Below are 115,343 nucleotides of genomic sequence, written 5' to 3' on the forward strand. Positions count from 1 at the left end.
CTCCCCGGTGTCCCTATCGATGACTTCGATCTTTTTTCCAGCAAAATCAATGTAAACTTCATGGCCAGGAAGATGTTCGAGCTTCATAGAGCCTGCTGCCTTGGGGTACTTTCTGTGGTAATGCTCCATAAACTGAGTATAGCTATGAGGATTATCGACTAACTGTCTATATTCCTCATAATGGTGCAGAAAGGTAAATCCAGGGTGGTTTCTTGAAGCCCTGCCCTTTTCAAAGTATCGCATCAGGGCATCAAATCTGTCGTTATTAATGGTGGTGCGGGATGGGAAGATCTCCTTCAATTTACCGACGTGAAGGTTCAAGATCTCTTCCACATCATAATCCGAGGCATGTAACCAAGAAATATACTGATTAATGGTATTGCGGGAAATACCTAGCACGGAGGCTATTTTCCTATTGCTGAGTCCATCTCTGTGTAAGCTGAAAATCTGTTTTATATCCATGGGATCTAGTACATTCGCCATTCCTTTTTTCTGGAAAAGATACGGCAGGTGAAACTTAATCTCCCAAAGTGGCACAAATCGAACCGAAACACCCCTAAAAACTGGCACTGTTTAAACCGAAACAGATGGCGCAGTTAATCCGAAACCAATGGCACAAATCAAACCGTTATATCCAATAATAGTATTACTGAGAATATTTAATATAATAAGATTATGAAATATTATAAATGGACTGCTGTTATTTTATTAATAATTTTTACTACCCTAATTCCTTTAATTTTGTATTGGTATAAGTTTGGGTCTTTTAACTTCTCTAGTGACTTTGATCAATGGGTTAAATTTTCTAATTTTTTAAGTCCGTTTTTCTCCATTGGTTTGACGATTGTCCTTATTGTACTGTCGTGGCAAAGTTTACAAATAAATAAAATAAATGAAAAGCCAATAGTGATATTAAAAAAAGAAGTGTTGAATGGATTTAGTAATTATCATGAAATGTATTACGTTGTACAAAACATTGGAAATGGACCTGCAGTTGATATCAGGCTTTTTATAGAAGTGAATAAAGATGGGCCTATAGATCAATTTTTTATAAAAAAGAATTTGATTAGTTTAAGATATATGTCCAACAGAAAAACTAATTTCGACTATATGGTTAATGGTATACATTTATCTTATAATGAAAAATTAGAAATCAGCTGGCAAAAAGACATAAAAAACATAGTTGTCACCTATGGGGACGTTTATAACGAAAGATATTCGATTTTGTGTGAATCTAATAACTACATCTATAGAAATGAAGATGTCCTTGAAATAGACAATAATGGAATAAAAAATAATATCCCTTATTTTAATAAAGATAAAACTTCCACCGCTGCAAAAGGCCCGAAAAACGTGTTTTCGTTGGGCGAAATTAAAGGATCATGATAATATTTTCGGCTTCTTATCATTATTTTACCCTTGGTAACATTTGAATATAACGGTTCGACTTGTACCCTTCGTTTCAGAGTGACTGCGCCACCTGTTTCACTTTAACTGAAATAACTAGCATGGTCAGACCGAAATATCCATTAGCAGCATGGTCGACTTTGGGCGATGCGCAAAATACGTTAAATACCACCTCTGATACAGGTAATGCGTTGACCGGACACATCTTTTGCGCCAACTGTTTCACATGCCTTGCCTCTACATCTCATTTTGTTAGGTCTAAAAGAGTTTTGGCTATTTCATCTCGCAAGCTTGGTTTCACTTTTACTTCATCCGCAAATCTTTTCCATTGTTTGACGGTGTCGTTAATTTCGTCAATGATCTCCGATGCTTTTTTACATCGTATGGATTCCCCAATAACCAGCAAATCTGCTTTCGTTATGTCCTTTCTCTTGCCGTTAATACTCAATGCATGCTGACTCACCCATTCGCTTCCGGGTCTGTATGCGTGACAAATATCGTATGCCGGTGCCAGCTCCCATTTGCCTCCTTTCTTGAGGATAAAAGAAAAATTCTTGGTATGGTCGTCACAATTTCGTGCAATTACATTAAAAACCATTCTTCTGAACATCTGCTCTGCATCGGCATAGGTTAACTTTAACTCTCGCATGCACTGAAAGAGTTGCTCATAACTGAAACTATTGACTAGATTATAGTCAAAGTGCTTCATAGCACAAAAGGTTTGTATATGATGCTTTACTTCACCTTCTTCCCGGTCAAATCGTTTCGTCACAAAATGGGCTCTGCCATTTTCCTCGAATAAGCGAGAGGGCATCATGTCAATACTACATGCCTTAGCCATCGTATAGTAGGCCATTTCTACCCTGCCGTAGCCATGACTGCTGCCCAACTGTATATCACTTACCCCATCGAGTTTGATTAGCCAGTGTTCGAATCCCTTTGGTGCTTTGGTTTGCCCAGATTTCACCTCTCCGGTTTTTTCATTCCAAGCAATAAGGGCTTTGGGACGAGCACCACCGGCTGATGTACCAATCTTCATAATTTCTAATACAGCTTGTTTTTCGTCTTTTTTGAGATTGGAGGTAAAGGCTTCCTTTTGATTGAGCATCTTTTGTGCTGTAGCTACTAGGCTGTCGATTTCAACCGAAAATGTTCTTTTGCTTTCTTTCAATACAGCTGGCTCAAATTCTAAGGCACCCATGCCGCGAGTACCAATGAAGCAAAGTATTTCAACCGGATTCATGCTGTCCTGTGGCCGACCTTGTTGTGCCAGCCAAAGGTTGATCAACTGGTTCCCGTATTTGTCGGGTAACGCATCAGCTAATAAACCAGGTAAACCTTTGAAGGTATCGTATGCTGAATTTTTATCCTTTCGCAGTTCTGGGAATGAAAATGTATGGCGGTTATCAGAAACAGGCAGCTTAAGCGGAGCCAAATCCCAGCCTAATGTCTTGAATTTGGGATCGTATTCAAACGTAGCAAAACCGCTATCGGCATCCCATGCCACGGCACCTACTAATTTCCCCCATATTTTTACCTCGGCTACTTGCATGGCTTACCAATTTAAATCTGCGCTGTTATCCTCTTCATTCTTTGATTTACCTCTGGCCCGTTGACGTTTTTCTTTTTGCAACTTTGCCAATGCCAGGGGACTAATTGTTTCCCTGACTTCAAAAGCACTCAGTACGGATAGTTGATCCAAAACCCTTAATACCTGAATGAGTGTGCTTACCATTACCGTTTCACCGCGCTCCAGTAAGCTTAAGGTAGATCGACTGATACCGGCTGCAGATGCCAACTCATCCTGCGTTTTATTCTGCTCCAGACGTTGGTGCTTTACAAATGCTCCAATGTACTCAGCGATTGCTTTGTCGCTCATGGATGCCCAGTTTTTAAATGATTTATCCGTCATAAAGTCACTTTTATATTTTAGTGAATGAATAATCATACAAATTTAGCATTAATTTTTCAATTATCAATTCATGAATGGTAAGTCATTCATTAAAGCCATTTAAGATAATTAGTGAATTATAAATCAGGCATTAAACTGCTGGACTTATTATATCGTGCCTACAGATGGATTTATCGTTATCGGAGAAGAAGTGACCGAAGGGCTGGAAATGAGCAATCGACCAAATTTAAAGAAGTCATCCAAACAGCTGGATAGGCGCCATCGGGTATCGAGGGATATCATCAGGGTTAAGGGCTTTTTCTGCGGAAAAAGGAAGGCTACTAAACCTATATCCCCCCACAGTGGTTACATGCTAGTAGAAAACCAAACCTACTCGGCCTCTTCATGCATGCCTTTTCTGCGCTTATTCAAGCCCTAAATACCAGTAACAAGACCAGCGACAAGGTGCAGGCGCTGCTGCAGTTCTTCACCGAAGCGCCAGATCCGGACAAGGTCTGGGCACTGGCGCTGTTCAACCATCGCCGGCCTAAACGGCAGGTGCCCACTACCCTGCTGCGCGTCTGGTGCTATGAAGTGGCACAAATTCCCCCCTGGCTCTTCGAAGAATGTTATCAAGTGGTGGGCGACCTGGCCGAAACGATCACCCTGCTCCTTCCCCTGCAGGCCAATACGCAAATGCAGCGCTCCCTGGCCGAGTGGATCCAAGCCTTAAATACCGTACGCAGTCAGTCGGAAGCAGAAAAAAAGGCCTTTATCCTGCAAGCCTGGGCACAACTGGATAAAACGGACTGCTTCGTGTTTACTAAATTGATCACCGGAGGTTTTCGTGTGGGCGTGTCCGCCAATCTCGTGGCGCAGGCTGTTGCCAAAGCCTATCAGCTGGAAAAGGCCGAGGTGGTCCACCGTCTCATGGGCGATTGGGACCCGGACCGCATCAGCTTCGAAGAACTTATTTTGGCCCCCAAGGCCGAAGATGCACTTTCCAAGCCCTATCCTTTCTTTCTGGCCCACCCCCTCGAGGAGGAGCCCCACACCTTAGGAAATCCCGAGGACTGGCTGATCGAATGGAAATGGGATGGCATCCGCGGGCAGCTCATCAAGCGGGAAGGCCTGATTTCCCTGTGGTCGCGCGGTGAGGAGCTCATCAGTGATAAGTTCCCTGAAATCCTGCAGATGGCCGCCGCTTTGCCGGACGGAACGGTGCTGGACGGCGAAATCCTGGCCTTTGCGCAGGGCGCACCCCTCCCCTTCTCCCTGCTCCAAACCCGCATCGGAAGAAAAACGGTGAGCAAAAAGCTGTTACAAGAAGCTCCTGTGGCCTTTATGGCTTATGACCTGCTGGAGGCCGATGGCCAAGAGCTGCGCAGGCTTCCGCTGCTGGAGCGGAGGGCTAAACTGGAGGCCTTGCATGCCGCTTACCCTTCAGCGTATTTTCCCATTTCCCGCCTCGTGCAGGGGAGCGACTGGGAGGCCATCGACCACCTGCGGCAAGAGGCGCGCCAATACTTAGCGGAGGGCTTTATGCTAAAACGGAAAGACAGCCCTTACGAAACGGGCCGCAAGCGTGGCAGCTGGTGGAAGTGGAAGGTGGCACCACTGACGATCGATGGGGTGCTGCTCTACGCGCAAAAAGGCCATGGGCGGCGGGCAGACCTCTACTCCGACTATACCTTGGCCGTCTGGCAGGGGGAGAATCTAGTGCCCTTTGCGAAAGCGTACTCAGGGCTTACCGATGCAGAAATGCGTGAGGTGGACCGCTTCGTAAAGAAAAATACCCGCGAGCGCTTCGGGCCGGTGCGGACAGTGAAGCCGGAGCTGGTCTTTGAAATCGCCTTTGAGGGCATCCAGGAAAGTCCACGCCATAAGTCGGGAATCGCGCTGCGCTTTCCGCGGATTCAGCGTTGGCGGCGAGATAAACCGAAAGAGGAGGCCAATACGCTGGAGGACTTGCAGACCCTGCTCGCCCAATACCAAGAAGCAGAGGCTCCGCCACCGGTAAAGCCTTAAGCAGCAGCCAGCTAAAGCAGCTTCATCCTTGATTTCTCTTCACCCAACCTCTATAATCGCTTTATGACGCAGGTCATCGACGCCGCCCTTGCCGCAGGCACTGCCTACTTTCGTAAAAAAAACTGGGAGCCCTTTCCGTTTCAGCTGGAAACCTGGGAGGCCTATCTCCGCGGGGAGTCCGGCCTGCTCAATGCCCCTACGGGGAGTGGCAAAACCTATGCACTGTGGCTGCCGGCTATGCTGCGGCATAAGGTGCAGTGGGACCAAAACCCCGGAAAGAGTGCCGAGCAGGGCTTGAAGGTGCTTTGGATCACCCCCTTACGGGCGCTGGGCCAAGATATCCAGCTGGCCATGCAGCGGGTCTGTGACGATATGGATTTCCCCTGGCGGGTGGAAGTGCGGAATGGGGATAGCAGCAGCAGTGTGAAGCAGTCCCAAAAGAAGCGTCCGCCGGAATGCCTGGTGACCACGCCCGAGACCGTGCACCTGCTGCTCTCACAGGCGAACCATCAAAACTTTTTCGCAAACCTAGAAGCGGTGATTGTGGATGAGTGGCACGAGTTGATGGGCAATAAACGTGGCGTGCAGATCCAGTTGGCGCTGGCATATCTTCGCGCCTTTTGCTGTCCGCAGCTGCAGACCTGGGGTATCTCCGCTACGGTAGGCAACCTGGAGGAAGCTATGTGGATATTGAACGGTAGTCAAACAGGGACATTGGTCCGTGCGCAGCTTGAGAAGCAGTTGGACATGCATACCCTCTATCCGGAGGAGCTGGAGAAATACCCTTGGGCAGGGCATCTGGGAATCAAGTTGATCGACCGAGTCATTCCGCTCATCGAGCGGTATCGGACGGTTTTACTGTTTACGAATACCCGGGCACAAAGTGAGATTTGGTACCAGAAGTTGATGGAGCTGCGGCCGGACTGGGCGGGGTTGGTGGCGGTGCACCATGGCTCGCTGGATCGGGAGGTTCGTGCTTGGGTGGAAGAGCAGCTGCACGAGGGTCGCTTGCGTCTGGTGGTCTGCACCTCTTCCTTGGATTTGGGAGTGGACTTTCGCCCGGTAGAGGCCGTAATTCAGATTGGAAGCCCGAAAGGGGTGGCGCGTTTTTTACAGCGTGCGGGGCGTTCGGGGCATCGCCCGGGAGTGGCCAGTGAGATTCATTTTGTTCCCACCCATGCGTTGGAGTTGCTGGAGGCGGCTGCCCTGCGCGATGCCATTCGGGAGGGAGAAATCGAGACCCTGCCTGGCCCGGAGCTCACCTATGATGTGTTGATCCAGTTTTTGCTCACCTTGGCGGTGGGTGGTGGTTTCCGTCCGGAGGAGCTGTATCCCTGTTTGCGTCAGACCTTTGCCTTTCGGCAATTGGATCCAGAGGCCTATGCTTGGATTTTGCGTTTCATCACGCAGGGTGGAGAGGCACTGCAGGGTTATGCGGAATTTTCGAAGGTGCAGGAGGATGGGCAGGGGCGCTTGTTGGTTAAGGACAAGCGCACCGCTATGCGGCATCGGCTTTCGATGGGGACGATCGTGTCGGATCCTATGGTGAAGGTTCGGTTTAAGACGGGAGGCTTTATCGGCATGATCGAAGAGTACTTTATTAGCAAGTTGAAGCCTGGGGATAAGTTTTTCTTTGCGGGCCGGAGTTTGGAGTTTGTGCAGCTGAAGGAGATGCAGGCGCTGGTGAAGCGTTCTACGGCGAAGACGTCGAACATTCCGAGTTATATGGGAGGGCGGATTTCGCTCACTTCGCGGCTTTCGGAAAAGATCAAGGCCACATTAGATGAGGTATCGCGCGGGATCTATCGGCAGGAGGAGACGCGGTATTTGGCTCCATTGCTGCTGCTGCAGCAAAAGCTTTCTTTGGTTCCGGACCGGCACACTTTGCTCATCGAGCATCAGCGTACGAAGGAAGGCGATCATGTGTATTTTTATCCTTTTGAGGGGCGTATGGTGCATGAAATTTTAGCGGCCCTGCTTGCTTACCGAATCAGTGTGAGCATGCCGCTGACGTTTAGTATAGCGATGAATGATTATGGGTTTGAGTTGCTTTCTGACGCAGAGCTTCGGATCGAGGAGTATTTGGAGGAAGACTTGTTCCGGATGGAGGGCTTGGAGGAGGATTTGGCTGCCTGTTTGAACGAGAGTGAGATGGCCAAGCGCAAGTTTCGTGATGTGGCCACGATTTCGGGCTTGATTTTCCAGGGTTTTCCGGGCAAGGCGGCCACGTTTAAGCATTTGCAAAGTCACTCTGGGTTGCTCTACAGTGTTTTTGAGACCTATGATCCGGATAATTTACTTTTGGAGCAGGCACGTCGGGAGGTTCTTTCGACGAGTGTTTCGGAGGACCAGGTGAGGGCGGCACTTGAGCGGATCAATAGGAAGCGCTTGGTGCTCAAACGTCCGGGGCAGTTTACACCCTTTTCTTTTCCGATTATGGTGGATCGTTTGCGGGCCACGCTGAGCAGTGAAAGTTTAGAAGACCGGATTGTGAAAATGCGTGCGGCGCTTATAGAGGGGTGAGCCCCAGGGCGATGCTCCATGGCGATGCCCCAGGGCGATGCCCCGTGGCGAGATCCCATGGCGGATGCCCCAGGGCGACGTCCCATGGCGATGCCCCAGGTCGATGTCCCAGGGCGATGTCCCAGGTCGATGTCCCAGGGCGATGTCCCAGGGCGATGCCCTAGGTTAATGATTTTGCGCCCTTGGCGCTTTTTTGGGGTAATGTTTTTCCCTAATGACCATGGTAATTAACGAGGCACCCATCCCCCAAGCACCAAAGGTGCGGTAATCACTAGCCTAGCCCCTAAGGGCTCGGAAATGAAAAGAGGCCTCCATCCCCCAAGCACCAAAGGTGCGAAATCATAAGCCGAGCCTTTTGAGGTTAGGGTTTGGTAGGAATTTTTTAGATTATCGATTGAGATTGCGCACCGTTGGTGCTTCGAGATCCCATGGAGATGCTCCATGGCGAAGTCCCATGGCGGATGCCCCAGGGCGATGTCCCAGGGCGATGCCCTAGGTTAATGATTTTGCGCCCTTGGCGCTTTTTGATACGAGATACCCATCCCCCAAGCAGCAAAGGTGCGGTAATCACTAGCCTAGCCCCTAAGGGCTCGGAAATGAAAAGAGGCCTCCATCCCCCAAGCACCAAAGGTGCGAAATCATTATCCGAGCCCCTTAGGACTCGTAAATGAAACGAGGCACCCATCCCCCAAAGCACCAAAGGTGCGAAATCAATCCCACACATAGCGTTCATCGTATTCAATCTTATATTTTTTCAAAAAACCTAAATACTCCTCTTGAAATGTTTTCCTTTTATGGTGTTCGGCCTGATTCTCTATGTAACGCACAACCACATTAACTCCCGATGGATTAACCGAAAAACTCCCATATCCCCTTTGCCAATAAAAGTTCTTGTACAGCTCACCCTTGGTCTTCATCCATTTGGATGAATGTGATTTAACTTCTTCAATTAGTTTCATCAGCCCCACTTTTCGTGACAGAACACAAAGAATATGAATATGGTCTTTGTACCCGCCAACTATCACAGGATTGAAATCCATTTTTTTACATATTCCTCCGATGTATTGAAACAATTCCTCTTGTATCTGTTCATCAATAAAGGGATATCTATTTTTGGTACTAAAGGTAATATGACTGTAATTATAAGCTATAGATTGAGGCATACGTTACTCTAATTTATTTGGATGTCCTACAATTTTTTATCTCAAAATAATCTTATTTGCCATGGTTTTATTTTTCCCATTAAACCTCTTCTTTAATGGATGTGCCTTTTGATTTGTCTCCACTTGTCCATTTTCACGTCTCGGGTAATCTGATCTTGCCCTTTAGCAAAACTTCTATTAAGAAAACTATTATCAGGTAGACTCTCTTTTCTTCATCAAACTAAATTATCCAATTTATTTCATATTACTACCTATTTTTACCCATAAAGATATGGTTTTAAATACATATTTTCAACTAAGATCATGAAGTCAGCTGAGGAATGTTTTCTTTTACTTAGGTGCAAAATGGGCGTAAAAGTCTCAGCCGCCGCGCCGGAGGTTTATGGTGAAACTGAATTCCGATTTTTCAAAGCCGAGTCCAAAAGTGGGTTTCATCGTCTTTTTTGGCAGCGCTTGAATGTCTTTTTCGAACTTAAAAAGTGGTGCCTGCACAGCCCCCCCGCCAAAAAGGGCTGTGCACATCCAGTTAGTTGGCCTTCCAAAAATAAGGTGTAAAAAGGACCAAAATGGTAAAGAGCTCCAGTCGTCCTAACAGCATCAAAAAGGCAAGAAAAACCTTCGCTACTGGGTTGAAAAAATTCCAACTATCTTCTGGTCCTACTCCTCCTATGGCCGGCCCCACATTTCCTAAAGAGGTCGCTACCGCTCCAAAAGAGGTGATGATGTCATAGCCCATAAAGCTTAGAAAAATGGAGCCAAACACAAACACCATTAGATAAATGAGCAAAAAGTTCATAATGGAGGTGATGATCTTACCCGTCACCCGGTCGCCATTAATCTTTAGAGGCACAATGGCCCTCGGATGAATGATACGCTTGAACTCTAAATAGCTATTTTTAAAGAAGGTGAGGTGCCGCACAAACTTGATCCCCCCAGAGGTGCTTCCTGCCGAGGCACCAAAAAACAAAAACATAAAAAAGATAAGCGTGATCCCCTGGTGGTAGGCGGTATAATCATCCACCACAAAACCCGTAGTCGTGATCATGGAGATGATCTGAAAGGCGGTCTTGCGAAAGGATTCCTCTACACTGCCATCTCCTAAAAAATAGATCGGGATGCTGAGCGCAATGATGAGTACAAACACCACCACTGTATACGCCTTAAACTCATCCGAGCGCAAAGCAGCTTTAACTCGGCCCGTGAGAAAAAAGTAAATGACGGTGAAGTTAATACCACAAATGAACATAAAAACAATTGCAATGTACTGAAGCGCTGGGCTAGTGAAGAAAGCGAAACTGTTATTTTTAGTAGAAAATCCCCCTGTGGCAGTGGTCGTAAGCGCATGGTTCACAGCATCAAACAAGTTCATGCCGAAAATATAGTATAAGGCCGCCACAACCACCGTAAGCCCCACATAGAGCAGCCACAGCCGACGAGCCGTTTCCCGTATCCGGGGGTGCAACTTGTCATTCGTGGGACCCGAGGCTTCGGCCACGAATAACTCGATCCCTCCGATCCCCAAAAGTGGGAAAATCGCCACCGTAAGGACGATAATGCCGAGACCACCGATCCACTGTGTCATACTGCGCCAGAAAAGCAGGCCCTGCGGGAGTGCTTCGATGTCCGTTAGGATGGTAGCACCCGTCGTGGTGAGACCCGAGATGGTCTCAAAAAGGGCGTCCGGCACCTTCGGGATGGCACCACTAATCAGGTACGGCATCATCCCAAAGATGGCCATAACCACCCATGTCAGCGCCACGATCAGGTAACCTTCGCGCTTGCGGATACCGTCTTTATCCTCCTTGAAGGCCAAGAAAAAAGCCAATCCGGACAGAATGCTAATGGCAGAGGAGCCAAGTAGCGCCAGTAAATCGCTGCTGCCGTAATAGTAACTAAAGGCGGCACCTGGCAACATCAATAGGCCAACCAACAACATTAAAATACCCATTACCCGGGCGATCGCTTTTCCGTGGATCATGGCTAGTTGAATATTTTTTCTAATGCTTTTTTGGCCGCAGGCAAAGCAAATACGATCACTTTATCCTCCGCTTCACAGCGAAATTCCCCATCGGGAATAAAAACCTGCTCCCCACGAATGATCCCCGCAATGATCGCAGCATCCGGGAAGTTGAGGGCCTTCAGCGGCTTGCGGGTCATGCGCCCACCCTTGGAGATGGAGTACTGGACGAACTCGGCATCTACGCCATAAATGCCCGAAACAGCCTCTACGCTGCCCTTCCGCAAAAAGCGGGTAATCTGATTCGCCGCTACCAGTTTTTTGTTGATCAAAGAATCCACACCGATGCTGTGCGAAATGTGGATGTATTCCCGCGTGTCCACATGCGCGATGGCCTTGTACACCTTGTGATTTTTCGCACTTAAACTGGTGATGATATTGGTTTCGGAGCTTTCGGTCAAGGCGATAAACGCCTGCATCTGCTCTAAGCCCTCTTCCTCTAGCAGCTCGATATTTCTGTAGTCCCCATGAATCACAAGGGTGTCATTTAAGTGTTCCGCCAGCCATTTGCAACGTTCTTTTTCCCGGTGCACAAGCGTGACATTATAATTTTTTTCCAGTTTAAGCGCCGTCGTGTAGGCCATATCGTCTCCACCGATGATCATGATATTTGAAATATCTACCTTCTTCTGTCCGAGGAGCTCTAAAATAGAAGCATTGGCCTGCTCTGTGGAAATGAAAAAGATATGATCATTATTGCGAATATAGGTGCTGCCGCGGGGTATCAAGGTGCGCTGGTCCCGCACAATAGCGATAATGCGGATGTCTTTGAAAATAGGATCATTGCCCATGTCCGCGATCCGACGGTTGACCAACTTACTATACTGATCCAAGGTAATGCCTACGATGTTAAACTTGCCTTCTTCGAATTCGAACACCTCGGTGAAGGTGGCGTTTTCTACCATACGGACGATTTCCTCGGAGCATAGCATGGTGGGACTGATTAAATTATCCACCCCCAGATTTTTAAAGATACCCTGATTCTTTTCTTCCAAGTAGTCATGGATGCGCACGCGGGAAATCACCCTCTTGGCTCCTAGCTGCTTGGCGAGCATAGTAGAGAGCATATTGGTTTTTTCAGAGGTAGTTACCGCCATAAAAAGATCTGCCTCCTGCACGGCAGCGCGCCGCATGACAGCAATGGACGTGGCGTCGCCTAAAACGGTAAGAATATCTAAATGACTCCCGACATAGTCTAAAGTATCTTTATTTTCGTCTATTATCGTGATTTCATTCGCATCTTCGGAGGCGAGCTGCTGCGCCAAGTGATAACCCATATCACCAGCTCCGGCTATAACAATTTTCATCCTTTGACTCCCATAGGGATATTTTATGATGTAAAATTACTGGCTTTTATTCGAATCACAATATCTTTCGAGGTATTCTGCGGCCTTCTGATACTCCAGATCCAGCGCTTCCTGCCAGTCGGCACAAGCCAGCGCCGCATTATTTAAGTAATGGTGACAGATCCCTCGGTTCGCAAAAATCCCTGCATCCACCGGATTTAAACGGGCCGCCTCATCATAGGCCTCCACCGCCTGCGCATACTGCTTCATCTTCAGCAGACAGTTGCCCCGGTTAAAATGATAGTTCCAAATCAAATAAAAATCCTCTCCATTTACCTTGCTCCACTGAATGGCCTCATCGAAGCGTGCCAGTGCCTCGGGGTACTGCTCCATCCAGTAAAGCCCATTAGCCAGGTAGAAAATCAACTCATCGTCTTCCCGAAAATAGGCCTGAGTAGCTTTCTCTAAGTGCCTCACTAAACGAGGCCAAGCCTCCTGAACATGGCTCGCCGCCGAATAAAAGGTCTGGTAGGCAGGATGAAAGTAGGGGTCGTCTTTCAGCGTCAACTCCACGATTTCTAGCGCCTTTTCGTAGCGCATGTCTAGGACTAACTTTTGCGCCAGCTCAATCATCACGATGGAATTACTCCGAATTTCTCCATCTAGCTCATAAATGGGCTCTTCTTCCTGCGCATGTAGGGGCTCCGCCCAAAGGGCAAAGAAAAAGGCCAAAAGCCACAAATATCTAGGGGATAGCCATGCAGAAGCAATTGGCGCCGCCGCAGCGCCAGCTTGGCAACTCATCTCCGCCACACACATTTTATTTTGGAAGGGTTTCATCATTTTCATCCTCTAAAAGTGCCACATCACGTAATTTCCGCTCTATCGCCCGCGTTCGCGTCCCCACCAGTTGGTCTAAATCCTGATTAGCATCCTGCAGTTTCTTCTGGGCTTTCGTAATCAGGCCTCCGAACTTCGTGAACTCAGCCTTCACGCCGGCCAACACTTGCCATACCTCACTGCTACGCTGCTGGATGGCTAAAGTTTTAAAGCCCATCTGAAGACTGTTCAAGAAGGCCGCCAGGGTCGTCGGACCGGTCAGCACCACTCGATGTTGCTGCTGCAACTCTTGGATAAAACCGGGCTCACGGGCTAATTCAGCATAAAGTCCCTCGGTGGGCAAGAATAAAAGAGCAAAATCCGTCGTAAACGGTGGCAAAAGATACTGCTTTTCGATCGTGGCTGCAAATGTTTTTACCGTGCGGATTAAAACTAGGCGAGCCTGCTGCACCTGTGCGAGATCATCCCCATCATATGCCGCCAACAGCCGCTCGTAGCTCTCCTGGGGAAACTTGGCATCGATCGGTAGGTAAAGAGGGCGGTCTGCTGCGGCCCCCGGCATTTTGACCGCGAATTCCACACGGACATTTCGGCCCGGAATAACGGCGACATTCAAGGCATACTGATCCGGTGCCAAGAGCTGCTCCAGAAGCGCTTGCAACTGGTACTCCCCCAGCACACCACGCGTTTTAACATTGCTGAGCACCTTTTTTAGATCTCCTACCCCTGCGGCGAGATGCTGCATCTCGCCTAGCCCTTTCTGTACCGCCTGAAGCTGCTCACTTACCAGCGCAAACGATTGGCCCAGACGGGTTTCTAAGGTTTTCTGCAACTTTTCATCTACCGTTTCACGCATACGCTCCAGCTGCTTTTCCGTTTGCGCCATCAGGCGCTCCTGCCGAAAGAGAAGCTCCTGAAACTTCTCCTTCTGTACCTGATTAAAACGGTCTACATTCACCTCAAAGACCCGCCCAAAGTCGGCCAGCACCTCCCGCTGCTCACGGCTCTGCTGCTGCATAGCTTGAACGAAGGTCAGAAACTGGTTCTGCAGGGCGGCCAACAGATCTCTACGCTCCTGCTGCTGCTCGAAACGGATGGTCTGCAGCAGCTTTTCCTGTTGAGCTGCCTGGTCCCGAAATAGTCTGCCTCGGATCAGTAACACTAGCAGAAGCACTTGCAGCCCTAAAACCAGAAAAACGAGTATAGAAAGCATTTTTTTTCTTTGCAAGAAATGGCTTTATTGCTGTATAAACAAGGTCCTACCGCTTAAAGTCTGACAATGCCTGACACTTCTTTCCTTTTTCGCTACTTTCCTGCCGCTGGTTTTGGGTTGTTTTTTCTTTTCCTTTTGGCCTGCGGCCCAAAATCCCCAGAAGCGACCCCGACCCTACCGGCACCGGAGCTAAGCCGGGAAGAGGCTTCTCGCCTGATCGCTTTGCCCCTCCACTGTGCCGAGGTGGTGTACCCGAACAAGCTCAACCAGGTCCTCGCGGATAGCAGTTACCTACTTCCACCAGACGTGCTCCATCCGGCCTTTTATGGCTGTTTCGACTGGCATTCCAGCGTGCATGGGCACTGGATGATGGTGGAGCTGCTTAAGCGCTTTCCGGATTTGCCGGAGGCAGCGGAGGTGCGGGCGCTCTTAAAAAGACGGCTTCGGGCGGAACATATCGCGGCAGAGGTGGCCTACTTTCACATGCCGGAAAATGGCAGCTTCGAGCGGACATATGGATGGGCCTGGCTCCTTAAACTAGCCGAGGCGTTACAGACTTGGGAGGACCCCTTAGGAGTGGAGTTGAGTACGCATTTGGCACCACTTACGCAGCTGATCGTGGATAAGTATCGCACATTTTTACCGAAATTAGTCTACCCGGTGCGATCGGGAGAGCATCCGAATACGGCTTTCGGGCTTAGCCTGGCGTATGACTATGCGCTGTCGGCGGGGGAAACGGCTCTGGCCTATGAAATCGAAAAGCATGCCAAGCGCTTTTTCTATACCGACCAAGATTGTCCGCTGGCCTATGAACCCTCAGGGTATGACTTTTTATCCCCCTGCTTTCAGACCCTGGACCTGATGCGGAAAGTCCTCAATCCGGAAGAGTTTAAACGCTGGTCAAAATCCTTTTTGCCGCCGCTCTACTCCCCCGATTTCACCTTGGAAGTAGCGCAGGTCAGTGATCGGGCTGATGGCAAATTAGTGCACCTCGATGGGCTCAATTTCAGCCGTGCCTGGTGCCTATACGGACTTGTAGGGGCCCAGCCGGATGCGCTGGCCCACTTGTTGCCGATCGCGGATGCGCATGTGCGACATGCCCTGCCGGAGCTAGTGGACGAAAACTATGAAGGGACCCACTGGCTGGGGAGTTTTGCGCTGTACGCACTTTTAAGCCGCCCTTAGGATGCAGGCTGCTGTGGGAAAAAAAGGGTGGAAATTAGGCCCAGGAGCCTGGGTAGCGGCTGCCTTCATCGGACCGGGCACGGTGACGGTCTGCAGCATGGCCGGCGTCGAAACGGGTTATTCCTTGCTTTGGGTTTTGGTACTGGGTATCGGCATGACCTACTGCTTTCAAGATGCCGCATTCCGGCTCAGCCTACAGGACAGACGTCCACTCGCACAGCAGTTTCGGGAAGAACTCTTGCCGGGCCCTTTGGGCAAAGCCCTCATGCTGGTCCTCCTCACAACAGCCATCGGGGTGGGAAATACGGCCTATGAGGTGGATAATCTGAGTGGTGCTGCCCTAGGCGTCGCGCTGGTGATAGAACAGGGGCTACCCGCTGCTGAAAATTGGCCGATCGGCGTCTATCAAGGGCTCTTGGGGCTGATCGTGGTGCTTGTTTTAGTAAAGGGAAGCATCCAACAGCTGGAAAGACGGGTTGTGTTCTTGGTAGCGATGTTAGCGCTGGCATTTATGGGAACAGCGGTGGCGCTACAACCGGCCCCTGCTGCATTAGTCCAGGGCTTGGTTCCTCGTTTTCAGAGCGATTCTATTTTGATTCTTTCCCTTTTAGGTACTACGGTAGTTCCCTATAACCTATTCTTGCACAGTGGATTATTGCATGAGCGCTATCCGGAGGGTGTACACGTCCGCTGGGTGCGTCGGGACCTCGCACAGGCCCTTCTACTGGGGGGATTGATCTCCGTGGCCATCGTGATTACAGGCGCCGGTAGCAGTTTAGATCGTCTGATACAGGGGGCGGATTTGGCCGAAGGGCTGCGTCCGCTTTTGGATGGCTGGGCTCCTTTGGCGGTCGGTTTGGGGCTCTTTGCAGCTGGGCTAAGTTCGGCGCTTACGGCAGCATTTGCGGGGGCATACGTCCTTTGCAGCCTGTTTAACTGGTCCACCGCGCTTCGCGGTTTGCCGATGCGGCTTTTGATGGCTGGCATGGTAGGTAGCGCCAGCTTGATCGCTTTGGCGGGCTGGAATATTTTCCAGCTGATCGCGCTGGCCCAGTTTACCAACGCCCTTTTGTTGCCCCTACTGAGCTTTGGGCTTTGGCGCCTCCTCAGCCGGCGCAAGGCTTCAGGCCCTTTTTTCCGCTATTCGTTGCTTTTTTTCGCCGTGCTTAGCCTCCTTCTTGCTGCGAAAGGCCTGTGGACACTCTGGCTGCAGATGGTAGGCCTGTAGATGAAATTGACCTTTGGTCAAAATCTATTTCGAAAGACATGTCCTTGAAGGATTTCACCGGAGCGTAGGCTGCGCATGCAGCTGATTAACAGGCCATCGGGTTCTAAGATCACTTCGCGGTAGCTCGTTTCGGGCAGGCCCCAACTTCCTCCAATGTGTCCAGACCAGAGATGGGGGACGTCGGCACAGTACACCTGTCCGTTCATGTCATGATCATGCCCATGCAGCACCGCTTTGACATTTGGGTAGCGCTGTAGGAGCGGTAGAAAATCGGGGCATTGGATACTGTGGTAGCTTTGGCCCCCCTGGGCCAAATGGGTAGCCACGAAAACGGCTGGCAGTTCGCGAAAGGCATGCAGGCTTTCTGCTAAAAATTCCTGCGCTATGCAGCGGTAGCTCCCCTTTTCGTCGCTGCTATCCAGCAGGATAAAGCCGATAGCTGCCTGTTGGAAGCGGTGGTTCAGGCCATGGCCGAAAATGCGTTTCCAGTCTTCTTCTGGGCAGTGGTCATGGTTGCCACGCGTGGCAAAGAGCGGCACCTTCTGGCTGGCGAATACCTGCGCCACTTCGGGCAGTCGATTCGGGCAATCATGAACCAGGTCACCGTTATAGAGGCAAAAGGCCATGCGCTCTTTTTCTCGGTGGAGTGCAGCTGCTAAGGTTTGCAGATGCTCGGGATGCATACTGTCTTTTTGGCCGAGGTGCCCATCGGATACACTCATGAAGCGGAAGGCCTCCGCTGAGCCAAGCTGATACTGCCCGCGGAAGTAAAAAGGTTTAGGCTGTCTCATATGGTGAAGGTACGGGAAAAAATGGCCTCCAGCCAATAGCTAAATAGGGTTTTTTATACATTTACGGCCTACTTTCCACCTGAGATAATGGCCATAGACTAAAAGTAGCGAAGCGCTTAGTGAAAGGTATAGCAGCCAAGGGTATGCTTCATGTAAAAGTACACTTAGTCCAAAAACGCTAAAAGCAGACCAAAGCAATAATTTTATACTTTTGGAGGCTGTTTTTTGGCTTGATTGATGCACCGCTAGGAGGGCTATAAAAACGAAGAAATAATCTAAAGCGTGCCAAAAGGTAGTGTGATTCCCATGACTGAGGTGCTGTTCTACCAGTTCTCCTGCAGATAAATGCAAGTGATCGGCATGATTTTCCGCCATGCTTTTTTGATACTTTAGCCCATAATAACGTACCGTTCTATGAGTAGGTGGAACTTGTTCAGGCATGAGGGTATCGACTTTCGGCGAGGTAATTTCGTACCCTTTAGTAGTTTTCCACCAGTAGCCTATAGTCAATGTTATAGGAACAAATAAACAGTGAATCATACATAGCACGGAGGCAGCTATGCCGATAAAGTCAGGATGGGAACACAGACGAGATTTTATTATTTGCAACATTGTTGCAAATATAAAGAATTCTTTACAGTTTATGCATGGCTGGAATACGTTTTTATTCAGCACATTAGCATAAGATAGTTCCACGGAACCTGGTAAGCGTGTCTATAGCGGAGTGCGGCAGCCTGCCATTGATACATGAGTAGGCTGTTTTGGCCGGTAGGCCAAAATGGGATAACCTAATAAGAACGGTTATAGAAAGTGATGCGCAGGCGAGGGGAAAAGATTATTTTGTTACCTTTGTGTAAACGAGTTTTCGAGCTATAAACCCAAATCATAGACAGTATGGAACAGGATTTCCTTCCCATTAACGGGACCGATTACGTGGAATTTTATGTGGGCAATGCCAAGCAGTCTGCCCTTTACTACCAATATGCCTTCGGCTATGAGCTGATCGCATACGCAGGCCCCGAAACAGGCGTAAAAGACCGCGCCTCTTATGTGTTGAAGCAGGATAAAATTCGCCTAGTGCTGACTACTGCCCTGCAGGCGGAGCATCCGATCGCGGAACATGTGAAAACACATGGGGATGGTGTGAAGGTCTTAGCCCTGTGGGTAGACGATGCGCGCCAGTCTTTCGAGGAGACGACCAAGCGTGGTGCTAAGGCCTATCAGGAGCCGACAGTCCTTCAGGATGCACATGGTGAGGTGATCGTGTCCGGAATCCATACCTATGGTGAGACAGTACACCTGTTCGTGGAGCGCAAGAACTATACGGGCGTCTTTCTTCCGGGTTATGTGCCGCGTCAGTCGACCTTTACCCCTGAGCCCATCGGTCTGAAGTATATCGACCACTGTGTTGGAAATGTGGGCTGGGGCGAGATGAACAAATGGGTAGACTTTTATGAAAAGGTCATGGGCTTCAACTTGCTGATCACCTTCGATGATAAGGATATTTCTACTGATTATACGGCCTTGATGTCGAAGGTGGTATCGAATGGAAATGGTTTTATCAAGTTTCCGATTAATGAGCCTGCGGAAGGCAAGAAAAAGTCGCAGATCGAAGAATACATCGATTTCTATCAGGGTGCAGGGGTGCAGCATTTGGCTATCGCCACGGACGATATCCTGCATACGGTATCTGAGTTACGTCGCCGTGGGGTAGAATTTCTGGAGGTGCCGGACACCTACTACGATGACCTGCTAGACCGCGTCGGCGCTATCGATGAGGACCTGCAGCCTCTGAAGGACTTAAATATCCTGGTAGACCGCGACGATGAGGGCTACCTGTTGCAGATTTTTACCAAGCCGGTGCAGGATCGCCCGACGGTTTTTTATGAAATCATACAGCGGAAGGGGGCGAAGTCCTTCGGCAAAGGGAATTTTAAGGCCCTCTTCGAAGCGATCGAGCGTGAGCAGGAGTTGCGCGGCAACCTGTAAGGCCTGAATGCATAAAAAAGTGGAATGCCCGGTGAAAAATCGGGCATTCTTGTTTCTTTTTCAGGGTATTTCTTTAATTTTAAGCAGACAACAAAACTTTTTACAAACCTATGACCAATATAGATCCGATGATTCGCGCGAAAGCGGAGCGCTGGCTACATAGCCAAGTAGATCAAGCTACCAAGGATGAAATTCAAGCGCTATTAGACGCAGCTGACACCACCGCTTTAGTGGATGCCTTTTATAGAGACCTAGAGTTTGGGACCGGAGGCTTGCGTGGCATCATGGGCGTGGGCTCGAACCGAATGAACGTGTATACGGTGGGTATGGCCACCCAAGGTTTAGCCAACTATCTAAATGCCACCTATCCGGGCGAGAAAATTTCGGTAGCGCTGACGCATGACTGCCGTATCAACAATACGCTATTCACAGAGACGACGGCAAATGTTTTCACCGCTAATGGGATAAAGGTATACTATTTTAGGGAAAGCCGACCTACCCCGATGCTGTCCTTTGCCATTCGGCATTTCGGTTGTAAGAGTGGCGTGATGGTGACGGCCTCTCATAATCCCAAGGAATATAATGGCTATAAAGCCTACTGGGAAGATGGTGGGCAGGTGGTGGCTCCACATGATAAAAATATCATCACAGAAGTGCAGAAGATCGAAAGCATCGATGCCGTAAAGTGGACTGGAAATCCTGACCTGTTTACCTATATCGAGGAGGATTTCGACCTGATCTACCTCAATGAAGTAAAGAAACTAAGTCTTTCTCCGCTGGCCATCACGGCGCAGAAAGACATGCCGATCGTTTTTTCTCCTATCCATGGCGTGACGGGGAAAATGGTCCCCGCCGCCTTACGCGTATTTGGTTTCGAAAGTATCCATGTGGTTCCCGCGCAGGAGGCACCTGATGGGACCTTCCCGACGGTTGTATATCCTAACCCTGAAGAGGCAGAGGCCCTGACGATGGCATTGGCCCTGGCTGAAGAAAAGCAAGCTCAGTTAGTACTGGCCTGTGATCCGGATGGAGACCGCTATGCCGCCTGTGTGCCGGACGAAAGAGGGGGTTTCGAGCTATTGAATGGAAATCAGACGGGAACGCTGCTGACCTATTATCTGCTGACGCAATACCAGGAGCAAGGTAGATTGACCGGTAATCAATTTATGGTCAATACCATCGTGACGACGGAGCTTATCGACCAAATTTGTGCCGGCTTCGAGGTTCCCTGCTATCGGGTGCTTACAGGCTTTAAAAATATCGCGAATGTGATTTTGGCCCAGGAGGGCAAAAAGGAATTTATCGGAGGTGGCGAAGAGAGCTATGGCTTTTTGGTCGGCGACTTTGTACGCGATAAGGATGGGGTCTCCGCTTGTAGTTTAACCGCTGAAATCGTGGCCTACTACGCTACAAAGGGCATGACGGTTCAAGATGCGCTGGCAGAGGTTTACATGCGCTTTGGATTTTATAAGGAGTCGCTCATTTCGGTGACCAAGAAAGGGAAAGATGGTGCTGAGCAAATCCAAGCGCTGATGAAGCAATACCGGACCGACCTGCCGAAAGAGATTAATGGCATCCCTGTGGTCACGGTAGTCGACGTATTACAGGGTACGGTGACCGATGTGTCGACGGGTAAGGTTACCCCACTGGAGGTGGAGGCCTCGAATGTGATGCAGTTTTATTTAGCGGATGGCAGTAAAATTTCTGCACGTCCTTCTGGCACGGAGCCGAAAATCAAGTATTATTTCTCTGTGCATGAGGAGCTGCCGAATCGAGAGGCTTATCGCACCGTGGAAGCACGCCTAGAGGAGCGTATCTCTGGCTTAAAAACGTATTTCAGTTAAGTTTGTAAAAACGCAATAAAGCCATGTAGGATCAGAAAAAAACACTGATTTTACATGGCTTTTTTGTTATTAAGGCAAAAATCGTTTATTTCGGATGTTCTATTGCTTACGTTAGTAACCCTTATGAAAATTCGACCTGTACCCCAGATGTTTTGGGCTTTTTTAGCTCTTCTATTTTTCAGCGGCTGTAGTTTGTTCCAAAGTGAAGACGAAGGGCCCGCCTACATGTACCGTTTTACGATAGACGGACAGGAGCGCGTTTTTCAGGCGAATCGGGACGGTAGTATTTTTGTTTTAGAGCCTTCGAATACAGGGAACGATACACGTGTCATGGTAATTTCTATGTTTAACGGACGACCGATAGAAGGCGATCGGCAGGGGAATTTAAAAGAAAGTATCGTGATCGTGGCGCGCTCTATTGATCCCTTCGATATACAAGTACCCTACCGGATGGGAGAGCGCGTTCCTTTCGGTGCCGAAACGGTGAATCGACTGAATGTCATCTACACCGACGCGGATGGTAAAGAGTGGTTCGGTGGGCTTTTAAGAAGAGAACATCCCACAGCCACGGATTCAGGTAGCCTTACACTAACGGGCTTTGGTCCAGAAGGAATCACGGGCAGATTTGAAGCAGTTGTTTTCGACGCAGAAGAAACGGATCGTCTGGTAGAAAGTGGGGGCGATCTCGGTGCACGACCGTCGAAACAAATAACAGATGGAGAGTTCTTTCTTTTTAATATACGTCAGCAGCGGTAAGGCCTTAAGCCTTACCAAGGTGAATAAGTGCATCGCCAGCATTCACGACCGGGTTATTATTTAGCCCGACCACAAAGCCATTCGTAGAGGCCTTCACGGGTACCTTGACCTGGCCATAGGGGTCAGAGATTTTGGCTAGGATTTGGCCTTTGCGCACCGCGTCTCCTAGGGCCACCGTAGCATTAAAGATACCCGATACCTTCGCGCGCTGCCAGCTACTTTCCTTCAGCATGAGGGTTTCTTTAGGGGCAGGTATCTGAAGGGTGTCGTCGATAATTCCTTTCGCATGAAGCAGTCGCTTACATCCTGCCACCGCCTCTTCGATCGCGAATTCATCCATGCGGGAGGATTCACCGCCCTCATAAACTAAAATGGACTTTTTCTGCTTGTAGGCCTCTTTCCGGAAGGATTTGTCGATATGTGGTGAATTCAGGATATAGTGCGTCCCAAAGGATTTGGCCAACTCCATCCCCTTTTTATCCCGGTAATCCACGCGGATCTGAGGGTGATTCGATAGCATGCGCCCTCCGGTATGGAAGTCTATCCCGAAATCAATGTTTGGGATGATTTCTGTGCTTAGAATGTAGGCAATCTGCGAGGCCAAGGAACCCTTTTTCGAACCCGGGAAACTTCTGTTGAGGTCCCTCCCATCCGGAAAGCTGCGTGAATTACTCAGGAAGCCATAAATATTCACCAGCGGCATGAAGATCAGTGCTCCTTTAATCGGCTGTAGGTCGTCTTCCTCCAATAGTCGCTTGACTGCCACTACGCCATTAATCTCATCACCATGCACCCCACCAGAGATCAAAACCGTCGGCCCATCTTCCTTTGCCCGCCGAATAAATACAGGAAGGTCGATCAAAGTGTGCGTCGGCAGTCTGGCGATGGCTATTTCGATGTTTAGGGTTTGGCCCGGACGAATGCGGATACCATTGATGACGATTTCTTTCATGAGGATGGCTTCTTTGGGAGCAAAATAGCATAAAGTTTCCGATTAATGGAAAAACTTCCGTAATTCGAACATCGAAAATACCTCCATGCAAACCGATATTTCCTTAAAAGGGCTCACGACTTTTGGCATTGCGCAGCGAGCGCGCTATTATACCGCCGTATCTAATCGGGCTGAACTCCTTGAGGCACTTGCCTTTGCCCGGCAGCAGCGGCTTCCCTACTTCATTCTAGGGGGCGGCTCAAATATCCTCTTTACACGTGATTTCCTTGGCTTAGTTATTCATATGGCCATCACTGGCATTCGAGCACAGCCGGAACCGGACGGTTCTGTCTTGGTTCGCGCTGGAGCAGGGGAAAATTGGCATCAGTTCGTTTGTTGGTGCCTGGAAAATGGGTACTACGGCCTGGAAAATTTGAGCTTGATCCCGGGCACTGTGGGTGCCTCTCCCATGCAAAATATCGGTGCTTATGGCGTGGAGGTCAAAGATCATTTTGCTTATCTGGAGGCTTTAGAGATCAGCAGTGGTGAGGTACATCGCTTTGATGCAGCGGCTTGTGCTTTTGGCTATCGGGAAAGTATCTTTAAAAAGGCCTTGAAGGATCGCTACATCATTTTAGAAGTGGCCTTTCGCTTGCTGACGGAGCCCCAGCTGCGTATGGACTATGGGGACATCGCCGCTACTGTAGAGCAGCTCGCCGCAGGGGGCCCTCCTAGCCCTAAACTAGTGGCCCAGGCTGTGATCCAAATTCGCCAGTCAAAGTTGCCCGATCCAGCCAAAATCGGGAATGCTGGCAGCTTTTTCAAGAATCCGATAGTCTCAGAAGCTCAGTATGCGCTGCTGGCAATAACATACCCCGATATGCCGCATTATCCTGTCGCTGAAGGGGTAAAAATTCCTGCGGGCTGGTTAATTGAGCAGGCAGGTTTTAAAGGATTGACCAGGGGTCAAGCTGGGGTACATGCCCGCCAGGCTTTGGTTTTGGTCAATTATGGCGAAGCGCGAGGAGCGGAGATTTTAGCCCTCAGCGAAGAAATTATGCAGGTTGTGGCACAGCGATTTGGTATTCACTTAGAGCGGGAGGTTAATATCCTATAAGGCAGCTCTACGTTCAGGAGCCAAAACAAGGCTGATCACTGCGGAGGAGTCCCTACACCAGGGGATCTTCCGTGTAGATTTCTTTGCCGTAGGCCTGCACCTCCACACCGAATTTACGTAAGAAGGCCACTCCTTCATCTTCTTTTAGCCCCTTATAGGCGGCGTAAGAGTACAAATACACCACTTTTCGAATACCCATGGAGAAGATGATGCGGGCACAGGCCAGGCAGGGGGCCAAGGTCACGTATAGGGTGCTGCCTTCTACGGAGGAATTATTTTTTACCGCATAAAGAATGGCGTTTTGTTCGGCATGGATGGCCAGTGTGCAAGAGCCCTTGCTGTCACGGGCGCAGCCGGTATCGGGAAATTCTTCGTCACAGTTATGGGTACCTGCGGGCGGACCGTTATAGCCCACGGAAATGATGCGCGTGTCCTTGGTGAGGACTGCCCCTACATGTTTCTTGATGCAGTGTGAGCGCCGGGCGAGGTTAACCGCCAGCTCCATAAAAATATCGTCAAAATCCGGTTTTGCCATGTAGAAATACCTTTAGAGTTCAAAGAAAGTTAATTCTCGCCGGAATCGATAATGTGAAGGAGAAAAATGCCTGCACTTTTGCTTCCAACAAATCTCTTCCTATTTTTATGGCTTGATATTTGAGCCTATCAGCCCGCATGCAAAAACTTTTATTCTTTTCCTTTTTAAGTGCTATCTGCTTGTTTTTCAGCGGCCCTACTGTTCAGGCACAGCGCTACGGTACGGGCGTGGGGCTACGCCTGGGAAATAATGACATCAGCCGTACGGTCGGCATCACCGCGCAGCAGCGTCTGATGCCCCGCTTGACGGTGGAGGGCATTATCCAATCTGACTTTAGCACGAATACTACCGCGCATGCACTTGTTCGGCGCCACTCTCCTGTGATTTCGAAGCGTTTCAATTATTACTACGGAGCAGGCTTGTCGGCAGGTGTAGAAGAGAGCTTCGTCCGAAATCCGGATACTCGGGAAATCATTCAGACCTACGGAAATCGCACCACCGGGATGGACTTTCTCGTGGGCGTAGAGATGACCTTACTCAATGTGACCGTCTCGGTGGATTACAAACCTAACATCAATTTGGCGGGCCGGGAGGAGTTTTTTCGTGGCCAGGTGGGCATCTCCGCACGCACGGTCTTGGTAAAAAGTAAGGAGCAGGATAAAAAGCGGCGGCAGAAGGCGCGCGCGAAGCGCAAAAAACAACGGCAGTCCGGAAAGGTGCAGTCGAACAGCCAGCAGTCACTTCCCGTTCACCAGCGCTTCTTAGAAAACTTCCGTAAAAGCCGCGGGGGCAAGTAGGATTTTTTTGGGCGCAAGCCCTCCCGTTAACCCCTGAATCTACCCTTCATAGAAAATCAGGTGAATATTCGGAATACTTATCGTTTTTTAGTTGAAAATTCGATATAAATCCTGATTTCACCATGAGAAAAACAAGATTTTTAGGGCTCCTGCTGGCGTTTTGCTGCTTTACAGGGGCTTTTGCGCAGCAGCGCGCACAGCAAAGCGTCAGCATTTTAGATCAGCTGGAAGAAATCGCCATCGTAGACCAGAAGGTCATGATGCCGATGCGGGATGGCAAGCGCCTGGCCACAGATATCTATCGACCCAAAACAGATGCGCCTGTTCCGATCGTGTTTTCGCGCACGCCGTATAATTTCAACAGCTACCGCGATGGGGAGCTGGTGACACGCACCATGCAAACAGCTTATGAGTGGGTGAAGAAAGGCTATGCCTATGTGGTTCAAAATGAGCGCGGTCGCTTCTTTTCGGAAGGAGACTGGGATATTTTAGGGACGCCGCTAACGGATGGCTATGACGCCTTCACCTGGATGGCTGAGCAGCCCTGGTCGAATGGAAAAATCGGTACCATCGGCTGCTCTTCTACTGCAGAGTGGCAAATGGCAGTGGCGGCCATGAACCATCCTGCGCATGCAGCTATGGTACCCCAGGGCTTTGGTGCTGGCGTAGGACGTATAGGTGAATTTTTCGAGCAGGGCAACTGGTACCGTGGGGGTGCAGGGCAAATGCTCTTTACGGCTTGGCTATATGGCACTCAACATGATCCTTTGGCGCCACGTTTGCCGGAGGGAATCGCACAGGAAGATGTGCAGCGCCTGCAGCGCTTTTATGATATGGCACCACGCTACCCGCGTATTGATTGGTCAGAAGGGCTGCGCCATCTCCCTGTTCAAGATATTCTTAAAAACGTTCAGGGCCCTCAGGGGATTTATGAGGAAATGATCACCCGTAAACCCAACGACCCGAAATGGTACGAGGGTGGGCTTTACCATGACGACATGGACTTTCATGTGCCGAGCTTTTGGTTCGTGAGCTGGTATGATGTGGCTAGCAGCCCGAATCTAGCGCTCTTCAATCATGTGCGCGAAAATGCTAGCGACCCGGGCATTCGCGACAACCAATACCTGGTCATCGCGCCTACCCTGCACTGTGCGTTTACGCGTGCCACAGAAAATACAGTGGTCGGAGAGCGTTCGATGGGCGATGCCCGCTGGCAGTACGATGAAATGATCACCGCCTGGTTTGACCTTTGGTTAAAAGGAGAAGAAAATGGCGTCAAGCAGGAGCTTTCCCGCGTCACCTACTACACCATGGGGGAAAACAAGTGGCAGACAGCCGATCAGTGGCCTCCTAAGGAGGCAAAAATGACGACCTATTATTTAAACAGTGGTGGTAAGGCAAACTCTCGCTTAGGAGATGGCACACTTTCCACCCGTCGCCCTGGGGGCAAAGACAATCCAGATACTTTCCAGTATGACCCGATGGATCCCGTCAACTCCTATGGAGGAAATGTCTGTTGCACCGGCAATGCCGTTCAAGGCGGCTCTTTCGATCAGTCAGAGATGGAACTGAGAGAAGATATTTTAGTCTATACCAGTGAGCCCTTAAAAGCGGGCATAGAGGTCAGTGGCTTTATCGAAGCGGAGCTGTACTTAAGCTCCGATGCGAAAGATACGGATGTGACGATTAAGCTAATCGACGTGCATCCTGATGGCAAAGCGTATAACCTCGATGAAACCATTCAGCGCGTCCGCTACCGCGAGGGCTACGATAAGGAAGTCTTTATGCAAGAGGGGGAAGTGTACAAGATTAAGATGACGCCGATGTCCACATCGAACTATTTCAAGGAAGGGCACCAAATCCGGATAGAGATTTCCAGCTCGAACTTTCCGCGATTCGATCGCAATATGAATACGGGAGGAAATAATTACGATGAGACTGAGGGTGTGGTGGCTACAAATTCTATTCACCATAGCAATAAATTCCCAAGTAAAATCACTCTTCCGATTGTAGCACGCTAATCCCGGGCTCCTTTCTAAAAAACCAGGTAGCGGGAATGCGCTCCCTGGTTTTTTTATGCCTTAACTCCTTAGATTACTGTTCGTAAGAGGAAAAAAACTGTCGCTCATGGATGGCGCTATTCTTCACGATATCCCGATACCAGCGAGCTCTCAACTGAAAGCGTTCCGCCTCGCTCAAGTAAAAATCGGATAGCAGGGAGCTTTGCACCTGGGTTCGCAGCTGGTGTAGTAAGATGGATGCTGCCACAGAAATGTTAAACGATTCCGAAAATCCAAACATCGGAATATGCACCATACCATCCGCTGCTTCGATAAGCTCCTGGCTCACGCCCGCGTGTTCGTTACCGAAAATCAAGGCCGTTTTCTGTTGAGGATCGACCTGATGTGCTGGAATACTTCCTTCTCTTGGACTGGTGGCCAGCAAGGTGTAGCCATCGGCACGCAGCGTTTCGACACAATCTAAAATCGCTGTTCCTCCGGCATTTTGATAGCGGTGTACATCCACCCACTGGGCTGCCCCTCGACTTACGTAGGGGTTGACCTGATAGGCGTGTTCTTTTTCGATCATATGGATGTCCTGAACTCCAAAGCAGTCCGCCGTGCGTAGTACGGCAGAGGCATTGTGTGCTTTGTAAATATCTTCCAGTACCACAGTAAAATGGCGCGTTCGTCGGGAGAGCACTTCCTCCATCAGCGCCAGCTTATGAGGCGTAATAAAGCCCTTCAGGTAATCCTGAAAGGCCTTTTCACGCTCCATGCGAGCGTTTGAATACTCTTGCGCTGCCATCGTCAAAAAATACGCATTTGGGTATCATCATCTTCCTTATCCGGCTCCACGGCCTCCGGCTGCTCCTTCGGTTTGGTCTTGCTCTCGACGATTCGGATGGAGCGAAAATCCTGGTGAGCCAACTTATTTCCGATAGCCTTCCACCCTTTCACATCGATCATCATGTCGAAATCGTAAGAAAGCTCCTCTTGCCCCTGGGCAGGCAGCAGGACAAGCTGTGCCTGTGGGTCCATGGTGACCAGTTCTAGTTGCGACTTTTTATGGTCGGTAATAAAATTAAAGCGCTTATTTAAGGAACTGGTCTCTATATGGAAACGCTTGACGAAGTAAGCTTTGGACGTGCCGTCCAGATACACTGCTGCCACCGGCGCTTTAGGGTCGAATTTGGTGATTTTCAAGACCTGTTCGGGCTCATAACGGTTCGTCAGCTCATAGTTGGTCAGCTCATAATCTCCATTTTTATAAAAGACGACGATCCGGTCCTCTCCGAGGAAATTTCCGATCCACTCCCCTCTCCCATCGGTATTGAGTCGACCGACAGCAGCATCGTAGCAGATATCCAAGCCCCCGAGCGTAGACACCCCTTGCATTTTAAGTGTGATTTTTCGAATCGGATACTTGGTGAGTATATTTCCCCCGGCATTTCGCCCCTTGATGTCAATCGTGCTAAAATCAAAATCAAAAACCTTGATTTTGGCTTTAGCACCTTGAGTCAGCGCCACTGTAATGATTTCCGCTTCTCCATTTGGGTTTGCCGTAAAGTAAAGCACTTTGCTACCCTTCGTGCCTTTCGTAAGGGCATAATGTCGGTCCCGTGTCACGGCCAAGACCTGGAAGCGCTTCACCATGGCTTTACCACTCTCACCATCCAGGTAGATCATGTTGTACACCATGCGTTCATCTCCTTTTCGGAAAACAGCCACATGAATAATGTCCTTCCCAACAAAAGCCTTATCCTGCATTCGGGTCACGACGCACTCGCCATCACGCCGAAACACGATAATATCATCCAGGTCCGAGCAGTCGCAGACAAACTCATCCTTTTTCAGGCCCGATCCGATGAAGCCATCTTTTCGGTTTACGAACAACTTGGTATTATTGGCCGCCACCACTGTGGCTTCGATCGTGTCGAATTGGCGAATTTCTGTCTGGCGTTCCCGCCCCTTACCGTATTTCTGCAGCAGATTTTCGTAATACTTCACCGCATAGTCGGTGAGGTTCGTCAAGTTATGGAGGACTTCGTCCAATTCACCCTGCAGGCGCCGCATCAGCTCATCCGCCTTAAAAGTATCAAACTTGGAAATACGTTTTATCTTAATTTCTGTCAGCCGAATGATGTCCTCCTGCGTAATCTCACGGTAAAAGTCAGGCTTGAAAGGGGTAAGCCCTTCGTCTATCGTGCTTAGCACCGCTTCCCAGGTTTCACACTCTTCGATGTCCCGGTAGATGCGATTTTCGATAAAGATTTTCTCCAAGGAGGAAAACAAAAGCTTTTCCCGAAGTTCGCCTTCACGAATTTGCAGTTCCCGCTTTAGCAAGTCCTTTGTCTGCAGGGTATTGTACTTGAGGATATCGTTTACCGTTAAAAATACGGGCCTATCCTCGATGATCACACAAGCATTCGGAGAGATGCTGACTTCACAGTCCGTAAAGGCGTAGAGGGCATCGATAGTCATGTCTGGGGATTGGCCGGGGGCCAATTGGATTTGGATTTCCACATCTTTAGCCGTGTTGTCGACGACCTTTTTGATCTTGATCTTGCCCTTGTCATTGGCCTTTAAAATCGAGTCGATCAGGGAGTTGGTGGTAGTACCAAATGGGATATCTTTGATCACCAATGTTTTAGCATCCTCTTCTTCGATTTTCGCGCGCACTTTAATGCGCCCCCCCCGAAGTCCCTCATTGTACTCGGAAAAATCTGCCAGCCCTCCTGTAGGGAAGTCGGGCAGCACATTCGTTGGTTTACCGTGCAAAACGTCGATGGAAGCTTGGATCAACTCACAGAAATTATGCGGTAGAATTTTAGTCGAGAGCCCCACGGCGATTCCTTCCACCCCTTGTGCGAGCAGCAGGGGGAATTTGACCGGCAAGGTCACCGGCTCACGCTTCCGCCCATCGTAGGAGAGCTGCCAGTCCGTAGTCTGCGGATTGAAGACTACTTCTAGGGCGAATTTAGACAGGCGTGCTTCGATGTATCGTGGAGCTGCGGAACCATCTCCGGTACGTACATCGCCCCAGTTGCCCTGTGTCTCGATCAACAGGTTTTTCTGTCCTAAATTGACGATGGCGTCTCCTATGGAGGCATCCCCATGCGGATGGTACTGCATGGATTGGCCGATGATATTGGCTACCTTATTAAAGCGGCCATCGTCCATCTCCTTCATCGCATGCAGAATACGGCGCTGTACCGGCTTCAGGCCATCTTCTATAGCGGGAACTGCCCGCTCTAAAATAACATAAGAGGCGTAATCCAAGAACCAGTCTTTATACATCCCGGTGACGGGCACGGTTCCTTGGAGATTGGATGCTTTATTTTCGGGGTGATTGTCTGGTAATTCTTCGTTCATGATACTGGCTAAACCGCTAAACGTTTATGGAAAGGTGAATTAGGAGGCCTGCGCTTGCTCCTCTTCTTCTTCTTCTTGGGCCTGCTTCGGGTCATCGAAAACGATGTCTTTCTCGATTTTCAGGTTGTCGATGATAAAGGTTTGTCGATTCGGCGTATTTTTTCCCATATAAAAACCTAGCAGGTCTGCGATTTTCGTTTCCTTATTTAAAATAATGGGGTCCAGGCGAATGTCTTCCCCGATAAAGCCGCCAAACTCTTCTGGAGAAATTTCCCCTAGCCCTTTAAAACGTGTAATTTCCGCCGACTTACCAAGTTTGTGGATGGCACGCTGCCGCTCCTCATCCGTGTAGCAGTAGATAGTCTCTTTTTTATTACGCACGCGGAAAAGCGGCGTATCTAAGATGTAAAGGTGGCCATTTTTAACCAAATCAGGGAAAAACTGCAAGAAATAGGTCATGATCAGCAGGCGAATGTGCATGCCGTCCACGTCCGCATCGGTGGCGATCACGATTTTTCGATAACGCAGATTTTCTATCCCGTCTTCGATATTTAAGGCATGCTGGAGCAAGTTGAACTCCTCATTTTCATAGACCACTTTTTTTGTCATCCCATAGCAGTTAAGGGGCTTCCCACGAAGCGAAAAAACGGCCTGCGTCTGCACATTACGGGATTTTGTGATCGAGCCAGAAGCGGAGTCTCCCTCTGTGATGAAGAGCATGGTATTGTTTTTCGCCTCCTCATTCGCCTTGGGATCATCGTAATGAATGCGGCAGTCGCGCAACTTTTTATTGTGCAGGTTCGCTTTTTTGGCGCGCTCGTTTGCTAATTTCTTGATACCTGAAATCTCTTTGCGCTCGCGCTCCGACTGCAGAATACGTTTTAGTAGCGCATCGGCAGCATCGGGATGCTTATGCAGGTAATTGTCTAACGCCGTCTTCACGAAATCATTTACGAAGGTGCGCAGCGTAGGTCCATCCGGCCCCACCGACTGGGAGCCCAACTTGGTTTTGGTTTGCGATTCGAAAACAGGCTCCTGTACCCGTACGGCGATCGCTGCTACGACCGACTGCCGAATATCGGAGGCATCGAAATCTTTTTTGTAAAACTCACGAATCGTCTTTACGATCGCCTCACGAAAGGCTGCCAAGTGTGTACCCCCCTGAGTCGTGTACTGTCCATTAACGAAGGAGTAGTATTCCTCCCCATATTGATTACTATGCGTTAGGGCCAGCTCGATATCATTCCCCTTCAGGTGGATAATCGGATAGCGAAGGGCATCTTCATCTACTTTGCGTAGCAAAAGATCATACAGCCCGCGTTCCGAGAAGTATTTTTTCCCATTAAACTGAATGCTCAAACCCGCATTTAAGAATGCATAATTCCAGATTTGATTTTCCAGATAGTCGGGAATGAAGTGGTAGTTTTTAAAGACACTGTCGTCAGGTGTAAAAATGACACGGGTGCCGTTACGTTCCTTGGTTGGGGCTACGGGGTGGTCTTCGACCAAAATACCCTTCTCGAAGCTGGCTTTTTTCGTCTCTCCATCTCGGAAGGACTGCACCGTAAAATGACTGGAAAGCGCATTTACGGCCTTGGTACCTACACCGTTTAGGCCGACGGACTTCTGAAAGGCACCCGAATCATACTTGCCTCCCGTATTGATCTTAGAGACACAGTCGATCACTTTTCCTAGAGGTATTCCGCGCCCATAATCGCGCACTTCTACCTGATGCTCCGAAATCTTGATGTCTATGGTGCGGCCATAGCCCATCATGTGCTCATCGATACTATTATCTAAAACTTCTTTTACTAGTACGTAAATACCGTCATCCTGAGCACTTCCGTCACCCAGTTTGCCGATATACATCCCCGGACGTAGGCGAATATGCTCGCGCCAGTCCAGAGACTTAATGCTGTCTTCTGTATAGGTACTTTTCTGTTCTGCCATGTAGCTGCTGGAACTATGCTTGTATTGCTTTAAATTTTTGTGCGATTAAATAAAACAGGCCACCGATCCATACGGTAATGACCACAGGAATAACATAAAAGAAATTATCAAAAGTGGTGCTCGTCACTTCGTTCAAGTTGTTCAAACTATGGACAAAAAGTGTTAAAAGCGCCATGGATAAGTTCAGGATGCCTACAAAACTATACATCCACGTCAGCATCTGGTCCCGGAAAACATCACCACGTGGAAAAATACGACGAATGGAGACGATGCTTCCATTTTCTATTAGCTTGGCCGGAAAGAGCAAGGCTACATTTAAACCTAAAAAGATAAAAATTCCCGTGTAAAAAAAGGAATCTTTAGCCAGCTCTTTTATCGGGTATCCCTCGGCCGTTATTTCTATGGCGATACGCTCAGGCATCGATGCATAGAGGTAAAGGAAGATGATAACAAAGAGTAAAACTGTTGCGAAATGAAAGACTTTACCAAATCGGAAATACATAGGACGTAGATTTATGGCTGCTAATATAAAGATTAAAACGCGTATTCCGCAGACGTACCTGCTGCATTTCCAACACGCAAACCTTTAGAAGCGTTTAGCGGGAGGCTAAATCCTTTCTCATAAATCTCAAAAAACCAACAGGTAAAAGCAGGAGAATTCCCTTTTCACCCGAGTAGAAATTTCTCTCCAACTTGGCCTCATTCAAAACATAATGCAAGGAAAGCCGTTTTTTCTGCGAACTAGGCAGTACTTTTACTGCTCAGGCTTAATCTAACACGCATGAACTTTCCTTCTTTCCTAAAGTCTCTCCTTAGCCCGCTCATTTTTCTATGTATCGTCTTGCTCAGCTCTTGCTCTTCGGCCCTTTCCGTGGAAGGCGTGGACTTAGAAGTCTGGAAAGCAGATCGCGACGCCTGTAAAGGGGAACGAGGCGCCTACATCGAAACCTTACGTCCGATCAAAAATGATTTTTTAGCGGCAGATAATCAGGCCCTGCTCAAAACCTTCGGGCGTCCCGATCGTGTCGAGCTGGTGGACCGTAGCCAAAATTTCTTCATCTACTACATGGAGCCTTCCCCCCGCTGTGAAGGCAGCGAAGCTGAAGAGGAAGAGGTATTAAAGTTGATTTTCCGTCTTAACGCCTACAGTCGTGTTTCTGAGGTGATTATCACTCGATTAAATCCAGGGGATTAAAAAAGTTTGCATGCAGCAAAAAATCTACGGCTGCTTTCTCAACAGTAAAAAGCCTGGTCACCGATTTTCGATGAGCAGGCTTTTTGTTTTTGGCCGGAGGCCAAAAACTGGGCAATACCTCGCGAAGGGCGTTTTACTTTAAGAAACAAAGCGCCGCCGCGCCCAAGGTACCTGCATTATTCTCCAGCGTGGCCTTGCTGAGGCGTAGGTCTTCTACATAATAGGTGGTCAGGTACTGGCGGATGGTGCGCTCTAAAGCCGGCATCATAAATTCTAGTCCGGCTGAAATACCGCCCCCGAAATACACGGTATGCACGTCTACGATGCGAATCGTCGAGACGATCGATTCCCCTAAGATGCGGCCCACCTCTTCGAAAACCATCAGGGAAACTTCATTACCCTCACGAGCGGTGTCTACGAGCAAATGGGTACCTAGCGGTTGATCCCGCAGGATGCCCGCCTTATCCGGGTAGCCCTTGATCATGCGGTCTTTAATACGTAGGATGCCATCGCGACCGATGAGGCGCTCGAGCCCCTCGTTTCCACGCGAGAGCATGTGCCCCATTTCCATGGCATTGCCATTCGCACCCTTGAATACTTGCCCATTTAACACCAAGGCAGAGCCGATACCGGTGCCCATCGTGATGAAAAGGAAATCAGCAGGCGTTTTTTCCGTACCGAAATGATATTCTCCTATGGCAGCTGCGGCGGCATCATTTTCGAGGAAAAACTGTTTGTCTGGGTAGGCCTCCAACAAGCGTTCCCGAAGTGGGAAGTTATTTAATGAAGGGATGGCTGGAATCTCAAGTGGTGTGCTGCGATCTTTGGTTATCAAGCCAGGCAGCCCGATGCCCACCCGCTGCACCTCCGGGTGTTTTTCCAGGTACTTTCCGACAGCCGCGATGAATCCAGCAGGAAAACCTGCCGCTTGTTCCCGGTAGGGTTTGGTATCTTCCTTGTAGAAATGGAGTACCTGGCCTTTCGTGCTGACGATGCCGATTTTTAAATGGGTTCCGCCAACATCTATCGCCAAAAAATTTTCTTCTTGAGTATGCATGCTATAGGTTCAATAGGTTTCAAAGACCTAAAATAGGGAAGAGTTTTTTTAATTTCCTAAATCCTTTTCAATCTCTTGGAAAATTTGGTGAACGGCGGGACATATCAAGGTGTTTTTGACCGTCAAATTCAAGATTCCGTGCATTTTTTTTCGATTCGTATGTGGATATTCCCGGCAGGCCTTCGGGCGCTCTTCATAGACTAAGCAGCGGTTATCTGTTCCTAAAAAGGGACAGGGGCTACCTTGAAGCACATAGTCGCCTTCCTCGTCCACGCGTAAGTAGGCATCAATAAATCCTGCTGGCTTCATCGAAAACACCCGGGCCAACCGCTCTATATCCGTTCGTAAAAACAGCGGAGAGGTTGTTTTGCAGCAGTTGGCACACTGCAAACAGTCCACCTGCTTAAATACGCTTTCGTGCAGTGTATGAAAGATCTCGTCCACCGCCTTTGGCTTCATTTTGCGAAGCCGCTGTCCGAGCTTTTTTGCCTGCGGCAAAGCACTCCTACTCTTTTGCCTAAACGCTTCTAAATCCATCTAAATGATTAGTAATAGAAATTATTTCGGATTAAAATTTGGAATACGAAAAGAAAATCCCTATATTTCATTTGTCAAGTAAATACCATCGGGCTCAATTTGAATGCGCTTTGCCTTGTATAGTTGTCCGATGGCTTGCTTGAAAGATTTTTTACTCATTCCCAGCACATTTTTGATCGATTCGGGTGATGATTTATCATGGAGGGGCAAAAACTTCTCTTTTTGCAGGGCCAACAGGATTTTTTCAGCCCCTTTTTCATATTTTTCTCTTCCTACAGGGTCAAGGCTGAGGTCTATTTTGCCGTCAGGCCGAACCTTTTTAATGTATACTTCTTCATAGCTACCTAAATATACTTTACGAAAAACTTCGTCGCTGTATAAGAGTCCCTCGTACTTGTCGCGCAGCAGAATTTTATAGCCAAGTGGACTTCGGGAGAAAAACAAACCCGGTAGAGCCTCCCCTTCCGTAAATACCCCTTCCGGATTTTCCAAAAAGTCTTCGTAGCGCGCCGAGCCGATGAGACGTTCGCCTTTGTAGTCTAAGCAGACCCGAATCAAGTATAATTTGCCCTCTTCCATGGTAGGGAGCATTTCGCTTTTCGGCACAAAAAGATCCTTTAAAAGACCCCAGTCCATAAAGGCTCCGATTTTCGTCAAGCTTTTCAGCTCCATGACAGCGAACTCATCTAGCATCGCTTTTGGCTGGTCGGTAACTGCCACGGGACGGTCTTCGCTGTCCGTATATATGAATACTTCTATCTCCTGACCTACTTGCTCTTCCCCTTTGAGATAGCGATTGGGAAGTAAGACTTCCTCCTGTTGTTTTGTCATCAGATAGGCACCGTTTGCGCTCAGTCGCGCAATGGGCAGGCTACTTAATTTTCCTAACTCCTCCATAGGACAAAGTTACACAAATTAATTCATCTGAAAATTGGAAAACCTTTCCGAAGCCAGTAGCTTTACAAGAGAAACAAAACATTTATTGGATTTTATGCCAGCTTAGGCGTATCCTCCAAATAAACCCAAATGATATGATAAAAAACATAGCGGTTATCGGTTCGGGCACCATGGGGAATGGGATTGCCCACGTTTTTGCACAGTTTGGCTATGCGGTAGTCTTAATCGACTTATCCGAAAAGGCTCTCGAAAAAGCTTTAGCTACCATAGGAAAAAACTTTGATCGTCAGGTAACTAAGGGACTAATTTCTGCGGAAGAGAAAGATGCTGCCCTCGGCCGTATCCAGACCGGAACAGAGGTGGCTTCAGGTGTGGCTTCGGCAGATTTAATCGTAGAAGCGGCTACCGAAAATATGGACATCAAGCTGCAGCTTTTCCGTGAAATCGATGCCAACGCCCCCGCACATGCGATTTTAGCTACCAATACTTCCTCCATTTCGATCACCAAAATAGCTGCGGTTACCCGTCGCCCGGAGAAGGTCATCGGCATGCACTTTATGAATCCTGTACCCGTCATGAAGCTGGTAGAAGTAATTAAAGGGTATGCCACTTCCGAAGCGGTATGTGCCCAAATTATGGAGCTTAGTCAGTCGCTAAACAAAATACCTGTTGAGGTTAACGATTACCCTGGATTCGTTGCCAACCGCATTCTTATGCCTATGATTAATGAAGCCATCTACAGCTTGTATGAAGGTGTGGCGGGCGTGCATGAAATCGATACCGTCATGAAGCTGGGCATGGCACACCCGATGGGGCCCCTGCAGCTGGCAGATTTTATCGGCTTGGATGTTTGCCTCTCTATATTACGCGTGCTGCACGAGGGATTCGGCAATCCAAAATATGCTCCTTGTCCACTTTTAGTCAATATGGTAGAGGCTGGATTTAAGGGGGTTAAGACTGGAGAGGGATTTTATGTGCATACCCCAGGTAGCAAGGAGCTAGTAGTTTCCCCGAGATTTAAGTAATTTTACCGAAAGGCGAGAAAAGCTAGGCGGATGGTGCTTCATCCGCCTTTTTTTGCGCCAGCAAAACAATAAATTTTCTATGAAACAGGGCATGCATATCGCTGTATCCGGTAATATCGGAAGCGGAAAAACGACGCTTACAGAAAAATTAGCCAAACACTATGGCTGGACTGCGACCTTTGAGGCTGTAGATGACAACCCCTATCTTTCTGATTTTTATGAAGACATGAAACGCTGGTCCTTTCATCTGCAGGTATATTTCTTGAACTCCCGCTTTAATCAGATCCGTCAGATTCGGGAGAGCCAGGAGACGGTGATCCAGGACCGCACCATCTACGAAGATGCCTATATTTTTGCGGCCAATCTCTTTCGCTCTCAATTGATTTCCGAACGAGACTACCAAAATTACCTCAGCCTTTTTCATTCGATGGTGGCCTTCGTACAGCCTCCTGACCTGCTCATTTACCTAAAGGCAGACATTCCCAAGTTGGTTGGACAGATCGAAAAACGGGGCCGCAGCTATGAAAATGCTATCCGTATCGATTACCTAAAAAACCTAAACACCCACTATGAGGACTGGATCGCACAGTACCAAGAGGGAAAATTACTCATCATCGATGTGAATCAATTGGATTATGTAGCCAAACCAGAAGATTTCTCAGCAGTCGTGAATCGCATCGACCGGGAGTTGTATGGCTTGTTTTCATAAAAAAGCGATCCACCCTTCTAGATGAGGTAGGAGGCAGCCCGCATAGCCCTAAGAAACGAAATCCCCTTCCGAATACTGAAATTGGAAGGGGATTTATTCCAACAAGTGAGGTGATTTAGCCGATTTTTCGCAAGCACCAGCGGCCGATACTTTCGCGCACTTCTGGGCTGGTCTGCAGCAGTAAGGCATCTATTTTTTGGAGCTGACCCTGTAAGAGCAAGCTTTCATAACAGGCGATGCGATGTAGTCGTAGGCCGTGCAGCTTGCATAGAATATCGTATTGGGCATCGTTATAGGCCGTCAGTTTCCAGCCCGGCGCCCCTCCCCCTTGCAGTTCTGGAGGTATTCCCGGCGCTCCGAAAAGCCGCTGGGCTAAGGGTGGTCCTAACCAGACCCGTTCCCGTACACCCCCTTTTAAGGCGGCTTTTTCATAGGTGCGACAAAGCCGTTTATGCGCGGCGATCCACTCGAAGGTCATCTCCTCATAAACACTTGAGCGAAAGGTTTCTAATCGGTAACGGTTAAAATGTACTTCATCATCATAGAGAAAGACATTTCGGCCTATTTTCAGGTCAAACTTAAGTTTCTTCAGGAGTGGAGCTCGGCCTTTGCCCCCCAGGGCGAGGAACACCTCTTCCAACCAGTTCTTTCCTTTTCCTGTCAGAAAATGCTCCTGTACGGTGACCTGGTTGTTCTCCTCCAGCTCTGAAGAAAGTGCATGGACGGCCTCACGGAGCACTTGAATTTTTACATCACGCACGACATAAAGGTTTTCAGGGTGAAAAAACACAAAACTACGCTTCGCGCAGGATTTCCCAGGTATGGTCGGCTAGTAATTTGACCTCTGCCACGAAAATTTGGTCGTTTTGCCGCTTGCGGCCCCACTCTTCCGGTGCGATCATGCTCAAAAAGTCTCCTCCCTCGTTTTTTTGATACAGAAAATAGCGGTGATTGATCAGCGGCTCGAAGGCGATAGAGGCTTGGTAGATACGTTCCGAAACCTCTACACGCTTCTGGATAGCCTTCGCCTGATCCGCCAGCAGCTGCATTTGTTCATAGAGTTGGGCCATTTGCATTTCGGTCTGCGACTGCATGGCAGCGATGGCCCTGCCGGTGATTTTGCCCACATCCTCTGGCTTGACCAGCGCCCCCCCCGAGGTATGCGCATACGGAAGAAGCCCCGGGTTGTCCGTGGTCATCTCCTTCATTTTTTCTAAATCTAGTTTATCGACGTCTATTTTTTTTCCTCTATCCATGGTTTATTCTGAAGGGGCGATTCTCTCCTTTAAGTTTCCTTTCGAGCCAGGAAAGGTTGTCCGAGAGGAAATATCATAGCTTACATACAAGATGATGGCCATAAAAAGAAAGAAGAGAAGCAGAAAGATAATCTTGTTTCGGTTCATAAGAGTAACAGCTTTAAGTTCCTTTCGGTTTTGCTGGCGCAAAATATACTGACAAAGATATTCAACCGAATCAAAGGAAAAAAGTTCGGTTTATGCAGGAGGAAGCTGACTACCGCTTCTCCATACTGAAGCGACTCAGCCGCGGTTTTCGTGCCATACGGAAAGCGACCACGCAACCTACGGCCGCGCCGGCCAGATGCGACTCCCAACTGATTTTTCTTTCGGTAGGAATGACACCGTAAAGGGTACTTCCATATAGAAATAAGGTTAAGGAAGAGATGATTAACGCCTTTATCGATATACGGAAAAAGCCGAGACAGATCAAAAAACTAGCTAACCCATAGACGATTCCCGATGCCCCAATATGAAAGTAGGGACGGCCAATTATCCAAACTATACAATTCGTAATCAAGTAAACCGACAAAAACACCTTGTCTGCTACCTTATCGTAAAAAAAGTAGAGTGTCGTGGTCAGAATTAAAAAGGGAGCCAGGTTGGCTAATAAGTGATACATGTTTCCATGAATGAAGGGCGCCATAAAAATACCCGGGAGATGGATGAGCTTTTGCGGATAGATGCCTAAAAAACCCAGGTCTACATTAAAGGAAACCTGCACCAGAAATATCAGAAAAAACAGGAAACTGAGCCGAACCGGCACCACCATCGCCCGCGTCAGCCGTGACCAATAATGTTTTTCCATATCCACATGTTTTTTTAACCAAACGCGCTTCCTTCCTAAAGGTTTGCATATGTTTTTCTGTCCTTTGCCAAGTGCATTCGTAAAAAAGGCTAGGCACTTTCCGACGAAAGCATGTATTTTAGCTTTTTGTAATGTGTAATCCAAAAAAATAACTCAAGATGAGGAAATGTATCTGGCTGTGTGGCGCACTCCTGCTGACAGCCCTGACGGGACAGGCTCAGGATGTGCTGAGCGTGGAAAAAATCATGCGGGATCCTGCCTGGATGGGGACCTTTCCGAGCAGTGTCAACTGGACCCCAGACGGTAAAAAGCTTTATTTCGGTTATAACCCGGAGGGCAATGCTGCGGATTCCCTGTACGTGCTAGACCCCTTTGGCGCTAGCCAAGCGGAAAAAATGACGCTGGAAGATCAGCGGATGCTCATCCCTCGTAATGCTGTTTACAACCCGAAAAAGACCCAACAGGCCTTTGTGCGCAGTGGTGATTTGTACCTCCATGAGTTAAAAACCGGAACGCAGCGCCTGCTACTCAGCTTGCCTGGCTCTATGGGTAGCCTCACTTTTTCTCCCGATGGAAAGGAAATTCTTTTTATTTACAGTAACAATGCCTACCGGTATACGCTGGCCACGGGGGCATTGGAGCGCATCAGCTACATACAGTCAGGCGCCAAGCCGAAGGAGAGCAGCCCTCCCGCACATAAGCATGATCGCTGGGTGCAGGAAGAAAACCTAGAGCTCCTTCAGGTGGTGCGCGAGCGCAAAACCAACAGCGAAGCTAGCGCTGCTTACCGCAAGGCCACCAGTCCTACCCCTGAAGGCCATTTTTTAAATGGCAAAGCTGCCAGCGCCATGCAGGTGGCACCTAATGGGCGCTATATCACCTTTTCCACCTTCGAAAGGGCTGAAAATAAGGGCACCATCGTGCCGGATTATGCTCATAGCAGTGGCTACACGACGAATTTACAAACCCGTACGAAGGTAGGCGACAAGCCTGCCACCGTGGATATGTATATCTATGATACCGAAAAGCATGAGGCGAAAAAAGTGGACCTGAGCGGGCTGCCCGGAATACAAGACAAGCCCGATTTTCTGGTCGATTACCCGGAAAAGGAGTGGCCTGAGCAGGATCGCGTCGTCTTTCCCAGCGCTGCCGTTTTCTCCCCGGATGGTACGCAGGCGGTGGTTTCCATTCGTGCCTATGATAATAAAGACCGCTGGATCGTGCGCTTAGACTGGGAAACGGCCGGCGTAGAAGTAATCAGCAGACAGCGCGATGAGGCCTGGGTAGCTGGCCCGGGTATTGGTTTTACCATGGGGACGGGTACGTTAGGCTGGCTGGCAGATAGCCGGCATGTGTACTTCCAATCTGAGGAAACCGGGTTTTCACACTTGTACCTGTACGATATCCGCACAGGCCAGCAGCAAGCGCTTACGACAGGAAATTTCGAAGTGTTCGATCCACAGCTCTCCCGCGATGAAAAATTTTGGTATTTTACTAGCTCCGAAGAAGATCCAGGCCTACGCCACTTCTATAAAATGCCCGTTATGGGCGGAAAAGCGGAGCGCCTGACTAGCTTGACAGGAAATAATGAAGTGGCACTTTCTCCTGATGAAAAATATCTGGCCATCCGCTACTCCTACTCGAATGTTCCGTGGGAACTTTACCTACAGGAGGCGAAGGCAGGGAGCAAGCCGAAAAAACTGACCTATGGTCAAAGTGAGGAGTTTCAAGCCTACCCTTGGTATGATCCGGAGATTATCCGTTTTCGTGCTGCAGATGGAGCGCAAGTCCCTGCCCGCATCTATCGACCCGACCCAGAGAAAAAAAATGGCGCTGCTGTTATTTTTGTCCATGGTGCCGGGTATCTGCAAAACGTCCATTACTGGTGGTCCACGTACTTTCGAGAGTTTATGTTCCACAACTTACTTCGGGAGCAGGGCTACACGGTTTTAGACATCGACTACCGTGCTTCGGCGGGTTACGGCCGGGACTGGCGTACGGGTATTTACCGCCACATGGGGGGCAAGGACCTTTCCGATCAGGTGGATGGTGCGAAGTATTTAATGGAAGTAGAAGGGGTTCGGCCGGGTAAAATAGGCATCTATGGAGGAAGTTATGGTGGTTTTATCACCCTGATGGCCCTGTTTACGGCTGCAGATACCTTCACCGCTGGGGCGGCCTTACGCTCGGTGACGGACTGGGCGCATTATAATCATGGCTACACCGCAAACATCTTAAACGAGCCTGCCGATGATCCCATCGCCTACCGTCGGTCTTCTCCGATATACTTTGCCGAAGGCCTAAAGGGCCACTTACTTATCGCACATGGTATGCTGGACGTGAATGTTCATTTTCAAGATGTAGTGCGACTAGCACAGCGTCTGATCGAGTTAGAGAAAGACAATTGGGAAATGGCCGTCTATCCGATCGAGGACCATGGTTTCGTGGAGCCTTCCTCTTGGACGGATGAGTATAAGCGTATTTTAAAATTGTTTAACGATACCTTACAGAACTGATGCAAAAGAAAGCTTCTGCCGTGCACCGGCAGGGAATGACCTTCCTGCTGGTGCTCCTTTCCCTCACAGGCTGCTATCAGCAGGAGACAGGGCCTAAATTTCGCGGGGAAACCGCCGAAAATGCCATGGTCGTAGCCGCACGTGATGAAGCGGCGCGCATCGGGCTAGCTGTCCTGGAGGCTGGAGGAAATGCCTTCGATGCCATGATCGCCACAGAGCTTGCCTTGGCTGTAGCCTACCCCTTCGCGGGCAACCTCGGTGGCGGGGGTTTTATGGTGTACCGCACGGCAGAAGGCGAAATTGGGAGTTTGGATTATCGGGAAAAAGCACCTCTGAAGGCCTCCCGAGACATGTATTTGGATGAGGCAGGCGAAGTGGTTCCAGGCTTGAGTACGCGCGGTGCCCTCGCTATCGCGGTACCCGGTACAGTGGCGGGCGTGTATGCCGTGCATGAGCGTTTTGGGAGTCTTCCCATGGAACAGCTGCTGGAGCCGGTCATCCAGCTGGCATTAACAGGGGTACGGGTGACGGAGAAGCAGGAGGCGCGCCTGGCGGCCAATCGGGAGGCCTTTATCGAGGTAAACGGTCCCGAAACGTTTTTTGCTACACCTTTTAAAGTGGGCGATCAGATACGCTATCCGGTGCTGGCCGCCACCCTACAAACTCTCCAGCAGGAAGGCCGGGATGCATTTTATAAGGGAAGTATCGGTGAGCGATTGGTGGCAGATGTGCAGCAGCGCGGCGGAATTTTAAGTATGGAGGACCTGGAGAAGTACAGCGCTGTTTGGCGGGAGCCCGTAACCTTTACCTATGGTCCGTATCGCATGATCACCATGGGGCCACCGAGCTCTGGAGGGGTGACACTTGGGCAGCTGTTTGGGATGCTATCGCATCAAAGCCTCCGCAGTCTATCCCATAACCGGCCAGATTATATACAGCTCTTGGTGGAGCTTATGCGTCGCGCCTATGCAGATCGCAATACCTATTTAGGAGATCCAGACTTCGTGGACATTCCTGTGGATGCCTTGTTAGCCTCTGACTACTTAAAAGAGCGGGTAAAGGATATCCGTCCGGGTGTGGCAACTCCCTCTGCTGAGGTGGCAGCTGGACAGGTAGTGATGAGCGAAAAGGAAGAAACCACCCACTATTCGATCGTCGATGCTTTTGGCAATGCCGTATCGGCTACGACAACTTTAAATGGGGCTTATGGTTCCAAGGTATATGTGGAGTCGCTGGGCTTTATCCTCAATAATGAAATGGATGATTTCAGTGCCAAGGCTGGGGTTCCGAATATGTTCGGGCTGCTCGGATCGGAGGCCAACGAAATCGCACCCGAAAAGCGAATGTTAAGTTCCATGACGCCTACTATAGTGGAAAAAGAGGGAGAACTTTTCATGGTAGTGGGTACACCCGGGGGCTCCACGATCATTACAGCAGTCTTTCAGACGATCTTAAATGTGATTCAGTTTGATATGAGCATGCAGGAAGCAGTAAATGCGCCTCGTTTTCACCATCAGTGGTTGCCAGATTTAATCAATATGGAGCCAAATGGCTTCGACTCCCTCTTGGTTAAAGCTTTACAGGAGCGGGGTTATCTGGTAAATGAAGCAAATAATCCTATCATCGGCAAGGTAGACGCTATTTTACGCTTACCGGACGGACGACTGGAAGGAGGGGCAGATCCACGTGGCGATGATCGTGCCCGTGGCTATTAAAGGCTGTCAGCGCAGAACCTGATTTAGCTAGAGGATTTCGTATATCCTTGCCTCATGGCTGGAGATATCGGATTTAATGTATACATCAAAAAGAAAGCAAACGAAAGTGTAAAAGAAAGAAAAAGAAAGGTAAAATTGGGAAAAAGAAAGCAAACGAAAGTAAAATAGAAACAAAACGAAAGTAGCTAAAAATGCCTAGACGTAAGTAGCATTAGCTGTCTAGGCATTTTTTTTACTGCTAGGGACAAATCCCAATAGTATGTTAAACCCTGCCCGGGAAAATGCGCCATTATAAGCTGGGTAATGCCAGCAACCATTCTAATGCATCGGCCAGCATCGCCTCATTTAAGGTCTCTTCGATACTTGCGTACTCATTTACTCCACCCGTCTCTGCACGCTGCATGAGGTGATTCAGCTCGGGGTAAAATTTTACGGTGAGGTTCTTTTTGTCGGCGAATTTCTCCTCGATCGCACGTACCTGCTGCATGCCTACTACCTGTACATCTTTTCCTCCCAACAAAATGAGTGTCGGTACCTCCAGCCTAGCGATGAATGGCTGTGGGTCGAATCGCAATAGTGAGCGGAGATACGGATTAAGCGCGCTTTGGTAGGCCTCCGTTAATGCTTTGGCCTGTGCCTGCCGCTGGGCTTCCGGCAGAGGCAAGTTGGCTGCGATCTCCTCCATCAAGGTTTTGATATCTTGTGCCACCTCATCGGTACTTCGCTCAGCCACCATCAAGGCATATACGGCTTCGTTTCGCTTAACGGCTTCTTCTACCTGCTCGAAGCTAAGCCCTGCTGTACGAGAGACTTCGGCAGTTTGGCGAAGCATCATGTCAACGCCAGGCACTGCGGCACCCGCCATGGATACTTGGAAATCCACTAGACCAGGTTCTGCAGCTAAGGCATGGCTGATGGTGCCCCCCTCACTATGTCCCCAAATGCCGATTTGACTGAAGGAATCTCCCATCTGCTGGCGAAATGCACGCACTAAAGAGCGGGCATCGTCCATAAAATCTGATAAAACGGCACTCTGAAAGTTGCCATCCGACTCCCCTACCCCTCGCTTATCAAAACGAAAGACCGCGAAACCGGCTTCTGTTAAGCGATGTGCCAACACATGGAAAGGGGCATGCCCAAAGAGGCTTTGGTCTCTGTTATTAGGACCTGAGCCATGCAGCAAGATGATAAGTGGAACCGCGTCTGTGGTTTGTGGCCGCGTGAGTGTGCCTGCCAAAGTATTTCCTAAAGTGGTGGGCAGTTTTAGTTCTTGAATTTGGTACGAAAAAGGGGGCTGTGGGGTCTGTGGTCTGCGCACTTCCGCTACTTCCTGAGCTTGATCGTTGGGCACAAAATCCAGTGGAAACTCCATTCCCATCTGCTTAAAATTTCCTTGAATTCGGTTTTCTGCTAAGATACCTTCATAGGTCACTTGGAGGCTATTAATTTCAAAAAACACCATAGGAGGCTGAAAAAGTATACGATCTAATTTAATGCCGCGCGCCTGCTGCGCAGGAATATCCATTTTACCACCCCAGCCCGCATCCGTTTCTTGAAGACTAATAAAGAGCTCTAGACTAGTACCCGGTAGTTGAAGTGTACCCTTCCATTCCCCGGAGGGACTTTGGGCCTGGGCCCAATGGAAAAGAGTCAGGATAAAAACGCATACTGTAGTGTACTTTTTCATGGCTTTCGATTTAGGCTTAAAAATAGGTAAGAATTCATATTTTCAGTCAGGAGGGCCAAATTTAATTTTTCGGCTTTGCTTCATTTACGGAGGTTGATCTTCCTTAAACGCCATTTAGAGCTATCTAAGTTAGTTTTGGAAGGAAAAAGATATCAGAAAATGTGGCTTAAGCCATATATTTAAAGCTTATCTTTACTGCATGGATCCAAATGCCCCTGACGCCGCCTTGTTAATTGCGCTCGTACGTGAAAAAATGCCTTTTGGTAAGTATAAAGGCACAGTGTATGCGGCACTACCTGAGGCTTACCTAGTCTGGTTTCAGCGGCAGGGATTTCCTCCTGGAAAGGTCGGAACACTTTTAGCGACCTTATATGAAATTCGATTAAATGGCCTGGAAGAAATTTTACATACGCTTAAAAAGAAGTACAGTACCTAACGTTTAACACGATCACTTAAAAAATGAAAAACATGAAAAAGTACGTAATGTCTTGGAGTTTACTGTTCGGTATGCTTGTTTTCCTCTCCGGCTGCGGGGGTGCAGAAAAGCAAGAAGGAGGAGATCCTGAGGTCTATGCGAAGGCTTTCCAGATTTTCGAGCAAAGTCTTGATATTCGGGAAGAGATGATGGAAATGGAAAAGGAAATGAAAAAACGCGACGTTGATTTTTCTTCCATGAAAGAGGAATTAAAAATCTGGGACCGTGAAATCATCGAAGTGCCTGGTTACGAGCATGATCATGATGGCAGCTATAACCGCAAGTATCATGTGCATAATCCGATGAAGCCTTTTTCGGACGAAGAGCATCTCGCCTTTCAAGAGACGATGTACATTGAAATTCAAAAAATTTACGATGGCTATGCGACCTTACTGAAGACGGCACTTTCGGATGAAGCCTTACAGGAGGCAGAAGAAGAGGAAGCTGAAGAAGAGACAGACGATGCTGCTGCGGATACTGCTGCTTAAGTCCTCAAGCAATTCATCAAAACCCCTCTTAAAATAAAAGAGACTCCTCCGGGGGTCTTTTTTTTTGCCGACACTCTTCTCCCCATTTGATCCCGGCATTCCTCATTTATATTTTTTTTAAGGGTCCTTTTTACAGGAGATATAAGTCCGGGAGACGCCTTTACTGCTCTTTTTTATAGGAGGTCTATTTCGGTTAATTTCTTTATATCGCTACAAACAGTGCGGATAAATTATGGTTTTTATAAGAAAGAGTAACCATGCCTAAGCGTACAAGTCCTCAATTAATTCAAGATAAAGAAGATTTAAACGATATCGATAAACTCGTAGTAGATAAACGCAATCAGCAGCGTGCCAAGGCCAAAAAAAATAGGCGCAACAGGCACTACACCAAGCAACTCTTGAAGAACAGTTTAAATCTGTTAGATGCTTCGGAGGAAGAAGATTAAACCCCCCTAGCTTTTTTACCTGTTTGTATTTCTTTGCCCTTTGGGCAAAAAAAAAGACATCTTCCGATGTCTTTCTAGAGAGCCCCCTGCCGGGATCGAACCAGCGACCTACTGATTACAAGTCAGTTGCTCTACCAGCTGAGCTAAGGAGGCGTCATTAAGTGATCAGAGCCCCTTGCCGGGATCGAACCAGCGACCTACTGATTACAAGTCAGTTGCTCTACCAGCTGAGCTAAAGAGGCTTGAAAACCCTTTCGCTTAATGACAGTGCAAATATAGAAGTCTTTTTCAGAAGTAAAAAGCCCTAAAAACAAAAAAATAGGGAGATAAAGCTATCTCCCTATTTTTGAGTGGCTTAAAATTCTCTTAAAATGGATAAGCGTTGCTTGAGCTTTTCGATTTCGTCCTCTGCCTTTTGAATTTTAGCATCGAACTGGTCTTTCAGCTTATCAGCCGTCTTGGACGAAGCGAAAAAGGCCAAATTATTCTTCCATAGAGAAATGTTATTTTCCAAATCAGCGATTTGCTTGCGAATGCCATGCTCTTTCTTGCCGATAATACGGTTTCCCTGAGGATCGTTTTGGAGCTTGGCCATATCCAGGCGGAAAAGGAACTCCTCCTTATCTTTACCTTCCATGCCTAGCTTAGCCGCATAGTTTTCGAGTGCGTCATTAAACAGGGAAGTGATTTCCTTCATATTTTTTCTCGGCACAAACCCGATGGCTTGAAAACTTCGGATAAAGTTTTCCATATTCTCAGCAGTAGCACCACCAGCTGTAGCTTGGGCGATCATCTCATCGATGAGAGAACGCTTCTTTTTAAGATTTTCTTCAAACTCCTGGTTGCTCTGCTTGTTCGCATTTCTTCGTTGCTCAAAAAAGCTGTCACAGGCTTGTTTAAAGCGCTTATACAGCTCATCGCGTACTTTTTCTGGCGTAGGTCCTAAGGTTTTCCACTCTTGCTGTAGCTCGATTAGTTCCTGCGTGGTTTTTTGCCAGTCGGTGCTGTCCGCCATGGCTTCTGCACGTGAGATCAGCTCTTCTGCACGCTGTTTGTTTTCTTTGCGTACCTCATCAAGACTTTTAAAGAACTGATTTTTGTTGGAGAAAAACAGTTTGAACGCCGTCCAAAAACGCTTATTGATTTCTTTTCCAGACTCCTTCGGCACCGGACCTACGGCCTCCCACTGTTTTTGGATGGCCAGTACCTCTTTGGTTTTCGCATTCCACTCTTTAATACGCGTGCCTTCGAAGCTGGTAAAGGGCGCTAAACTTTCGATTAAGGCTTCTTTTTTCGCTAAATTTTCTTCGTAAACTTCCTTTTGTGCTTCGTAGAACACCTTGCGTTTATCGTACACGGCATCGGATGCCGCTTTAAAGCGCTGCCAAAGGGGCTCCTGTTCATCTCGAGGAACGGGTCCGATGTGCTTAAACTCTTCGTGGTACTCGTTTAGCGTCTTTATAGCTGCTTTAATGTCGCTTTCAGCCCCTAAGGCTTCGGCTTTTTCACAAAGTTCAAGTTTTAGCTCTAAATTCTTTTTGCGATCCAGCTCCTTTAATTCAAAGTAAATCGAGCGGTTGTCATAAAACCGATCCATTAGAGCATTAAAGGAAGCCCATAGGTTTTTATTATGTGCGGCAGGTACTGGGCCTATTTTTTTCCAAGCCTCCTGAATTTCCTTTACTACGGAGCGATTATCTGTGGTTTCCTCCCCATCTACTACGTCGCGCAGTCGGTCGAGCAGCAGATTTTTAGCTGCTAAATTATTTTCTTTTTCGTGCTCCAGCTGCTTGAGTGCATCGGATTTTCTCTCCTTAAATAAGTTGAAATTAGCATAAAAGGCGCGGTCTTCATCACTCCCTCTATACTGAAAGTCATCCTCTGTTTGTCCAACTTCGGCGAGGAAAGCCTGTTTAGCAGCTTCTTTCTCCTGCTGAAAAAGCGCGTCGAAATAGTTTTTAATTTCATTTACTTGCTTGTCATTCTTCACGAACTGCCCTTCGTGTAAAAGCTCCTTAAGCGCTTCTACAAGCTGTTTTTTAGAAAAACTTTCATAATCCACCGTCTCCTCCTCTTCTGTTTCCTCCTGCTCCTCTTGATTTTCTGCACTTTCAGTAGCGGCTTGAGCGGCTTGTTCTTTACCCTGTTCTTCGGGAGAAGTTGGGGTCACCTTGTCTTCTGGCGACAATTCTTTGTCCTGATCCATCGTTATTTGGTTTTATCCTGTTAGAAGCAAATGTAAGCAATATATTAATTTAATCGAGGGTCTATGGGATAATTTGCCATTTGTTTAAACTCCCCTCCTAAGTGCTTGAGAATGTAGCGCCATAGCTCATCGGAAGTATGTTCAAAAAGGCATTCCGCACCGATTGCATTGGTAACAATCCAGGTATTCTCCCGCACTTCCTGATCTAGCTGACCGGCAGACCAGCCACTATAGCCGATAAAAAACCGTATGCAAGCTTCATCGATTTGGCCTTCGAGCAGACCTTTGACCACCAGGTCAAAATCTCCTCCCCAGTAAACATCCTCTCCAAGTCGTATGCCACCCGGAAATTTATGCTTACTTTTATAAATAAAGTGTAGCGTATTTTGTTCTACGGGGCCGCCTACGAAAACGGGGATATGGGGGAGCGGTATCTCCTCTAGTACTTCATCCAAGGTTAAAATGGATAATTTATTCAGGACCAAGCCAAAAGATCCTACTTCTTGATGGTCGCAGAGTAACACAACGGAACGCATGAAGTTTTCATCTTGTAGAAAGGGCTCAGATACCAGTAAGGTACCCGGGCCTAACGAAAGGGGTTGAGGTTTCTTAGGCATAGTGGTCACGAAATTCATGTGTTAATATACAGCTTACTTTCAAAAATGCCATAGGATTACGAAATTCACTTTAAATTTTAAGATAACATGGAATTAGCAGCTATACGAAAAGAGTACAAATTACGTACCCTCGAGCTTAGTGATGTGCAGGAAGATCCTGTTTTGCAACTAGAGGTCTGGGTAAAAGATGCTGTAGTGGCCCAAGTGAATGAGCCGAATGCGATGACGCTTTCTACTTTAAATAGCCTGGGAAGACCAAGTTCACGCGTGGTGCTCCTAAAAGGGATTCAAGAGGGTAAATTGGTGTTTTTCACGAATTACGATAGCCAAAAAGGGAAAGAGATCGAAAACTTTCCACACGTAGCGCTTAATTTCCACTGGGCTGAGCTAGAGCGACAGGTGCGAGTAGAAGGTTTCGCTGAGAAAATTACTCCGGAAGCCTCAGATGCTTATTTTTTTTCACGCCCTTTCGGTAGCCAAATAGGCGCCTGGGTTTCTCCCCAAAGTAAGACGATTCCCAATCGGGCTTATTTAGAGACGAAAGAGCAAGAACTCCGCGCTAAGTACCAAGAAGGCAGTATCCAAAGGCCTCCGCACTGGGGTGGTTACGCGGTAACAGTGGACTACATGGAGTTTTGGCAAGGACGCCCCTCTCGTCTGCACGATCGCATCGCCTATACCTTAGAGGAAGACAGCGGGCTTTGGACGAAGTCCAGACTGGCCCCTTAAAAGGGGTGTACACCTAGTAAGAGCTAAAAAAAGCCGGACAACATTCGGATGATGTTGCCGGCTTTTTGTTCTTTGGGCCTCGGCCCAAAAAAAGGCTATACGAACAAGACTGTTTTCCGCACATCAGCAGCAGTAATCTCATAAAAGGCCTGGTGAATGTTAAAGGGCTCTTCTCCTGCGGCTACCTGTTTCTTTACGTACGTACCATCCTCCTGCATCACATAGGCATTTTGGTTGTCCTTTAGGTTATAAGCCAAAATACTGATGAGCTGCTGCTTTAGAAAAGGGTCTGCAATACGAAAAAGCGATTCTAAGCGTTTATCAAAACTCCTTACCATCATATCGGCTGATCCCGCATAGGTGAGCGGTTTGCCATTTTGATGAAAATAATAAATGCGGCTGTGTTCGAGATAGTCGCCCACAAGCGAGATAACTTCGATGTTTTCGCTGAGTCCTTTGCGCCCAGGGCGCAAGCAACAGATGCCCCGAATGATCAATTTTATCGGGACTCCTTTTTGGCTGGCGCGATAAAGGGCATAAATGGTCTCAGAATCCTCCAAGCTGTTCACTTTGATGACGATGCCACTGCTTAAGCCTGCTTCTGCATTATCTGCCTCCTGATTGATGAAGGTAATCAACTGGTTGCGCATATCGCGCGGGGCGGTGATCAGGTTTTGATACGTGGTAGGCATGGAGTGACCCGTGATCACATTAAAGAACTCGGAAACATCATGAGCGATGGTTTCGTCCGTCGTGAGCAGCCCGATGTCGGTATAAAAGCGAGAAGTCTCTTCGTTGTAATTACCTGTACCCAAATGCACATACCGCGTAACCCGATTGTCGTCTTTTTTTACGATAAGCAGGAGCTTGGTATGCGTTTTCAGGTTACTGATGCCGTAAATGACGAAACAGCCGGCCTTTTGTAGGCGCTTGGCTTCGCGAATGTTATTTTCCTCATCGAAGCGCGCTTTCACCTCGAATAACACGGAAACGTGCTTGCCATTTTCTGCTGCACGAAGTAATGCCCGGGTGATGCGTGAATCTTTCGCTAAACGGTAGATGGTCATTTTGATGGCCATCACACTTGGGTCATCGGCGGCTGTCTCGATCAGCTCCAAGATAGGATCTACACTATTATAGGGATGATGTAGCAGCACATCCCGTTCATTTAGGATATGGAAAAGGTCATCCGTAGTTTCTTCCGGGTAGCTGAGGGGGTTAATGGGACTGGGTGCCTGCGGCAATTTATCCTTGAAGCGCCTATTGCCCACTATTTGCCATAGCCCCGTGAAGTCGAGCATGCTGCTTTTCTCGATGATAAAGATCGCATCGTCCTGGATCTTCCAGCGTTCTTTCAGCAGGTTCACCATCCATTTACTGTAGTTGTTTTCAATTTCTACACGGACGACGCGACCTGTTTTTCGCTCCTTCAGTTTACGCTTTACCTCTTCGAGGAAGTTGGCATCCATATCTTCATTCTCTTCAAGCGTAAAGTCTCCATTACGAGTGATGCGGAAGAGATTGACTGCCTCGATGGACACATTGCGAAATAGGGTTTTGATGTGAGAGCGAATAATTTCTTCGATGGGAATGCACATAACCTCCTCTTCCCGTTCGATCTCGAAGAAGCGGGGGATATTCGCAGGAATCTGGACGAAAGAAAGCTTTCTGTTTTCTTTTTTTTCTCCGGGGGCTAGGGTGACCACGCCGAAGACCAGCAGCTTATTCATCAGGATCGGAAAGGTTCGATAGCCATCGAATACCATGGGAGTCAGCATGGGGTAGATGGCTTTCGTAAAATACGCTTCGATGTACGCTTGTTCTTCCTCAGTAAGCTGGCTAAGGTTCACGAGTCGAAATCCAGACTGGGCAGTTTCAGGGAGCAGCACTTCCTCGAAGTGGCGCTGCTGTTCTTGGTAGAACTGCTGGCACTCCTGCATAAGCTTGGCCTTAAAAGGATCTTCTCGCAGCCCAGAATAGTCCACGCGCTCTTTTTCGTAATCTAAATAATTATAAAGAGAACCGACGCGAATCATAAAAAACTCATCCAAATTCGAAGCGGTGATGGCCAAAAATTTTAGTTTTTCGAAGATGCTTCGGTGGGCACTTTTCGATTGGTCTAGAACGCGCTCGTTAAAGCGCAGCCAACTGAGATCACGACTGACTAGGTCACTGGATTGTATGATTTGTTCGAACTTATCTTGGGTTGTCGCTAACATAACTGTATTTACGTTAAAATGATGTACTCGTAAAAAATTCCTTAAAGTTACAGAATAGCCTACATAAAAAAAGGGGCAAAAGCCCCTTTTCGTTTTCCTTATATTTTACGTATCGATTTTCGCGTATTTCGCATTTTTCTCGATAAAATCTCTTCGCGGAGCCACCTCATCCCCCATCAGCATGGAGAAAAGATGATCGGCCGCAGCGGCAGAGTCTATCGTTACCTGCTTTAGGGTGCGCGTGTCAGGATCCATGGTCGTCGTCCAAAGTTGCTCTGGATTCATCTCCCCTAACCCTTTGTAACGCTGGATGTTGACACTCTCTAGTTTGCCCTCTCCCGCCATTTCAGCAGTTAAAATCTTCCGTTCTTCCTCTGTCCAGCAGTAACGCTCATCCTTGCCTTTTTTCAACAAATACAGGGGTGGCTGCGCGATGTAGACATAACCTTTCTCTATAAGCGTTTTCATGTAACGGAAGAATAACGTGAGGATGAGCGTCCGAATATGGCTACCATCAATATCGGCATCGGTCATGATGATGATTTTATGGTATCGAAGGTTACTTAAATCCAACTCTTTATCGTCTGCTAGTGTCCCAAACTTTACGCCTAATGCGGTAAGGATATTTTTAATTTCATCGTTATCGTAGATTTTATGCTCATGCGCTTTTTCTACGTTCAAAATCTTTCCTTTAAGCGGTAGGATGGCTTGAAAATCCCGATTACGTCCCTGTTTGGCGGATCCACCGGCTGAATCTCCTTCCACTAGATAGAGTTCGCAAATGCTAGGATCAGTGTTGGCACAGTCGGCTAGCTTTCCAGGTAATCCACCCCCACCGAGTACATTTTTCCGCTGGACCATTTCACGTGCCTTACGTGCGGCATGGCGCGCCTGAGCTGCCAAAATCACCTTACCCACTATGATTTTAGCTTCCCGAGGATGTTCTTCCAGCCAAATCTGTAGCACTTCGCTCACGGAACCATCCACTGCGCCCACTACATCTGAGTTACCGAGTTTGGTCTTGGTCTGCCCTTCAAATTGGGGCTCAGCCACTTTCACGGAAACCACAGCTGTCAGGCCTTCGCGAAAATCATCGCCGGAAACTTCGATTTTTAATTTGTCGAGCATGCCTGATTTATCGGCATAACTTTTTAGCGTTCGTGTGAGCGCACGACGAAATCCAGAAACGTGCGTTCCTCCCTCATAGGTATTAATGGTGTTTACGTAGGACACCACGTTTTCGGTGTAGGAATTATTATAAGACATGGCGACCTGTACGGGAACGCCATTTCTTTCGGATTCGATATAAATAGGCTCTGCGATGATTTTCTCGCGTGTAGCATCCAGATACTGAACGAATTCAACTAATCCCCCTTCCGAGAAAAATTCATCCTTGCGCGGCTGACCGTCATCGTCTATTTCGCGCAAATCTGTTAGCGTAATACGAATGCCAGCGTTTAGAAAAGACATTTCTCGCAACCTGTTCGCTATCGTTTCATACTTGTACTCCGTTACCGTAAAAATACTAGCATCGGGCACAAAGTGGATGATCGTTCCGCGTTTATTCGTGGTTCCGATTTCACGAACATCGTGCTGGGGAGCTCCTATAGCATAGCTTTGCTCATAGATCTTCCCTCCTCTATGTACCTCTGCACGTAGATGAGTAGATAGCGCATTCACGCAGGATACCCCCACACCGTGTAGACCACCGGAAACTTTATAGGTGTCTTTATCAAATTTACCTCCCGCATGCAATACCGTCATGACGACCTCTAAGGCAGATTTTTTTTCTTTGGGGTGATAATCTGTAGGGATACCTCGTCCATTGTCTTCTACTGTCACTGAATTATCAGCGTTTACCGTTACGTGTATCGTGTCACAGTGTCCCGCAAGCGCCTCATCCACAGAGTTATCGACTACTTCCCAGATCAGGTGATGCAAACCTTTTATGCCAATGTCACCAATGTACATGGCCGGCCTTTTTCTTACTGCTTCTAATCCTTCTAATACCGTAATATTCCCGGCAGAATAATCTTTATTATTCTCCTTAATTTCTTCGCTCATAATCTCTGTTTAATCGGGCAATTAACGCGTTGAGAGTGTTTTAAAAAGGTTATTTTCAAAGTGTAATATTACACAAAATTACGGAATAAACCGCTTAAATGCCGCATTATTTGATGCTGATCGCTTAATCCCCTATGACCAGACAGGAGAGCAAAAAAGGTCTTGTCTACTTGCTCTGTAGGAAACACATAATTTACATTTTTGAGTCGTTGGTACCAACAAGAATCGGTTTCGGTATGCTATGTTTAATTTTTAAAACTTTAAGTTAAACAAAATAGAGGACTTTTGACTTTATGGAGGTATACACCAAAATTTATTTTAAAAATCAACACTCATCTAAAATCAATCAACAATGAACACAGTGCTCACAGCCGAAATGGTCGGACTCGACCGGATCATTAACACTGATCCAATTGCCATTACATTCTTCATTGGATACATGGCTATGTTTGCTTCCGCAGTTTTCTTCTTTGTAGAAAGAAGTTCTGTAGAAGGGAAATGGAAAATGTCATTACTTGTATCAGGTTTGATAACGGGTATCGCAGCTGTCCATTATTATTACATGAGGGACTTCTATCTCCAGACGGGCGAAAGCCCTACCGCCTTCCGTTATGTAGACTGGACGCTAACTGTACCTTTGATGTGTGTGGAGTTTTACCTCTTAACGAAGCCATTCGGCGCTAAAGGGGGCACACTCTTCAAACTAATCATTGCTTCTCTTGTCATGCTGGTAACCGGCTACATCGGTGAAACTTCTGGGATTGACAACAACGTAATGTGGGGTATCTTCTCTACTGCAGGTTATTTGTACATCGTGTATGAAGTATTTGCTGGTGATGTGGCCAAACTCGCTAAGCAGTCTGATTCACCTGCGCTAGGGAGAGCCATGTTCTTATTAAAAATCTTTATCACATTAGGATGGTCTATTTATCCAATTGGATACATGGTTCTTCCAGGCAACTTATTATCAGGTGCCTTTGAGGTAAGCAGCATTGACCTCTTCTACAACTTAGCAGATGCGATTAACAAAATCGGTTTCGGTCTCGTAATCTACTACGTGGCTGTCACTGAAACTGCTAGAGCGAAGAAAAATGTAGCTGCAACGGTTTAATTAATTTCTAAAGGTATTCTCCATCAGGGGAATACCTTTTTTCTACCCTAGCAATTTTAACTATGAAATACGACATCGTCATCTGTGGGTTTGGTTGTGCGGGTATGAGTTTTCTTTTTTATGCCCTTCAGTCCACCAAACTAAATCATCTGAATATCCTAGTCATCGACCCTCAAAAGATACGGGAAAATGACCGCACTTGGTGCTACTGGGCTGAGGAACCCCTCGCTATCCACCCTAAAAATGCTCCTTTAGTATCTTGGAATACTTTTCATGTCTCCCACCCTGATCATGGTCAGATAACACGGACACTTCAGGAGTTCAACTACTACCATATTAAAGGGAGTGACTTCTATGCATCGATCTTTGAGCAGGTCACCCAATTTCCTAATGTACATTTTCTGTACGAAAAAGTTATTAACTGGGCACCCCTGCCGAATAATCGCGTACGCGTACAGACAGAAAATCACAGTATCGAAGCCGCTAAGGTCATTTGGTCGATTCCGGAAAAACCCAAACAGCCTACGCTGAAACAGGTGTTTGTGGGCTGGAAGGTAACCTTTGACCGACAGGTCATCCGGCATCATGCTGTTACGTTTATGGCCTTTGACAAGCAGGATCAGCACATGCTTGGCTTCTACTATGTTTTGCCTTACAGCGGCGACACCGCGCTAATCGAATATACCATTTACGCCAAGACACCTCCGGACAAGGGATTTTTTCATCAAAAGCTTATCGCGTACTTAAATAATCATTATCCAGGTGAAACGTACACGCTGGAATTCGAGGAGCAGGGAGCCATCCCGATGAGTACACGCCCTCCTGTACGTAGCGAGGCACATCCGAATGTCATCTACTCGGGTACAGCTGGCGCATGTACGAAGGCTTCCACAGGTTTTACCTTTATGAATGTGCAGCGTTTTAGCCAACAGGTGGTCATGGCACTGCATCAGGATTTCGAGCGACCGGTTCGTCTACGAAAAATTGCCCGTTTTGGCTTCTATGATAACATTTTGTTAAATGCCGCAGTAAAAGGAATCGCCCCACTCGATGAATTATTGCATGAAATGTTTGTCAAAAACGACGGAGACAGCATCTTACGCTTTTTAGATGAACAGAGCCATCTTGGTGAGGAAGTGAAGCTTTTGGCTTCTCTTACCTTCAAACCCTACATCCAATCTCTTTTGGCCTATGCACGCTATTAGTCCAAGCGTACGCTGGATAGCTACAGGAATATTTTTGCTCATAGGTTCCTTAAGTGCACCTAATGGCCCTATGCAGTTGCTCATTTTCGCACTCACCATGGTCACCGTAGGTATACCCCATGGAGCGGTGGATCACCTTTTGGCATCTGCTACCCAGCCTTCAACTTGGAAATTTTATGTGCGTTACTTAGGCGTCATGGCTGCCTACACCTTGTTTTGGGTGCTCGCTCCCCTGCCCGCACTCCTACTTTTTTTACTGGTGTCCGCCTATCATTTTGGGCAGATGCACCTAGCTAGTACCTCACCCGGGCTACTCCAAAAAATACGCTACTGCAGCATAGGCTTCGGCTTTTTGGGTTTAATCGTCTTTGGCGACTGGGAAGCTTCAGCAGCTCTTTTGGCTAGCTTTTTTACCCTGCCGGATTTACATCAGTATCAAAATGCTTTCGTAGCGTTAAGTATGCTATTGTTGCTGCCTTTATATGCCCATTATCCTCGAAATGCCAGGTTGTGGCTTGCCATCACCCTACTTGCTTTTAGCCTTTGGATACTCCCTCTATATCTGAGTTTTGCGCTGTATTTTGGTTTTTGGCACAGTCTTCCCTCTTTAAAAATAGAATATATAGGCCTAAAGGCCAAAGGAGACGTAGCCCATCACACCGATTTTATCCGTCAGCTACTTCCTTTTAGCCTGCTTAGCCTGGTGGGTATCGCCTGTTTGCTCGTGGTCGGTATGCGCTATCTGGCCCCGGACCAATTGATGCTTCTTTTCTTTGTTCTCGTTTCACTTATCACAGCCCCACATGTACTGGTGATGGATAGGTATATCGAGAAGGAGTTTAAGGCTAAAATAGGCCGGTTCGAAGCATGACTAGGTTACAGTAATTCCGCGCCTCTATCTGCTCTTTTTCTAATTCAGCGGCGAATTCTTTATTTTCAGCTCCTGGATTAAAAATGACACGCTTTGGTTTTAATGAGCGGATGTAATCGTAATATTGTTCTTGATTTTTCGCTGACATATAGAGTGTCACCGTGTGAACGTCTGGAATATCAGGAAATTCACGAATGTCTAAAATTTCCTCTCCGAAAAGCTCCCCAGGTTTTAGTCCGACAGGGACAAAAGGAATATTTTTTTCTTTTAACAGCTCTGCTGCCATGTAGGAATAGCGGATGGGATTAGGCGATGCACCTAAAATTACGGTCTTTTTCATACTTTTACGGGTGGACGGATAGGCTTTTTGTGGTTCTCGCTACGCTTGGCTCTACGCTCTGGAGCCGAAGATACGATCCCGCTCAAAGGTATCCATGTGACGATGTTTTTTACTTTCATAAATATCAGCAATCGTAATTAAGATTCCTGTTTCTTCTACTGCGCCAAACTCATCATTCAGGGCAGTACCAAAGGTCTTCATGCTCGGCGAAAGATTCATATACGTATTAATTAAGGGAGGAATATTTTCGCCTAGAGCCCGAACACGCGCATTTAGTTGTTTATATCCCTCCTTATAATCTTTCCCTTCAAAGAGCGCACCAAATGCACTTACATCCTGATGATAGCTCAACTTTAATGCCGGCAAAGGCCTTACAAGCTCTTCTTTATCAGGGAAATAGTGCTGCATAAAATACAAAAGTAAATCGCGCGCTTCCTGATTATAATGGGGATACATGGTCACCTTTCCAAATAAATATTTCACATCAGGGTGCAGCATGACCACAGCTCCTAGTCCGTCCCATAAATTGTCTAGCGAAAAAAGCCCTTTACGGTTATCCTTGGAAGGCTGATATTTCGGCTGTACAAAAGACCGACCCAGTTCAATCGTGTAAGGAATATACTCTTCAACAAACTTATCCGAAAAAGAAAATAAATGGGTGGTAGAAAGGTTTAAGACTCCGTTCACCTCAGTGGCATGCTTGCAGTAAATCAAGCGGTAGCCCGCTACGATCTCTTCGTCTATCGGATTCCAGGTAATCAGCTGCTGATAACAATCCGCACAGGTGTCGTTTTCATCTAAATCCAACGCAAGGCCTGTTCCTCCTCCCGCTCCACGAAAAGTAAGCTCGCGTAATCGCCCGATTTCACGCACCGTCTCGGGTGCATTATGATGATCTACGAGGTAGATATGGTTATTGCCATTATTGGTGTAGCGTAAAAACCGCTCCGGACTTAATTCTTTCTTTAAAATAGCTCGATCAATGGGCGCTATAATCTCTTGCATAACTATTTCTTTAAACCATTTCGTAAACCCTTCGCTTCACATCTGCTGCCCACTCCATTTCGGTCTTCTGCTTATCGAAGTAGCTGTAAGCGATCGGTTTACCGATATGTATGGTAACGGTCTTTCCTCTTTGTGAAAACAGCTCATCAGCCAAATAAAACATTTCTATATTCGTCTGTATGCCAATTAACTTTCTAATTTTCGCTAAATTATAAAAAAAAGAAGAATTTCTACCTGCTATATAAACGGGAACCACATCTTTTTTATACCGTTTCGCATAACTAATAAAACTTTTTTTCCATTCTAGATCCTGGATGCCTCCTTTTTGCTTCCGCGAAACCAGCCCTGCAGGAAAAATGAGCACGGCATGCGGGCCTGCATAGGTGTCGCTAATCAGCTTACTCACAGCACGACTATTAGCACCGTGTTTGTTGACAGGAATAAACAGCGGCTCGAAATTTTTAATATGGGTAAGGATATCGTTTACTAAAAAACGAATGTCTGAGCGATACTTACCCAGTGCATGCATAAAGGCAATGCCATCCATCCCCCCTAGTGGGTGGTTCGCGGCGAAAATCACCGGGCGATCCAGTGGAATATTGTCCGCTCCTTCTAAATTAACCGTCACTCCGAACTCCTCTATCAGTGCATCCGTGAACTCCAAGCCCTGTAAATGACCTGTTTTCCCCATAACAGCATTTATCTCATCCTCGTGCACGATGTGCTTGATGTAGGAAAGTACAAATCCCGGCAACCAGCGATGCAGGGAAGGGTTTTTTTCCTTTAAAACCTGCTCGATATCGATAAATTTCTTTTGCATGCGTGACTCTTACCCGACTTCTAGAAAAAAGGGTGTATAAGCTTTTGATTTACACACTCCTACAGCAAGGAAGTGCAGACTTTCTCAATTATCTACTATTTAATTAAATTCAAACATACGAAAATAAATGCAAAATTCCCGTTCTTTTTGCGGCGAACAGCCGCGCAAACAAGGTCTATGGAAACTGAAAACTTAGAACAAAGTACCCAATCGAAACGTTTGTAAAAGAAAAAAAGCATGAAAACTTTAGCCATTACGGGCCCTACCTCGGGCATTGGAAAGGAGACCGTTAGGGCCCTCCTGCCCCACTTTCAGCGCATCGTACTTTTAGCGCGTGATGAAAAAAAAGCACAGCAGCTAATCGGTAGTTTTACGCTGGCAGAACAGCAGAAATTAGACTTTGTCGCTTGCGACCTGATGCGTATGGACAGTGTGCTCGCCGCCGCAGAAGCGCTCGCAGAAAAGCTACCGCATTTAGATGTCTTGGTGAATAATGCAGGTGGCATTTTCGATGAAAAAACCATGACAGCGGATGGTTTCGAGCAGTCGTTAAGTGTAAATCACATGGGACATATGCTGCTGACGCTTAAGCTGCTCCCTTTGCTGCTCCGCAGCCAACTGAAAAAAGTCATCCAGGTAGCATCCGAAGCACATAAAGGAGCCTCTCCTCGATGGGAAGATCTGAGCTATGCCCAGAGAAGTTACAAGGGGTTTCAAGCCTATGCAAACGTGAAGCTCTTTAACATCCTAATGGCCAAATCGCTTGTGGATCACTACGGCGAGCAGGGGCTACAGGCCTTCTCACTGCATCCGGGAGTGGTGAAGACGAATTTTGCAGCCGACACGAAGGGGATTTTTAAATTCTTTTGGAAGTTGGCGGGACCCTTCATGATTACGGCTGAGCAAGGTGCGAAAACGACAGTGAAGCTGGCAAAGGAAAAAATTCCATCCGCCTATAACGGTGCTTACTTTAAAAAAGAAAAGGCAGCCTCTTGTTCTTCGCTAGCCCGTAGCCAAAAGGCCCGCGAGCGGCTTTGGGAAGCAAGTATGGAGCTCCTGCAGCCCTGGCTGGCACGCTAGGCAGAAGAAGTGGCCACGGGCTGAATTGCGTATGCCCACAAAAAGCGCTTTCTTTGCACGGATATTTTGCCTTTATGAAGCACGACATACAACTGCTCCACCCGGAAAATTGGGATGCCTATGCCCTGATCGACTGCGGTGGATTCGAGAAATTAGAACGATTCGGAGATCGCATCATGCGCAGACCGGAACCACAAGCCATCTGGGATAAAAGCCTTTCGGAAGCAGAATGGAGCCGACTAGCAGACGCTTCCTTCCGAAAAGAAAAGCACAACCCCGAGAAAGGACAGTGGGAGTTTAAGCATAAGCTGGCTCATAACTGGCAGATTCCCTACCAAAATCCGGAGGGACTCCAGCTGAAGCTCAACCTCGCCACGACTTCTTTTAAACATATCGGCTTGTTTCCAGAGCAGGCGGTCAACTGGGACTACATCTACCGGCAGGTTAAGGCCATGCCTGTGGAAAATCCGCGGGTGCTGAATTTGTTCGCCTACACAGGAGCGGCCAGCCTAGCGGCCAAAGCGGCTGGCGCAGAGGTGACCCACTTGGATGCCGTGAAACAGGTAGTGACCTGGAGCAGGCATAATATGGAATCAAGTGGACTACAAGATATCCGTTGGATCGTAGACGATGCCATGAAATTCATCAAGCGGGAGCAGCGCAGGGGCAATACCTACCACGGGATCATTTTAGATCCTCCCGCTTATGGGCGCGGTCCAGACGGTGAAAAGTGGGTGCTAGAAGAACAGGTGAATGAGCTGCTGAAGACGGCGATAAGTTTACTCGAGCCGGAGCATCATTTCTTTTTGCTCAACATGTATTCGCTCAGCTTCAGTGCGCTGATCGCGGCGAATTTAGTCCAGCAGATCAAGCCCGACCAAAGGGAGTTCAGCTATGGAGAGCTATTTCTTCAGGATGAGTTCAAGAAAAAACTTCCGCTAGGTATTTTCTATCGTTTTCATACCCAAAACGCCTAATGTATCATGCAGCATCGCCAGTTATTCCTTTCCTATATGGCCCAAACCACAGACTTTCCTTTGCTTATCGATATCGAGCGAGCCGAGGGAGTGTACCTGTATGGGCCTGATGGTAAGCGTTACCTCGATCTGATTTCTGGGATCGGTGTCTCAAATGTAGGCCATCGTCATCCAAAGGTGCTGGAGGCCATTCAGGGGCAGCTGGACAAGTATCTACACACGATGGTGTACGGCGAGTACGTCCAAAGCCCCCAGACCTTACTTGCTCAAGCGCTAGTAGAGACCCTGCCTGCACCGCTCGACAATGTATATCTGATGAATTCGGGAAGTGAGGCAGTGGAAGGAGCCCTCAAACTGGCCAAGCGTTACACGAATCGGCGGGAGTTGATTTCCTGCGTGGATGCCTATCATGGCTCCTCTCAGGGTGCACTTTCGGTGGGTGGAAATGAACGGTTTAAACGTGCCTACCGTCCTCTTCTACCCGGTGTGCGGCATATCGTATACGGGGCCTATTCTCATCTCGAGCGGATCACCACCGATACCGCTGCGGTCATCATCGAAACGGTGCAGGGAGAGGCCGGCATCCGCGTAGCTTGCACCAATTACTTTCAGGCCTTACGCCGCCGCTGTGACGAGACGGGCACGCTGCTGATCTTAGATGAAATTCAAGCCGGATTTGGACGCACGGGGAGTTTTTGGGCCTTTGAGGATTTCGGTATCGTGCCGGACATTCTCGTCTGCGCGAAAGGCATGGGAGGGGGTATGCCCATCGCCGCTTTTATTAGCTCGAAAGAGAAGATGAAGGTCTTTGCGAACAACCCGATCTTAGGCCATATCACCACATTCGGCGGACACCCTGTCAGTGCGGCTGCCTCCTTAGCCACCCTGCGCTTGATTCGTGACGGGGGCTTAGTGGATGCGGTGCACCGCAAAGCACGGCGTTTTCACGAGCTGCTGAAGCATCCGCTGATCAAAGGTATTCGCAATAAAGGCCTGCTGATGGCCGTCCAATTTGAGAGCTTCGAAGTCCTGAAGCCCATCATCGACTTAGCCATTGCCAAAGGCGTCATTACAGACTGGTTTCTTTTCTGTGACGATGCCATGCGTATCGCTCCCCCACTGACTATCAGCGAGGAAGAAATCGCCGAAGCCTGTGCGATCCTCCTGGAAGCCATCGAAGAAAGTCCCGCAGGCCAGGGCCTCCGCTAAGCCCACCTATCCCCTACACCCACTAACTGCTCGTATGAAAAAGCTCCTTTGGATTGTTCCCCTAAGCCTGTTGCTGGTCCTACTTATCGGCTTTTTTTGGCTACGCCAAAGCCATCTCCCTGCCTACTCGGGCTCTCTTCGACTCAGCAGTTTACAAGCTCCCGTAGCCATACACTACGACGCTTATGGTATTCCGCATCTGTATGCAGAAAACCTGAGTGACGCCTACCAAGCTTTCGGATGGGTGCATGCGCAGGATCGGCTTTTTCAACTGGAAATGATGCGGCGCGTGGGCACGGGAACCCTTGCGGAACTACTCGGTGAGGATTTGGTGGAAATTGATCGCTTTTTTCATACACTAGGTATTCCTGCCCATGCACGGGAGAGTGCGGAAGCCTTTCGAAAAAATGCGCCTACACCTGTACAGGATGCTGTGACCGCTTACATCGAAGGCGTAAATGCCTTTATCCGGGAGGAAAAGTGGCCACTTGAATACCGACTGCTCGGTCAAGACCCTCGTCCTTATACGTTAGAGGATATGCATGGCATTATCGGTTACATGTCCTTTACGTTCGCGATGGCGATGAAAACAGATCCCTTGGTCACCTATATCGCCGAGCGTTTGGGCCCAGACTACCTCAGCGCCCTTCACGTACATACCGGGCCCGAGCACAGCCGGATTCCCAACCATTACGAGGGACGCTGGATGCAGCGTGCTGATCCACGTGTTCCGCAGGCAGCACTGGCGAAGCTTCTTGAAAAGCTCCCCGTCCCCCTTCTGATGGGCAGTAATGCCTGGGTGCTTTCTGGGGAGCGAAGTGCCTCAGGACAAGTGCTCTTCGCGAATGACACACATATCGGCTTTGCACAGCCTTCGGTCTGGTACGAGGCGCATTTGGAGACGCCCGAGCTACAGTTTTATGGCAATCATCTAGCCGGTGTTCCTTTCGGTCTGGTAGGGCATAGCCGAACGCATGCCTTCGGCCTTACGATGTTTGAAAACGATGATCAGGATTTTTTCGTGGAGACAGTTAATCCAGAAAATGAGCTGGAAGTACGTTTTGGAGAGGCTTGGGAGCCACTGAAAGTGCGTGAGGTGACCCTAGCGGTCAAAGATGCCGATTCGGTTTCCTTTCAGGTGTTTGAGAGCCGGCATGGGCCTCTTATGCAAGAAGTTTTGCCTGAATTACAGGCCGTAACCGAGCAGCCTGTGAGTACGTGGTGGATCTATACGAAACAAGAAACCCGTGCACTAGAGGCGCTTTACCGATTAAACCATGCCGAAAATCCAGAAGAGGTAGCTGCGGCTGCGGCCCTCATCCATGCCCCTGGCTTGAACATCATGTACGGAGATGCTGCTGGCAATATCGCCTGGTGGGCTGCCGCTCAACTTTATGAGCGCCCGGAGGGGGTGGATGCGAAAATTTTTCGCGATGGCAGTAAGCCAGAACAAGCGGAGCAGCGCATGCTTCCGTTTTCTCAAAACCCACAAAGCATTAACCCACCCTCAGGCTACGTGATTTCGGCTAATAATCAGCCGGATACTTTGGCCAACGGCCTCCTCTACCCGGGCTATTACTATCCCGGCGACCGCTGGGCTCGTATCGCGGAGTTACTCGAGACACAAGAAAAATGGACCCTATCCGGGATGCAGGCGATCCATTTAGATGTAAAAAACAAGCAATTTCCTAGCTATGCAGCGGCCCTATTAGAGGCTATTTCATCGGAAGATTTTAAAGATATAGCACCTGCTTTAACGGACTTAGCTGCTTGGGATGGAGACCATGACCTAGGCAGCAGCGCTCCACTTCTGTACTACACCTGGCTGTACTACACGCTACAGGAAATGATGGAAGACGAGTTGGGCGCTGATTTTTTTGAAGGCTATTTGAAAACGTTTCTCCATATCCGCAGCGTGGGAAAGCTGCTGCTTGATCCTTCGCATGCTTGGTGGAACCGGGTGGATGAGACAGGCACGCAGACTTCTGAGCAAATTATCCGACGAGGCCTGGAAAAAGCGCAGGAGGTTCTTTTGGCTCGTTATGGAAAGGTAGAGACTTGGACCTGGTCGCGCGCGGTAACGCTGGAACACCCCCATCCACTGGGGGCTGTAGCACCCCTGGATAAGCTATTTAATGTGCCTGCACCAGTGGTGCCCGCCAATGAGGAGACGGTGAATAAGCTGGCTTTTGATTTAAATGGCACAGGTGCATTCTCGGTACGCTCCGGTCCTGCCATGCGCATCCTGTTGGATTTTGGAGATGTCGATGCAGCGCTTTCCGTTTTGCCTACCGGCCAAAGTGGGAATCGTTTTAGCCCACACTATGCGGATCAGGTGAAGCTGTTCACGGAAGGAAAATACCGTCCGATGGACATGAACCGGGAACGGATTCAAAACCAATCCCGTTCAAAATTGGTTTTACAACCGTAAACTAGACCCAATGTCTTAACGCCTGAATTATGAAAAAGAACCGTGTTCCCCATACCTATCCGCATCAAAAGTCAGAGGAAGAGTGGAAGCAGCTGCTTGACGACAAGAGCTATCATATTTTACGGGAGAAGGGCACGGAAAGGCCTTTTACCGGCACCTATTACCTGAATAAGGAAACGGGCATCTACCAGTGTAAGGGCTGTGGCCAGGAGATTTTCCATTCTGCCGCCAAATACGATAGCGGTTGCGGCTGGCCTTCCTTCACTGCACCCGTACGCCCGGAGGCAATCCGTGTGGAGATGGACTACAGCCATTTTATGATTCGGGAGGAAATTCTATGTGCCAACTGTGGGGGGCACCTGGGACATCGCTTCCCGGACGGGCCTGCTGACCGCGGGGGAATTCGCTACTGCATTAACTCTGCATCGATGGATTTCGAATCACAGGAAGAGTAGCGATGGGTGCCATAAACAGTCGTCTGTTCGGCTCCTTCCCTGCTGCCGGCCTTATTTCTTCTTTGGGCGGAAAACCTGAATAGCTTCCGGGTTTCCCTCCAAATAAGGGCCTTCGATGAGATCGATACAGTAAGGTATAGCGGGAAAAACAGCCTCTAAGCACTCGCGAATAGCCGCTGGCTTTCCTGGAAGATTGAGTATCAAGCTATTGCCTCTAATTCCCGCTGTCTGTCGGGATAGAATCGCTGTAGGAACAGACTTTAGGCTGACAGCTCGCATCAACTCCCCAAAACCAGGAAGCATTTTCTCGCATACCGCCTCTGTAGCTTCGGGTGTGACATCGCGTTTAGCAGGCCCCGTCCCTCCCGTGGTGATGATAAGACAGCAGCTCTCTTCATCCGCTAAGGCTTTCATCGTGGCTTCCAAAAGGTCCTGCTCATCGGGAACGACACGGTAGACGGCCTCATACGGACTTGCTAAATACTCATCCAATACCGTCAAGATTCCCTTGCCCGAAATGTCCTCATAAATTTTGGCCGCCGCGCGGTCTGAAGAGGTAATAACACCAATTTTGATCATTGTTCTCTCGTACGTTTTAAGTATTTACTTTCCATACATCTCCCCCATCTTCAAGTAATTCCTTCCCCCAAATAGGGAGATCGAACTTGACCCGCTCCACCAGCTCTCGTTCTGCTGAAAGCGTGGCATCCCGACGGGCTCCTGCGACGAAAATCACCATGCACAGCTGCCCCACAGCCACTTCCCCTTCACTATGTATGACAGTCATATCCTGAATGGCATAGCGTGCGGCTATATCTTTCACTATGAACTCGAACTCCTTATACGCCATTTCCTTATAGGCGCTAAACTGAATTGCACGCACCTTTCCTGCTGCTTTGACATCACCACGGATACGTCCTAAGAAGAGCGCATGCGCACCGATTCCATTTTGATCTTCATAAGCAGCCACTAAATGAGCTACCCGATTGGCGGGGATAGGTCCCGACTGAAATTCTAAACTACTGGCCATCGTTATTGTGTTTTATCCAAGCGTTTATTCCTCCTGCGATTCCAATAAATTGATGCTCCGGAAACTGCGTTTTCAAAGTAGCTACAGCCCGCTTACTCCGTATGCCGGACTGACAAAAGACGGCCACCTGGCGTGGGACTTTAGCTTTGCCGAATACCTGCGTCGCCTCCTGTTCGAATCGACTTAAAGGGAGCTCCAGGAGTCGATTGGGATTGATTTCTAATTTCGGTTGCTCCGCCTCCTCCCGTACATCCAAAAGGATGGTCTGCTGGGTTTTGGCCTGCCGCAGCGCTGTTTCCCAAGGGATTTCTTCTTCCTGTAGGCCACAGGGTACGGCGTATGACTGTGCCAAAAGAGCTTCCCAATTGGCAGGGGCTGCTGCACGCCCTTTCGGATCTGCTACTAGACGAATGGACTGCATGCGGTACCCTTTTAAAGAAAACAGGCAGAGGGTATTGTGCAGGTACAGCTCCTTTCCCACGATGAAAGAGAGCGTCTCTGCGGCCATCATATTTCCGATTATTCCCGGTAAGACCCCGAGAACACCTGCCTCGGCGCAGTTCGGCACCTCACCTGGAGCTGGGAGAGCTGGAAATAGGTCGCGATAATTCGCTGCATAGCCTGCTGCATCTGGATGGTGCAGTAACACTGCATGGCCACTATCTCGGAAAATAGCCCCAAAAACTAAGGGCAATCCGAGTAGAGCGCAGCTGTCATTCACCAGATATCTCGTCTCGAAATTATCGCTGCCATCCACGATCACATCATAGTCCGACAGCAGGTCCTTTAGGTGCGCGTCTGGCTGAATTCCGCTGGCATGTACCCGAATGTGGAGTTCAGGGTTTAGCGCCCGCAAATAGGCCGCTGCGAGTTCGGCTTTGGGCTGGCCCACTTCAGCCGTTTTAAACACCGTTTGGCGATGTAAATTGCTCAGTGAAACGGTATCGAAATCGCAGACCCCGAGGGTGCCTACTCCTGCGCCGGCTAATGCCAAAAGTACGGGTAGCCCTAGACCGCCTGCTCCTACGACCAGAACACGCGCTTGGCTTAGTTTCTTTTGGGCCTCCGGCCCAAAACCTGGGACCAACTGCTGTCTGCTGTAGCGGTTATCTTCCATATTTATCCTCCTGAAAAGGGTGGTAAAAGCGCCACACGATCCCCATTTCGGAGGGGCTGGGTGTCCTGTACCAAGGTCTCATTAATGGCTAATTTAAAGGTTTTCGCCTGTAAAAGCGGGTAGGTGGCATACAAATGCGACAGCAGCGCTGCGGTATCTGCAGCCTGATCTGGGCTTAGCGTAAGTGTTTCCTGACCGACTAGCTCGGCCAGCTGCCCATAGAAATGAATGACCATGTCTGAATTCAGTTAAAAGGTTCGGACCGAAAAGGATAAACACGCACGGAGCCCCCTTTTTCTACTTTTTCTTGTGTCTCGGGCACTTCCACGATGCAGTTTGCCTGCGCGAAAGCATCCATCTTGTAGGACTCTTGCCCCCCTAAAATGCGGACCCCTGCGGGGGTGTAAATTCCTTTTAAGAGTAGCGTGAGCGGCACTTTCTTGTCGAAAACATCGCTACTGGGGAGCAAAATACCCTCAGGAAAGTCTTCCCGCTGTCCACTTAGGAGCTGGAGTGCTGGCAACACATAGGTATAAAAACAGGTGAGTGTAGAAGCCGGATTGCCTGGCAGAGCAAAGACCAGCTTGCTTCCTTTCGTGCCGGCATAGAAGGGCTTCCCGGGGCGCTGCTTGACCTTGTAAAACAAAGTTTCTACACCGTTTTCCTGTAGGGCGCGGTAGACATGGTCATGATCGCCCACGGAAATGCCTCCCATAATCAGGAGTACCTCATGCGTGGCCAGCCCCTCGGCGATGCTGTCCCGTATCGTTTCGTAGTGATCCGGTAAGGTCGGACGGGCGCTTACCGTAAAATGCGCTTCGCGCAAAGCGGTCTGAATGGTGTAGGAATTGCTCTCGTATATTTGACCAAAGTTCAAGAGTTTTCCGGGTGTGATGAGCTCTTCCCCTGACTGCATCAGTTGGATACTTGGCTTTTTATAGACAGGGATTTCAGCGAAGCCCATGCCCGCTAAAAAGCCCACCATGGCAGCATGTAGGGGCATCCCCGGACTGGCCACCTGATCTCCTATTGCAGTTTGACTACCGGCGAGCCGAATATGCTGACCTGTAAATAAGGGCTTCGGCGGCTGCTCTCCAGGAGTTATATGACCGTCCCGAAGGGCTACCCACTCCTGCATGACAACTGTATCGGCACCTTTCGGAATCGGCGCCCCCGTAAAAATGCGGGCTGCAGTTCCTGGGGCTAAGGCAGGAACATGGTCGATCCCCGCCGGAATTTCGCCCTGCACCCGAAGTGGACCGGCCTGAAATTCCGCCAAGCGGAGCGCATAGCCATCCATCGCCGCATTATCAAACATGGGCACGGCGATCGGGGCATGCAGCTCGGAGGCGATACGATGCCCATGCGCTTCGGCTATCGGCAGCTGTATGATGCTTCGCTTATCGGCTAAAAAGGTACGTAGATGTGTTTTGGCTTCTTGAACAGAAATCATGTGGGGTAAAGGCTGTTTGTTTACAGAACGAAATTATCGGTACTTTGATTTGGAAACAACCTTATTCCCCCCATTTTCTATGATTTTTATGATATTACTCTAGTATTTTCACCTCGCAGGACCCTCATTTCCGCTTTTAGCGCATACCTGGAACTTTGAAGCTGACTTTCTAAAGTACGTAAAGCGGCCCGATCCTCCGAAGTCAGGGCCATTTGACCTTCGGTCAAAAGCGCTTTGTAATAGTGGATTCCTTCCAACAAGTTTTGGCGGAAGGTCTCGGCACTGGCCGGAATCTTTTCAGGTGTATGGCGTAGAGACTTGGCTAGTTCCTTCTTCCAGTAGTCCACATATAGGGAGAGCTCTTTCACGAAAAGGTGGGGTCTTTTGACTCCTTTTACTACATCGTTTCGCCCATAAATATGTCCGACCAGTTCGGATAAGGTGTAGATGGAACGAAAGTACGTAGTATTCGGTCCTGGACAGATGGATACGGCACTTAGCCCGCGCGGAGGAGTCACGCCATGTTCCAAAAGGGCTGATGCACCTAGCCCCTCACAGAGGCAGTCTTTCGCCAGTACATCTTGCTTTTCACCACATGGCGGCAAAGCCTGCTTGCTGGTAGCCTCTAATGCTTGGAGCTTAAGCCGCTGATACTGGCGGGAGGCGGTACAAATGGCCTTTTCGGTGTAGCTGGTATCGAAGGATAAAAACTTTTTATAGCAGGGAGAGCCTGGGCGGTTTTTTTCGATCCGCGCTATGCGTTGCTGCTCGCCGGAGCTCTTACGAAAATTATTGAACGGCACACCAAGTGGGGACGCATGGGAAAGGTAAAAATCGCTGGGCTTGGCCTGCGTAAGCGCCTGACGCGTGGCTGCATCTACCTGAGTGGCTTCCGGCACCAGCAGAAAAGGCGAGCCCCAGCCGATACGGTCCAGCGCATAGGTTTTTAAGAGCCAAGCATGTTCTGCGGCGGTACCCACACCGCCCTGAGCCGTGAGTTTCAGTCGGTACTCTTGACCTAAGGCGGGCAGTCCGAGCTGTTCCCAGGCCACTTCGCATGTGCTGCGCAAGGTGTGAGCCAGCTCTGCTCTTTTTTCTTTGAACTCAGCCAGTATGGGGCCCAAAAGATATCCGGGAGTTGCGAAGGCATGTCCCCCACAGTTGAGCCCCGACTCTACTCGAAATTCATCTACCCACAGCCCTTTTTTTGCCAAGAAGCGCCCTTGGATCAGGGCAGACCGGTAGTCGCTGACTTTAAGGATGATACGTTTTTTCAGTTGCCCATACGCATCGGGTAGAAAATCCGGAAACTGAGCGCAGTAGCTATACAGCCCGGGGTTTAGCCCTGCCGAAAATACCACTGCACTCCGCAGCTGGGACTGTGCAAAGCCTCTGAGTGCGGCCATGGCATCGCTATACTCACGGCCTAGTGGATTTCCGGCTTTATCGAAATTAGGTTTATCTACCTTAGTCATGATATTGACATCCAAGCTGCCGACAGGAAGCTGGGCGGTCCAGCGCTGCCACTGCTGCTGAGAGATGGCTTTCCCTTTGGCCCGCAGGGCCAAAAACTCCGCCTTCAAGGAAGACCGGTCGGGAAGCAAGTCCATATACTGCTCCAGCTCGCGGGAAAAGTGCTGTCCATTTGTCCGCAGGCGGGCCACCTTTTCCTGCACCAGGTCTTGCAAGGTGTCCAAGTAGGCAGTAATCCTTTTGGCGCGGGAATCTGTTGCCACTTCGGAAATTTCGGTGTAAGGGCTGCCATACTTTTCCTGCCAAACGCGCCGAAGGGATTCGAGCAGGCCATCGTCCATAATGGACATGACTGAGTCGATGCCCAGGTGCGCCACTTTTAAGGGGGTTTCGAGGGTAAAGCCGAGGCCCATGACGGGAATATGAAAGCTGTGTGGAGAAACAGAAAGTGTAGCCATAAATGCAGTAAAATGGTGATTGGAATTCATACAAGCTCAAAAGTAAGGCTTGTATCGGGGGAAAAAGCTTGGTTTCAGCAGGCTAAGAACTGATTTGGATCATAAAAAGGGCCAGTCATACACGCTATCACTTAATGATTCGGGCTTGAACCATTATTAAAAGAACAAAAAATATCATTTCAATTCATATGAAACAATAGTTTTTGTACATGATTTAAAATCAATACCATATTCTGCTAAACTTTCACGAAGGGTTGCCATCGACCTTCCGTCAAGCCTGAATGAGTAAGCCCCTCGGTTTTTTCCCTCATCGTAATAAAACCTCCCCAACTGCCTGTACTGAGTTAGTTTATTTGCCAAATCGACCAGACTGTACCCATCTAAATGAATTTGGGAGCGGATGGATTCATCTATTTTCAATACTCCATTTTTTGGGCTAAAAGCATGCTTTTCCAGCTTTTGACTAGAATCCACTTGAATACAATTACCGGATTGGTTTACAGAAGATTGGGTGGCAGTAAATTCTTTCATTTTATTCAATTCATTCCAGATTTGATCTAAAATCGATTTATCCAAGGCATTGGCAAAGTTCACTCGTAGCGTGTAAGAATTTTTATCAAATTTCCGGGAAACTTTAAACTCATAGTCCGGCCAGAGTTTTGAAAAGATCTCTTCTAAAGAGCCTCCTGCAACAACATAACCTAAGCCTGAGGAGGAACTGAGATTCTCCTCGCCGTCGCCCTCATAGCGATGCAATTCAAAAGTACCTCCCTTAACTTGCCCTGTAGCCACTAAAACTTTTTTTGCTGGTAATACTTGGGCATGTGAAGAGTTAATAAGGCAGTTCAGACAGAGGGAAACGAATGAAAAGAAAAGGAATTTCATAAGATTTTAGCTTTTGGAATGGTTCGGGATAAGATTTGTTTTTATTCAATTCAATAAACGCTTCATCTGTAAACAATAGATAAACATGATCTTGATATACTTGAGCCAAAAATGGCAGTTGGATATCATCGGAAAGCCTTACCTTATCTACTAAAATCTTTTTACCAGTAGGTAAATGATGGACAAGGGTTTGAAGAGAATAATTTTTTATCAAAGAAAAAAAACGCCACTCAGGAGATTGTGATAGGTATAACGGAAAATAAAGCTTTTCTTCATCCACCTCAACTTCAACCTGAGCGTCAATTTCTTCTGACAAAACATGTAATCTTTCTGCTCCTATTAGGTTACCAGCATTGTCAAACTTGACCAAAGTATCATTCAGCATCCGGCTAAAAATCAATTCATTGCCTGTATTAGCAAACGCTTGATTAACCAGAATATTAAATTGGTAAGAATTGGTGGTGGAAGCTGAATAGGGAAAATACTTTTTTCGCTCATCTTGATTGGAAAGAGGAAATGTGAAAATTTGGTAATTTAGAGCAGGGTCCTGATTGAGTGTATTTGGAGTCTGGTAAAGATAAATCCGGTCTTGAAGAACTTCTATCCTAGAGGCATCCACCCCCAAATCCATCGATGCTACATAAGATCCCTCTTGTAGGTTAAATTCATGTACTATTCCTTTACCGTCGCAAAGAATAAAAATTCTATTCCCTGAGATTGAAAAATTCCTAGGAGTACAACCGCTTAATTCCAAATATGTATCAGAATCAAGAACAAAAGGCTCAGTGTCTGATTGGGGATAGTGATATAGAGTAGAACCAACCAGAAAAGTAAAACCTTTCTCTCCAATATTCCACTGATCTATACTTCCTATAAACGGTATATACTGAATCTCCAATACCTCAAAGTTTGATAAATTGATCATTTGGCTTGATAGATCGGAAATGATTTCCTGATCACGCGAAGTTTGCGTACAGGAGACCAAAAAAAGAAGTAATAATCGAATAAACTTGTATTTCATTTAAAAGAAAGATTTGAATAGGACGTCAAAAAGACTCCGATACAAAAGAATAACAGGATACCTTTTTTCATTTTTGATTTAATCTAAATGTGGAACATAATTTAAACTTGCTCCCGGGGACATCACAAATTTACCCCCCCCCCTCCTCAAAAAATTAGTTAAACAAGTTTAAAAACCAACTTAAACTAGTTGAATAAATCAAAGCTTTCTCCTCGCCTTTAACTGTGAAATGTACTGTGGAGTAACCTTGAAGTAAGTAGCCAGGTGTTTTTGCGGAATTCTAATCCACAATCCTGGGTTGGATCCTTTAAAATATTCCCACTTTTCAAGAAATGACTTTTTCCCATTGATCAATTTCCATTGGAGGTTGTGCTTATACTTAAGCGTGGAGATTTCTTTAAATACATCTAACAATAACCGGGGCTCTATATCTGCTTTTTGAAAAAAATCCATTGAAAAGCTCACAATATTACAGTCTTCCAATGCCTCTACGGTAAATGAAGACCTGATATGACCTCCAAAATAAAAAGCTGTAAGGTAATAACTACCCTCAAATATAAATGAGTTGGTAATTTCATCTTCGCCATCAGCATGAAATTCTCTCAAAAGACCTGAAACCACAAAATATATAGCCCCCATAGTTTGACCCTGGGCAAGCAAAACTTGTCCTTTTTTTACCTCTATGACATCCATCCAAGGTAAGAGATTAAAATTAGGGAACCGTTCGGAAACAAAATCAAAACCCTTCATAACAAAATACTTGCATCATCCAACTAAAATACAAGAATTAGTTTGATTTTAAAATATACCTCAGGATTTTTTCATAAACTCTCCCCGAATTGCCAATTTTACACTGGCTAATACCCTAAGCACGACGGGTTATCACAGTGCTGTCAAAATCGACGGTAATATTGTCAACACTGATCTGATCAAAAAACCAGTTTTGAAGAACGAGAAAGACTTCTGTATTCTTTTCCTGGGAAAATTTCCCGAAAAACCTGCTATAGGTACTCTGGAACGGCATCTGTTCCCAGCCAAACATCGCCCGTAGAACTTTGTCATACCTAAGCCAGTCACAGAGGATATGGCAGCTCGCCCCGGTCCAGATACTAAGCCAAAATGAAAAAACAATATCGCTCAGGTCATATCCACGGTTCGAACCGGAGACAGGTAAATCAAGAGTGCCTAAATGTTCCTTAATCTTGGTCTGATCTATGGATCTTTTTATAAAACACATGCCCCGAAAGGAGTCACTGGCTTGTCGGAATATTCTGCGGGAAGGTTAACCATTTTGGTAAAAATCTGAAGTACCTAAAATCGGCTTATTATCGTTTATTCAAGCATTTTTAGCAATTTTGAAAATCCTATTGCATAGTTTGGGATATAAGCTTTTGAGCGCATACGAAAAATGCCTTAGCGGGTGGGAGCAGAAAGGCAGAGGTATCCCAGAAAAAAAGCCCCCAAAAGCATTGAAGAGCATTTTAGGGGCTTATGCGGTGGATTTTGGCCCGTGGGCCAAAGCAGGAGAAGAAGCTTAGGCGAAAATCTTCTCTAGAATTTTATAGGTAATCAAATAGGTCGGGCGCACCCCTTCCATACCTAAGGCACCAGAGGCTAGTGTGGACCCGGTCTCCAGCGGATTATCTGAGGCATAGTAGGCGTAGAGCACTTGGATAGTATCAGAAATGCTGTGACGGATCTTGCTCGCCGACTGGATGGCTTTTTGGTAATGTGCGCCTTCCATTTCCAAACCAGCTGCTTTCCAGGAAGACTCCATGAAGTAGCGGAGAACATCTTTATTTTGGAGCGAGGTACCCAGCACTGTGATCATCGGGCCTTCGTAGACACCGAGGCCGTAGCCTTTAAAGTCTTCGGCTTTTAGCACATTTTCGAAAGGATAGTTATCCGCTGTACCTTCGAAGACGTGAGCGTTCGGAATCATCAAATCACCTTTATTTCCTTCTAAGATACCCGCTTTACCCATGATAGAGGCGGATGCTACGTGAAGGGGTATGCTTTTTCCATTTACTTCGAAGGGCTTCAGCAGCTCGTCGAAGCATTCATAGGCTTGTTCGCCGAAGGCATAATCCATGACGAAGATGACAGGCCGCTCCGCCTCATTTTCAGGAAGCACGACGCCTGGAAGTAGATGCGTATGGCTCATCTTGGCCGTGTCGATAAGTTGCACCCCGATGTTCGTTCCGGAAAGGTCTGGTAAGTCGATAAACCCATTTTTCTGGGCATAATGTAAAATTTCTTTAGCCTTATTTCCTTTGGCCTTCATGGAAATATCCATCGCCACTTTTTCCACGCCTTCGAAGTCTTTCAGGCCGAGGAGTTGAAAACCATAAATGGTATTTACGACGCTGTGCAAGTTGGCCGAAATAACATGTAAGGGGCGCTCAATAAGGCCATTGTCGTACAGCACTTGTTTGATGCGTGTGGCCCAGAGTTCTCCGTAGACGTGATGACCGACGCGCTCGCGTAAGGTGGCGCTGAACGAAATTTCCCTGTCCAACTGCTGGTTGCGCTCATCGATGGCTAGTTTTCCCAGGTGGTAAATGATGTGGAATAGACTGTTGCTATTCGCTGACTGCTCGAATTTCAGGACCGCATCGTGCGTTTCCTCGAAGGTACGACCAGTGATATGACTGAGGTAACTGCAAGCTGCTTCTTTGTCGAAGTCTTCCCCATTTTGCTCTTTTTCGACGAGCCGCTCGAGCATGCTCCAGTTCAGGCTGATACGGCCCTTATGATCGGTAGAGTTCGTGCGAATTTTTTCAGATTCGATGTACAAAAAGGTCAGGTGAGTCAGGATATCATAGATATCTGACTTTCCCCGTGTCATTTCCACATACATCTGCTCCTCATCTACGCGGTAACAGTTGCGTCGCCGCTTAGCAGGAACAAGGTTAGGAAAATGGGCATTTTCATATCCTTCACGGCTGATGAGACGTACATAGCGACACTCTTCGATTCCGCGGGGAAGGCGCTCCATCACGTAGAGAAGACCATCCAGCTCCACTTTCTCCTCATCGGTCACTAAGCCATAAATTTCTGGGCTAAGCATCAGGAGGCTGCTCACTAGGGATTCACCCGAAACACCCATAGGCTTGTAGGAGCCGCGCATAAAGAGGTGACGCATGGTGATGTAGAGGCGTTCGATGGCTGCACGGGATTCATGTGCTCGTGTTCTTTTCATATTTCGTCTTTTATGTCGGATAAAATTCGGCAAATATACTAAAAAAAGAAGAAAGGATTAGTACCTTTCTTTAAGAATTTCCATGTGATGCGCGATATGGCCGGGGATCATGTGAAAAATGGCTCGGACGCTGACCATGCCGCCATTAGCCTGCCCTTGGCGCTCAAAATGCTGGATGCGCAGATTTTTAAAGAAGGAAAGTACATGGTACCGCAGCATTTCGAACTCTTCCAGCAGGCTGACGAGCGGCACCTCGTTAAAGTCCGCGGCAGCCACATAGGCATTTTCGTCAAATCCAGGCAGCGCCGTTTGATCGCCTCGAGCGATCGCCATAGCCCGATACAGCATGACTCTCTCTGTATCGATCAGGTGGCCTAACAGCTCTTTCGGGGTCCATTTTCCGGGCGCATAGGCTGTTAGGGCTTTTTCTTCCCCGGCTTCTTCATAGTACATACGCAGCTCATCTACCTGCGCGAGAAGTAGTTTAAAAAGGTCCTTATGCTGCACACGTGCTACATAGGGCGTATAATAAGCAGGGTATTCACCTGCAAGTGGTCGTAATAAACTATCCATCAGCTATTCGAGATTTTTCTTGCCCCCCGCAGCCTGAGACGACGGAAGGATAAATTGTAAACATAAACCAAAAAGCACCACCGCCAGACAGCCGATAACATTATACCACAGAAAACCGATGTTGACGGGTATCCCCGCTACTTCACCCCCATTCACGAAGTGTAAAGATAAGATGAGCACCTGTGAAAGAATGGCTGCCAAGAACACGGCATGGCGCTGCACGACCTTCACATAAAAGGCTACAATAAAAATACCCAAGATAGTTCCATAAAAGAGCGATCCCAATAAATTTACTGCCTGGATCAAGTTTTCGAAGAGGCTGGCGTAGGTAGCAAAAAGGATGGCAAAGCCCCCCCAAATCGCTGTAAGCCACTTGGAAGCCGCCAGGTAGTGGGCATCTTCTTTTTTTGTCACTAGGGAGCGCCGATAAATGTCTACCGTGCTGGTAGAGCCCAGCGCATTAAGCTCGGAAGCGGTGCTCGACATGGCGGCGCTGAAGATGACGGCGAAGAGTAGGCCGACGATGCCTTTCGGCAAATAGTCCATCACAAAACGCATAAAGATGTAATCTGTGTCACGTGTCTCTGCACTCGGGCGCATCTGTAAGACGATGGCCTTACCCTCCTGACGAAGGGAATTTTCCTGCTGGTGTAGGGCTTGAATTTCCGCTTGGTGGGAGCGAATAGCACTTTCCTCTCCAGCTTCCACAGCGCGCAAAAGTGCTCCGAGCTCCACCTGCTTTTGCGCGAAGAGCGCCTCGTGATCGGCCTCCAATGCTAAGAAAGCCTCGCTAAGCTCAGAGTTTAGCACCTCACTGCGCTGTACTTCATTAAAGAGCAGCGGCGGCTGAAAATACTGATAAAATACAAAGACCATCACGCCGATAAAGAGGATGATAAACTGCATGGGGACTTTTAACAAGCCATTCATGATCAAGCCCATGCGGCTTTGGGTAAGGGAGCTGCCGCCCAGGTAACGCTGCACCTGAGACTGGTCCGTCCCAAAATAGGACAAAAACAAAAAGAGGGCTGCCGTCATGCCGGACCAAATGTTATAGCGATCGGCCAGGTCAAATTCCAAGTTGATCAAATTCAAACGCTCCATTTTTCCGGCCACGTGGAGCGCCTCCTGAAAGCTGACAGGCAGCATGCGGACGACGAGGATTCCTGCCAGGATCATGCCGCCCATCATCACCATCATCTGTTGCTTCTGCGTGATACTTACCGCTTTGGTTCCTCCGGAAACGGTATAAATAATGACGAGAATGCCGATAAAAATATTGGTAAAGGTAAGGTTCCAGCCCAGCAGGGTGGAGAGAATGATGGCCGGTGCGTAGATGGTGATGCCGGCGGCCAGGCCACGCTGGATCAGAAAGAGACTGGCGGCTAGTGTTCGCGTTTTCAAGTCGAAGCGACTTTCTAAAAACTCGTAGGCCGTGTACACTTTTAAGCGGTAATACATCGGCACGAAGGTTACCGAAAGTATGATCATCGCGATGGGCAGTCCAAAATAAAACTGCAGGAAGCGCATACCGTCTTCATAGGCCTGCCCGGGTGTACTCAAGAAGGTAATCGCCGAGGCCTGCGTGGCCATAATCGAAAGGCCGATGGTCCACCAGTTCATGTCCGAACGCCCCCGAAGGTAGCTGTCCATGTCCTTAGGTCCATACGTTTTATAAACCCCATAGCCTACGATGAGTGCTAGGGTCCCGAAAAGTACTATCCAATCTAACTGACTCATGCGTAGTGGGCTGACATCCAATAAAATAGACCAATTAGCACCAGCAGTGTAAGCACTAAGGCGAAATACCAGCCCTTCCAGTTGACCTTATCTTCCATGAACTTCCAGGCTATTGATGAACAATTTCAGCGCGCCGGGAACCCCCGCGGGCAGCTGGCGGAACCACGAAATACCGCTGTAGGTGTAGTGGCCTTTGCCGTAAGGCGCCGTCACCAGGGCCCCTCTCGTCTCCTCTTCTCCCGGATCGGCGAAGACCAGTGGTGCGGCATACCGTTCATCCCACTCGCCCAGAAAGTAAAGGCCACGTTCCTGTACCCAGCCGGAGAAATCTTCCTCCCGGATCGGATTAGGACCTGTTAGCAGCGGATGCTCCGCATCAAAACGCACCGGCGAGCCTTCCACCGTCACGCGCGCACGGGAAATCTGTAAGGGGTAGGGCCCAAATTCACGCGTAAGCAGCGGCGAAAGGGTATTGTACTGAAGCACCAAATTCCCTCCTGCTTCCACATAGGCAAGCAGTTTCTCCATGTGATCGGCCAGGCTTTGGTTCACATTCAGGCTGCGGATACCCGTCACGATACTGCCGTACTTCTGGAGCGCTTCCTGGTCCAACTTTTCCAAGTCCAGCAGCTCCACCTGATAGCCCACCATGCTCAATACCTCCGCCACATCATCCCCGGCACCTGCGATATATCCGATTCGCTGCTGGCTGATCTGAAAGTCATCATGTAAGATTTTTATCCGGGTGGGCTGGAAATAGGTCAAATTTGGGATGTGTGGATAGCTGATGCGCTGCATATTTTGGGCAAATCGCTCTCCAGAGCGGGTCTGGTAGTAGACAAGCGCTTCCACCACAGGTTGAGCCTGACGCTGCTCGAAGCGTACCGTATAGGTACGTGTCTGGCGCCGTTTATCTTCTGCGATCAAGCGGACACGGTAGTGGCTCGCATCCACGCCTTCCACTTGAATTTCCCCTTCCCGGATCTCGGAGCGGAAACTCACTGTCACGCGAATCTCCGGCGTAGCGGATTTCTGCGTAAAAACCAGGTTTTGGTTCATGCTGAGCAGCACGTCGGGGATTACGGTGAAGGGCTGCTGCACCTCTCCGTCGACCTGATCGTTATACCGGAAATAAAGGCCTATCTCCTTCTCGAAGCGCTGTCCGAGTAGGGTATACTGCAGGGTGCCGGATACTGCCGGCGGGTTCACAGGCGGGCCTACGGCCAAAGGATCTTTCAGTGTAAATAAATTATCTTCTATGGGATTTGCAAGCCAGAAGGGCTGCGAAATCGGATGGTCTTTGGCTAGTTGTAGCTGAACTTCTTGGTTAATCGCTTGATTCGGTTTCAGATTCCGGTTGAGGTTTTCCTGAAACCCTTTTCCCTCGAAGCGCTCGAGCTGAAACGGAAAAGTGCCATGTTGATTCACCTCCAGGTTCACTGTCAAGCTTTCCCCGGCATAGCCGATCTCTTTTTTGGCTAAAAATTCTGCTTGAAAATGCAGAGAGCGCTCGATTATGGATTGCAAGCGCTGACGCTTTTCCTGTAGCCAGAAGGCGGGTACTTGCGCATAAGCAGCCGACATTTCTCGGTACAGCTCCACCAGCGCCGGAACATTTTGGCTGGGGCTGCGGAAATCAAAGTTGTCAAGTGCCTGCTGTAACCCCTCTGCGATGGTTTTGCCGTTCGGCAAAAGTTCCCATCGGCTTGACACCCCATCGAAGGGGTCCTGATCAAAAGACTCTCCTTGTATAAATTCCAAAAAATCCGCAGCAGCGCCTTTCTGAGGGGTGGCTCCGAAGCCTTGGGATTTATGCATGGTCCGACTGTCTGCCGCTATTTGGGAATAAGTTGCACCTAGGAGCGGGTTCTGCATACCTACCTCGTAGCGGTGGTAAGGAATCTCTTCTTTCGGTTCATACTGTCCTCCCCAGTTGTAAGCATTCCAAAACACACGCTTTGCCTGCCAAGGCTCCACCTGTTCCAACTGTTCCGGATAGGCTTGCGGGTCGGCTGCCAGGCGAAAGGCCTCTATGGCAAGAATGGCGGAAGCAGTATGATGGCCATGTGTTATACCGGGCGTGGTGTTAAAGCGATTTATGATAATATCGGGCTGGTATTTTCGGATAAGGAAAACGACATCTCCGAGAAGAGTTTCTTTGTCCCAATTTTGAAAAGTTTCATCTGGGTTTTTACTAAAGCCAAAGTCCAGGGCGCGAGAAAAGAGCTGCTCTCCCCCATCTGTGGCGCGGGCTTTTAAGAGTTCATGGGTACGGATATAGCCTAAGCCGATGCCGAGCTCCTTACCGATCAGGTTTTGACCCCCATCCCCGCGTGTAAGCGACAGGTAATGGATATCGGCCTTCTCCTCGTTGGCTAGGAAAGCGATCAAGCGTGTATTTTCATCATCAGGATGTGCAGCGACATAGAGGACACGTTTCGTTTCTTTCACTCTTTCCAGGTCATGATACAGAAGGGTGGCAGGCTGATAGCTGGCTTGCGCCAAAAGGGCTACAGGGTGCCCGCAAAGTAACAAAAAGAGTACTACTATAGGTAGTCGAGTGAGGTTCATAGCGTAAGTTTATCGGCGATCGAAAGCAGTTTGTGGGCTGTCTAAGCATAAATCCATGCCAAATTTAACCGCTCTTTGAGGGAAAGGTTGCGCCACTCATCAAAAAGCAAGCACAAAAAAAGGAGACCGAAGTCTCCCTTTTTATCCTTTTACAGCAGCACTTAACCTTCTAACCAGTCAGGTCCAAGTAATTCTACCAAGCGCTTGTTATACTTTTCAGCTTCCGCATCATTTTTTAGACGCGAGTGAATGTTATACAGAATTTCTAAGATTTCTGTGTTATCTTCTTTTTGTGCGACAGCACGCTCAAAGTAAGGTACTGCTTCTTTATATAAGTTTTCTGCTTGCTCTGTCATTTCAGGAGCACGCTTTTCCCACTCATCATCCGAAAGATCGTTGATCTCAGAAAGAATCTGACGCGCTTTGTCAAGGTACAGTGCACCTGTGTAGAAGTTGCCCTCAAAAAAATCAGGCTGCGACTCTACTGTTTTTTTGTACTGCTCTAAAGCACCGTCGATATCTCCCGACTGCTCTTTTAAGTAGCCATAACGCAGGCGAATATTCACATTGTCAGGATCTTCTACGAGCGCTGCTTCTACTGATTTCACCGCCTCATCGAGTTTATCCATTTGAAGTAACAACTGAATCTCAAATTCTGTCAGCGTTTTGTCTTCTGGATAAATTGTCCTCGCCTTTGAAACGACATCGTAAGCGCCTTCTGTATCGTTATCATTAACAGCCATCTGGATAAGGAAATAATACGCATTTAATTTATCGTAGTCATCCACCTCTAAGAGACGATTGAAGAATTTCTTCGCTTCTTCCGGCTTACCTAAATCATTTGCTAAGAAGCCAGCGTTAAAGTTCAACGTCGTATCCGTTGGCTCAATATCTGCTGCTAATGCGAAGTATTCATACGCCATTTCGAAATCATCTTCTTCATACGTATCGATAGCACGCTGGAAAGCGCCTAGCTTAACAGAAACCAGTGAATATGGACGCAAGTTGTCGGGCATGCCAGGAATTTCTTCCTTGTAAACATCTTTACCGATTTTACTATTCTGATCCATGTCCACCATTTTCATGGTTTCCATAAAAGCATTAAATGCATTGCGACCTTTCTCCACACTTTGCATATCGTACTCCTCGTACTGGTCAAACATCTTGGTTAAGATTTGAGCCTTCAGGAGATATGTTCCTGGATCATCTTTGGTATCTTCATGCGCAGCTGCCTCTTGAATTTCCTGAAGAGCCACCTCTAGGTTGTCTTTCTTGAAATTCTTATTGGCAGAGCGAACTACCTTTTTTTGCGCAAATGCCGCTGTGGAGAGCACGACAATGGCAAGGGATAAGAGTAACTTTTTCATTTGAGTTTGAATTGATTTGGTTTTTATAGTTTAGTCTTTTTATGCTTGGGGTTTATCTCCTTCTGGATCGCTATCTGCTGCCTCTGAACCAGTAGATTCAGGATTATGCGGAAGCGATTGGTTCGCATCTTCACCTAGTACCCTATTCTCGTCTACTTCTACGACGTCTTCACGTGTGATTTTTTCCACCGAGCTAATCTCATCGGTTTCACTTAGCTTGATCAGGCGAACACCCTGCGTCGCCCTACCCATCACGCGAAGGTCAGAGACTGGGGTGCGAATCGTAATCCCTGATTTATTAATAATCATTAAATCATCTGTGTCCACCACTTCTTTGATCGCTACGAGATTACCTGTTTTTTCCGTTACGCTCATTGCCTTAACTCCTTTACCGCCTCGATTTGTAATCCTATAAGCGTCTAGTAAAGTGCGTTTACCGTAACCTTTTTCCGAAACAACTAAAAGCGTCGCTTCTTCTCTTTCTGCACATACCATGCCAATTACCTCGTCCTGTTCATCCTGTAAACTGATCGCTTTTACACCCGTGGCTGTACGTCCCATAGGGCGAACGGTAGACTCGTGAAAATGAATCGCTCTCCCCGATTTGGCCGCGATAATAACATGTGAATCACCATTTGTTTTTTCTACCCGGATTAGCTGATCCCCTTCCCGAATATTTAAGGCAATGATGCCATTGGTTCTGGGTCGTGCGTAGAGCTCTAAAGAAGTTTTCTTAATAACCCCTTCTTTCGTCACCATGATCAAGAAGTTGTTTTTCACATAATCCTCATCTTCTAGGTTCGCCACCTGAATGATGGAGCGAATTTTGTCATCCGAACTAATATTAATAAGATTTTGGATCGGTCTTCCCTTAGCTGTCTTGGAACCCTCTGGGATCGCATAGGCTTTCAGCCAAAACAATTTACCCAGGTCTGTAAAAATTAAAAGATAATTATGCGTGGATGCCGAGAAAATGTATTCGGTCCAGTCATCTTCTTTGGTGCTGACTCCTTTGGAGCCCACTCCTCCTCTACTTTGTGTTCGGTACTCGGTTAGCGCAGTTCGTTTGACATAACCCTGATGAGAAACGGTGATGACTACCTCCTCATTCGGGATCATGTCCTCATAGCTGAAGTCTTCCGCGTTATGCTCGATCACGGTACGACGCTCGTCTGCATAGCGTTCTTTCATTTCTTGCAGTTCATCTTTTATGAGCTGCATACGCCGCTCTTCATGTGCAAGAATATCTTTCAGTTCTTCGATCAATTTCATGATCTCATCGTATTCGGCTTGGATTTTCTCTCGCTCCATACCCGTTAAGCGCTGCAAACGCATGTCGAGGATGGCTCTAGCCTGAATCTCACTAAGTTCGAAGCGCTCGATCAAGCCATTTCTGGCTGTTTCCGGATCCCGAGAACTACGTATAAGCGTAATCACTTCGTCTAAGTGATCTAAAGCGATGAGATACCCCAGTAAGATATGTGCTCTTTTTTCCGCTTCGCGCAATTCATACGTCGTCCTTCTAAAGATGACCTCATGCCGGTGTTGCACATAATGCTTGATGAGATCCTTTAAATTTAATGTCTGCGGACGGCCTTTTACTAAAGCAACATTATTAACAGAAAATGAGGTCTGTAACTGTGTCTGCTTGTAAAGATTGTTTAATACTACACTCGCGACCGCATCTTTTTTTAGCTCATACACGATCCGCATTCCCTGCCTATCAGATTCATCTCGAATAGCAGAAATACCATCAATTTTTTTCTCATTGATAAGTGCAGCTGTCTTTTCGATCATGCTGGCCTTGTTTACCAAGTACGGAATCTCCGTGATGATGATCATCTCACGGCCATTCGCTTTGGTTTCCACCTCGGCCTTTCCGCGCACGACCACTCTACCGCGTCCTGTCTCGAACGCATTTTTTACGCCTGTATAGCCATAAATGATGCCTCCTGTTGGGAAATCTGGCGCCAGCACATACTGCATCAAGTCGGCAATGCTGATTTCCGGATTATCAATGTAAGCCGTAATCCCATCGACGACTTCCGCTAAATTATGAGGCGCCATGTTCGTAGCCATCCCCACAGCGATACCGGATGCACCGTTTAATAAAAGAGCCGGGATTTTAGCCGGCAGCACGACAGGCTCTTTTAAAGAGTCGTCGAAGTTAAACTGAAAATCTACAGTCTCTTTATTGATATCCACTAAAAGCTCCTCCGCGATACGCTTTAGACGCGCTTCCGTGTAACGCATAGCAGCAGCGTTATCCCCATCGATGGAGCCGAAGTTTCCCTGACCGTCCACGAGTGGATAACGCAAAGACCAAGGCTGTGCCATCCGTACCATGGTTTCGTAAACGGCAGAGTCACCATGCGGGTGATACTTTCCGAGAACTTCTCCCACGATTCTGGCAGACTTTTTATACGGACGGTTATGCAAGACGCCAAGTTCTTGCATTCCAAATAAAATTCTTCTGTGAACCGGCTTTAATCCGTCGCGAACATCAGGAAGGGCGCGTGATACGATAACCGACATCGAATAATCGATGTAGGCTCCACGCATTTCATCCTCAATGTTAATAGGAATAATGTTTTCGTTTTCTCCTTGAGCCATATTTCATTTTCTCAATAAGCTTGCAAGTTAATAAAAAGATTAGGCTTTTAAAAGACGTAAAGCCACACATAGACCTTCAGGATGCATATCCCTAAAAGTGCTGCCCGATACGGCGGTTTTGCAAGTTAAAGATCGAACTTCCCCTGTACTCTACGCCATCATGTAAATGCCTCATCTTCACCCCACAACCAGGAACCTTACAACGTTTAGAGCCGGGTAAGTTGATCGCCAAGCCAATTTGGGCCGTTAGGAAGCGCTGGCGAAATTCCTGCGAATCCACCAATGGATCCGAGCCCACCAGTCCAGGAGACAAATTTTCTTCTGGTAAAAAAGGGACTCTTCTGGCTTCAAACTCCAAGTTAGAGAACTCTGCCCCCCCCTTTATAAAAAGTCTAAAATACTCCCCTAGCAGATACTCAAAGCGTAAATGAAGCGCAAAAAAATTAGTTTCTTGCACAACGAAGCGGCTATCAAGCGGCTGTCGGAAGGTGATCGTCCCGATCTCCGCTTCTGTTACCACTTTAAAGGGATACCACTGCCGCAGTAGTTGATTCCGCGTACTCTGCATCATGTAGTTATTGCCATCGTACTTTCGGAAGCGACGGTTAATAAAGGAGGCTCGGCGGTTTGCATCCCACAAAACAAGCCCGACGGTACCGTAAATTTTGTCCATCACAAATTCCTCCTGCTCGAACACAAACTGATGGGGGTCGTGAATCAACAAGCCCGGATCGACCCCTAAGTCCTCGGAGAGCGCTTCACTCAAAAAAACAGGCGAGCTCGATAAAGCACCGATTTGGCCCACATTTCTCCCATAGCCTACACCTAAAATCAGCATATTAAAAAGCTCTACACGTAGCCCCGCATTGATAGGGATCGCCCTACCCCGACCCCGAAAAGGAACCGTCCCCAATGTGGTGTCTGGCAAGAAGGTTCGTAAAGTATTGGGAAGGACATCTGTCTCCGGATTCGGACTCGTAAAACTAGGTTGGAAAGGTGCAAACCGGTCCAGAATGACCGGGAACTGACTGGGGTTCTGTAAATGAAATTGGTTGGAAAGCTGGTACTGTGCTCCCCCTGCGGAAAATTCTATACTTAAGGCCTCTATAAAGTTTCGTGCACCATTGCCTAAATTGCTCTTTGCCTTTCGACTCGGTTTTAATTTACGCTCTATGCCAAAGATATCTTCTCCCTGCGCATGTACTCGTGCAGTAGTTCCCAAAAAAAAGAGGCAAAAGCCCGTAATAACTATAAGTGGGAAAGAAACTCGTGAGGGCTGGCGCATAGCTAACATTTTTACAAAGTAACGAAAAAAAGGGCTTCCCCATTTTAGGAAGCCCTCTAAACTTATCAAACAAGAAGCATTATTTTACAGGTTATCACCCGATGTAGCTTCTTCCACCGTCTGATCTTCAGAAGAGCTTCCTTCTTTAATTTCAGCTATTAAGTTATCGATCTGCTCTTTTACCGCAGGATCGCTGTCCATCGCCTTTTTTACCTTATTGTAAGTAGCAGCACCTAAGACATCATTGTCCATGATGAGTTCTTTCTTATACTCTACCACGTCTTTCCCTAAGGAATCGATGTAATCCTGTATCGCCTGAAAAGCATTTTTTTCCTCTTCCGTAGCTTCGATTTCAGCTAACTTTTCTTCATTTCCCCAAGCTCTCTTTAATTCATTATAACGCGCAGCACCACCTAGTACCTCATCCGACTTGATCATCTCCTCTAAAGTCGCTTGCTTCTCCGCTAAATAAACTGATACTGCGGCTTCCATCGAAGCAAATTTAGTCATCTCCTCTTCTGTGATTTCATTTTCGTCAGCAGCCTCTTGTGCTTGCGCGTTCATACCTAGCATTCCCACGAGGAGAAACGCAAATAAGAATAACTTTTTCATGGTTTTATATTTAATCTTGGTAGTTAAGAATACTAATTAAATAGAAATAAAACTTTTTTCCAACAAGAAATTGATTTTATCAATAAATTACTACTCTCCTAGCCGATTGCTTTCAACTTAGCGATCGTGGCGATCGGGTTCTCTGACTGGAACACAAAGCTACCTGCAACTAAAATATCAGCACCGGCCTCGATTAAGGCTGCTGCATTTCCGCTCTGCACCCCCCCATCGATCTCGATTTTCGCTTGACTCCCTCTTTTTACGATTAAATCCTTAAGCGCCCGCACTTTATTATAGGTTCGGGGAATGAACTTTTGGCCCCCAAAGCCAGGATTTACCGACATAATACAAACCAGATCTATATCCTCGATGATATCTTCTAATAGTGCTACCGGCGTATGCGGATTAAGGGCTACGCCCGCTTGCGCTCCTGTCTGTTTAATCCCCTGAATGCTGCGATGCAGGTGCGTGCAGGCTTCTGCATGTACCGTGATAATTTCAGCTCCAGCCTCCCGAAATGCAGCCACATACTGATCCGGATTCACGATCATTAAATGCACATCTAATGGCTTGGTCGCATGCTGCTGCATCGCCGCAGTCACGGGTAGACCGAAAGAAATATTCGGAACAAAAACCCCGTCCATAATATCTACATGGATGTAATCGCATGCAGAACGGTTTAACATTTCAATTTCACGCTGAATATTAGCGAAATCACAAGCAAGTACGGAAGGGGCGATCTGAACAGCCATATCTATTATTTTTGAGGCAAAGAAAAGAAAATTCTGTCTATACCCCTTATTGTTTGATGAATTTCTTACGAACGGTTCTTGAAGTTCCCTGTAGCTCGAGCACATAAACCCCTGAGCCTAATGCATCGACCGAAAATTGCAAGGTAGCCTCCTCTACTGGTCTTTCCACCTGTCCCGATAGTACCTCTTGACCCAGGCTATTCCAAACGCGCCACAGAAAAGATGTTTCATCCGTCGGCATGCGCACGAAAAGACGCTGACCCCTCGCTACAGGATTGGGATATACGGTAATGGCCACCTCTTCCTTTACTGGAACATGTGTGATCACCCCAAAGTAAGCACGCTCAAAGTTAGGCAAGCCAAAGCCCAACTCATTCGACACGCGCTCTACTAGATGTCCACTTTCTTGCAGATTTTGAATCAGTTCCATTACAGTAAAATCGGGATAAGCCTGCCAGAGGCCTACGGCTAAAGCCGCCACTTGGGGAGCACTGAAACTCGTCCCATTCCCGAAGCCGATGCTGCCCTGTAGCCCTGGACGGGTAAGCGCGGTCCGCTCCCCTATGGCCACTACATCCGGCTTGATGCGTCCATCCGCTGTGGGTCCAAAAGAACTAAAGAAAGCACGTTCTTGGCTGCGGGTTAGCGCACCAACGCTTAAAATCCCCATCGCATCCGCCGGAGCGGTAATACTTTGCGCCCCGCGCCCCCCATAATTCCCCGAGCTGGTCACCACGAGGATCCCTTTTTTAGCCGCCAGCCCCGCCGCACGCGTTACAAGTGCTGTCTGCCCATCCATATCGGAAATGCTGTAATCCATCCGGGGATCATCGAAATCCCAGTAGCCTAAGGAGCTATTGATCACATCTACCCCGAGACTATCCGCAAATTCCGCTGCCAGCAGCCAGTTGAATTCTTCTATTCGGTATTCGCTACTTACATCTTCGGTGATACAAAGTACATAGGAGGCATCCGGCGCACCTGCCAGCAGGCCCTCCTCATCCGCAGATGCGATGAGAGAAAGCACCTGCGTTCCATGCGGATGCCCATGAAAGACCTCCTTCCGTCCCCCTGCCACAAAATCCCTCGTACCTACTAATCGGCTAGAGCTGCCTAAATGGGCTAAGTTGGGTAATTCCAGCACCCCAGGAAAACCCGCATCAAAAACCGCGACACGCATCCCCTCTCCGCGAAAACCTTCCGCATGCATAACAGGGATTCCAAGTAGCCCATTTTGCATCGCGACAAGCTGAGCATCCGTATTTAGGAGTGGTGCTAACAGAGGATCAGCCTCATGAAGACCCGTTTTCCGTGCATTTTGGCCTTCCGGCCAAAGCAATCGCTGCCCTGAGGCGGGTACTCCCCCAGGAGCTAAAAGGCTGACCTCGCGAATAAAGGAAAGTGCCTCTAAGGCTTCTACTGCCGTGCTATCGACTAGCACCATGGCAGCGTTCAACCAGCGGGACGACAGGAGCACAGGCGTACCCAAGCTCTTGAGACTGTCCAGATAAAGCGAAGAAACGGGAAGGTCTAGGCTATCGATGGAAATACCGTAATGGGCTTTGCGCTGTAAGGCCTCAGGGCTTAAAAAATCCTCCGGTGCGTCCAGACGAAAAGAACTGCCCGCTTTATCTGTAAAATAAACGGCATAACGATTTTGAGCCTGCAAGAGGCCTGCCCCTGTTCCAGCTATCAGCAAGAGCAGCAAAACACACAGCGCCCCTGCGCGCGCAAAAAAAAAGCGATCGATAAACATGTGCACAGCTTCCAAATAGAGCACTAAAATAGAAAATTTCAGGCATATTTTTATACATTCGCGATTTTAAGCGCTTTTCCTTAATTTAGCCGCCCTAACAGAGACAAACTATGGCCTTAAAAACCTTCGTGAAAATAAATCAAGTGACGAACCTGAGCGATGCCCGCTACTGTTCAGGCATGTATGTAGATCTTTTGGGCTTTTGTATGGAGGAAGGACAGGAAGGCTATGTGCTCCCGGAGACTTTTCAGGAAATCGCCGGATGGGTTTCCGGCGTGGGCTTCGTGGCGGAATTTTCTGTGTCCCACCCCGACAGCATATTAGCGAAAGTACAGTCGTTACCACAAGTGACACATATTCAGGTACGGGAAGCGCATCACCTGCCCCTGCTGGCGGGCAGCAGCTATTCGCTGATCTTTGCCCAAAAGGTGGAAAGTGCTGCAGAAATCGCTTCCCTGGCTACGAAGGCGCAGGGATTCGAAGCGCTAGATATCTTGCTGCTTTTAGAAAGTGACACCCTCACAGTAGCTACGGCGGAGGTGCGAGAGGCGATTCAAAGCCTTGCCGCCAAGGTTCCCGTGCTTTTAGCCTTCGACTTAGAGGCGCAAACGCTGGAAAACACACTGTCAGTCCTTCAGGTAAAGGGTATAGCGCTTAGCGGCGGACAAGAAATCGCCCCGGGATTAAAGGATTTCGATGAACTGGCCACTATTTTAGAAGCCTTAGAACAGGAAGATTGACATGTTAACGAAAGAAACTATCGTGGCCGACTTTAAGGCCATCCAAGATCATATTTGTGCCGAGCTCGAAAATGCCGACGGCACAGGGCGCTTTAAGGAGGACCTTTGGGATCGACCTGAGGGCGGTGGCGGCCGCACGCGCACACTGACGGGGGGAACAATCATCGAAAAAGGGGGGGTGGCATTTTCAGCCGTTCACGGCCCCACTCCGCAAAAGATTTTAAACAAATTACAGCTGAAGGAAGCAGATTTTTTTGCCACCGGGGTATCTATCGTGATTCATCCGAACAGCCCCATGGTGCCGATCATTCACATGAACATCCGCTATTTCGAGATGAGTAATGGCGTCAACTGGTTCGGTGGGGGTATCGACTTGACTCCCCATTATGTGGACAGGGAGGATGCCCGCTACTTCCATCAGCAAGTAAAGGCGCACTGTGACCAGTACGACCCGAACTATTACCCCAAATTTAAAACTTGGGCAGACGACTACTTTTACCTCAAGCATCGCCAAGAAACACGTGGTGTAGGCGGTATTTTCTTCGATCGTCTGCAGGAAGAAGCGCCGGATAAAAAAGCCGAGCTCTTCGATTTCGTAAAAGGGGTCGGCTACCTTTTCCCAAAGGTGTACACTCACTTTATGCGAAAAAACAGTCTTTTGCCCTACGGGCCAAAAGAAAAATCCTGGCAAGGAATCCGAAGAGGCCGTTATGTGGAGTTCAACCTGGTCTGGGATGCTGGCACTAAGTTTGGCCTGGACACGAATGGGCGTACGGAGAGCATCCTGATGAGCATGCCACCAGAAGCCAACTGGGCCTATATGCATCCTGTCGAGGTCGGCTCAAAGGAAGCCGAGACCCTGGCGCTACTGAAAAAAGACATCGACTGGGCCGGCTAACGAAAAGGTACGGATGGAAAGAATAATTGCTTGGGACGAGCAGATAACTTTGTGGTTGAACCAGCATCACCACGAGCTCCTTGACCCGCTGATGTTTAGGGCCACGCAGACTTGGCCATGGATTCCGCTTTATCTCCTACTCAGTTTCTACCTGATACGCAGTTACGGACTGGGGTCTTGGGTCTACTTTGTGGGCTTAGCCCTCGTAATCACACTGGCTGACCAAGGCACTTCTTCGCTCATGAAACCCTATTTCGAGCGGCTGCGCCCCTGTCACGATGAGCGGTGGGCAGAAGCCCTGCATAACTACGGTAAATGTGGCGGTATTTATGGTTTTGCCTCCTCGCATGCCTCGAATAGCTTCGGGATCGCTGCTTTCTTTATCTTTGGCTTCGCCAAAAAACAAGGTCTGATGCGCTTGCTTTGGGTCTGGGCAGCCTTTTTCTCCTACACCCGAGTTTATCTGGGGGTACATTATCTGGGAGATATCCTGGTGGGTGGCGCCGTGGGCGTATTAGCTGCAGGGCTGGTATGGCTCCTGCTAGGATATTTTGGCCAGAGGCCAAAACAATCCACGCTGTCACCGAGTCCTATGTGAGAGATGGCGCTACCGTTCCCAGCCGGAGACACCTTTCAGGGGGACGAAAGAGAAAGAGGGAAAGGCCTCCTGCTCGATTTCCTGTTCCGATACGCGACGCAGACGAAGCATTTCCTGACGCTCTCGGTCACCGACGGGAATCACTAAAATGCCACCGATCGCTAGCTGGCGAAGCAGTGCATCTGGCACCACAGGGGCTCCCGCTGTTACGAGAATCCGGTCAAAGGGAGCCTCCTCCGGCAAGCCCTGAGAGCCATCTCCCTGGTAAAGGTACGGATGAATCCCAAAGCGGGCGAGCAGCTGCCTTGTGCGTGTGTACAGCTTTTCTTGGTACTCGATGCTATGTACTTCCGCCCCCATTAGCTGGAGCACAGTAGCCTGGTAACCAGAACCTGTACCGATTTCAAGTACTTTATGGGAAGCCTCAACTTCCAGCAGGCTCGTCTGGAAAGCTACTGTATAGGGCTGAGAGATCGTCTGCCCCTCCCCTATGGGAAAGGGTCGGTCCTCGTAAGCTTGCAGCTCGAAGGCGGAGTCTAAAAAGAGGTGGCGCGGAATTTCTGCCATCACCTGCAGGACACGCTCATCACGGATGCCTCGCTCACGAATGGAACGAATAAGCGCGCGTCGAAGGCCTTTATGTTTATAGCTGTCTGTAAATGTGGGCATAAGAATGAAAAACAAAAATGAGCCTGCTAAAGTCTTAAAAACAGGTTAATTTCGCAAACAACACATCATATATAAACAGTAAAAATCGCATGTTCACCGGAATCATAGAATGTCTTGGAGAGATTACCGCCATCGAATCAGAGGGTACGAATCTTCATTTTCATATCAGTTCACCCTTAGGGCGAGAGTTGAAAATCGACCAGTCTCTTGCCCATGATGGAGTATGCCTCACTGTGGTACAGGTCTTGGATAACACGCACGTGGTGACTGCCATTAAAGAAACGTTAGAAAAGACGAATTTGGCTTCTTGGCGGCCAGGCCGCAAAGTAAATTTAGAGCGCTGCATGCCGGCCAATGGTCGCTTTGATGGCCATATCGTGCAGGGACATGTGGACTTAACGGGAACGGTAGAACGCATTCAGGAGCAGGATGGCTCCTGGTTGTACGATTTTCGCTATGATGCCAGTTCGGCACATGTTACAGTAGAAAAAGGAAGTATTACCATAAATGGAACCAGCTTGACCTGCTTTAATAGTGGGCCCGGATCATTCCGTGTGGCGATCATTCCTTATACCTACGAACATACGGTTTTTCATCAACTGGTCGTGGGCGATACGGTAAATTTAGAATTCGATATCGTCGGAAAATACATTCAGCGTATGCTGAAGGGCTATGCCTGACCTAAAAATCCTGACACTATTTAGGGCCTTGTCTTAAAATAATATTTGTCAACCGACCAATATACTCCGTGTATTTAGATAAAAATTTTGTATTTTTGCTAAAAATAAACGTATGTTAGTGAAGAAGAAAGCTAAAGACAGTGCTGTGGTGATGACTGAAATGGTCTTGCCGAATGATACCAATACGCTCCATAACCTAATGGGCGGTAAGTTGATGCACTGGATGGATATCGTAGCGGCGATTGCAGCACAGAAGCATTCGAATCGGATCGTCGTAACAGCATCGGCAGATAGCATTTCCTTTAAGCATCCGATCGCCTTAGGAAACGTAGTTACGCTTAAAGCACAAGTAACGCGTGCGTTTAATAGCTCGATGGAGGTATTTATCGAGGTTTGGGCGGAGGATATCCCTGCGAACAAGAAAATTATGACGCATCGTGCTTTTTTCACATTCGTGGCTGTCGATCAAAATGGACGCCCCATCGAGGTACCAGAGGTAGCGCCTGAAACAGCTGAGGAAGTGGAGCTTTACGAGGGTGCTCTTCGAAGAAGGCAGCTGCGTCTTGTGTTGGCCAAACGGATGGATCCCAAAGATGCAGTAGAATTAAAATCTATTTTTAATCTTACAGACGAAAAGGAGGGTTAATCTCTCCTTTTTATTTTTTATTGTCCCATATTTTAAAGATTTTAGGGAGATGGAATCTATAGCTCCTCAGGCCCATGCCACCTTGTATGCACAAGACATGCTTTTCTTAACACAAGCAGATGTAAAGCAGTTTGAACAGGCGATTCAGGCGCAAGCTTTGCAGACGAAGTATGCCCATGGGGCAAAACCACCAGTAGCAGAAATAACTGCACCCAAAACGATTCAGCGCAGCACCTCTAACACAGCGCTTAGTTCAGATAAACAGACTTTGGTGACTAGAGAATCAGTACAGTCTCCTATTTCTGAGCGGAGACAGTCTGTCACACCTTTAGCTCCGTCACGCTCTTTAACGGATCTGGTTCATAACTCTACCCAGCAAGAGCAACAGGAAGAGCGACCATTAGACGCTTTACTGCCGGCTTACAGGGGCGCCTATGAGCAGCAGGTGCTGATCGTTCACCGTGGCGGTAGGCTATCGGATGCAGAGGATCTCCTGCTTCGAAACTTAATCACCGCTTGTCAGCTAGGTCTTAAAGATGTAGCCATTTTAGACGAAACCAATTTGGCTGCTAGCAGCAAAGCAGGCTTGGAGAGATTAAACCCCAAATTCATCCTTAGTTTCGGGATCAACCATCCCTTCTTAGGCGGTTTTGAAGCTAAATACAAGCGTTCTCATAATGACCTGGCAAACTATATATGGGCAGATGATTTACGCGATTTAGAACTTGATAAAGCACTTAAACGTTCTTTATGGAATGTTTTAAAGGAGCAATTTAATTTATAAGTTCATGAGTGTAGATAGCAAGAAAAGTAAGCGTTTGAAGACCTTTCGAATAGTAGGAATAGCAGAAGGTATGTCCTTTTTATTACTTCTTTTCATCGCGATGCCTTTAAAATATGTTTGGGACTGGCCTTTAGCCGTAAAATATGTAGGCTGGGCCCATGGTATCCTGTTCGTAGCCTATATTTATGTGGTATTCCCCGCTGCGCGCATCATGAAATGGAGCTTTTCGAAAACCTTTTTTGCTCTAGTAGCTTCTTTATTGCCTTTTGGACCCTTTATTTTCGATCGCAACATGACACAGGAAGAAAAAGAATATAGTAAAGCGTAGCACTTCGTCTATGGCCTTAATTAGCAAAAAAAAAATCACCTATCCCATCGGAAAACCGCTTCGTAACTATCTCATTAAATACGGGCGCCAGGTAAACTTTCCGATACACTACAGTGACCTCTTGCGGTACACTGGTTCTATTCCTTTGTATGACTTTAAGGGAAACGACACCTTATGGGAAACGGTGTTCTTCGCTGAATCCGATCGCGAAGAAATTCACCATAATGTGAAGAAAATATATGCGCTTCTAAAGGCCGAAGGGGACATGAGCGTCATGTCCCACCTCTATGTAGATCGGATCGACCTATGTATTTATGGAAATACGCAGCCTTTTCGTGTGCGTATCGTAAACCGGATTAACGACAACTTCGACTATTATTACGTCAAGCACGCTGACGCTTCACGCGTTTATGGCTTAGAGCTAGAACACTTACTTTCTCCTAATCGAATTAATTACCTCGTTCATGAAAATACCCTCATCGAGGAGCATATCGCAGGAATCCCGGGTGAGCAGTTTATGCGCCAGCATATCCATGACCCGAACTTAAACCCTATCCGACTAGCTAAGGAGTTTGTTAAATTTAATGAGCGCTGCTTTGTACGACTTTTAGGCGATATGCATTCCTCTAATTTTGTGGTGGATGTTACGCCCGATTTCGAAGAAACACACTATCGTATTCGTGCGATTGACTTTGACCAGCAATCCTACGAGGGAAAAAAATCCATTTATCTGCCTCAATACTTTAAGCAGAATAATGCCCTTATTCAGTTAGGAATGAAATATATGACCCCTGAAAGCATGGTGCAGTATCAGCGGGAGGAAAGAGCCTTAATCGCGAACAGGGTGAAAAGTTCGAAAATAGAAATCGAGGATATATTAACAGCCATGGAAACCGATACGATCAGTACACAGACGAATATCCATTCACTACGCGAAGAGTTGGGCAAACACTATAAAGAACCTCGCTTCTTAAAATGCCAAAACATGGGACAAATTTTACGCGAAAGCCTACGGCAGCTACTGATAAAATCAGAGCAACAAGCAGAACAACTTGGCTGATGCTTGGATCGATTATTTTGTGAACTTATAATAAAAAGGGACAGCCATATTATGCTGTCCCTTTTTTAATGCCATAATAAAGTTAGAAAAAGCGTACAGTAATCTGTGGATTAGCAGACTTGAACTTATCGATCACGCGACTGTTGATTTTCGTGTTAAAACAAATAACACTTGTAAGCTCCGGTAACTTTTCCAATTGTTTGATAGACCGAACCGTGGTGTTCGCCAAATCAATTTCTTGTAATTCAAGTAAACTTTCCACGCCGCGAAGGTTTTTCACATTTGTACCGGAAATATTTAATTTTTCCAGCTGTGGAAAAGCCGTTAACTCCCGAAGATCACTGATTCCTGTATTCGATAGATCCAATGCCTTCAATCGGTTCAAGCTCAGAAGAGGACTTAAATCTTGAAGTGGTACCTGGGAAAGTTGTAATTCCTCCAAAAGCGTGAAATGCTGCAAATGACTTAAATCATAAAGGGGAGCATCAAAAACATGCAAGGAACGTAAGTTATTAAAGACTTCAAGCGGTGCTAAATCTTCCACTCGCGTTCTTTCGATTTGCAGCTTATGCTGCGCAGTAATTTTATGCAAATGCGTGTTGGAGGGTAATTCATGAACTGCGTCACCTTGAAAGAGTAAACCTCTCCACTCGGCACTAAGGCTTTCATACCATGCCGTTAGCTCTTCCGTACGGTAAATCAACTCCACATCAGGGCGTTCTAGATAAAAGGTGGGCGTTTCCTCTGCTCGTACCTCTGTCCCATCCGCTTCGATGCGCTTTAGTTTTTCTAATCTAGATAAGAAATTGATGTTTCGGACAGCCGTACGGTTTAACTCTAAATGTTCTAGGTTAACTAAGCTGATGAGCATTTGAATGGAGCGCACCTCCGTGTCGTTTGCTATCAGATGGGTTAGTGTGCCCAATTGTGCAACAGGATTTAAATCCTCAACTTGGGTACCACTTATATCTAAGTAATTCAGCTTTTTAAAGCGTGTAATAGGCCCTAAAACGGAAAGCGATGACTGGGATAGATTGAGCGAGTCCATCCCTACTAAGCTAGATAAACGCTCCACGCTGGGCATATCACTGTGTAGGCCCTCGTAGCGCTCAGCAAGCACACTTCTCCAAGAGGAAGGCAATTCAGCCCACCAATTCTGCAAATTTTCAACATTGTGAATAAGCAAAACTCGTCGATTTTTCCGGACAAAGCTATCTGCTTCCCGTTCAGGAATGCGTGTTCTATCTGCATAGACTCGCTGAAGGCTCGATTTACCAGAAATAGGATCCAAAGAAGCCACATCCGTTTGATTTAAGATCAGGATGCGCAGCTTGTTCAGGTCACGTAAAGGATCTAAATCAACCAAATTGGTTTCTCTAAGATCCAATTCTTGTAGGCCCGATAAATTGGCGATCAAATCAAAATTGATCAAGAAATTTTTACCAGCATCTAAAATCTCTAAATTTTTGAGCTCTTGAATATGCTCAAAATTGTTAAACCCGGATTCGCGCAAATACAATTTACGTAGTGCTGTAAAGGAGTTCAATACCGAGAATGATACCACAGGAGTGCGCTCTGCACGTAGTACTTCTAAGTTTTTCAAATTACCCAGCTCCGAAATATCATCCACGCGCGTATCTGAAATATTCAAAGCCTTTAGCCGGTCTGAATATTTTAAAAATTGTAAATCGCGTACTTGAGCCCCAGAAACGTCCAGATATTCTAAGTAGGTAACATTACTGATGGGGCCAAGGTCTTCGATTTCTGTTCGGCTCATGTCAATGTACTTCAGCTCCCTAAGTACTGATATAGGTGCTAAAGAGGTGATTAAAGGATTATCACGAATGATAAGTGAATCCAAGTTCGCTATCTTGTACAATTGATCCGAGCTCAGCGAATCGGAATAGAGATCGAATTTTTCACGGAAATAAACCTCCCATTCAAAAGGGAGTGCGGCCCACCATTCTGCCAGCTCTTTATCTCTGGAGAGCCGTGTAGTGTACACGCTAGCAATTTTAATTTCATTGCTATTTTTGTCCACGTTAATTTCTACAAACCGTGGACGGGTATTAGAAATTTTCTCCTTATTTAAACCCACGGCAGTTAGCGTGCGGTCTAAGGAAACCAGGAAGCTGAGCTCACCGTTGTCCCGCTCGAAAGGCTTCACCTCTCGAACTTTAAACTTAAAGCTGGCATCTTTAAAAAAGAATTCTATATCCTTTAAATAAGAAGTAATGTCTTTATTCGTGATGACTTGACGATCTAGTAACAGGTCATCTTCTACCTGCACCTTTCCATCGCGGAAAATTTTAGAATAACTTTCCCGTATAATCACGTCCTTATCACGAGCAGGGGTATCCTTACTTCCTACCGTATTAAGAAAGTATTCCAAAAATAGAATCTGATCTTCTACTTTTTTGGAAAGGTCTTTTACCTCTTGCTTTGAATAACCTGCTATATCTTGGGCGAAAACAGGCGGATAAATAATAGTGGTTAAAAGCAGTAAAAGTAAACAGCGTAAATTGTTACTTTTGATCATAGATGAAATTTTGAATAATTTCTTTGTCCCCTGGATTTAACTTCACAAGGTTACTAATCAACCAGCCTGTGTTAAAGCCTGGGCGATTAAAATTTGATAGCTCAAAATACCAGCCATTAATTTGAAAGAAATGGAATTTTACATCCAAAACACTTTCATATTTAATATTGCCCCGCTTAAGCTCGTATAAAAACAAGGTTAAATAGTCCGGGGTAAAGTCCGTTGGCGTAAAAGACTCAGGTTTTGGCGTATCATCAAATGCCCTCCTCAGGTTCATAAAACCCAGCTCATGGCTTAAAGGGTGTAGGAAACTCTTATTCTCACCCTGAGGCTTATCAAAGATCCCTTTAAACCCATTGAAACTCACTTTATCGATTACCCATTCATATCCAAGGCCTTCAGCCTGTAATTTCATAAACAGCGTACAAGTTTCTCGTTTGCCCCTGAAGTTGACCTGAACTTCTACTTCTGCAAACCAGCCTTCACGATGAAAATTTAAATAGTAGGGAAGACTTTCGGAGAGAACATCTTGGGAAAAAGACCGTCGGAGTTCCCTGTCTAAATCTTTATTGTCCTCATCAAACAAAATGCCAAGATACTTACTTCTTAAGGCACGATCTCTATAGTCCGCGTCCCCGGGATTCAATCGATTGCCCGTGTCAGGAGACTCTTCACCGTTAAATCTTCTAAAAAATTGGTTGACTTGCTTGGTGGATGCCGCGAATCTACCATCATCTTGGATGCGTGCAGGGCTGTTTAACACCTGGCCCTGCACGTATTCCATAGTAGATAACGCGATTATAAAGAATAAAAGCGTTAATTTTCTCATGCTGATGTCTCCGTCACACGGATGTCACCTAACATTACGTCCCAGAACTCAATCGTTCTACCCGCGATTTGTGTTGATTTTTTCTCTACGTATATGGTGATGTCTTTTTTCGTGGTATCACGATAGTTTAGACCGCTCTCCAAAGATGTACCTTCGAATCGCTGATAAACAGTAACTACACCCACATACTTTCCATCAGGCTGACGCTCTAAATCTGAAATGTAGTGAATGTCATACCAAGAAATGTTCACACGGTCGTAGTTAAGTGCCATTAAGCGCTCAAAGTATCTTCTCACTTTATAGTAAGCAATTTCTTTGCGGTTGATAGAAGAAACGCCCATTTCAGCGCCTGGAGCGAACAACTCTTCTGCACGATCCATAACACGGTTCGCTTCAGAAAACTGAGTTTCCTTACTACCGATGATCGAAATATATTTACTTAAATCCCTAACTTTTTCTAAAGCTAAAGAATCGATAGCTTGCTTTCTAGACGGGCTAATGTCATCCTGAGCAAATGCTGCGGACATACCCAAGGCAAACAGGAATGCAATAGATGCGATGTATTTTTTCATCTTTTTAATGCTTAAATTTATTTACGTCTTAATTCGATTTCAGAAACTCTTCCGTTACCATCTAAGCGTACATCGCTTACAAAGTTTAGGTTCTTTTTTGTGTCCTTTAAGTAGTGTAAGTACTTATTGATCGTCGTCGGCTCATCATAATCCTTTATACCGCGCTCCTCGTGAATCACGATAAGAACAGGAGTATTCTGATTACTGAACATTGACATAGAATCATCGATCATGCGATTGGCCACAGGAACAGAACTCGCGTTCGTTACGCTCTGGAATAAGTTCTCTAACTTCTCTACAGCCACTTCCTCAGCAGACGGTGCAGGCGGAGCTACTGGTGCCTCTTCTACTTTCTCCACAGGAGGCGGAGGCGGAGCTTGTTCGACAACCTTTTTCTTACTCTTACAAGCGCCCATCGCTAAAAAAGCAAATAAGGCTAAAGTGAACAGCCTATTGTAGGCCCGAGAGGTGGTTTTTTGTTTCATGTTTAACTTAAAATTAATTGGTTTTCCAGTCTAGAAATCTTTGCTCATGTAGCAATTACCATTCCACAATTCCCCTAGGAGAAGAATGTTTTTGACACATGATTTATGCCGCAAATGTAAGCGAATTTAATCATCACTTGTACACGGTATGACCATAATTATTTTTAGAAAACAGATACTTAAAAGCAGTATTAACGCTTTTTAACATCTTTTCCCATTTAATCAAAAAGCTCCGCAAGCTTCTTCTCTAAAGACATCCCTCGTAAATCCTTCGCTATAATTTTTCCTTCGGGATCCAGCAGGTACGTAGCTGGTATCGCATTAATCTGGTAAGTAGCAGCAGCCTCGGAGTTAAAGTAGGCTAAGTCAGAGACTTGTGTCCAAGTTAAGCCATCATCCTCAATCGCTTTCACCCACTGCTCACGCGTTCTATCTAAGCTCACTCCGAAAACTTCGAAACCCTTTTCATTGTACTGTTGATACAAACGCACGATATTCGGATTTTCTTCACGACACGGTCTACACCACCCCGCCCAAAAGTCAATTAACACATAATTACCCCTTAAATCCGATAAGTTGACCAGCTCCCCATCTGGATTTGGCAAACTTATTTCCGGGGCTGGCTGTCCTACAGCTAATACACGCATGTCCTCCAGCTGATTCTTCAAACGATTCACCATCGGATGACCACTGTAAGAAGCATCTAATTGAGTAACCAAATCATCCATGAAGGTAAATTCATTTCGCATATTCAGCATCCCCAGAGCAGCTAAAGACACAAAGCTACCGTCAAAACCTCTGATTAACTCCTTCACCTGATCAGCATGTGCAGCCTCCATTTCTATCGCCTGCGCCTGAATTTCCCTAATCTTATCCTGATCCCGAGCGGACATCGCATCGTAGTAAGCCGTATTCAATCCATTAATCTCTTCCTGAAAAGCATCGACCAACTGCTCGATCTGAACCAGTTGATCCGTATACTTCGACCCTTTAACCGTCACCACAGGATCATTTTCTCTATCGATGAGCAGCTCTACATCCTCGTTATACAAAGCCAAAGTGCGCTCAACTTGGTTTTCATCTGTAAGCTGATAAAAGCCTGCATGTGCTAAATTTAAAGTGTAAGCAAATTTGCCATCAGCAGCCACCTGAATCGTATCTACAAAAACGACGCGCTCATCCTCAAACTGATTCAAAAGCAAAACAAAGTCCGCATCAGCATCTTTCACCACACCCACTAGCATCACCGTTCCATCGAACGCTTTTTCTTTTTGCTCCCCGCAGCTGGAAACAAGAAATCCCACAACTGCTAATAGAATTAGGGAACGAGCTATCCTATACATGATTTTCATTTTTCTAATTGTTCTGTTAATAATTGGGTAGCAACTTTTGGGTCTGCTTTGCCCTTAGAACGCTTCATCACCTCTCCCATAAACATGCCGAGAAGTCCTTTTTTACCTCCTTTATACGCTACCACCTTATCCGGAAAAGCCGCTACCACTTCTTCTACGATAGGTAAAATAGAGGCCGTATCACTTTCCTGTATTAAATTTAACTCCTGGGCTAGCGCCAAAGGATCCACCTCCGGACGTTCTAACATCTTCGGAAATAACCGCTGCGTCGCCACTGAGGCACTGACCTTCCCCTGATCCACTAAATCCACTAATTTGGCCAAACTCTCCACAGGAATAGGAAAATCAGCTATCGATAACGTCAGTTCATTCAGATAAGACTTCACAGGTCCCATCACCATATTAGAAGCGCCTTTATAGGCACGGGTGTGGGTACAAAGCGCCTCAAAATACAGCGCGATATCCTTACTTTCGGTTAACACTCCCGCGTCGTAAGCCGGCAGCTGGTACGTCTGCATAAATTTCTGGAAAAGATAGCGTGGCAAAGGAGGCATTGCCTCACGCACCGACTGCAGCCACTCCTCAGAAATTACCACCGGACTTAAATCCGGCTCAGGAAAGTACCGGTAATCATTTAAATCTTCTTTCGTACGCATACTAGCCGTGGTTCCGGTAGTCGCATCGAAGGTACGGGTTTCCGACACGATCTCCACGCCCTCCTCCGCCAGCAAGACCTGCCGCTCAAACTCATGCTCGATCGCCCGCGCCACATTCCGGAAAGAGTTCATATTTTTCACCTCTACCTTTTTGCCGTAGGCGGATTCCCCTCGCTTACGCACTGATATGTTCGCATCACAGCGCAGAGAGCCTTCTTCCATATTGCCATCACAAATATCCAAGTAACGCACCAGCTTTTTGATCTCGACCAAATACGCATACGCCTCTTCTGAAGAACGCATGTCCGGCTCCGATACAATTTCGATCAAGGGAACTCCCGCACGATTAAAATCGACTAAAGTGTCTACCTCGCCGGCTAAGTGCATGGATTTTCCAGCATCTTCTTCCATATGGATACGCGTCAGGGCCACTTCCTTTTCTGTGCCGTCCGGCAAAGTAATCGGAACTACGCCTCCAACACAAATAGGATCCTTATCCTGGGTGATTTGATAGCCTTTCGGCAAATCAGGATAAAAGTAATTTTTGCGCGCGAAAATATTTCTTCGTGTAATTTCCGAATTACAGGCTATCCCCATCTTTACTGCATACTCCACCGCCCGCTTGTTCACCTTCGGAAGTGTTCCGGGATGTCCTAAAGTGATGACAGATATATGGGTATTCGGTAGGTTTCCGTATTCTGTAGAATCCGAGGTATACATCTTGCTTTTTGTCAGTAACTGCGCATGTACCTCTAGACCAATAACCAGTTCGTAGGTATCTTTTATACTTTTATCAAGCATCTTTCTATCTTTTTCAGCCCAAAAATGGGTTCAATTCTATAAAAAACCAAATGAAACCAGGCTTATCCCTCTTTTATACCCAGCAACTCTTTAGCATGTGGGATTACCTTAGGAAGTCCTTCCAGTGCCTTTCCTCCTGCTGTCGCAAAGAAATCCTGGCCACCACCGCCGCCTTTAATCGACTGAGCCAAGATCTTCACGAGCTTACCTGCATGCAGGTTTTTCTCTCGTAAGACCTGCTCATCTAACATCACCGCGACCTGGGGTTTTCCTTCTATATCCGCTGCCAAAACTAAGACCAGCTGCGGGACTTCTTGTTTTAACTCATAGGCGAGCTTTTTAAGTGCATCTGCATGTGGCAGGCGCACCTGTGCTAGTATATAAGCAGCCTCTGGCGTCCTGTGCTGCTGTTGGAGCAGTTGGCTTTTCACGGCCTTAACTTGCTCTAATTGAAATTGTTCTATCGACTTACGCAGCTCCTGGCGCTCGTCTAAGAGCGCCTGAATGGCTTTCGAAACATCTTTGGGATGCTTAAGCAATGCCTTCACCTCTTCTAAAGCCTCCCCTTGCGCTTGCACCACCTGCTCAGCAGCCGCTGCAGTCACCGCCTCGATACGGCGTACACCTGAGGCAATGGCCGTCTCAGCGGTAATCTTAAAGTAACCTATATGTCCCGTAGCAGGCACGTGGATACCCCCACAGAGCTCCATCGAGTAGGCCTTATCGAAGCAAATAACACGTACATGATCCCCATATTTCTCCCCGAAAAGAGCCGTGGCTCCCATGGCTTTTGCTTCCTCTATCGGCATGGAGCGGTACTCCTCTAATGGAATGTTTGCACGGATCTTCGTATTAACTAGGGCCTCTACCTCCTGTAACTCTTCCTCCGTCAACTTCGCAAAATGGGCAAAATCAAAACGCAGCATGCGCTCATTTACCAATGAACCTTTCTGCTGAATATGTTCGCCTAACACCTGGCGTAGCGCGGCCTGAAGGAGGTGGGTAGCCGTATGATTATAGGTAATCAGTTGCCTTCTGTCCGTATCTACCACAGCATGTACAGCTTGTGTCGGATCGCCAGGAACCTTGTCCACAAAATGTACAATCAGATCATTTTCTTTTTTGGTATCCAACACATGGATACGCTCAGTGCCGACGGTCAGCCAGCCAGTATCTCCTACCTGACCACCACTTTCCGCATAAAAAGGCGTTTCTGCAAGTACAAGCTGGTAGCGAGTCCGCTTCTTATCTTTTACCGTCCGGTATTTAGTCAGTATAGTTTCGCGGCTGCTATGGTCGTAACCGACAAAGGTGGAGCTGCTCTCCTTCCCTACCAGCACCCAATCGCCCGTCTCCTGCTCCGCTGCAGCACGGCTTCGACTTTTCTGAACCTCCATGGCTTGCTGGAAACCGGTTTCATCGATGGAAAAGCCCTGCTCTCTCGCGATCAGAGAAGTTAAATCCACCGGGAACCCGTAGGTGTCATAAAGCTCGAATACCTGTGCTCCCGGTACTAAGGTATTGCCCTCCGCCCGCAACTTGGCCGTTAACGACTCTAAAAGCTTAAGTCCATTCTCTAAGGTGCGAAGAAAAGCCGCCTCCTCTTCCTGGATGACTTTCGTAATAAAAGCCTCCTGTGCAGCTACCTCCGGGAATATCTTACCGAAATTTTGCGCCAGCAGTGGCATAAGCGCATACATAAACGGCTGGTCGAACTGCAGAAAGGTGTAACCATAGCGCACAGCTCTTCTCAATATACGGCGGATAACATACCCCGCCTTGTTATTCGAAGGAAGCTGCCCGTCCGCGATGGTAAACGCTATCGCACGGATATGATCCACGATGACACGCATAGCGATATCCGTCTTCTCACCTTTGCCGTAGGCGATACCCGAACGCTGCTCCAGGTGTGCGATAAAAGGGGTAAACACGTCTGTGTCGTAATTAGAAGACTTGTTCTGAATGGCGCGGACGAGCCGCTCAAAGCCCATGCCGGTGTCTACATGCTTGGCAGGAAGCTCTTGTAAAGAACCGTCTGCTAGACGGTTAAACTGCATGAAAACGAGGTTCCAAATCTCAATTACCTGCGGATGATCGGCGTTCACCAGTTCATAGCCAGAAACCGCCGCTCGCTCGTCCGCCGAACGCAGATCAATGTGAATTTCGGAGCATGGGCCACAAGGACCTGTGTCGCCCATTTCCCAAAAGTTATCCTTTTTAGAACCAAAAATAATACGATCTGCACCTACGATTGGCTCCCAAAGCGCGAAAGCCTCCATGTCTTTTTCCAGCTTATCTTGGGCATCCCCTCCGAAAACAGAGACGTATAACTGCTCTTTAGGTAGTTTATACACCTCAGTGAGCAGCTCCCAAGCCCAGGTAATGGCCTCTTGCTTGAAATAATCTCCAAAGGACCAGTTTCCAAGCATCTCGAACATGGTATGGTGGTACGTGTCCACGCCAACTTCCTCGAGATCATTATGCTTGCCGGACACGCGTAAACACTTCTGGCTATTCGCCACGCGCGTCTGCGCAGCTTGATCGTTTCCTAAAAAAAAGTCTTTAAATTGATTCATTCCCGCGTTCGTAAACATGAGCGTAGGATCATTTTTGACGACGATAGGAGAAGAAGGGACGTAGGCATGGCCCTTCGATTCAAAAAAACGAATAAACGTATCACGTATCTCTTGAGCGTTCATTAAGAGGCAGTTTATATGTTTTGTGGAAATTTTTTCTTACATTCGCGGCTGTTCCGTATAGCTCCCAGCCCGCATAGCCCACAAAATTATAAGAATTAGCGCGCAAATAACAATGAGTAAGATAAAATATTATTACGATCCCAAAACCTGTAAGTACGAACGCTACGAAAGAAGTAAATGGGATGTAGCTCTGAATACGCTCGGTTTTTTTGCTTTTTCTTTACTCCTAGCAGGCGTTTTTTTAGTTGCCTTTAATACCTATTTTGATAGCCCTAAGGAGCTTTTGCTTAAAAAAGAAAACAAGGAACTTACCTTTTACTACGAGGCCATGGATGATGAAATCAAGCGACTGAGTAGTATGTTAGAAGACCTGCAGCAGCGCGATGATAATTTATACCGTGTCATTTTCGAGTCTGAGCCTATTCCCTCGGAAGTACGCAAAGCAGGCGTAGGAGGAGCGGATCGCTATGCTGAAATCCGCGCAAAAGGGCTGAAACAGGAAAAGATGATCGTTTCACTTCGCTCTAGGATAGATTTACTCAAGCGGCAGCTCTACATTCAGTCTACCTCTTACGATGAAATCGCCGAAATGGCGCTAAATAAGGAAGAATATTGGGCCTCTATTCCAGCCATCCAACCTATCCCAAATGAAGACTTGACGCGCCTGGCTTCGGGCTTTGGCATGCGTATTCATCCGATCCTAAAAGTGCGTAAAATGCATGAAGGCATCGACTTCTCTGCTCCCATCGGCACGCCTATTTATGCCACAGGGGATGGTATCGTGAAAGTGGTCAAAACTATTTTTGGAGGCTATGGAAAGTATATAGAAATCGATCATGGCTTCGGTTTTACGACACTCTATGCGCACATGAACTCTTTCGATGTGAAGCCAGGTCAAAAAGTGAAGCGAGGAGATAAAATCGGTACCGTCGGTAATACAGGCACTTCTACAGGGCCACACCTGCACTATGAGGTACGGAAAGAAGGTCGTATAGTAAACCCGGTCAACTATTTCTTCAAGGATCTCTCTCCTGAAGAATATGAAAAAATCTTAGAGCTCGCATCGAAAGAAAACCAGTCTTTGGGTTAAAATAACCCGATCTAAGCCTTTGGCCGAGGGCCAAAAGAAAAGCCTACCCAGAATCTTCTTTCCAGGCAGGCTTTTCTTTTGAAATGAAACTCCTTCAGTTTTTTATGGCGCTTCTTTCATCCATGCCCGAAATGAACGCCATACTTATACCTCGGTATCCGGTATAAAACGAAAGCGCAGATACTTGATTTTCTCCCCCTTTTCGCTAAATATTTTTTCATAGCGCGTTTGGATGCCCAGATGCTCATCCTTGTAGGCGGATGCATAAAAATCATAGGTGATGACCTCCAGCTGCACATCCGGACGCTCTCGTAGCACCTCTTCTGTGTACAGGAAAAGGCCCGTATTATCGGTTTTAAAATGAATTAGCCCATCGGGACGAAGGAGTTGTTTATACATATCTAAAAAACGCGGTGAGGTCAACCGGCGCTTTTCATCTCCATCTCTGGGAAAAGGATCTGGAAAAGTGATCCAAAAGCAGTCCACCTCCCCTTCCGCAAAGAATTGATCCAATAGCTGAATCTGCGTGCGCAAAAAGGCAACATGATTCAAGCCCTCCTCCTGCGCTTGGGTACTTCCCTTCCAAATCCGCGAACCCTTGATATCCACTCCGATAAAATTTCTATCTGCATGGTTCCTGGCTAAGCCAACAGTAAATTCACCTCTTCCACAGGCGAGTTCCACCGTTAGCGGCAGGGTATTTTTAAAATGCGTAGATTGCCAATTACCTTTAATCGTTTCGAAGCTCGGCTTTCCGGCTTGGATGACATTATAGGCAGCATCATTCGCCTCGAAACGAACCATTTTTTTTCTTCCCATTGCTTGATTTAAAGTTCTTCTATTTCTGCCACCACAAAGGTACTGCCTCCCACATAAATAATATCCTCAGGAGCAGCATTTTCTTTGGCAAATTGAAGTGCTGCATTTACACCTGAAATAAAGTGACGCTTCCAGGGTTTTGGCGCTAGCGCCTTTTCTAAATCTGCTAGAGGATACGCGCGCGGAATGTCTGGGGCGGTAAAAATATACTCCGCATCCTCTGGAAAAAGAGCAAAGATAGGATCTAATGCCTTGTCAGACACAAAACCCAGCACCATCCATAATTTTTTATAGGAATACCCTTTTAGCTGTTGCATCACATGTCGGATGCCGTCTACATTGTGGGCCGTGTCGGCCAAAATTAGGGGTTGGGTCCCCAGCTCCTGCCAGCGCCCCTTCAGCCCCGTAAGTGCTTGTACCTGATTTAGCCCTTGCAAAATGGCCTTTTCTGGAAGCTCCCATCCCTTCGCTTGAAGAAGCGGAATTGCAGCCAATACGCCACGAACATTTTCTAGCTGATAACTGCCCTTTAAGGAAAGTTCAAACCGGTCAAAGGTAAAAGTGGCCTTCGAACGGCCCATCCTATAGGTCCCAGGAGCTGCGGTCGCTTGTAGTTGAATCAATTCCTGAGCGAAAACCAGCGGGGCACCCAGGAGCTGGGCACGCTGCAAGAACACCTCTGCCACTTCCTCCTGGTAATGACTAATGACGACAGGCACCCCAGCCTTTATAATGCCCGCCTTTTCTCCCGCTATGGCGGCTAATGTATTTCCTAAGAACTGCTGATGGTCCAGACCGATCGTAGTGATGATACTTAATTCCGGATGGATAACATTAGTGCTGTCCAAGCGGCCACCCATCCCCACTTCGATGATGGCGATATCCACTTCCTTTTTTGCAAAATACCAAAAGGCCATAGCTACTGTAGCTTCAAAAAAGGAAGGTTGGATTTCAGCTAAAAGCGCTTTGTGCTCCGCCACGAAGGCCACCACAGCATCCTGCTCCATCTGCACACCGTTAATGCGCATGCGTTCTGTAAAGCACTTTAGATGCGGCGAGGTGTAAAGACCCACCCGATAGCCTGCTGATTGCAGGATGGCGGCAAGCATATGTGAGGTACTCCCCTTTCCGTTCGTACCCGCCACATGAATGCTCGGAAATCGACGCTCGGGATTCCCTAAGTGCGCACACAAAACCTCGGTGTTTTTAAGATCTTTTTTAAACGCAGCAGCTCCCTGACGCTGAAACATAGGGAGCATGCCGTAAAGGTAGGAGACAGTTTCCTCGAAATTCATGTTGATTAATAAATGCAAGCCTATACTTACGGGTATGCCGGTAAGGCATGCCTTGGACACTTAATCCACTTTAATAATGAAGGTAATTTTTCCCGTAGAAAAATCGGCAGAGGCAGCTCCCGCCTGACGACGGAAAGAAACCTTATTCACTACCGTCCGGTAATAGGCCAGCACCTCATTCGACACATTATACTCCAAGGGAATGGCTTGCACCACCTTCCCCGCATCATCCACGGTGATGCTGAAGACGATACGACCATTTCGGGTGCTGACACGATCGGAAATATCTGGCTTGGAAGCGAAATCCCAGCCAGCTAAATCCAGATTATACCCCGACGCAGGCCCTGGATTCCCTTGGCCCGTTCCCGAGCCCATAAGCGCACGACCATCCACAGCCCCTTCGGCTCTTCCTGCAGACCCAGCTTGATTGTCTGTACCGGCACCGCTGGCCGTCGAGGCACGATTAGCAGAACCGGACTGTCCACCACCTCCAAAAATAGCGCGCTGATCCACTTTGGACGCTTCCTTAGCGACTACGGCAGTTTCCTCCGCTTCGCCTTTTTTCGGGTCAGCAGTAGGCGCAGCAGTAGTTTTTCTTTCCGTCGGCTTGACCTGCTCTGCCGGTTTTTCCGTCCCTTTTACCGGACTCGGTTTCGGCTGTACAGCTTGCACGCTGGGCTGTACGGGAGTCGGATTCGCGCGCGCCTCTTGTGCCTGAGGAGCGACTTTAGGCTGAGGAGCTTCCACCACCTGCGGGGCTACCTCTCCTGGAGCGGCTGCCTCGGGCCTCGTATTTTGCTGTCGACTAGGACTAGGACTGGGTTGATTCCCACTGCCTACATCTGAAAAACCCAGTTGTAGCTCCATCCCATAGCGCGACATAGGAGGGTCTGGCGAGCGCCAAACGACCACAAAGTAGAGCAAGAGGAGTAGTGCCACATTAATACCCACGGTCCACCAGGCGGCTCGTTTACGCTGCACATCTTGCCCTTGCTCTATGGTGAAATCTATGTTCATTTGCTTATTTAAACGGTTTTGTCGCTATCGTTACATTGGCCTCCAAGGTCGCTGCAATCCCTCCAATTTCCACTAAATATTCCACAGGAACATCTTTATCGATATGCAGGACCACCTGTCCTTTCTTGCCTGCCAAAATACTGGTTAGGGCCTCTTTTACTTCCTCCCGGGGCATCACCTTATCATTTACAGAAAAACGCAGATCTTTCGATACAGAAACGGTCACTTCCTGCATCACTATTTCTGCTGTCTCACTCGAGGGTAAGTTCACCGGAAGACCAGATGGTGTAATAAAAGAGCTGGTTAGCATGAAAAAGATGAGCAACAAGAAAATGATATCCGTCATCGATGACATGCTGAATGCAGTTTCTACCTTATGTTTTGATTGTAGTGCCATTATTTCTCCTGTAAAAGGTCGATAAACTCTATCGTGGTGTATTCCATTTTATGAACCAACTTTGACACCTGACTAACTAGGTAGTTGTAGCCCAAGTAGGCAATAATACCTACCACCAGCCCACTGGCTGTCGTGATCATGGCCTCGTAAATACCTGTTGACAGCAACTTAGGAGAAACCATCCCCTCTTCCTGTGCCACTCCGATAAAGGCGCGGATCATGCCCGCTACAGTCCCTAAGAACCCGATCATTGGAGCTGCTCCAGAAACAGTCGCTAAGATATTTAAGTTCTTCTCTAACTTATAAAGCTCAAGTTTGCCCACATTTTCGATGGCGACTTCGATATTTTTCAGTGGAGAACCGATGCGGCTTAGCCCTTTCGCAATCATATTCGTCACGGGACTATTTTCCCCTTGGCAGAGCATTTGCGCCTTTTCTACCTGCCCCGATTGCACGAGCACCTTTACATTATCCATTAAAGTTACTGGCGTCTTGGCAGCCTTCTTGATGACCAAAAGCCGCTCGATGAAAATAAATATGGCCAAAACAAAGAGCACATACAGTGGCACCATAAAATAGCCCCCTTTAATCAGTAGCTCAAGTAAACCGATTTCGGTTTGTCCGCCTTCCATAAGCGCTAAACTGTCCACTGCCAGTGCCGGATCAGTTGTAGAAAGTGTTTGCAGTAGTAACATATTAGTATTTCAAAATCCAAGCTCCTTGTCCAAATGTTTTTCTGGCCTCCGGCAATGCCCGTTGACCCTCTTCTACCGTGTCATAGGACGCTACCGCTATTCTAAAATTACTTTTGGCATCCAAAGGAGCTAATAAATAAACGTTATTGGTTTGGTTCAAGTATTTTTTTGCTTCTGTTAAACTCACAGCCTCCGAGGGAAAACTCGCAACGATGAGGTAATAATTTCCCTTGCGGTTACTGCCATCTAAGCGCATCACTTCCGCAGAAGTGACCCTTTCTGGTGCACTCGCCTTGGCTTCAGACACTTCCGCAGAAGTGACCCTTCCTGTTGCACTCAACTCGATTTCAGGTGCTTCTGCCTCCTCACCCGTCTGTTGAGCATCTAACCCTTCGCCCGACTCACTGGCCCCAGAAAGTGATGGGCCCGCTTCTAGGTCGGTACCTGCTACCTCCGTTTGGCTTGGCATTTCTTGGCTCAACTTTTCCTCTACAGCTACCGCAACTTTTTCCGGCATGGGAAGGCCAAACTCCAACATATACCACAAACCGAACATTAGGAAAATCAGCAGGAAGACCGCCGTGATCGCTACTCGGCTTGGGCCTCTTTTTGCTTCCTTGCGCGAAGCGCTCACCCGCTTCCTCGGTTTTTCCTTTGGCGGCGAACTAGCAGCCACCGCTGGTGACTCCATTGACTCAGTGGAAGATTGCGCTTCTTTTTTTCTTTTTATCCGTTCATGCTCCCGCTTTTGATTAAGCTGGTACAAATTTACCGTCTCTACAAAAGGAAAACCAAAATCCTTTTCTCGCTTTTCCTGCTCTTCTTGCATGTTATCACTGGGTTAAAATTGAATCGTCACCCCCGCTATTCCTTGAATGCCCCGCGCCGGATAATTTAAGAACCGTGCATTCGAGCGGTTGAGTAAATTGTTTCCTGTCACAAAAGCCGAAACCCGCGGTGAAATACGATAGTCGGCATGCAGCTGCACATCGATTACCGCCGGCAAAACTTCCGGTGCTATCCCGATCACAGGCGCATCAAAGTTGAGCAGCGGCGCCTGTGCATTAAACCCTGTGATACCGCCCAAATAGAGGACATTGGCCTGAATCAGCCATTTATCAGCTGGCTTAAATTCGTTTTGAATACGTATTTCCACATCTGGACGACCGAAAGCGGCCACAAAATCCGTCAGCGTATAATGAAAGTATTTCGCGCTACCACTCACTTTATACCAGTCTTCGAATTCGAAGCTTACCTCTCCAAAATACTCCAGCACCCGTGTATCGGTATCATACAAGAGCTCAAAACGTGTTGAGTCTGAAGCCTGATTGCCAAATAAGTGAAAATTTTGGAGATTAGCTAAAGCTAAGCCCGCCTTATAGCGAAAGGTGCCATCGATCTGGCCCTGAACCCCGGCACTCGCACGAAACTGCTGACGCGTATTCAAAAGCTGTTCAGAAGGACCCAAAAAAGGATTCTCACGCACAAAACTCAAATACGTATTGCGCAACATGTCCCCCTCAAAACCGGCAAAAACCCCAAGGGCATCCACTACCGCATAGGAGGCACGAAGCTGCGGAAAAATGTGAAAATCAGAAGGTTTGTTTTCTGTTACATCATTTTCGATCACCATATTGGCCCCCGCGACCACATCTAAGCCATTGGCGCGGTAGCGCACCTGTGGATTAATTCGGTAAAAATTACGACTAATGCCTTGATAGGGAACATCCTCTGGAGAAGTGGTCTCCAAAAAAGAGTTAAAACCCACCTCGAAGCCATTTTCGAAACGATAGTGAACGTTTGTGGTAAAGCTGGCCGCCGCCTCGCTCGCCCGAAAACCATCTGTAAGATTGCGTACATCGAAGGAGGCCACATACTGCAGGGGCGCATCTTGATCGATAGGTTGAATTTTACCGCTCAGCCCCACTTCCTGAAGCACATTTACATCTGGAGTGAAGTTCAACAGTTGCAGCACTTCATTTTCCGGATCGAAACCATAAAAGCGGAACTCATCCCGCCTATAGCGCAAATTCCCATGAAAGGTAAAGTAGTCCGTAAACCAGCGCGCATCCGCTCCCATTTCAGTCAGGTGCTCTGCTGAGTTCGCCCCATCCACCGGGCCTCGATAGAATCCTTGATGCTTCAGGTAGCCGCCTAAGGCGAAGTCCTGCTCCTCCCAGAGGTTATAGCGCGCCTCCAGCAGTGGGGAAATAAAATTCCCGAAACCCGCACGTACAAAACCCGGATAAAGCTCTTGCTGCTTGCGGGGAAAATTTCGCACCGCCGGCTCCACCTCGATGGCCTCCGGCTGGGTGGCTAAATAAAAAGGGGTAACCGTATAGGTAAACTGAGACTCACTTTTTGGGGTCGGCAGCACCGGAACCGGTGCAAAGGGTCTGTTTTGCTTCGGCAGCGTGAGCACACGGTCTTTTCGAATCACAAACTCCTGATCCTGAACTTCTCCACGCTGTCCCTGCTGCGCCCGAACCTGCTGCAGACTGCCGATAAAAAGCAAGCCTGCCACAGTAGAAAATAAAAATGGAAATACCTTCATGTATTGTGCTGTTACTTTTTATCAAGTTCCTTTAAACGCTCCCTGGCTTTCGTACGAATCTCCGCATTCGCAGAACCCTCGATCACTGAATTGAGCGTACTCTTCGCCTGGAAGGTCTCGCCGAGCTCCTGATAGTTGTCTGCCAGAAGAATAAAATACATCCCATACCAGTAATCA

General features: G+C 47.7%; 102 protein-coding genes, 2 tRNA genes and 1 pseudogene (1 of these 105 running past the window's edge). 37 read left to right on the forward strand and 68 right to left on the reverse strand.

Going from position 1 to position 115,343, the window contains the following annotated elements:
- Positions 1-483 (reverse strand): annotated as a pseudogene (locus ACXIT9_RS02180) (IS21 family transposase); the annotation flags it as partial.
- Between the two features lie 192 nt (positions 484-675).
- On the opposite strand from ACXIT9_RS02180, the gene ACXIT9_RS02185 reads away from it, so the two are divergent.
- On the forward strand, positions 676-1,386 hold the full coding sequence (locus ACXIT9_RS02185; protein WP_458054610.1) for a hypothetical protein: 711 nt from the start codon (positions 676-678) through the stop codon (positions 1,384-1,386).
- A gap of 265 nt (positions 1,387-1,651) precedes the next feature.
- Here the strand turns inward: ACXIT9_RS02185 and ACXIT9_RS02190 are convergent, their stop codons facing one another.
- Both ACXIT9_RS02190 and ACXIT9_RS02195 read right to left on the reverse strand, forming a co-directional pair.
- Positions 1,652-2,959, reverse strand: a complete 1,308-nt coding sequence (locus ACXIT9_RS02190; RefSeq protein ID WP_458054611.1) for a type II toxin-antitoxin system HipA family toxin — start codon at positions 2,957-2,959, stop codon at positions 1,652-1,654.
- Between the two features lie 3 nt (positions 2,960-2,962).
- Positions 2,963-3,355 (reverse strand): helix-turn-helix domain-containing protein, encoded by a 393-nt coding sequence (locus tag ACXIT9_RS02195; protein WP_458054612.1) that lies wholly within the window; start codon positions 3,353-3,355, stop codon positions 2,963-2,965.
- Between the two features lie 348 nt (positions 3,356-3,703).
- Between ACXIT9_RS02195 and ACXIT9_RS02200 the strand changes: the two genes are divergently transcribed.
- The gene (locus ACXIT9_RS02200) at positions 3,704-5,326 is read left to right on the forward strand and encodes an ATP-dependent DNA ligase (RefSeq protein WP_458054613.1); all 1,623 of its coding nucleotides are present in this window, start codon (positions 3,704-3,706) and stop codon (positions 5,324-5,326) included.
- Between the two features lie 63 nt (positions 5,327-5,389).
- Complete coding sequence (locus tag ACXIT9_RS02205) at positions 5,390-7,849, forward strand: ligase-associated DNA damage response DEXH box helicase (protein WP_458054614.1); 2,460 nt, start codon at positions 5,390-5,392, stop codon at positions 7,847-7,849.
- 710 nt (positions 7,850-8,559) lie between these two features.
- On the opposite strand, the gene tnpA is transcribed toward ACXIT9_RS02205, so the two are convergent.
- The 5 genes from tnpA to ACXIT9_RS02230 all read right to left on the reverse strand — a co-directional run bounded on the left by tnpA (position 8,560) and on the right by ACXIT9_RS02230 (position 14,368).
- Positions 8,560-9,012, reverse strand: a complete 453-nt coding sequence (gene tnpA, locus ACXIT9_RS02210; RefSeq protein WP_458054615.1) for an IS200/IS605 family transposase — start codon at positions 9,010-9,012, stop codon at positions 8,560-8,562.
- A gap of 526 nt (positions 9,013-9,538) precedes the next feature.
- Positions 9,539-10,990, reverse strand: a complete 1,452-nt coding sequence (locus ACXIT9_RS02215) for a TrkH family potassium uptake protein (protein WP_458054616.1) — start codon at positions 10,988-10,990, stop codon at positions 9,539-9,541.
- A 2-nt stretch (positions 10,991-10,992) separates the two neighbouring features.
- On the reverse strand, positions 10,993-12,336 hold the full coding sequence (trkA, locus tag ACXIT9_RS02220) for a Trk system potassium transporter TrkA (RefSeq protein WP_458054617.1): 1,344 nt from the start codon (positions 12,334-12,336) through the stop codon (positions 10,993-10,995).
- A 36-nt stretch (positions 12,337-12,372) separates the two neighbouring features.
- Entirely contained in the window at positions 12,373-13,158 is a 786-nt protein-coding gene (locus tag ACXIT9_RS02225; RefSeq protein WP_458054618.1) for a tetratricopeptide repeat protein, read from the reverse strand.
- On the reverse strand, positions 13,136-14,368 hold the full coding sequence (locus tag ACXIT9_RS02230) for a DNA recombination protein RmuC (protein ID WP_458054619.1): 1,233 nt from the start codon (positions 14,366-14,368) through the stop codon (positions 13,136-13,138). Before ACXIT9_RS02230 ends, ACXIT9_RS02225 begins: the two co-directional genes overlap by 23 nt.
- Before the next feature lie 66 nt (positions 14,369-14,434).
- Here ACXIT9_RS02230 and ACXIT9_RS02235 point away from each other — a divergent pair, with 66 nt between their 5' ends.
- Positions 14,435-15,553, forward strand: coding sequence for a DUF2891 domain-containing protein (locus tag ACXIT9_RS02235; protein WP_458054620.1), 1,119 nt, complete (start codon positions 14,435-14,437; stop codon positions 15,551-15,553).
- Position 15,554: 1 nt separating this feature from the next.
- The gene (locus tag ACXIT9_RS02240; RefSeq protein WP_458054621.1) at positions 15,555-16,781 is read left to right on the forward strand and encodes an NRAMP family divalent metal transporter; all 1,227 of its coding nucleotides are present in this window, start codon (positions 15,555-15,557) and stop codon (positions 16,779-16,781) included.
- 17 nt (positions 16,782-16,798) lie between these two features.
- Here ACXIT9_RS02240 and ACXIT9_RS02245 read toward each other — a convergent pair whose 3' ends face one another.
- Together ACXIT9_RS02245 and ACXIT9_RS02250 are read right to left on the reverse strand one after the other, a co-directional pair.
- On the reverse strand, positions 16,799-17,572 hold the full coding sequence (locus tag ACXIT9_RS02245) for a metallophosphoesterase family protein (RefSeq protein ID WP_458054622.1): 774 nt from the start codon (positions 17,570-17,572) through the stop codon (positions 16,799-16,801).
- Positions 17,573-17,611: 39 nt separating this feature from the next.
- Positions 17,612-18,184, reverse strand: coding sequence for a MerC family mercury resistance protein (locus ACXIT9_RS02250; protein WP_458054828.1), 573 nt, complete (start codon positions 18,182-18,184; stop codon positions 17,612-17,614).
- Between the two features lie 282 nt (positions 18,185-18,466).
- Between ACXIT9_RS02250 and hppD the strand changes: the two genes are divergently transcribed.
- The 3 genes from hppD to ACXIT9_RS02265 all read left to right on the forward strand — a co-directional run bounded on the left by hppD (position 18,467) and on the right by ACXIT9_RS02265 (position 22,161).
- A complete protein-coding gene (gene hppD, locus ACXIT9_RS02255) occupies positions 18,467-19,561 on the forward strand; it encodes a 4-hydroxyphenylpyruvate dioxygenase (protein ID WP_458054623.1) in 1,095 nt (364 codons plus the stop codon).
- Between the two features lie 110 nt (positions 19,562-19,671).
- A complete protein-coding gene (locus ACXIT9_RS02260; RefSeq protein ID WP_458054624.1) occupies positions 19,672-21,405 on the forward strand; it encodes a phospho-sugar mutase in 1,734 nt (577 codons plus the stop codon).
- 123 nt (positions 21,406-21,528) lie between these two features.
- Positions 21,529-22,161, forward strand: a complete 633-nt coding sequence (locus tag ACXIT9_RS02265) for a hypothetical protein (RefSeq protein WP_458054625.1) — start codon at positions 21,529-21,531, stop codon at positions 22,159-22,161.
- A 4-nt stretch (positions 22,162-22,165) separates the two neighbouring features.
- On the opposite strand, the gene ACXIT9_RS02270 is transcribed toward ACXIT9_RS02265, so the two are convergent.
- Positions 22,166-23,113, reverse strand: coding sequence for a succinylglutamate desuccinylase/aspartoacylase family protein (locus tag ACXIT9_RS02270; protein ID WP_458054626.1), 948 nt, complete (start codon positions 23,111-23,113; stop codon positions 22,166-22,168).
- Positions 23,114-23,183: 70 nt separating this feature from the next.
- On the opposite strand from ACXIT9_RS02270, the gene murB reads away from it, so the two are divergent.
- On the forward strand, positions 23,184-24,209 hold the full coding sequence (gene murB, locus ACXIT9_RS02275; RefSeq protein WP_458054829.1) for a UDP-N-acetylmuramate dehydrogenase: 1,026 nt from the start codon (positions 23,184-23,186) through the stop codon (positions 24,207-24,209).
- 52 nt (positions 24,210-24,261) lie between these two features.
- Here the strand turns inward: murB and ACXIT9_RS02280 are convergent, their stop codons facing one another.
- Entirely contained in the window at positions 24,262-24,744 is a 483-nt protein-coding gene (locus tag ACXIT9_RS02280; RefSeq protein ID WP_458054627.1) for a deoxycytidylate deaminase, read from the reverse strand.
- Between the two features lie 137 nt (positions 24,745-24,881).
- On the opposite strand from ACXIT9_RS02280, the gene ACXIT9_RS02285 reads away from it, so the two are divergent.
- Positions 24,882-25,541, forward strand: a complete 660-nt coding sequence (locus tag ACXIT9_RS02285) for a hypothetical protein (protein WP_458054628.1) — start codon at positions 24,882-24,884, stop codon at positions 25,539-25,541.
- A 122-nt stretch (positions 25,542-25,663) separates the two neighbouring features.
- On the forward strand, positions 25,664-27,562 hold the full coding sequence (locus tag ACXIT9_RS02290) for a CocE/NonD family hydrolase (protein ID WP_458054629.1): 1,899 nt from the start codon (positions 25,664-25,666) through the stop codon (positions 27,560-27,562).
- A gap of 73 nt (positions 27,563-27,635) precedes the next feature.
- Here the strand turns inward: ACXIT9_RS02290 and ACXIT9_RS02295 are convergent, their stop codons facing one another.
- The 4 genes from ACXIT9_RS02295 to ACXIT9_RS02310 are packed head-to-tail and all read right to left on the reverse strand — an operon-like array spanning position 27,636 to position 33,368.
- Positions 27,636-28,349 carry a TrmH family RNA methyltransferase gene (locus ACXIT9_RS02295; protein ID WP_458054630.1) on the reverse strand — a complete coding sequence of 238 codons (714 nt, stop codon included), beginning with the start codon at positions 28,347-28,349 and terminating at the stop codon, positions 27,636-27,638.
- Between the two features lie 2 nt (positions 28,350-28,351).
- Complete coding sequence (locus tag ACXIT9_RS02300; RefSeq protein ID WP_458054631.1) at positions 28,352-30,916, reverse strand: DNA gyrase/topoisomerase IV subunit A; 2,565 nt, start codon at positions 30,914-30,916, stop codon at positions 28,352-28,354.
- Positions 30,917-30,955: 39 nt separating this feature from the next.
- On the reverse strand, positions 30,956-32,866 hold the full coding sequence (locus ACXIT9_RS02305; protein WP_458054632.1) for a DNA topoisomerase IV subunit B: 1,911 nt from the start codon (positions 32,864-32,866) through the stop codon (positions 30,956-30,958).
- 13 nt (positions 32,867-32,879) lie between these two features.
- Positions 32,880-33,368, reverse strand: a complete 489-nt coding sequence (locus ACXIT9_RS02310) for a DNA topoisomerase IV (protein WP_458054633.1) — start codon at positions 33,366-33,368, stop codon at positions 32,880-32,882.
- Positions 33,369-33,647: 279 nt separating this feature from the next.
- Here ACXIT9_RS02310 and ACXIT9_RS02315 point away from each other — a divergent pair, with 279 nt between their 5' ends.
- Positions 33,648-34,061 (forward strand): hypothetical protein, encoded by a 414-nt coding sequence (locus ACXIT9_RS02315; RefSeq protein WP_458054634.1) that lies wholly within the window; start codon positions 33,648-33,650, stop codon positions 34,059-34,061.
- Positions 34,062-34,194: 133 nt separating this feature from the next.
- Here the strand turns inward: ACXIT9_RS02315 and ACXIT9_RS02320 are convergent, their stop codons facing one another.
- The 3 genes from ACXIT9_RS02320 to ACXIT9_RS02330 form a co-directional block, all read right to left on the reverse strand.
- Entirely contained in the window at positions 34,195-35,118 is a 924-nt protein-coding gene (locus ACXIT9_RS02320) for an ROK family protein (protein ID WP_458054635.1), read from the reverse strand.
- Between the two features lie 48 nt (positions 35,119-35,166).
- Entirely contained in the window at positions 35,167-35,616 is a 450-nt protein-coding gene (locus ACXIT9_RS02325; protein WP_458054636.1) for a YkgJ family cysteine cluster protein, read from the reverse strand.
- Between the two features lie 99 nt (positions 35,617-35,715).
- On the reverse strand, positions 35,716-36,552 hold the full coding sequence (locus ACXIT9_RS02330) for a CvfB family protein (protein ID WP_458054637.1): 837 nt from the start codon (positions 36,550-36,552) through the stop codon (positions 35,716-35,718).
- A gap of 137 nt (positions 36,553-36,689) precedes the next feature.
- Between ACXIT9_RS02330 and ACXIT9_RS02335 the strand changes: the two genes are divergently transcribed.
- Together ACXIT9_RS02335 and ACXIT9_RS02340 are read left to right on the forward strand one after the other, a co-directional pair.
- Positions 36,690-37,577: a 3-hydroxybutyryl-CoA dehydrogenase gene (locus ACXIT9_RS02335; RefSeq protein WP_458054830.1), complete on the forward strand. Its 888-nt coding sequence runs from the start codon at positions 36,690-36,692 to the stop codon at positions 37,575-37,577.
- Between the two features lie 91 nt (positions 37,578-37,668).
- Entirely contained in the window at positions 37,669-38,286 is a 618-nt protein-coding gene (locus ACXIT9_RS02340; protein ID WP_458054831.1) for a deoxynucleoside kinase, read from the forward strand.
- Between the two features lie 115 nt (positions 38,287-38,401).
- Here the strand turns inward: ACXIT9_RS02340 and ACXIT9_RS02345 are convergent, their stop codons facing one another.
- From ACXIT9_RS02345 to ACXIT9_RS02360, 4 genes are all read right to left on the reverse strand, one after another.
- On the reverse strand, positions 38,402-39,046 hold the full coding sequence (locus ACXIT9_RS02345; RefSeq protein WP_458054638.1) for a DUF7255 family protein: 645 nt from the start codon (positions 39,044-39,046) through the stop codon (positions 38,402-38,404).
- Between the two features lie 34 nt (positions 39,047-39,080).
- A complete protein-coding gene (locus tag ACXIT9_RS02350) occupies positions 39,081-39,542 on the reverse strand; it encodes a DUF2452 domain-containing protein (RefSeq protein ID WP_458054639.1) in 462 nt (153 codons plus the stop codon).
- Between the two features lie 3 nt (positions 39,543-39,545).
- The gene (locus tag ACXIT9_RS02355) at positions 39,546-39,689 is read right to left on the reverse strand and encodes a hypothetical protein (RefSeq protein WP_458054640.1); all 144 of its coding nucleotides are present in this window, start codon (positions 39,687-39,689) and stop codon (positions 39,546-39,548) included.
- A gap of 109 nt (positions 39,690-39,798) precedes the next feature.
- Entirely contained in the window at positions 39,799-40,389 is a 591-nt protein-coding gene (locus ACXIT9_RS02360; RefSeq protein ID WP_458054641.1) for a rhomboid family intramembrane serine protease, read from the reverse strand.
- A gap of 158 nt (positions 40,390-40,547) precedes the next feature.
- Between ACXIT9_RS02360 and ACXIT9_RS02365 the strand changes: the two genes are divergently transcribed.
- The gene (locus ACXIT9_RS02365) at positions 40,548-42,905 is read left to right on the forward strand and encodes a prolyl oligopeptidase family serine peptidase (RefSeq protein ID WP_458054642.1); all 2,358 of its coding nucleotides are present in this window, start codon (positions 40,548-40,550) and stop codon (positions 42,903-42,905) included.
- Positions 42,905-44,620: a gamma-glutamyltransferase gene (gene ggt, locus ACXIT9_RS02370; RefSeq protein ID WP_458054643.1), complete on the forward strand. Its 1,716-nt coding sequence runs from the start codon at positions 42,905-42,907 to the stop codon at positions 44,618-44,620. The genes ACXIT9_RS02365 and ggt overlap by 1 nt, the downstream gene beginning before the upstream one ends.
- A gap of 289 nt (positions 44,621-44,909) precedes the next feature.
- On the opposite strand, the gene ACXIT9_RS02375 is transcribed toward ggt, so the two are convergent.
- Positions 44,910-46,307, reverse strand: coding sequence for an alpha/beta hydrolase family protein (locus ACXIT9_RS02375; protein ID WP_458054644.1), 1,398 nt, complete (start codon positions 46,305-46,307; stop codon positions 44,910-44,912).
- Between the two features lie 199 nt (positions 46,308-46,506).
- On the opposite strand from ACXIT9_RS02375, the gene ACXIT9_RS02380 reads away from it, so the two are divergent.
- From ACXIT9_RS02380 to ACXIT9_RS02390, 3 genes are all read left to right on the forward strand, one after another.
- Complete coding sequence (locus tag ACXIT9_RS02380) at positions 46,507-46,743, forward strand: DUF3820 family protein (RefSeq protein WP_458054645.1); 237 nt, start codon at positions 46,507-46,509, stop codon at positions 46,741-46,743.
- 32 nt (positions 46,744-46,775) lie between these two features.
- Complete coding sequence (locus ACXIT9_RS02385; RefSeq protein ID WP_458054646.1) at positions 46,776-47,270, forward strand: hypothetical protein; 495 nt, start codon at positions 46,776-46,778, stop codon at positions 47,268-47,270.
- A gap of 257 nt (positions 47,271-47,527) precedes the next feature.
- Complete coding sequence (locus tag ACXIT9_RS02390) at positions 47,528-47,716, forward strand: hypothetical protein (RefSeq protein ID WP_458054647.1); 189 nt, start codon at positions 47,528-47,530, stop codon at positions 47,714-47,716.
- Positions 47,717-47,796: 80 nt separating this feature from the next.
- On the opposite strand, the gene ACXIT9_RS02395 is transcribed toward ACXIT9_RS02390, so the two are convergent.
- The 4 genes from ACXIT9_RS02395 to ACXIT9_RS02410 all read right to left on the reverse strand — a co-directional run bounded on the left by ACXIT9_RS02395 (position 47,797) and on the right by ACXIT9_RS02410 (position 50,539).
- Positions 47,797-47,869, reverse strand: a tRNA-Thr gene (locus ACXIT9_RS02395).
- A gap of 16 nt (positions 47,870-47,885) precedes the next feature.
- Positions 47,886-47,958 (reverse strand) — tRNA-Thr (locus tag ACXIT9_RS02400).
- Positions 47,959-48,071: 113 nt separating this feature from the next.
- Positions 48,072-49,922, reverse strand: a complete 1,851-nt coding sequence (locus ACXIT9_RS02405; RefSeq protein WP_458054648.1) for a DUF349 domain-containing protein — start codon at positions 49,920-49,922, stop codon at positions 48,072-48,074.
- A gap of 44 nt (positions 49,923-49,966) precedes the next feature.
- A complete protein-coding gene (locus ACXIT9_RS02410; protein WP_458054649.1) occupies positions 49,967-50,539 on the reverse strand; it encodes a YqgE/AlgH family protein in 573 nt (190 codons plus the stop codon).
- Between the two features lie 87 nt (positions 50,540-50,626).
- On the opposite strand from ACXIT9_RS02410, the gene pdxH reads away from it, so the two are divergent.
- Entirely contained in the window at positions 50,627-51,268 is a 642-nt protein-coding gene (gene pdxH, locus ACXIT9_RS02415; RefSeq protein ID WP_458054650.1) for a pyridoxamine 5'-phosphate oxidase, read from the forward strand.
- Between the two features lie 95 nt (positions 51,269-51,363).
- Here pdxH and ppk1 read toward each other — a convergent pair whose 3' ends face one another.
- Together ppk1 and gyrB are read right to left on the reverse strand one after the other, a co-directional pair.
- The gene (ppk1, locus tag ACXIT9_RS02420; RefSeq protein WP_458054651.1) at positions 51,364-53,487 is read right to left on the reverse strand and encodes a polyphosphate kinase 1; all 2,124 of its coding nucleotides are present in this window, start codon (positions 53,485-53,487) and stop codon (positions 51,364-51,366) included.
- Between the two features lie 105 nt (positions 53,488-53,592).
- Positions 53,593-55,551: a DNA topoisomerase (ATP-hydrolyzing) subunit B gene (gene gyrB, locus ACXIT9_RS02425; protein ID WP_458054652.1), complete on the reverse strand. Its 1,959-nt coding sequence runs from the start codon at positions 55,549-55,551 to the stop codon at positions 53,593-53,595.
- A gap of 352 nt (positions 55,552-55,903) precedes the next feature.
- Here gyrB and ACXIT9_RS02430 point away from each other — a divergent pair, with 352 nt between their 5' ends.
- The 3 genes from ACXIT9_RS02430 to ACXIT9_RS02440 all read left to right on the forward strand — a co-directional run bounded on the left by ACXIT9_RS02430 (position 55,904) and on the right by ACXIT9_RS02440 (position 58,738).
- Positions 55,904-56,662 carry a bacteriorhodopsin gene (locus ACXIT9_RS02430; RefSeq protein ID WP_458054653.1) on the forward strand — a complete coding sequence of 253 codons (759 nt, stop codon included), beginning with the start codon at positions 55,904-55,906 and terminating at the stop codon, positions 56,660-56,662.
- A 62-nt stretch (positions 56,663-56,724) separates the two neighbouring features.
- A complete protein-coding gene (locus tag ACXIT9_RS02435) occupies positions 56,725-57,867 on the forward strand; it encodes a lycopene cyclase family protein (protein ID WP_458054654.1) in 1,143 nt (380 codons plus the stop codon).
- Positions 57,868-57,937: 70 nt separating this feature from the next.
- Complete coding sequence (locus ACXIT9_RS02440) at positions 57,938-58,738, forward strand: Brp/Blh family beta-carotene 15,15'-dioxygenase (RefSeq protein ID WP_458054655.1); 801 nt, start codon at positions 57,938-57,940, stop codon at positions 58,736-58,738.
- Here the strand turns inward: ACXIT9_RS02440 and ACXIT9_RS02445 are convergent.
- Genes ACXIT9_RS02445 through ACXIT9_RS02455 form a run of 3 tightly spaced genes read right to left on the reverse strand, consistent with a single transcriptional unit; the run spans position 58,713 to position 60,903 of the window.
- Entirely contained in the window at positions 58,713-59,078 is a 366-nt protein-coding gene (locus ACXIT9_RS02445) for a CoA-binding protein (RefSeq protein WP_458054656.1), read from the reverse strand. The two genes, ACXIT9_RS02440 and ACXIT9_RS02445, sit on opposite strands and share 26 nt — an antisense overlap.
- Before the next feature lie 51 nt (positions 59,079-59,129).
- Positions 59,130-60,083, reverse strand: a complete 954-nt coding sequence (locus tag ACXIT9_RS02450; RefSeq protein WP_458054657.1) for a GNAT family N-acyltransferase — start codon at positions 60,081-60,083, stop codon at positions 59,130-59,132.
- Between the two features lie 10 nt (positions 60,084-60,093).
- Entirely contained in the window at positions 60,094-60,903 is an 810-nt protein-coding gene (locus ACXIT9_RS02455; RefSeq protein ID WP_458054658.1) for a 1-acyl-sn-glycerol-3-phosphate acyltransferase, read from the reverse strand.
- Positions 60,904-61,140: 237 nt separating this feature from the next.
- Between ACXIT9_RS02455 and ACXIT9_RS02460 the strand changes: the two genes are divergently transcribed.
- From ACXIT9_RS02460 to msrB, 5 genes are all read left to right on the forward strand, one after another.
- On the forward strand, positions 61,141-61,983 hold the full coding sequence (locus ACXIT9_RS02460; RefSeq protein ID WP_458054659.1) for an SDR family NAD(P)-dependent oxidoreductase: 843 nt from the start codon (positions 61,141-61,143) through the stop codon (positions 61,981-61,983).
- A 74-nt stretch (positions 61,984-62,057) separates the two neighbouring features.
- Positions 62,058-62,960, forward strand: coding sequence for a class I SAM-dependent methyltransferase (locus tag ACXIT9_RS02465; protein WP_458054660.1), 903 nt, complete (start codon positions 62,058-62,060; stop codon positions 62,958-62,960).
- A gap of 6 nt (positions 62,961-62,966) precedes the next feature.
- Positions 62,967-64,169 (forward strand): aspartate aminotransferase family protein, encoded by a 1,203-nt coding sequence (locus tag ACXIT9_RS02470; RefSeq protein WP_458054661.1) that lies wholly within the window; start codon positions 62,967-62,969, stop codon positions 64,167-64,169.
- Between the two features lie 34 nt (positions 64,170-64,203).
- Positions 64,204-66,600 carry a penicillin acylase family protein gene (locus tag ACXIT9_RS02475; protein WP_458054662.1) on the forward strand — a complete coding sequence of 799 codons (2,397 nt, stop codon included), beginning with the start codon at positions 64,204-64,206 and terminating at the stop codon, positions 66,598-66,600.
- 29 nt (positions 66,601-66,629) lie between these two features.
- The gene (gene msrB / locus ACXIT9_RS02480) at positions 66,630-67,055 is read left to right on the forward strand and encodes a peptide-methionine (R)-S-oxide reductase MsrB (RefSeq protein WP_458054663.1); all 426 of its coding nucleotides are present in this window, start codon (positions 66,630-66,632) and stop codon (positions 67,053-67,055) included.
- A gap of 51 nt (positions 67,056-67,106) precedes the next feature.
- Here msrB and mog read toward each other — a convergent pair whose 3' ends face one another.
- From mog to ACXIT9_RS02575, 19 genes are all read right to left on the reverse strand, one after another.
- Positions 67,107-67,634: a molybdopterin adenylyltransferase gene (gene mog / locus ACXIT9_RS02485; RefSeq protein ID WP_458054664.1), complete on the reverse strand. Its 528-nt coding sequence runs from the start codon at positions 67,632-67,634 to the stop codon at positions 67,107-67,109.
- 16 nt (positions 67,635-67,650) lie between these two features.
- Positions 67,651-68,085, reverse strand: coding sequence for a molybdenum cofactor biosynthesis protein MoaE (locus ACXIT9_RS02490; RefSeq protein ID WP_458054665.1), 435 nt, complete (start codon positions 68,083-68,085; stop codon positions 67,651-67,653).
- Positions 68,075-69,202, reverse strand: coding sequence for a ThiF family adenylyltransferase (locus tag ACXIT9_RS02495; RefSeq protein ID WP_458054666.1), 1,128 nt, complete (start codon positions 69,200-69,202; stop codon positions 68,075-68,077). Before ACXIT9_RS02495 ends, ACXIT9_RS02490 begins: the two co-directional genes overlap by 11 nt.
- Positions 69,203-69,204: 2 nt before the next feature.
- Positions 69,205-69,438 (reverse strand): MoaD/ThiS family protein, encoded by a 234-nt coding sequence (locus tag ACXIT9_RS02500; RefSeq protein ID WP_458054667.1) that lies wholly within the window; start codon positions 69,436-69,438, stop codon positions 69,205-69,207.
- An 8-nt stretch (positions 69,439-69,446) separates the two neighbouring features.
- A complete protein-coding gene (locus ACXIT9_RS02505) occupies positions 69,447-70,655 on the reverse strand; it encodes a molybdopterin molybdotransferase MoeA (RefSeq protein WP_458054668.1) in 1,209 nt (402 codons plus the stop codon).
- 86 nt (positions 70,656-70,741) lie between these two features.
- Positions 70,742-72,616: a hypothetical protein gene (locus ACXIT9_RS02510; RefSeq protein WP_458054669.1), complete on the reverse strand. Its 1,875-nt coding sequence runs from the start codon at positions 72,614-72,616 to the stop codon at positions 70,742-70,744.
- A 144-nt stretch (positions 72,617-72,760) separates the two neighbouring features.
- Positions 72,761-73,471 (reverse strand): hypothetical protein, encoded by a 711-nt coding sequence (locus ACXIT9_RS02515; protein ID WP_458054670.1) that lies wholly within the window; start codon positions 73,469-73,471, stop codon positions 72,761-72,763.
- Positions 73,419-74,492, reverse strand: a complete 1,074-nt coding sequence (locus ACXIT9_RS02520) for a hypothetical protein (protein ID WP_458054671.1) — start codon at positions 74,490-74,492, stop codon at positions 73,419-73,421. The genes ACXIT9_RS02515 and ACXIT9_RS02520 overlap by 53 nt, the downstream gene beginning before the upstream one ends.
- 198 nt (positions 74,493-74,690) lie before the next feature.
- Positions 74,691-75,185, reverse strand: coding sequence for a Crp/Fnr family transcriptional regulator (locus ACXIT9_RS02525; protein WP_458054672.1), 495 nt, complete (start codon positions 75,183-75,185; stop codon positions 74,691-74,693).
- A gap of 841 nt (positions 75,186-76,026) precedes the next feature.
- Complete coding sequence (locus ACXIT9_RS02530; RefSeq protein WP_458054673.1) at positions 76,027-77,694, reverse strand: DUF6909 family protein; 1,668 nt, start codon at positions 77,692-77,694, stop codon at positions 76,027-76,029.
- A gap of 57 nt (positions 77,695-77,751) precedes the next feature.
- Positions 77,752-78,267 carry a DinB family protein gene (locus tag ACXIT9_RS02535; protein ID WP_458054674.1) on the reverse strand — a complete coding sequence of 172 codons (516 nt, stop codon included), beginning with the start codon at positions 78,265-78,267 and terminating at the stop codon, positions 77,752-77,754.
- Positions 78,268-78,270: 3 nt separating this feature from the next.
- Entirely contained in the window at positions 78,271-80,007 is a 1,737-nt protein-coding gene (locus tag ACXIT9_RS02540) for a sodium:solute symporter (protein WP_458054675.1), read from the reverse strand.
- An 87-nt stretch (positions 80,008-80,094) separates the two neighbouring features.
- Positions 80,095-82,578 carry a PIG-L family deacetylase gene (locus ACXIT9_RS02545; protein WP_458054676.1) on the reverse strand — a complete coding sequence of 828 codons (2,484 nt, stop codon included), beginning with the start codon at positions 82,576-82,578 and terminating at the stop codon, positions 80,095-80,097.
- A gap of 161 nt (positions 82,579-82,739) precedes the next feature.
- Positions 82,740-83,945 carry a tetratricopeptide repeat protein gene (locus ACXIT9_RS02550; RefSeq protein ID WP_458054677.1) on the reverse strand — a complete coding sequence of 402 codons (1,206 nt, stop codon included), beginning with the start codon at positions 83,943-83,945 and terminating at the stop codon, positions 82,740-82,742.
- Positions 83,946-83,984: 39 nt separating this feature from the next.
- Positions 83,985-86,558, reverse strand: coding sequence for a DNA gyrase subunit A (gyrA, locus tag ACXIT9_RS02555; RefSeq protein ID WP_458054678.1), 2,574 nt, complete (start codon positions 86,556-86,558; stop codon positions 83,985-83,987).
- A gap of 91 nt (positions 86,559-86,649) precedes the next feature.
- Positions 86,650-87,843: a hypothetical protein gene (locus ACXIT9_RS02560; protein WP_458054679.1), complete on the reverse strand. Its 1,194-nt coding sequence runs from the start codon at positions 87,841-87,843 to the stop codon at positions 86,650-86,652.
- 84 nt (positions 87,844-87,927) lie between these two features.
- On the reverse strand, positions 87,928-88,455 hold the full coding sequence (locus ACXIT9_RS02565) for a hypothetical protein (RefSeq protein WP_458054680.1): 528 nt from the start codon (positions 88,453-88,455) through the stop codon (positions 87,928-87,930).
- 98 nt (positions 88,456-88,553) lie between these two features.
- The gene (rpe, locus tag ACXIT9_RS02570) at positions 88,554-89,207 is read right to left on the reverse strand and encodes a ribulose-phosphate 3-epimerase (protein WP_458054681.1); all 654 of its coding nucleotides are present in this window, start codon (positions 89,205-89,207) and stop codon (positions 88,554-88,556) included.
- Between the two features lie 46 nt (positions 89,208-89,253).
- Complete coding sequence (locus ACXIT9_RS02575; RefSeq protein ID WP_458054682.1) at positions 89,254-90,963, reverse strand: S8 family serine peptidase; 1,710 nt, start codon at positions 90,961-90,963, stop codon at positions 89,254-89,256.
- Positions 90,964-91,073: 110 nt separating this feature from the next.
- Between ACXIT9_RS02575 and ACXIT9_RS02580 the strand changes: the two genes are divergently transcribed.
- Genes ACXIT9_RS02580 through ACXIT9_RS02590 form a run of 3 tightly spaced genes read left to right on the forward strand, consistent with a single transcriptional unit; the run spans position 91,074 to position 93,199 of the window.
- Positions 91,074-91,703, forward strand: coding sequence for a phosphoribosylanthranilate isomerase (locus tag ACXIT9_RS02580; protein ID WP_458054683.1), 630 nt, complete (start codon positions 91,074-91,076; stop codon positions 91,701-91,703).
- Between the two features lies 1 nt (position 91,704).
- Positions 91,705-92,601 (forward strand): oxygen-dependent coproporphyrinogen oxidase, encoded by an 897-nt coding sequence (gene hemF / locus ACXIT9_RS02585; protein WP_458054684.1) that lies wholly within the window; start codon positions 91,705-91,707, stop codon positions 92,599-92,601.
- A 13-nt stretch (positions 92,602-92,614) separates the two neighbouring features.
- Positions 92,615-93,199 carry a phosphatase PAP2 family protein gene (locus tag ACXIT9_RS02590; RefSeq protein ID WP_458054685.1) on the forward strand — a complete coding sequence of 195 codons (585 nt, stop codon included), beginning with the start codon at positions 92,615-92,617 and terminating at the stop codon, positions 93,197-93,199.
- A 9-nt stretch (positions 93,200-93,208) separates the two neighbouring features.
- Here the strand turns inward: ACXIT9_RS02590 and ACXIT9_RS02595 are convergent, their stop codons facing one another.
- Positions 93,209-93,868: a protein-L-isoaspartate(D-aspartate) O-methyltransferase gene (locus ACXIT9_RS02595; RefSeq protein ID WP_458054686.1), complete on the reverse strand. Its 660-nt coding sequence runs from the start codon at positions 93,866-93,868 to the stop codon at positions 93,209-93,211.
- A gap of 89 nt (positions 93,869-93,957) precedes the next feature.
- Between ACXIT9_RS02595 and ACXIT9_RS02600 the strand changes: the two genes are divergently transcribed.
- From ACXIT9_RS02600 to ACXIT9_RS02620, 5 genes are all read left to right on the forward strand, one after another.
- Positions 93,958-94,548, forward strand: a complete 591-nt coding sequence (locus tag ACXIT9_RS02600) for a riboflavin synthase (RefSeq protein ID WP_458054687.1) — start codon at positions 93,958-93,960, stop codon at positions 94,546-94,548.
- A gap of 112 nt (positions 94,549-94,660) precedes the next feature.
- On the forward strand, positions 94,661-95,194 hold the full coding sequence (locus tag ACXIT9_RS02605; RefSeq protein ID WP_458054688.1) for an acyl-CoA thioesterase: 534 nt from the start codon (positions 94,661-94,663) through the stop codon (positions 95,192-95,194).
- A 49-nt stretch (positions 95,195-95,243) separates the two neighbouring features.
- Positions 95,244-95,978, forward strand: a complete 735-nt coding sequence (locus tag ACXIT9_RS02610; RefSeq protein ID WP_458054689.1) for a hypothetical protein — start codon at positions 95,244-95,246, stop codon at positions 95,976-95,978.
- A 4-nt stretch (positions 95,979-95,982) separates the two neighbouring features.
- Entirely contained in the window at positions 95,983-96,306 is a 324-nt protein-coding gene (locus tag ACXIT9_RS02615) for a DUF3817 domain-containing protein (protein ID WP_458054690.1), read from the forward strand.
- Positions 96,307-96,316: 10 nt separating this feature from the next.
- Positions 96,317-97,366: a hypothetical protein gene (locus ACXIT9_RS02620; RefSeq protein WP_458054691.1), complete on the forward strand. Its 1,050-nt coding sequence runs from the start codon at positions 96,317-96,319 to the stop codon at positions 97,364-97,366.
- An 82-nt stretch (positions 97,367-97,448) separates the two neighbouring features.
- On the opposite strand, the gene ACXIT9_RS02625 is transcribed toward ACXIT9_RS02620, so the two are convergent.
- From ACXIT9_RS02625 to alaS, 7 genes are all read right to left on the reverse strand, one after another.
- Positions 97,449-99,905 carry a leucine-rich repeat domain-containing protein gene (locus tag ACXIT9_RS02625; RefSeq protein ID WP_458054692.1) on the reverse strand — a complete coding sequence of 819 codons (2,457 nt, stop codon included), beginning with the start codon at positions 99,903-99,905 and terminating at the stop codon, positions 97,449-97,451.
- Positions 99,892-100,734 carry a hypothetical protein gene (locus tag ACXIT9_RS02630; RefSeq protein WP_458054693.1) on the reverse strand — a complete coding sequence of 281 codons (843 nt, stop codon included), beginning with the start codon at positions 100,732-100,734 and terminating at the stop codon, positions 99,892-99,894. The genes ACXIT9_RS02625 and ACXIT9_RS02630 overlap by 14 nt, the downstream gene beginning before the upstream one ends.
- Complete coding sequence (locus ACXIT9_RS02635; protein WP_458054694.1) at positions 100,731-101,306, reverse strand: hypothetical protein; 576 nt, start codon at positions 101,304-101,306, stop codon at positions 100,731-100,733. Before ACXIT9_RS02635 ends, ACXIT9_RS02630 begins: the two co-directional genes overlap by 4 nt.
- Positions 101,307-101,323: 17 nt before the next feature.
- A complete protein-coding gene (locus ACXIT9_RS02640; RefSeq protein ID WP_009057054.1) occupies positions 101,324-101,791 on the reverse strand; it encodes a hypothetical protein in 468 nt (155 codons plus the stop codon).
- 218 nt (positions 101,792-102,009) lie between these two features.
- Positions 102,010-103,134 (reverse strand): redoxin domain-containing protein, encoded by a 1,125-nt coding sequence (locus tag ACXIT9_RS02645; protein ID WP_458054695.1) that lies wholly within the window; start codon positions 103,132-103,134, stop codon positions 102,010-102,012.
- A gap of 5 nt (positions 103,135-103,139) precedes the next feature.
- A complete protein-coding gene (gatB, locus tag ACXIT9_RS02650; protein ID WP_458054696.1) occupies positions 103,140-104,600 on the reverse strand; it encodes an Asp-tRNA(Asn)/Glu-tRNA(Gln) amidotransferase subunit GatB in 1,461 nt (486 codons plus the stop codon).
- A gap of 62 nt (positions 104,601-104,662) precedes the next feature.
- Positions 104,663-107,299 (reverse strand): alanine--tRNA ligase, encoded by a 2,637-nt coding sequence (gene alaS / locus ACXIT9_RS02655; RefSeq protein WP_458054697.1) that lies wholly within the window; start codon positions 107,297-107,299, stop codon positions 104,663-104,665.
- 112 nt (positions 107,300-107,411) lie between these two features.
- Between alaS and ACXIT9_RS02660 the strand changes: the two genes are divergently transcribed.
- On the forward strand, positions 107,412-108,389 hold the full coding sequence (locus ACXIT9_RS02660; RefSeq protein WP_458054698.1) for a M23 family metallopeptidase: 978 nt from the start codon (positions 107,412-107,414) through the stop codon (positions 108,387-108,389).
- A 144-nt stretch (positions 108,390-108,533) separates the two neighbouring features.
- Here the strand turns inward: ACXIT9_RS02660 and trmB are convergent, their stop codons facing one another.
- The 8 genes in view from trmB to ACXIT9_RS02700 are tightly spaced (at most 60 nt apart) and all read right to left on the reverse strand, a layout consistent with a single transcriptional unit that may run on beyond the window.
- Complete coding sequence (gene trmB / locus ACXIT9_RS02665; RefSeq protein ID WP_458054699.1) at positions 108,534-109,208, reverse strand: tRNA (guanosine(46)-N7)-methyltransferase TrmB; 675 nt, start codon at positions 109,206-109,208, stop codon at positions 108,534-108,536.
- An 8-nt stretch (positions 109,209-109,216) separates the two neighbouring features.
- Complete coding sequence (locus ACXIT9_RS02670) at positions 109,217-110,503, reverse strand: bifunctional folylpolyglutamate synthase/dihydrofolate synthase (RefSeq protein WP_458054700.1); 1,287 nt, start codon at positions 110,501-110,503, stop codon at positions 109,217-109,219.
- A gap of 60 nt (positions 110,504-110,563) precedes the next feature.
- The gene (locus tag ACXIT9_RS02675) at positions 110,564-111,520 is read right to left on the reverse strand and encodes an energy transducer TonB (protein WP_458054701.1); all 957 of its coding nucleotides are present in this window, start codon (positions 111,518-111,520) and stop codon (positions 110,564-110,566) included.
- Between the two features lie 4 nt (positions 111,521-111,524).
- Positions 111,525-111,917 carry an ExbD/TolR family protein gene (locus tag ACXIT9_RS02680; RefSeq protein ID WP_458054702.1) on the reverse strand — a complete coding sequence of 131 codons (393 nt, stop codon included), beginning with the start codon at positions 111,915-111,917 and terminating at the stop codon, positions 111,525-111,527.
- Positions 111,917-112,612, reverse strand: coding sequence for a MotA/TolQ/ExbB proton channel family protein (locus ACXIT9_RS02685; protein WP_458054703.1), 696 nt, complete (start codon positions 112,610-112,612; stop codon positions 111,917-111,919). Before ACXIT9_RS02685 ends, ACXIT9_RS02680 begins: the two co-directional genes overlap by 1 nt.
- A 1-nt stretch (position 112,613) precedes the next feature.
- The gene (locus ACXIT9_RS02690) at positions 112,614-113,441 is read right to left on the reverse strand and encodes an SPOR domain-containing protein (protein ID WP_458054704.1); all 828 of its coding nucleotides are present in this window, start codon (positions 113,439-113,441) and stop codon (positions 112,614-112,616) included.
- Between the two features lie 12 nt (positions 113,442-113,453).
- Positions 113,454-115,166, reverse strand: a complete 1,713-nt coding sequence (locus tag ACXIT9_RS02695) for a TonB-dependent receptor (protein WP_458054705.1) — start codon at positions 115,164-115,166, stop codon at positions 113,454-113,456.
- Positions 115,167-115,177: 11 nt separating this feature from the next.
- Positions 115,178-115,343 carry the end of a tetratricopeptide repeat protein gene (locus tag ACXIT9_RS02700; protein WP_458054706.1) on the reverse strand. Its footprint extends 2,834 nt past the window's final position, so 166 of the gene's 3,000 nt are visible here — the last part of the coding sequence; the start codon falls outside the window, past its right edge; it ends in the stop codon at positions 115,178-115,180.

The sequence above is a fragment of the Nitritalea sp. genome (assembly GCF_054166705.1).

What these genes read in the sequence shown, in the direction of transcription:
- ACXIT9_RS02240 (WP_458054621.1), top strand. Translation starts at nt 15,555, where the DNA reads ATGCAGGCTGCTGTGGGAAAAAAAGGGTGGAAATTAGGCCCAGGAGCC.
- ACXIT9_RS02605 (WP_458054688.1), top strand. Translation starts at nt 94,661, where the DNA reads ATGTTAGTGAAGAAGAAAGCTAAAGACAGTGCTGTGGTGATGACTGAA.
- ACXIT9_RS02575 (WP_458054682.1), bottom strand. Translation starts at nt 90,963, where the DNA reads ATGTTTATCGATCGCTTTTTTTTTGCGCGCGCAGGGGCGCTGTGTGTT.
- ACXIT9_RS02525 (WP_458054672.1), bottom strand. Translation starts at nt 75,185, where the DNA reads ATGGATGTCATAGAGGTAAAAAAAGGACAAGTTTTGCTTGCCCAGGGT.
- gatB (WP_458054696.1), bottom strand. Translation starts at nt 104,600, where the DNA reads ATGCTTGATAAAAGTATAAAAGATACCTACGAACTGGTTATTGGTCTA.
- ACXIT9_RS02360 (WP_458054641.1), bottom strand. Translation starts at nt 40,389, where the DNA reads ATGGAAAAACATTATTGGTCACGGCTGACGCGGGCGATGGTGGTGCCG.
- ACXIT9_RS02540 (WP_458054675.1), bottom strand. Translation starts at nt 80,007, where the DNA reads ATGAGTCAGTTAGATTGGATAGTACTTTTCGGGACCCTAGCACTCATC.
- mog (WP_458054664.1), bottom strand. Translation starts at nt 67,634, where the DNA reads ATGATCAAAATTGGTGTTATTACCTCTTCAGACCGCGCGGCGGCCAAA.
- pdxH (WP_458054650.1), top strand. Translation starts at nt 50,627, where the DNA reads ATGGAATTAGCAGCTATACGAAAAGAGTACAAATTACGTACCCTCGAG.
- ACXIT9_RS02645 (WP_458054695.1), bottom strand. Translation starts at nt 103,134, where the DNA reads ATGTATAGGATAGCTCGTTCCCTAATTCTATTAGCAGTTGTGGGATTT.
- ACXIT9_RS02440 (WP_458054655.1), top strand. Translation starts at nt 57,938, where the DNA reads ATGCAGTTGCTCATTTTCGCACTCACCATGGTCACCGTAGGTATACCC.
- ACXIT9_RS02290 (WP_458054629.1), top strand. Translation starts at nt 25,664, where the DNA reads ATGAGAAAAACAAGATTTTTAGGGCTCCTGCTGGCGTTTTGCTGCTTT.
- ACXIT9_RS02235 (WP_458054620.1), top strand. Translation starts at nt 14,435, where the DNA reads ATGCCTGACACTTCTTTCCTTTTTCGCTACTTTCCTGCCGCTGGTTTT.
- ACXIT9_RS02270 (WP_458054626.1), bottom strand. Translation starts at nt 23,113, where the DNA reads ATGAAAGAAATCGTCATCAATGGTATCCGCATTCGTCCGGGCCAAACC.
- ACXIT9_RS02265 (WP_458054625.1), top strand. Translation starts at nt 21,529, where the DNA reads ATGAAAATTCGACCTGTACCCCAGATGTTTTGGGCTTTTTTAGCTCTT.
- ACXIT9_RS02610 (WP_458054689.1), top strand. Translation starts at nt 95,244, where the DNA reads ATGGAATCTATAGCTCCTCAGGCCCATGCCACCTTGTATGCACAAGAC.
- tnpA (WP_458054615.1), bottom strand. Translation starts at nt 9,012, where the DNA reads ATGCCTCAATCTATAGCTTATAATTACAGTCATATTACCTTTAGTACC.
- ACXIT9_RS02580 (WP_458054683.1), top strand. Translation starts at nt 91,074, where the DNA reads ATGGCCTTAAAAACCTTCGTGAAAATAAATCAAGTGACGAACCTGAGC.
- ACXIT9_RS02330 (WP_458054637.1), bottom strand. Translation starts at nt 36,552, where the DNA reads ATGGAGGAGTTAGGAAAATTAAGTAGCCTGCCCATTGCGCGACTGAGC.
- ACXIT9_RS02495 (WP_458054666.1), bottom strand. Translation starts at nt 69,202, where the DNA reads ATGGAAGATAACCGCTACAGCAGACAGCAGTTGGTCCCAGGTTTTGGG.
- ACXIT9_RS02305 (WP_458054632.1), bottom strand. Translation starts at nt 32,866, where the DNA reads ATGGCAGAACAGAAAAGTACCTATACAGAAGACAGCATTAAGTCTCTG.
- hppD (WP_458054623.1), top strand. Translation starts at nt 18,467, where the DNA reads ATGGAACAGGATTTCCTTCCCATTAACGGGACCGATTACGTGGAATTT.
- ACXIT9_RS02385 (WP_458054646.1), top strand. Translation starts at nt 46,776, where the DNA reads ATGAAAAAGTACGTAATGTCTTGGAGTTTACTGTTCGGTATGCTTGTT.
- gyrB (WP_458054652.1), bottom strand. Translation starts at nt 55,551, where the DNA reads ATGAGCGAAGAAATTAAGGAGAATAATAAAGATTATTCTGCCGGGAAT.
- ACXIT9_RS02250 (WP_458054828.1), bottom strand. Translation starts at nt 18,184, where the DNA reads ATGTTGCAAATAATAAAATCTCGTCTGTGTTCCCATCCTGACTTTATC.
- ACXIT9_RS02490 (WP_458054665.1), bottom strand. Translation starts at nt 68,085, where the DNA reads ATGGCCAGTAGTTTAGAATTTCAGTCGGGACCTATCCCCGCCAATCGG.
- ACXIT9_RS02185 (WP_458054610.1), top strand. Translation starts at nt 676, where the DNA reads ATGAAATATTATAAATGGACTGCTGTTATTTTATTAATAATTTTTACT.
- ACXIT9_RS02295 (WP_458054630.1), bottom strand. Translation starts at nt 28,349, where the DNA reads ATGGCAGCGCAAGAGTATTCAAACGCTCGCATGGAGCGTGAAAAGGCC.
- hemF (WP_458054684.1), top strand. Translation starts at nt 91,705, where the DNA reads ATGTTAACGAAAGAAACTATCGTGGCCGACTTTAAGGCCATCCAAGAT.
- ACXIT9_RS02435 (WP_458054654.1), top strand. Translation starts at nt 56,725, where the DNA reads ATGAAATACGACATCGTCATCTGTGGGTTTGGTTGTGCGGGTATGAGT.
- trkA (WP_458054617.1), bottom strand. Translation starts at nt 12,336, where the DNA reads ATGAAAATTGTTATAGCCGGAGCTGGTGATATGGGTTATCACTTGGCG.
- ACXIT9_RS02635 (WP_458054694.1), bottom strand. Translation starts at nt 101,306, where the DNA reads ATGAAAAAATACATCGCATCTATTGCATTCCTGTTTGCCTTGGGTATG.
- ACXIT9_RS02450 (WP_458054657.1), bottom strand. Translation starts at nt 60,083, where the DNA reads ATGCAAGAGATTATAGCGCCCATTGATCGAGCTATTTTAAAGAAAGAA.
- ACXIT9_RS02350 (WP_458054639.1), bottom strand. Translation starts at nt 39,542, where the DNA reads ATGGATAGAGGAAAAAAAATAGACGTCGATAAACTAGATTTAGAAAAA.
- ACXIT9_RS02675 (WP_458054701.1), bottom strand. Translation starts at nt 111,520, where the DNA reads ATGAACATAGATTTCACCATAGAGCAAGGGCAAGATGTGCAGCGTAAA.
- ACXIT9_RS02460 (WP_458054659.1), top strand. Translation starts at nt 61,141, where the DNA reads ATGAAAACTTTAGCCATTACGGGCCCTACCTCGGGCATTGGAAAGGAG.
- ACXIT9_RS02615 (WP_458054690.1), top strand. Translation starts at nt 95,983, where the DNA reads ATGAGTGTAGATAGCAAGAAAAGTAAGCGTTTGAAGACCTTTCGAATA.
- msrB (WP_458054663.1), top strand. Translation starts at nt 66,630, where the DNA reads ATGAAAAAGAACCGTGTTCCCCATACCTATCCGCATCAAAAGTCAGAG.
- ACXIT9_RS02680 (WP_458054702.1), bottom strand. Translation starts at nt 111,917, where the DNA reads ATGGCACTACAATCAAAACATAAGGTAGAAACTGCATTCAGCATGTCA.
- ACXIT9_RS02430 (WP_458054653.1), top strand. Translation starts at nt 55,904, where the DNA reads ATGAACACAGTGCTCACAGCCGAAATGGTCGGACTCGACCGGATCATT.
- ACXIT9_RS02205 (WP_458054614.1), top strand. Translation starts at nt 5,390, where the DNA reads ATGACGCAGGTCATCGACGCCGCCCTTGCCGCAGGCACTGCCTACTTT.
- ACXIT9_RS02280 (WP_458054627.1), bottom strand. Translation starts at nt 24,744, where the DNA reads ATGGCAAAACCGGATTTTGACGATATTTTTATGGAGCTGGCGGTTAAC.
- ACXIT9_RS02340 (WP_458054831.1), top strand. Translation starts at nt 37,669, where the DNA reads ATGCATATCGCTGTATCCGGTAATATCGGAAGCGGAAAAACGACGCTT.
- rpe (WP_458054681.1), bottom strand. Translation starts at nt 89,207, where the DNA reads ATGGCTGTTCAGATCGCCCCTTCCGTACTTGCTTGTGATTTCGCTAAT.
- ACXIT9_RS02355 (WP_458054640.1), bottom strand. Translation starts at nt 39,689, where the DNA reads ATGAACCGAAACAAGATTATCTTTCTGCTTCTCTTCTTTCTTTTTATG.
- ACXIT9_RS02590 (WP_458054685.1), top strand. Translation starts at nt 92,615, where the DNA reads ATGGAAAGAATAATTGCTTGGGACGAGCAGATAACTTTGTGGTTGAAC.
- ACXIT9_RS02320 (WP_458054635.1), bottom strand. Translation starts at nt 35,118, where the DNA reads ATGCATACTCAAGAAGAAAATTTTTTGGCGATAGATGTTGGCGGAACC.
- ACXIT9_RS02445 (WP_458054656.1), bottom strand. Translation starts at nt 59,078, where the DNA reads ATGAAAAAGACCGTAATTTTAGGTGCATCGCCTAATCCCATCCGCTAT.
- ACXIT9_RS02565 (WP_458054680.1), bottom strand. Translation starts at nt 88,455, where the DNA reads ATGAAAAAGTTATTCTTATTTGCGTTTCTCCTCGTGGGAATGCTAGGT.
- ACXIT9_RS02315 (WP_458054634.1), top strand. Translation starts at nt 33,648, where the DNA reads ATGAACTTTCCTTCTTTCCTAAAGTCTCTCCTTAGCCCGCTCATTTTT.
- ACXIT9_RS02285 (WP_458054628.1), top strand. Translation starts at nt 24,882, where the DNA reads ATGCAAAAACTTTTATTCTTTTCCTTTTTAAGTGCTATCTGCTTGTTT.
- ACXIT9_RS02455 (WP_458054658.1), bottom strand. Translation starts at nt 60,903, where the DNA reads ATGCAAAAGAAATTTATCGATATCGAGCAGGTTTTAAAGGAAAAAAAC.
- ACXIT9_RS02215 (WP_458054616.1), bottom strand. Translation starts at nt 10,990, where the DNA reads ATGATCCACGGAAAAGCGATCGCCCGGGTAATGGGTATTTTAATGTTG.
- ACXIT9_RS02465 (WP_458054660.1), top strand. Translation starts at nt 62,058, where the DNA reads ATGAAGCACGACATACAACTGCTCCACCCGGAAAATTGGGATGCCTAT.
- ACXIT9_RS02310 (WP_458054633.1), bottom strand. Translation starts at nt 33,368, where the DNA reads ATGTATTTCCGATTTGGTAAAGTCTTTCATTTCGCAACAGTTTTACTC.
- ACXIT9_RS02595 (WP_458054686.1), bottom strand. Translation starts at nt 93,868, where the DNA reads ATGCCCACATTTACAGACAGCTATAAACATAAAGGCCTTCGACGCGCG.
- ACXIT9_RS02690 (WP_458054704.1), bottom strand. Translation starts at nt 113,441, where the DNA reads ATGCAAGAAGAGCAGGAAAAGCGAGAAAAGGATTTTGGTTTTCCTTTT.
- ACXIT9_RS02520 (WP_458054671.1), bottom strand. Translation starts at nt 74,492, where the DNA reads ATGAAATACAAGTTTATTCGATTATTACTTCTTTTTTTGGTCTCCTGT.
- ACXIT9_RS02505 (WP_458054668.1), bottom strand. Translation starts at nt 70,655, where the DNA reads ATGATTTCTGTTCAAGAAGCCAAAACACATCTACGTACCTTTTTAGCC.
- ACXIT9_RS02260 (WP_458054624.1), top strand. Translation starts at nt 19,672, where the DNA reads ATGACCAATATAGATCCGATGATTCGCGCGAAAGCGGAGCGCTGGCTA.
- ACXIT9_RS02510 (WP_458054669.1), bottom strand. Translation starts at nt 72,616, where the DNA reads ATGAATTCCAATCACCATTTTACTGCATTTATGGCTACACTTTCTGTT.
- ACXIT9_RS02545 (WP_458054676.1), bottom strand. Translation starts at nt 82,578, where the DNA reads ATGAACCTCACTCGACTACCTATAGTAGTACTCTTTTTGTTACTTTGC.
- ACXIT9_RS02535 (WP_458054674.1), bottom strand. Translation starts at nt 78,267, where the DNA reads ATGGATAGTTTATTACGACCACTTGCAGGTGAATACCCTGCTTATTAT.
- alaS (WP_458054697.1), bottom strand. Translation starts at nt 107,299, where the DNA reads ATGAACGCTCAAGAGATACGTGATACGTTTATTCGTTTTTTTGAATCG.
- ACXIT9_RS02500 (WP_458054667.1), bottom strand. Translation starts at nt 69,438, where the DNA reads ATGGTCATTCATTTCTATGGGCAGCTGGCCGAGCTAGTCGGTCAGGAA.
- ACXIT9_RS02245 (WP_458054622.1), bottom strand. Translation starts at nt 17,572, where the DNA reads ATGAGACAGCCTAAACCTTTTTACTTCCGCGGGCAGTATCAGCTTGGC.
- ACXIT9_RS02390 (WP_458054647.1), top strand. Translation starts at nt 47,528, where the DNA reads ATGCCTAAGCGTACAAGTCCTCAATTAATTCAAGATAAAGAAGATTTA.
- ACXIT9_RS02380 (WP_458054645.1), top strand. Translation starts at nt 46,507, where the DNA reads ATGGATCCAAATGCCCCTGACGCCGCCTTGTTAATTGCGCTCGTACGT.
- ACXIT9_RS02475 (WP_458054662.1), top strand. Translation starts at nt 64,204, where the DNA reads ATGAAAAAGCTCCTTTGGATTGTTCCCCTAAGCCTGTTGCTGGTCCTA.
- ACXIT9_RS02410 (WP_458054649.1), bottom strand. Translation starts at nt 50,539, where the DNA reads ATGCCTAAGAAACCTCAACCCCTTTCGTTAGGCCCGGGTACCTTACTG.
- trmB (WP_458054699.1), bottom strand. Translation starts at nt 109,208, where the DNA reads ATGGGAAGAAAAAAAATGGTTCGTTTCGAGGCGAATGATGCTGCCTAT.
- ACXIT9_RS02600 (WP_458054687.1), top strand. Translation starts at nt 93,958, where the DNA reads ATGTTCACCGGAATCATAGAATGTCTTGGAGAGATTACCGCCATCGAA.
- ACXIT9_RS02230 (WP_458054619.1), bottom strand. Translation starts at nt 14,368, where the DNA reads ATGCTTTCTATACTCGTTTTTCTGGTTTTAGGGCTGCAAGTGCTTCTG.
- ACXIT9_RS02190 (WP_458054611.1), bottom strand. Translation starts at nt 2,959, where the DNA reads ATGCAAGTAGCCGAGGTAAAAATATGGGGGAAATTAGTAGGTGCCGTG.
- ACXIT9_RS02670 (WP_458054700.1), bottom strand. Translation starts at nt 110,503, where the DNA reads ATGAATTTCGAGGAAACTGTCTCCTACCTTTACGGCATGCTCCCTATG.
- ACXIT9_RS02225 (WP_458054618.1), bottom strand. Translation starts at nt 13,158, where the DNA reads ATGATGAAACCCTTCCAAAATAAAATGTGTGTGGCGGAGATGAGTTGC.
- ACXIT9_RS02560 (WP_458054679.1), bottom strand. Translation starts at nt 87,843, where the DNA reads ATGCGCCAGCCCTCACGAGTTTCTTTCCCACTTATAGTTATTACGGGC.
- ACXIT9_RS02470 (WP_458054661.1), top strand. Translation starts at nt 62,967, where the DNA reads ATGCAGCATCGCCAGTTATTCCTTTCCTATATGGCCCAAACCACAGAC.
- ACXIT9_RS02550 (WP_458054677.1), bottom strand. Translation starts at nt 83,945, where the DNA reads ATGAAAAAGTTACTCTTATCCCTTGCCATTGTCGTGCTCTCCACAGCG.
- ACXIT9_RS02685 (WP_458054703.1), bottom strand. Translation starts at nt 112,612, where the DNA reads ATGTTACTACTGCAAACACTTTCTACAACTGATCCGGCACTGGCAGTG.
- ACXIT9_RS02630 (WP_458054693.1), bottom strand. Translation starts at nt 100,734, where the DNA reads ATGAGAAAATTAACGCTTTTATTCTTTATAATCGCGTTATCTACTATG.
- ACXIT9_RS02640 (WP_009057054.1), bottom strand. Translation starts at nt 101,791, where the DNA reads ATGAAACAAAAAACCACCTCTCGGGCCTACAATAGGCTGTTCACTTTA.
- ACXIT9_RS02195 (WP_458054612.1), bottom strand. Translation starts at nt 3,355, where the DNA reads ATGATTATTCATTCACTAAAATATAAAAGTGACTTTATGACGGATAAA.
- ACXIT9_RS02200 (WP_458054613.1), top strand. Translation starts at nt 3,704, where the DNA reads ATGCATGCCTTTTCTGCGCTTATTCAAGCCCTAAATACCAGTAACAAG.
- ACXIT9_RS02695 (WP_458054705.1), bottom strand. Translation starts at nt 115,166, where the DNA reads ATGAAGGTATTTCCATTTTTATTTTCTACTGTGGCAGGCTTGCTTTTT.
- ACXIT9_RS02660 (WP_458054698.1), top strand. Translation starts at nt 107,412, where the DNA reads ATGAGTAAGATAAAATATTATTACGATCCCAAAACCTGTAAGTACGAA.
- ACXIT9_RS02300 (WP_458054631.1), bottom strand. Translation starts at nt 30,916, where the DNA reads ATGAACGAAGAATTACCAGACAATCACCCCGAAAATAAAGCATCCAAT.
- ACXIT9_RS02405 (WP_458054648.1), bottom strand. Translation starts at nt 49,922, where the DNA reads ATGGATCAGGACAAAGAATTGTCGCCAGAAGACAAGGTGACCCCAACT.
- ACXIT9_RS02365 (WP_458054642.1), top strand. Translation starts at nt 40,548, where the DNA reads ATGAGGAAATGTATCTGGCTGTGTGGCGCACTCCTGCTGACAGCCCTG.
- ACXIT9_RS02625 (WP_458054692.1), bottom strand. Translation starts at nt 99,905, where the DNA reads ATGATCAAAAGTAACAATTTACGCTGTTTACTTTTACTGCTTTTAACC.
- ACXIT9_RS02515 (WP_458054670.1), bottom strand. Translation starts at nt 73,471, where the DNA reads ATGAAATTCCTTTTCTTTTCATTCGTTTCCCTCTGTCTGAACTGCCTT.
- ggt (WP_458054643.1), top strand. Translation starts at nt 42,905, where the DNA reads ATGCAAAAGAAAGCTTCTGCCGTGCACCGGCAGGGAATGACCTTCCTG.
- gyrA (WP_458054678.1), bottom strand. Translation starts at nt 86,558, where the DNA reads ATGGCTCAAGGAGAAAACGAAAACATTATTCCTATTAACATTGAGGAT.
- ACXIT9_RS02620 (WP_458054691.1), top strand. Translation starts at nt 96,317, where the DNA reads ATGGCCTTAATTAGCAAAAAAAAAATCACCTATCCCATCGGAAAACCG.
- ACXIT9_RS02375 (WP_458054644.1), bottom strand. Translation starts at nt 46,307, where the DNA reads ATGAAAAAGTACACTACAGTATGCGTTTTTATCCTGACTCTTTTCCAT.
- ppk1 (WP_458054651.1), bottom strand. Translation starts at nt 53,487, where the DNA reads ATGTTAGCGACAACCCAAGATAAGTTCGAACAAATCATACAATCCAGT.
- ACXIT9_RS02530 (WP_458054673.1), bottom strand. Translation starts at nt 77,694, where the DNA reads ATGAAAAGAACACGAGCACATGAATCCCGTGCAGCCATCGAACGCCTC.